The 115,343-nt window shown below is 39.9% G+C and carries 90 protein-coding genes, 1 tRNA gene and 1 pseudogene (2 of these 92 cut by a window edge); 33 read left to right on the top strand and 59 right to left on the bottom strand.

Going from position 1 to position 115,343, the window contains the following annotated elements:
• From WG989_RS16620 to fbp, 7 genes are all read right to left on the bottom strand, one after another.
• A protein-coding gene (locus tag WG989_RS16620; protein WP_340431120.1) for an NUDIX hydrolase crosses the window boundary here: on the bottom strand, positions 1–153 show its 5' portion. It extends 396 nt beyond the left edge of the window; the window shows 153 of its 549 coding nt (coding positions 1–153); it begins with the start codon at positions 151–153; its stop codon lies off the left edge, out of view.
• An 84-nt stretch (positions 154–237) separates the two neighbouring features.
• Positions 238–759 (bottom strand): YfiT family bacillithiol transferase, encoded by a 522-nt coding sequence (locus WG989_RS16615; RefSeq protein WP_340431119.1) that lies wholly within the window; start codon positions 757–759, stop codon positions 238–240.
• A gap of 79 nt (positions 760–838) precedes the next feature.
• Entirely contained in the window at positions 839–1,597 is a 759-nt protein-coding gene (gene bamJ / locus WG989_RS16610) for a BamJ family beta-barrel-assembly machinery protein (protein ID WP_340431117.1), read from the bottom strand.
• Positions 1,598–1,617: 20 nt separating this feature from the next.
• Positions 1,618–2,379, bottom strand: coding sequence for an ABC transporter ATP-binding protein (locus WG989_RS16605; RefSeq protein ID WP_340431114.1), 762 nt, complete (start codon positions 2,377–2,379; stop codon positions 1,618–1,620).
• 26 nt (positions 2,380–2,405) lie between these two features.
• Positions 2,406–2,672, bottom strand: coding sequence for a GNAT family N-acetyltransferase (locus WG989_RS16600; RefSeq protein ID WP_340431112.1), 267 nt, complete (start codon positions 2,670–2,672; stop codon positions 2,406–2,408).
• On the bottom strand, positions 2,633–2,869 hold the full coding sequence (locus WG989_RS16595; RefSeq protein ID WP_340431110.1) for a hypothetical protein: 237 nt from the start codon (positions 2,867–2,869) through the stop codon (positions 2,633–2,635). The genes WG989_RS16600 and WG989_RS16595 overlap by 40 nt, the downstream gene beginning before the upstream one ends.
• Positions 2,866–3,876, bottom strand: coding sequence for a class 1 fructose-bisphosphatase (gene fbp / locus WG989_RS16590; RefSeq protein ID WP_340431108.1), 1,011 nt, complete (start codon positions 3,874–3,876; stop codon positions 2,866–2,868). The genes WG989_RS16595 and fbp overlap by 4 nt, the downstream gene beginning before the upstream one ends.
• Positions 3,877–4,041: 165 nt before the next feature.
• Between fbp and WG989_RS16585 the strand changes: the two genes are divergently transcribed.
• The gene (locus WG989_RS16585; protein ID WP_340431106.1) at positions 4,042–4,512 is read left to right on the top strand and encodes a DUF456 domain-containing protein; all 471 of its coding nucleotides are present in this window, start codon (positions 4,042–4,044) and stop codon (positions 4,510–4,512) included.
• A 258-nt stretch (positions 4,513–4,770) separates the two neighbouring features.
• On the opposite strand, the gene WG989_RS16580 is transcribed toward WG989_RS16585, so the two are convergent.
• On the bottom strand, positions 4,771–5,253 hold the full coding sequence (locus tag WG989_RS16580) for a GtrA family protein (protein WP_340431105.1): 483 nt from the start codon (positions 5,251–5,253) through the stop codon (positions 4,771–4,773).
• A gap of 109 nt (positions 5,254–5,362) precedes the next feature.
• On the opposite strand from WG989_RS16580, the gene WG989_RS16575 reads away from it, so the two are divergent.
• Positions 5,363–6,058, top strand: a complete 696-nt coding sequence (locus tag WG989_RS16575) for a rhodanese-like domain-containing protein (RefSeq protein ID WP_340431104.1) — start codon at positions 5,363–5,365, stop codon at positions 6,056–6,058.
• A 26-nt stretch (positions 6,059–6,084) separates the two neighbouring features.
• On the top strand, positions 6,085–6,846 hold the full coding sequence (locus tag WG989_RS16570; protein ID WP_340431103.1) for a class I SAM-dependent methyltransferase: 762 nt from the start codon (positions 6,085–6,087) through the stop codon (positions 6,844–6,846).
• A gap of 2 nt (positions 6,847–6,848) precedes the next feature.
• On the opposite strand, the gene WG989_RS16565 is transcribed toward WG989_RS16570, so the two are convergent.
• Positions 6,849–8,843, bottom strand: a complete 1,995-nt coding sequence (locus WG989_RS16565; protein WP_340431102.1) for an LTA synthase family protein — start codon at positions 8,841–8,843, stop codon at positions 6,849–6,851.
• A 72-nt stretch (positions 8,844–8,915) separates the two neighbouring features.
• On the opposite strand from WG989_RS16565, the gene WG989_RS16560 reads away from it, so the two are divergent.
• Together WG989_RS16560 and WG989_RS16555 are read left to right on the top strand one after the other, a co-directional pair.
• The gene (locus tag WG989_RS16560) at positions 8,916–9,488 is read left to right on the top strand and encodes a phosphatase PAP2 family protein (RefSeq protein WP_340431100.1); all 573 of its coding nucleotides are present in this window, start codon (positions 8,916–8,918) and stop codon (positions 9,486–9,488) included.
• Between the two features lie 66 nt (positions 9,489–9,554).
• Positions 9,555–10,844, top strand: a complete 1,290-nt coding sequence (locus WG989_RS16555) for a hemolysin family protein (protein WP_340431099.1) — start codon at positions 9,555–9,557, stop codon at positions 10,842–10,844.
• Positions 10,845–10,911: 67 nt separating this feature from the next.
• Here the strand turns inward: WG989_RS16555 and WG989_RS16550 are convergent, their stop codons facing one another.
• The 4 genes from WG989_RS16550 to WG989_RS16535 all read right to left on the bottom strand — a co-directional run bounded on the left by WG989_RS16550 (position 10,912) and on the right by WG989_RS16535 (position 17,241).
• Positions 10,912–11,808, bottom strand: a complete 897-nt coding sequence (locus WG989_RS16550) for a class I SAM-dependent methyltransferase (RefSeq protein ID WP_340431097.1) — start codon at positions 11,806–11,808, stop codon at positions 10,912–10,914.
• A 30-nt stretch (positions 11,809–11,838) separates the two neighbouring features.
• The gene (locus WG989_RS16545) at positions 11,839–12,477 is read right to left on the bottom strand and encodes a hypothetical protein (RefSeq protein WP_340431095.1); all 639 of its coding nucleotides are present in this window, start codon (positions 12,475–12,477) and stop codon (positions 11,839–11,841) included.
• Between the two features lies 1 nt (position 12,478).
• The gene (locus WG989_RS16540; RefSeq protein ID WP_340431093.1) at positions 12,479–14,107 is read right to left on the bottom strand and encodes a hypothetical protein; all 1,629 of its coding nucleotides are present in this window, start codon (positions 14,105–14,107) and stop codon (positions 12,479–12,481) included.
• A gap of 74 nt (positions 14,108–14,181) precedes the next feature.
• Complete coding sequence (locus WG989_RS16535) at positions 14,182–17,241, bottom strand: tetratricopeptide repeat protein (RefSeq protein ID WP_340431091.1); 3,060 nt, start codon at positions 17,239–17,241, stop codon at positions 14,182–14,184.
• Between the two features lie 205 nt (positions 17,242–17,446).
• On the opposite strand from WG989_RS16535, the gene WG989_RS16530 reads away from it, so the two are divergent.
• From WG989_RS16530 to WG989_RS16515, 4 genes are all read left to right on the top strand, one after another.
• Positions 17,447–17,854, top strand: a complete 408-nt coding sequence (locus tag WG989_RS16530; RefSeq protein WP_340431090.1) for a DoxX family protein — start codon at positions 17,447–17,449, stop codon at positions 17,852–17,854.
• Between the two features lie 30 nt (positions 17,855–17,884).
• Positions 17,885–18,295 carry an acyl-CoA thioesterase gene (locus tag WG989_RS16525; RefSeq protein WP_340431704.1) on the top strand — a complete coding sequence of 137 codons (411 nt, stop codon included), beginning with the start codon at positions 17,885–17,887 and terminating at the stop codon, positions 18,293–18,295.
• Positions 18,296–18,315: 20 nt separating this feature from the next.
• On the top strand, positions 18,316–19,581 hold the full coding sequence (locus WG989_RS16520; protein ID WP_340431088.1) for a CinA family nicotinamide mononucleotide deamidase-related protein: 1,266 nt from the start codon (positions 18,316–18,318) through the stop codon (positions 19,579–19,581).
• 165 nt (positions 19,582–19,746) lie between these two features.
• Complete coding sequence (locus WG989_RS16515) at positions 19,747–21,111, top strand: dihydrolipoamide acetyltransferase family protein (RefSeq protein ID WP_340431086.1); 1,365 nt, start codon at positions 19,747–19,749, stop codon at positions 21,109–21,111.
• 64 nt (positions 21,112–21,175) lie between these two features.
• On the opposite strand, the gene WG989_RS16510 is transcribed toward WG989_RS16515, so the two are convergent.
• On the bottom strand, positions 21,176–21,691 hold the full coding sequence (locus WG989_RS16510) for a SixA phosphatase family protein (protein WP_340431085.1): 516 nt from the start codon (positions 21,689–21,691) through the stop codon (positions 21,176–21,178).
• 71 nt (positions 21,692–21,762) lie between these two features.
• Between WG989_RS16510 and WG989_RS16505 the strand changes: the two genes are divergently transcribed.
• A complete protein-coding gene (locus WG989_RS16505; protein WP_340431084.1) occupies positions 21,763–22,476 on the top strand; it encodes a hypothetical protein in 714 nt (237 codons plus the stop codon).
• Here WG989_RS16505 and WG989_RS16500 read toward each other — a convergent pair.
• The 3 genes from WG989_RS16500 to WG989_RS16490 form a co-directional block, all read right to left on the bottom strand.
• Positions 22,439–23,743: a hypothetical protein gene (locus tag WG989_RS16500; RefSeq protein ID WP_340431082.1), complete on the bottom strand. Its 1,305-nt coding sequence runs from the start codon at positions 23,741–23,743 to the stop codon at positions 22,439–22,441. The two genes, WG989_RS16505 and WG989_RS16500, sit on opposite strands and share 38 nt — an antisense overlap.
• A 79-nt stretch (positions 23,744–23,822) precedes the next feature.
• Positions 23,823–26,780, bottom strand: coding sequence for an alpha/beta hydrolase family protein (locus tag WG989_RS16495; RefSeq protein ID WP_340431081.1), 2,958 nt, complete (start codon positions 26,778–26,780; stop codon positions 23,823–23,825).
• 85 nt (positions 26,781–26,865) lie between these two features.
• Positions 26,866–27,477: a MarR family winged helix-turn-helix transcriptional regulator gene (locus WG989_RS16490; protein WP_340431080.1), complete on the bottom strand. Its 612-nt coding sequence runs from the start codon at positions 27,475–27,477 to the stop codon at positions 26,866–26,868.
• A gap of 87 nt (positions 27,478–27,564) precedes the next feature.
• Between WG989_RS16490 and WG989_RS16485 the strand changes: the two genes are divergently transcribed.
• Complete coding sequence (locus tag WG989_RS16485) at positions 27,565–30,009, top strand: TonB-dependent receptor (RefSeq protein ID WP_340431078.1); 2,445 nt, start codon at positions 27,565–27,567, stop codon at positions 30,007–30,009.
• Between the two features lie 93 nt (positions 30,010–30,102).
• On the opposite strand, the gene WG989_RS16480 is transcribed toward WG989_RS16485, so the two are convergent.
• The 3 genes from WG989_RS16480 to WG989_RS16470 form a co-directional block, all read right to left on the bottom strand.
• Positions 30,103–30,990 carry a DMT family transporter gene (locus WG989_RS16480; protein WP_340431076.1) on the bottom strand — a complete coding sequence of 296 codons (888 nt, stop codon included), beginning with the start codon at positions 30,988–30,990 and terminating at the stop codon, positions 30,103–30,105.
• An 8-nt stretch (positions 30,991–30,998) separates the two neighbouring features.
• Complete coding sequence (locus WG989_RS16475) at positions 30,999–31,796, bottom strand: polyprenol monophosphomannose synthase (RefSeq protein WP_340431074.1); 798 nt, start codon at positions 31,794–31,796, stop codon at positions 30,999–31,001.
• A gap of 71 nt (positions 31,797–31,867) precedes the next feature.
• On the bottom strand, positions 31,868–32,695 hold the full coding sequence (locus WG989_RS16470; RefSeq protein WP_324232120.1) for an exonuclease domain-containing protein: 828 nt from the start codon (positions 32,693–32,695) through the stop codon (positions 31,868–31,870).
• Between the two features lie 129 nt (positions 32,696–32,824).
• Between WG989_RS16470 and WG989_RS16465 the strand changes: the two genes are divergently transcribed.
• Together WG989_RS16465 and ytxJ are read left to right on the top strand one after the other, a co-directional pair.
• Positions 32,825–32,953: a hypothetical protein gene (locus WG989_RS16465; protein WP_340431072.1), complete on the top strand. Its 129-nt coding sequence runs from the start codon at positions 32,825–32,827 to the stop codon at positions 32,951–32,953.
• Between the two features lie 27 nt (positions 32,954–32,980).
• Positions 32,981–33,316: a bacillithiol system redox-active protein YtxJ gene (gene ytxJ, locus WG989_RS16460; protein WP_340431071.1), complete on the top strand. Its 336-nt coding sequence runs from the start codon at positions 32,981–32,983 to the stop codon at positions 33,314–33,316.
• 71 nt (positions 33,317–33,387) lie between these two features.
• Here ytxJ and ppdK read toward each other — a convergent pair whose 3' ends face one another.
• Complete coding sequence (gene ppdK / locus WG989_RS16455) at positions 33,388–36,141, bottom strand: pyruvate, phosphate dikinase (RefSeq protein ID WP_340431070.1); 2,754 nt, start codon at positions 36,139–36,141, stop codon at positions 33,388–33,390.
• 327 nt (positions 36,142–36,468) lie between these two features.
• Here ppdK and WG989_RS16450 point away from each other — a divergent pair, with 327 nt between their 5' ends.
• The 6 genes from WG989_RS16450 (at position 36,469) to WG989_RS16425 (ending at position 44,344) form a co-directional block, all read left to right on the top strand.
• A complete protein-coding gene (locus WG989_RS16450; protein ID WP_340431069.1) occupies positions 36,469–37,011 on the top strand; it encodes a nuclear transport factor 2 family protein in 543 nt (180 codons plus the stop codon).
• Between the two features lie 135 nt (positions 37,012–37,146).
• Entirely contained in the window at positions 37,147–38,229 is a 1,083-nt protein-coding gene (locus tag WG989_RS16445) for an amidohydrolase family protein (RefSeq protein ID WP_340431068.1), read from the top strand.
• 389 nt (positions 38,230–38,618) lie between these two features.
• A complete protein-coding gene (locus tag WG989_RS16440; protein ID WP_340431066.1) occupies positions 38,619–38,954 on the top strand; it encodes a cupin domain-containing protein in 336 nt (111 codons plus the stop codon).
• A gap of 24 nt (positions 38,955–38,978) precedes the next feature.
• Complete coding sequence (locus WG989_RS16435; RefSeq protein ID WP_340431703.1) at positions 38,979–39,185, top strand: YwbE family protein; 207 nt, start codon at positions 38,979–38,981, stop codon at positions 39,183–39,185.
• Between the two features lie 490 nt (positions 39,186–39,675).
• Positions 39,676–42,816, top strand: coding sequence for a SusC/RagA family TonB-linked outer membrane protein (locus WG989_RS16430; protein ID WP_340431064.1), 3,141 nt, complete (start codon positions 39,676–39,678; stop codon positions 42,814–42,816).
• A gap of 28 nt (positions 42,817–42,844) precedes the next feature.
• Positions 42,845–44,344, top strand: a complete 1,500-nt coding sequence (locus WG989_RS16425; protein ID WP_340431063.1) for a RagB/SusD family nutrient uptake outer membrane protein — start codon at positions 42,845–42,847, stop codon at positions 44,342–44,344.
• 89 nt (positions 44,345–44,433) lie between these two features.
• Here the strand turns inward: WG989_RS16425 and WG989_RS16420 are convergent, their stop codons facing one another.
• Positions 44,434–46,581: a glycoside hydrolase family 97 protein gene (locus tag WG989_RS16420; RefSeq protein ID WP_340431062.1), complete on the bottom strand. Its 2,148-nt coding sequence runs from the start codon at positions 46,579–46,581 to the stop codon at positions 44,434–44,436.
• Positions 46,582–46,794: 213 nt separating this feature from the next.
• On the opposite strand from WG989_RS16420, the gene WG989_RS16415 reads away from it, so the two are divergent.
• A complete protein-coding gene (locus WG989_RS16415) occupies positions 46,795–47,295 on the top strand; it encodes a hypothetical protein (RefSeq protein ID WP_340431060.1) in 501 nt (166 codons plus the stop codon).
• A 231-nt stretch (positions 47,296–47,526) separates the two neighbouring features.
• Here WG989_RS16415 and WG989_RS16410 read toward each other — a convergent pair whose 3' ends face one another.
• The 3 genes from WG989_RS16410 to WG989_RS16400 all read right to left on the bottom strand — a co-directional run bounded on the left by WG989_RS16410 (position 47,527) and on the right by WG989_RS16400 (position 53,187).
• Positions 47,527–48,564, bottom strand: coding sequence for a DUF4369 domain-containing protein (locus WG989_RS16410; protein ID WP_340431058.1), 1,038 nt, complete (start codon positions 48,562–48,564; stop codon positions 47,527–47,529).
• 160 nt (positions 48,565–48,724) lie between these two features.
• A complete protein-coding gene (locus tag WG989_RS16405; protein WP_340431057.1) occupies positions 48,725–49,951 on the bottom strand; it encodes a metallophosphoesterase family protein in 1,227 nt (408 codons plus the stop codon).
• Positions 49,952–50,778: 827 nt separating this feature from the next.
• Positions 50,779–53,187 carry an alpha/beta hydrolase family protein gene (locus WG989_RS16400; RefSeq protein WP_340431055.1) on the bottom strand — a complete coding sequence of 803 codons (2,409 nt, stop codon included), beginning with the start codon at positions 53,185–53,187 and terminating at the stop codon, positions 50,779–50,781.
• 390 nt (positions 53,188–53,577) lie between these two features.
• On the opposite strand from WG989_RS16400, the gene hisG reads away from it, so the two are divergent.
• The 5 genes from hisG to WG989_RS16375 all read left to right on the top strand — a co-directional run bounded on the left by hisG (position 53,578) and on the right by WG989_RS16375 (position 59,117).
• Positions 53,578–54,495, top strand: coding sequence for an ATP phosphoribosyltransferase (gene hisG / locus WG989_RS16395; protein ID WP_340431053.1), 918 nt, complete (start codon positions 53,578–53,580; stop codon positions 54,493–54,495).
• Positions 54,496–54,615: 120 nt separating this feature from the next.
• On the top strand, positions 54,616–55,890 hold the full coding sequence (hisD, locus tag WG989_RS16390) for a histidinol dehydrogenase (RefSeq protein ID WP_340431050.1): 1,275 nt from the start codon (positions 54,616–54,618) through the stop codon (positions 55,888–55,890).
• Between the two features lie 63 nt (positions 55,891–55,953).
• On the top strand, positions 55,954–57,006 hold the full coding sequence (gene hisC, locus WG989_RS16385; protein ID WP_340431048.1) for a histidinol-phosphate transaminase: 1,053 nt from the start codon (positions 55,954–55,956) through the stop codon (positions 57,004–57,006).
• 51 nt (positions 57,007–57,057) lie between these two features.
• On the top strand, positions 57,058–58,200 hold the full coding sequence (gene hisB, locus WG989_RS16380; RefSeq protein WP_340431046.1) for a bifunctional histidinol-phosphatase/imidazoleglycerol-phosphate dehydratase HisB: 1,143 nt from the start codon (positions 57,058–57,060) through the stop codon (positions 58,198–58,200).
• Positions 58,201–58,295: 95 nt separating this feature from the next.
• Positions 58,296–59,117: a universal stress protein gene (locus tag WG989_RS16375; RefSeq protein WP_340431043.1), complete on the top strand. Its 822-nt coding sequence runs from the start codon at positions 58,296–58,298 to the stop codon at positions 59,115–59,117.
• A 7-nt stretch (positions 59,118–59,124) separates the two neighbouring features.
• Here WG989_RS16375 and WG989_RS16370 read toward each other — a convergent pair whose 3' ends face one another.
• From WG989_RS16370 to WG989_RS16350, 5 genes are all read right to left on the bottom strand, one after another.
• Positions 59,125–60,504 carry a DUF58 domain-containing protein gene (locus tag WG989_RS16370; protein WP_340431042.1) on the bottom strand — a complete coding sequence of 460 codons (1,380 nt, stop codon included), beginning with the start codon at positions 60,502–60,504 and terminating at the stop codon, positions 59,125–59,127.
• A 1-nt stretch (position 60,505) separates the two neighbouring features.
• Positions 60,506–61,483 carry an AAA family ATPase gene (locus WG989_RS16365; RefSeq protein ID WP_340431040.1) on the bottom strand — a complete coding sequence of 326 codons (978 nt, stop codon included), beginning with the start codon at positions 61,481–61,483 and terminating at the stop codon, positions 60,506–60,508.
• A 67-nt stretch (positions 61,484–61,550) separates the two neighbouring features.
• Positions 61,551–62,687 carry a DUF4350 domain-containing protein gene (locus WG989_RS16360; protein WP_340431039.1) on the bottom strand — a complete coding sequence of 379 codons (1,137 nt, stop codon included), beginning with the start codon at positions 62,685–62,687 and terminating at the stop codon, positions 61,551–61,553.
• Positions 62,688–62,773: 86 nt separating this feature from the next.
• A complete protein-coding gene (locus WG989_RS16355; protein ID WP_340431038.1) occupies positions 62,774–63,577 on the bottom strand; it encodes a DUF4129 domain-containing protein in 804 nt (267 codons plus the stop codon).
• Positions 63,574–64,581, bottom strand: a complete 1,008-nt coding sequence (locus WG989_RS16350) for a stage II sporulation protein M (RefSeq protein WP_340431037.1) — start codon at positions 64,579–64,581, stop codon at positions 63,574–63,576. The genes WG989_RS16355 and WG989_RS16350 overlap by 4 nt, the downstream gene beginning before the upstream one ends.
• Before the next feature lie 95 nt (positions 64,582–64,676).
• Here WG989_RS16350 and WG989_RS16345 point away from each other — a divergent pair, with 95 nt between their 5' ends.
• Positions 64,677–65,459 (top strand): RDD family protein, encoded by a 783-nt coding sequence (locus WG989_RS16345; RefSeq protein ID WP_340431036.1) that lies wholly within the window; start codon positions 64,677–64,679, stop codon positions 65,457–65,459.
• A 69-nt stretch (positions 65,460–65,528) separates the two neighbouring features.
• Here the strand turns inward: WG989_RS16345 and WG989_RS16340 are convergent, their stop codons facing one another.
• From WG989_RS16340 to proS, 4 genes are all read right to left on the bottom strand, one after another.
• Positions 65,529–65,876, bottom strand: coding sequence for a CCC motif membrane protein (locus WG989_RS16340; protein WP_340431035.1), 348 nt, complete (start codon positions 65,874–65,876; stop codon positions 65,529–65,531).
• 31 nt (positions 65,877–65,907) lie between these two features.
• A complete protein-coding gene (locus WG989_RS16335; RefSeq protein ID WP_340431034.1) occupies positions 65,908–66,243 on the bottom strand; it encodes a CCC motif membrane protein in 336 nt (111 codons plus the stop codon).
• On the bottom strand, positions 66,243–66,581 hold the full coding sequence (locus WG989_RS20980) for a DUF2752 domain-containing protein (protein ID WP_445298480.1): 339 nt from the start codon (positions 66,579–66,581) through the stop codon (positions 66,243–66,245). Before WG989_RS20980 ends, WG989_RS16335 begins: the two co-directional genes overlap by 1 nt.
• A gap of 88 nt (positions 66,582–66,669) precedes the next feature.
• The gene (gene proS / locus WG989_RS16330; protein ID WP_340431032.1) at positions 66,670–68,145 is read right to left on the bottom strand and encodes a proline--tRNA ligase; all 1,476 of its coding nucleotides are present in this window, start codon (positions 68,143–68,145) and stop codon (positions 66,670–66,672) included.
• A 155-nt stretch (positions 68,146–68,300) separates the two neighbouring features.
• Between proS and WG989_RS16325 the strand changes: the two genes are divergently transcribed.
• Both WG989_RS16325 and WG989_RS16320 read left to right on the top strand, forming a co-directional pair.
• Positions 68,301–69,092 carry a hypothetical protein gene (locus WG989_RS16325; protein ID WP_340431030.1) on the top strand — a complete coding sequence of 264 codons (792 nt, stop codon included), beginning with the start codon at positions 68,301–68,303 and terminating at the stop codon, positions 69,090–69,092.
• A gap of 36 nt (positions 69,093–69,128) precedes the next feature.
• Entirely contained in the window at positions 69,129–70,724 is a 1,596-nt protein-coding gene (locus WG989_RS16320) for an OmpP1/FadL family transporter (protein WP_340431029.1), read from the top strand.
• 27 nt (positions 70,725–70,751) lie between these two features.
• On the opposite strand, the gene miaA is transcribed toward WG989_RS16320, so the two are convergent.
• The 4 genes from miaA to WG989_RS16300 all read right to left on the bottom strand — a co-directional run bounded on the left by miaA (position 70,752) and on the right by WG989_RS16300 (position 75,216).
• Positions 70,752–71,669, bottom strand: a complete 918-nt coding sequence (miaA, locus tag WG989_RS16315; RefSeq protein ID WP_340431028.1) for a tRNA (adenosine(37)-N6)-dimethylallyltransferase MiaA — start codon at positions 71,667–71,669, stop codon at positions 70,752–70,754.
• 120 nt (positions 71,670–71,789) lie between these two features.
• Positions 71,790–72,365, bottom strand: coding sequence for an IS1096 element passenger TnpR family protein (locus tag WG989_RS16310; protein ID WP_340431027.1), 576 nt, complete (start codon positions 72,363–72,365; stop codon positions 71,790–71,792).
• Positions 72,366–72,443: 78 nt separating this feature from the next.
• Entirely contained in the window at positions 72,444–73,925 is a 1,482-nt protein-coding gene (locus WG989_RS16305) for a CCA tRNA nucleotidyltransferase (RefSeq protein WP_340431026.1), read from the bottom strand.
• A gap of 139 nt (positions 73,926–74,064) precedes the next feature.
• Entirely contained in the window at positions 74,065–75,216 is a 1,152-nt protein-coding gene (locus WG989_RS16300) for a glycosyltransferase family 4 protein (protein ID WP_340431024.1), read from the bottom strand.
• 258 nt (positions 75,217–75,474) lie between these two features.
• On the opposite strand from WG989_RS16300, the gene WG989_RS16295 reads away from it, so the two are divergent.
• The 3 genes from WG989_RS16295 to WG989_RS16285 all read left to right on the top strand — a co-directional run bounded on the left by WG989_RS16295 (position 75,475) and on the right by WG989_RS16285 (position 77,410).
• The gene (locus WG989_RS16295) at positions 75,475–76,281 is read left to right on the top strand and encodes a 2,3,4,5-tetrahydropyridine-2,6-dicarboxylate N-succinyltransferase (RefSeq protein ID WP_340431022.1); all 807 of its coding nucleotides are present in this window, start codon (positions 75,475–75,477) and stop codon (positions 76,279–76,281) included.
• 70 nt (positions 76,282–76,351) lie between these two features.
• Positions 76,352–77,269 (top strand): DMT family transporter, encoded by a 918-nt coding sequence (locus WG989_RS16290; protein ID WP_340431019.1) that lies wholly within the window; start codon positions 76,352–76,354, stop codon positions 77,267–77,269.
• Between the two features lie 57 nt (positions 77,270–77,326).
• Positions 77,327–77,410, top strand: a tRNA-Leu gene (locus WG989_RS16285).
• 730 nt (positions 77,411–78,140) lie between these two features.
• Here WG989_RS16285 and WG989_RS20975 read toward each other — a convergent pair.
• Both WG989_RS20975 and WG989_RS16280 read right to left on the bottom strand, forming a co-directional pair.
• Positions 78,141–79,001 (bottom strand): annotated as a pseudogene (locus WG989_RS20975) (recombinase family protein); the annotation flags it as partial.
• 207 nt (positions 79,002–79,208) lie between these two features.
• Positions 79,209–80,141, bottom strand: coding sequence for a hypothetical protein (locus WG989_RS16280; RefSeq protein ID WP_340431017.1), 933 nt, complete (start codon positions 80,139–80,141; stop codon positions 79,209–79,211).
• Positions 80,142–80,212: 71 nt separating this feature from the next.
• Here WG989_RS16280 and WG989_RS16275 point away from each other — a divergent pair, with 71 nt between their 5' ends.
• Both WG989_RS16275 and WG989_RS16270 read left to right on the top strand, forming a co-directional pair.
• On the top strand, positions 80,213–80,575 hold the full coding sequence (locus WG989_RS16275; protein WP_340431015.1) for a hypothetical protein: 363 nt from the start codon (positions 80,213–80,215) through the stop codon (positions 80,573–80,575).
• Between the two features lie 1,048 nt (positions 80,576–81,623).
• Complete coding sequence (locus WG989_RS16270) at positions 81,624–85,604, top strand: hybrid sensor histidine kinase/response regulator transcription factor (RefSeq protein ID WP_340431013.1); 3,981 nt, start codon at positions 81,624–81,626, stop codon at positions 85,602–85,604.
• A 141-nt stretch (positions 85,605–85,745) separates the two neighbouring features.
• Here the strand turns inward: WG989_RS16270 and WG989_RS16265 are convergent, their stop codons facing one another.
• From WG989_RS16265 to WG989_RS16175, 19 genes are all read right to left on the bottom strand, one after another.
• Entirely contained in the window at positions 85,746–90,740 is a 4,995-nt protein-coding gene (locus tag WG989_RS16265; RefSeq protein ID WP_340431011.1) for a YDG domain-containing protein, read from the bottom strand.
• A 177-nt stretch (positions 90,741–90,917) separates the two neighbouring features.
• Entirely contained in the window at positions 90,918–92,618 is a 1,701-nt protein-coding gene (locus WG989_RS16260) for an alpha-1,3-galactosidase-related protein (RefSeq protein WP_340431010.1), read from the bottom strand.
• Between the two features lie 259 nt (positions 92,619–92,877).
• Positions 92,878–93,234 carry a hypothetical protein gene (locus WG989_RS16255; protein ID WP_340431009.1) on the bottom strand — a complete coding sequence of 119 codons (357 nt, stop codon included), beginning with the start codon at positions 93,232–93,234 and terminating at the stop codon, positions 92,878–92,880.
• A 75-nt stretch (positions 93,235–93,309) separates the two neighbouring features.
• Positions 93,310–95,076: a right-handed parallel beta-helix repeat-containing protein gene (locus WG989_RS16250; protein WP_340431007.1), complete on the bottom strand. Its 1,767-nt coding sequence runs from the start codon at positions 95,074–95,076 to the stop codon at positions 93,310–93,312.
• A 42-nt stretch (positions 95,077–95,118) separates the two neighbouring features.
• Positions 95,119–96,645, bottom strand: coding sequence for a sulfatase family protein (locus tag WG989_RS16245; RefSeq protein WP_340431006.1), 1,527 nt, complete (start codon positions 96,643–96,645; stop codon positions 95,119–95,121).
• A gap of 19 nt (positions 96,646–96,664) precedes the next feature.
• Positions 96,665–97,999, bottom strand: coding sequence for a sulfatase (locus WG989_RS16240; RefSeq protein WP_340431005.1), 1,335 nt, complete (start codon positions 97,997–97,999; stop codon positions 96,665–96,667).
• 16 nt (positions 98,000–98,015) lie between these two features.
• Positions 98,016–99,623 carry a sulfatase family protein gene (locus tag WG989_RS16235; protein WP_340431004.1) on the bottom strand — a complete coding sequence of 536 codons (1,608 nt, stop codon included), beginning with the start codon at positions 99,621–99,623 and terminating at the stop codon, positions 98,016–98,018.
• Between the two features lie 88 nt (positions 99,624–99,711).
• Positions 99,712–101,346, bottom strand: a complete 1,635-nt coding sequence (locus tag WG989_RS16230) for a RagB/SusD family nutrient uptake outer membrane protein (RefSeq protein ID WP_340431002.1) — start codon at positions 101,344–101,346, stop codon at positions 99,712–99,714.
• 20 nt (positions 101,347–101,366) lie between these two features.
• Positions 101,367–104,513, bottom strand: coding sequence for a SusC/RagA family TonB-linked outer membrane protein (locus tag WG989_RS16225; protein ID WP_340431000.1), 3,147 nt, complete (start codon positions 104,511–104,513; stop codon positions 101,367–101,369).
• Between the two features lie 31 nt (positions 104,514–104,544).
• Positions 104,545–106,455: an alpha-1,3-galactosidase-related protein gene (locus WG989_RS16220; RefSeq protein ID WP_340430998.1), complete on the bottom strand. Its 1,911-nt coding sequence runs from the start codon at positions 106,453–106,455 to the stop codon at positions 104,545–104,547.
• A gap of 397 nt (positions 106,456–106,852) precedes the next feature.
• Complete coding sequence (locus WG989_RS16215) at positions 106,853–107,809, bottom strand: alpha/beta hydrolase (RefSeq protein ID WP_340430996.1); 957 nt, start codon at positions 107,807–107,809, stop codon at positions 106,853–106,855.
• 132 nt (positions 107,810–107,941) lie between these two features.
• Positions 107,942–108,331 (bottom strand): RidA family protein, encoded by a 390-nt coding sequence (locus WG989_RS16210; RefSeq protein ID WP_340430994.1) that lies wholly within the window; start codon positions 108,329–108,331, stop codon positions 107,942–107,944.
• A gap of 132 nt (positions 108,332–108,463) precedes the next feature.
• Positions 108,464–108,937 (bottom strand): Dps family protein, encoded by a 474-nt coding sequence (locus WG989_RS16205; RefSeq protein WP_340430993.1) that lies wholly within the window; start codon positions 108,935–108,937, stop codon positions 108,464–108,466.
• A 4-nt stretch (positions 108,938–108,941) separates the two neighbouring features.
• Positions 108,942–110,306, bottom strand: a complete 1,365-nt coding sequence (locus WG989_RS16200; protein WP_340430992.1) for an alginate export family protein — start codon at positions 110,304–110,306, stop codon at positions 108,942–108,944.
• A 1-nt stretch (position 110,307) separates the two neighbouring features.
• Positions 110,308–110,748 carry a DMT family transporter gene (locus WG989_RS16195; protein ID WP_340430991.1) on the bottom strand — a complete coding sequence of 147 codons (441 nt, stop codon included), beginning with the start codon at positions 110,746–110,748 and terminating at the stop codon, positions 110,308–110,310.
• Between the two features lie 65 nt (positions 110,749–110,813).
• The gene (locus WG989_RS16190; RefSeq protein ID WP_340430990.1) at positions 110,814–112,589 is read right to left on the bottom strand and encodes an amidohydrolase; all 1,776 of its coding nucleotides are present in this window, start codon (positions 112,587–112,589) and stop codon (positions 110,814–110,816) included.
• A gap of 78 nt (positions 112,590–112,667) precedes the next feature.
• Positions 112,668–113,357, bottom strand: coding sequence for a hydrolase (locus WG989_RS16185; RefSeq protein ID WP_340430988.1), 690 nt, complete (start codon positions 113,355–113,357; stop codon positions 112,668–112,670).
• Between the two features lie 534 nt (positions 113,358–113,891).
• Positions 113,892–115,328: a sigma-54-dependent transcriptional regulator gene (locus WG989_RS16180; protein WP_340430987.1), complete on the bottom strand. Its 1,437-nt coding sequence runs from the start codon at positions 115,326–115,328 to the stop codon at positions 113,892–113,894.
• A protein-coding gene (locus WG989_RS16175) for a tetratricopeptide repeat-containing sensor histidine kinase (protein WP_340430986.1) crosses the window boundary here: on the bottom strand, positions 115,306–115,343 show its 3' end. 2,269 nt of this gene lie beyond the right edge of the window; only the last 38 of its 2,307 coding nucleotides appear in the window; its start codon lies off the right edge, out of view; its stop codon occupies positions 115,306–115,308. Before WG989_RS16175 ends, WG989_RS16180 begins: the two co-directional genes overlap by 23 nt.

The raw sequence follows: 115,343 nt of genomic DNA, 5'->3' as shown, positions 1-115,343 counted from the left end.
TTTTGTTAGCGCCAATGCTGCCACCCATTCCGGAAATTCGTAGACATAGTAGGGATCAATGATCTTACCATCGGGGCGTTCGCACACATCTTCCCGAAGCGTAAGCCAATCACGTTGAAATAAATATTTTGAAGAGATCGTTTTCCAGTTCATGATCGGTTCATTGTTAATGGTTCATTGTTCATCGTAAAACATGCTTCAAGCCATGAACCATCAGCTATGAACCATGAACTTTCCTCACCATCCTTTCCTTTCACGCAACGAAGTAATATGCGCCACATGATGTTTGCCATGCCATGCATACATGCCCAGCAAATACCAGAGGTCAAATTGCTTTTTTGATTGCGAGTGAATATAAGTTCTCTTCCAATCTTCATCTTTCAAACTGGAAAAAAGTGCATATAGTTTTGCATGGATCGCATGGATCATTGTTAAGGAAACATTGATGGGCAACAACGTGTACTCAGCTGTCTCTGCCCACTTACCTTCATCATAACCCATTACAGTAGGATTGTCTTCCGTTAATGTAAACTTCAACCGGCTCAATGCGTTAAGGTGACTGTCACTTACATGATGCACAACTTGTTTCACCGTCCATCCTCCATCACGATAAGGCGTGTTTAACGGTGCTTCATCTAAATTCTCAATTGACTGTTCTAGTAAGCCAGGCAAGAATTTAATGTCAGCCAAACGTTCTTCTTTCAATACGTCACTGTAAGGAGCTGGTTCGTAATTGCCAATGGGATAACGTAAGTCCATAGTAGTTGATGGTTAATAGTTCATAGTTGACGGTCAATAGCATTGCAATGAACTATCAACTATGAACCATGTTTTTTTTTTATTTCTTCACCTGCTTTACATCCAGCAGTTCCAATTCAAAAATTAATGTAGCACCACCTGGTATATCTGCACCGGCACCACGATCGCCATAAGCATAATCACTTGGTATAAACAGTTGCCATTTGCTGCCTGCGGGCATCAGTACCACTGTTTGCTTCCATCCTTCAATCAGTCCATTCAATTGAAACTCGATCGGTTCTCCACGTTTGTATGAATTGTCAAATTCAAAACCGTCTAGTCTTGTACCTTGGTAATGTACTTTAATGGTGTCTTCTAGTGTTGGCTTAACACCTGTTCCCTGTGTAATGATCTTGTACTGGATGCCACTTGGCAGTTCCACTACACCGGGTTGTTTTTTGTTTTCAGCTAAGAATTTTTTTCCTTCTTCTTTTATAGCGGAATTCTTTTTTGCCATGAATTCCTGTAGTTTTTGTTGTATGGTCATGTTTGCAGTATTTTCATCCATTAATGGCGTGGTATTTTTTTTCAACGCATCAGCGATGCCTTTGTTTAATGCCACATAATTTAAGTTCTCAATTCCCTGAGCCGCCATATTGCCGCCGATATTCATTCCAATTGCATAGCTTAAACTGTCAACGCCATTTTTAAGTAGTGGCTTTGGGGCGGCTGGCTTGGCGGCTGGTTTTGCTGCCGGCTTTGTGGTAGTGGTGGTTTTTTTAACGGGTGGTTTTGTGCTTTGTGCAACACTTGCAACAGCAAAAGATAATGATAACACTGTAAGAGAAAGAATACGCATGTGATTAATTGATTAAAAATTTATTCGTCACGCAGGGCATGACCGGTTAATGAAATAAATACATCTTCTAAATTTGCCGCCTTCATTTGCTTAGGCCGTTCAAAACCTGTTCCAAGCAACGAGTCAATAAGTTTTGATGGTGAATCCATTGCTACAATGTTACCACTGTCGATGATAGCAACACGGTCGCAAAGATATTCAGCTTCGTCCATGTAATGTGTGGTAATGATCACAGTTGTTCCTCTTGATTGAATAGTCCGGATCAGCTCCCACAAATTTCTTCTTGCCTGCGGATCAAGTCCGGTAGTAGGTTCATCTAAGAAAACAATTTTTGGTTCGTTGATAAGTGTGGTAGCTACAGAGAAACGTTGTTTCTGTCCGCCACTCATCTCTTTGTATTTTGCTTTGGCTTTTTCTTCCAGGTTCACTGTTTTCAGCAAAGCCATACCATCAACTTTTCGGTTATATAATCCGCTGAACAATTGAATCAGTTCGATCAATGTGAGCCCGGGATAATAACCCGATGATTGCAACTGTACACCAATGATCTTTTTAATTTCATTTGCTTGTGTGTCGAGGTTCAATCCATCAACCAGTATTTCACCACTGGTTTTTTCACGTAGTGTTTCGATGATCTCCAGCGTGGTTGATTTACCTGCGCCGTTTGGACCCAGCAAACCAAATATTTCACCTTCATACACATCAAAGCTGATACCTTTTACAGCTTTGAAACTGCCGTAGTTCTTCACTAAATTCTTAACCTCTATAATTTTCTGCTGCATCTTATTCTTAAGTAAGAGAAATTTTGTTAAGCGTGGTTTAAAATAAGTTCCATTTTTATATCAGCTGTTGCAAATGGCGAATCTTTCAGTTCAACATACGAAAAGCCATATTTTTCATACAACTTCAATGCACTTTTCAATTGATGGTTCGAAAATAATTCGATCTTCACTGCTCCGATTTCTTTTGCTTTTTGCAAACAGGCTTCAATTAATAGTTTACTGATGCCTTTGCCCTGCCATTGTTCGGTTACACTCATTTTGGCCAGCTCATACACGTTGTTTCCTTCATGCACAGCGCTGCAGTTCCTACAATTTCATCATCTGCTTTTGCTAAATAAATTGCGCCACCTGTATCTAAAATCATTCCCTGCGGATCATCCAGCACCACCATATCTGCCTCTTCCAGCAAATTGTATTTGTTGAGCCATTCAAGATTAAGCTTTCTGAATGGTTCATACAATGCATCATGATAGGCAATTATTTCAATCATCCTTTGTAAAAGCTTTCCAGTTCGCTCATCATATTCTTGCTTCCAATAAACATCGGTACACGTTGATGAAGCTCTGTTGGCTGCACATCAAGGATCGGAATTTTCCCATCAGTTGCCCTGCCTCCTGCCATCTCCATAATAAACGCAAACGGGTTGCACTCATACGCCAAACGCAATTTGCCATTTGGACGATCAACGGTGCCGGGATACATAAAGATTCCGCCTTTGATCAAACTGCGGTGCACATCGGCCACCATGCTTCCAATATATCGCTGGGTATATGGACCGCCTGTGGTTTTATCTTTTTTCTGACAAACATTGATGTATTCCTGCACTCCTTTTTCGTAACGAAAAAAATTACCATGATTCACCGAGTAAATATTTCCTTCCGGCGGACATTGAATATCAGGATGACTCAAACAAAATTCACCAATCGATGGATCCAATGTAAAACCATTCACTCCTCTTCGTGTTGCGTACACCATCATTGTGCTGCTGCCGTATACCATATAACCTGCGGCTACCTGGTTGCGGCCCTTCTGCAAAAAATCAGCCATCGTACATGGCTTGCCTCTTTCACTAACTCTTCTGTACACACTAAAAATTGTACCTATGGAAATGTTCACATCAATATTACCACTGCCATCCAACGGATCGAACATCACCACATACTTTGCATTGTTACTGATCTCATCATCAAACACCACAATATCGTCCATCTCTTCACTGCCAATGCCAGCACAACTGATACCGTGTTGCAGCACTTTCATAAATTGTGTGTTGGCATAAATATCCAGCTTCTTCACATCTTCGCCCTGCACATTAATACTTCCGGCATCGCCTAAAATATCCACCAGTCCTGCTTTGTTCACTTCAACATTCACACGTTTGGCAGCAAGACCAAGATCACGCAACAGACTACTCAACTCACCCGTTGCTTGTGGGAAATTGCGTAGCTGTTGGATGGTAAACTCATCCAGTGTAAGAATTCTTCTGTCTATACTCATAAGGTTGTTTTAAGCAATTACGTTGTTAGCAAAAGTAAGGGTTTAAGGCAGATGATTGGACCGGCTCTTGTGCAAATGGCGTCGCCTGTTGCCACGCTCGTTTCACAGTTCAGTTTTCATAGCATCTGTCAAAACGCATCATTCAGGTTTTGCTATCTTTAATTCATGGAATGGACATGGATCATCATTGGAGTTGTTCTTGCAATTATTGCAATTGCCGGAAGCATTCTGCCGCTTATTCCCGGCCCGCCCGTTGCTTATATTGGTTTACTACTGCAACAACTGCGGGACGACAAGCCGTTTACAACCAACTTTCTCATATTATGGGCCGCCATTGTTTTGGTTTCTCTCATTCTTGATTATGTAATTCCCATTTGGGGCACTAAGAAATTTGGCGGTACCAAGTATGGCGTTTGGGGATGTACCCTTGGTTTCCTCGCAGCATTCTGGATGGGACCATGGGGTATCATCGTTGGTCCGTTTGTGGGTGCTTTTATTGGAGAAATGATCGCTCAGCAAAATTCAAACATTGCATTCAAAGCTGCGCTGGGATCGTTTGTTGGTTTTTTGGCAGGCAGTTTTTTAAAACTAGTAATCTGCTTTTTTATGTTGTATTATATTTTAACAAGTATATAAACGCAGCCTCTCATCCCTTCCCTCTATCCGAAAGAGAGAAGTCGGTGCATTAGTAAATAGACAAACATCATATCTTCCACATCAACGTAATGGGATGCTTCAACACAGAGTAGAATGCAGGCTTTAATTTAGAATCTGTAAATAAGCAAGGGCTGTGTTTAGATGGCTTCTCCTACTGGGGGCAACTTAGGAACGAAAGTTGCGAGCGAAGCTCACGGAAGGGAACAACTTTCCTTCTTCCAATCTTCCCGGCAACCGTCAACTGACTTTAAACGTAAAATACTTCTGCGAAAAATAACTGAATGCCACTACAAACACCGTGGTACAGATCTTCGCCAGTGTGGCATACATGTGAAAGGTTTCAACAAATATTTTCAGGAAAAAATAGTTCAGCAAAATGGCGCCAGCCACAACGATCATATATTTTGGCAATTGCTCCCGCTTGCGAACAGCACTTCCTTCAAACACCACATAACGGCTCAGGAAAAAACCAACCGGAAACGTTATGATAAACGACATGAGGAATGCTGCAATATGGGGGCTTACCGTCATGAACGGTGTGTGCACCATTTCTTTGTTGAGAATAAAATTATAGCTGATGTAAAACAACAGAATATCCAGCACTGTATTTCCTCCCCCACAAGCCGCATACCGAAAGGTTTGCATCGGCATTAACTTTTTGAATGGCGGATAAAACCAATCGATCACCCCATGAATAAATGCAACAAGACTGTTAATCATAAAGGCAGCAAAGGTAAACATTTGAAATAAAGTTCAGGTTTGATTGTATTGGATTTGATTTCGTCTGCAATGGAACCCCTTTTGGATGTAGCTTTGCAAAAAAATGGATATGCGATTGGTAATAATATCTGTACTCTTCCTGCTAAGTAGTTGTAACGGTGGGGCTCAAACGAATAAAGAAGTTTCGGCCGATCAATTTGAAAAAGGAATTCAACAAGCCAATATTCAACTTCTGGATGTGCGTACGGCTGGTGAATACAGGAATGGCCATATCAAATCTGCATTGCAGGCTAACTGGAACGATCAGAATGAATTTGCTGACAGAACCTCTGCACTGGATAAACAAAAACCAGTTTACATCTATTGCCTCAGCGGTCCACGCAGCAGCGCAGCAGCTGAATGGTTGAGAGCCAATGGCTTTCAACAAGTAGTGGAACTGAATGGCGGTTTCAGCAGCTGGAAACGCAACGGTAAGCCGGTTGAAGGAATGGCTGATGTAAAACAGATGACGATAAGCGACTATCAGCAACAGATTGCAGGCAAAGAATATGTGTTGGTTGACTTTGGTGCTGAATGGTGCCCGCCTTGCCGTAAGATGGAACCAATAGTAAATGAATTTCTGGCACAGCACAAAGAAATTTCATTCTTTAAAATAGACGGAGGCATTCATACTGATCTCATGAAACAACTAAATGCTGAAGGGTTGCCAACCTTTATTCTTTTGAAAAACGGACAGGAAGTCTGGCGCCACAAAGGTGTTCTTACACCTGAAGAACTAAACAATATTTGGACAAGTAAGAAATAGTAACTTTAAGAGAGAAGCAATACACAATGGAAGCACTTTCTGCCAATCAGAAAACATGGTATCGTAACTGGTTCAATTCACCCTATTATCATCAGTTGTATTTTCAACGGGATGAGCAGGAAGCTGCTGCATTTATTGACCGGCTCTTAGTAAAACTCAATCCACCAAACAATGCAGCAATGCTTGATGTGGCGTGTGGCCGTGGAAGGCATAGCATTCATCTTGCATCAAAAGGATACATGGTAACAGGGATCGATATCAGCGATGACAGTATTGCTGAAGCCAAAAAACATGAAACAGAAAAGCTGGAGTTTTTTGTGCATGATATGCGATTGCCATTTCGCATGAATTATTATGATGTGGCGTTCAACTTCTTTACAAGCTTTGGTTTCTTCCGCACCCGTCGGGAGCACGATAATGCTATTCGCACCATTGCACAAGCCATTAAACAGGGCGGCACTTTTGTAATTGATTACTTAAATGCACATTATATCGAAAACCATTTGCAATACAAGAGTGAGTTTCAGAAAGATGATGTTACCTATTACATTACACGTTGGTTAGACGAAACACATTTTTATAAAAAGATCGTTATTGAAGATGAGGCAAATCTGGAAGAACCGCTTGAATTCACAGAGAAAGTTGCCAAGTTTTCATTGGGTGATTTTAATGATATGTTTTCGTTTTACGATCTGCAGGTGCAGGAAGTATATGGGGATTATCATTTTGAGCCTTACCATGTAACCAATTCGCCACGGCTGATCATTGTTGCGAAGAAGATGAAGTAACACTACGGCTTCACATTCCCTTTTTTATTATTCAGCAACATCCACCGGGATGATTCATACAACGCAATAGTTTCAATGGCCATTTGCTTTTTCGTGGCTTCATATTTTTCTTTCGGCAGTGTGGACGCATTAAAATGCAAAGGCACCAAGGTGTCTTTTTGCAGATTCATATTGAGAATGTAGTAAAACTCATTGTTCAACATTCCGATCTTGGCTTCATCGTGGTGAATAATAAATGCAAAATCTTTTCCGGCAGTTTTTCGTAACAGATCACGGCCAATAGTGCTATTTGTATAAGGCTGATTCAATAACCCGGCAATTGTTGGCAATACATCCACCTGGCTTACCACTTCTTTTCGTTTTTCTGGTTTAATAAAACCCGGGGCATAAAACAACAATGGCACATGTTCATCTGTCAATCGTTCATTTGTCCATGCATCAGGATATAAGGCTGTTGCATTTCCTTTTACACCGTGGTCGCCAATAAAAACAAACAATGTATTATTGAACCATGGCTGTCGCTTCGCTTGTTCCATAAACTGCTGTATGCTGTAATCGGTGTACAGCAACGCTTCCATTTCTTTCTGCGAATCAAATCCATATTTCTTAAGCAGCAATGGATTTACCTGTGGTGCAGCAACGGCAGCAGTATCTTCGGCAGGTAGTACAAACGGACGATGATTATCGGCTGTTTGTATAATGCTGAAAAACGGAGTTGTCTGTTGCGATAAAACTTCATTGGCTTCGTTGAAGAGATTTTTATCGCTGATACCCCATACATTGAATTTTGGACTTTTGTACATTCCCTCTTCATACAAATGAAGTCCGTTCACATTATCCACCAGCAAGCCTTTAAAATTATTAAACTCACTATTCCCTCCTATAAAATAAAATTTTTCATGATTGGTGAAGGAGTTAAGAATTGTATGCTGATCAAGGGCTTCTGTATTTCTTGTTGAAAATTTACTTAATTGTACATCCGGCACTCCGCTCAACATGGCAAATACACCTCTTGCTGTTCCAAAGTGTGGAGAGAAACATCGTTCAAACAACAATCCTTCATTGGCCAGTTGTTGCAGGTAAGGCGTCGTATTCAGTGGATTTCCACTCAATCCTGTTTTATACATACTGAGCGATTCGCAGATCACCAACACTACATTCATCGGTTTTGCCGGTTGCGTAAATGTTTCTCTGCGTTGAAAATTCAGCATGGTTGATTCCTGCGGCAGTTGTAACAATTGTTTCATTGTTTCAAACTGAATTTTCGCACTGCCATCATCAGCAAACGGTTTTCGGAAACGAAGCGTTGTAAAGAAATTTTCCAGCGGGTTAAGCGCCAGGTAAGCTTTGAAATTATCGCCCAACCGAAACGCATCTTTCCAGGTTAACGGTTTTGCCGGGTTACTGCCCGCCACACCGATCAGAAGTAACAACATCATCCAGAACGTGCGCATGGGCTTAAACGGATGTTGAACTGTATGAACCTTTGAATGGCTGCGTTGAAAAAAACGATACAGCAGATAAACGATCAACGATAATAAAATAAATATCCAGAACAATGGATACGATTGCCAGAGCATACTCATGGAAATCGCAAAGTCCTCAATAAAATTGAGGGCACTTGCATTCAGTCTTGTTTCAACATAATCGAAATGACCAAAATCGGCACCAAAGAAGAATAACAAAAAGCTGCTCATCACCACCAGATAAACGATCCAGAAGCGTTTTGTTTTAGCCGATTGAAAGGGTGAGAAACGGTGGAAGCTCCCTGCCAGTAAAAGCGGTGCCAATAAAATACAAACCCAACGCAGATCAAAACGGATACCCATCAGAAACGAAGGAATTGCATCGGCAATGGAAACATCATCAGGCCTGAAAGAAAAAAAAGTCAATACACGCATCATGCTGAACAGCAGCATGAAAAACACAAACAAACGTAGTACCCAACGTGAGGTTGGCGGTAACTGAAAGCGATGACCCATAGTTTCCTTAAGCAAACGGCAAAAGTAAAAAGAATTCTTTTGTTGCAGGTTTTATTCCATAAACGGTTCACTATATTTGATAATAACATGCTGAAGCCAGTCATACAATTCGACCGTTCCCTCTTCTACTACATCAATAATAAATGGAGCAATGATTTTTTTGATGCGGTAATGCCGTTTGTGCGTAACCAATATTTCTGGGTTCCTGTTTATCTGTTCCTGTTGGTATTTGTGATCACGAATTTCCGGACAAAAGCCTTGTGGTGGATCCTTTTTTTCCTGGCAACTTTTGCGTTAACAGATATGATCAGCACACAGGTGTTCAAAGCTTTTTTTGAACGTCCTCGCCCCTGTGCGGATGCCATCACATCACAAAGTGTGCGCATGTTGATTCCCTGCAGCTATAGTTATGGTTTTGTTTCTTCTCACGCCGCAAATCACTTTGGAATTGCTATGTTTTTGTTTGGAACAATGCGCCAGTTTTTCCGAAACTGGATATGGTTAGCATTTTTCTGGGCATTCCTTGTTAGTTATGCCCAATTATATGTTGGCGCTCATTTCCCTTTTGATGTAGTTGGAGGATGCTTGTTAGGCTTGCTGATTGGCCAACAAACTTCCCGCATTTTTAATCGTCAATTTGATGGTTTACAGGTTAACTGATTGTTGTGAAAACTGCTCAAAAAAGCTGATTGACAAAAGCTTTGTACATTTGCCGCATATACTACAATGGAGATTTTTATATTATTCGTTCTTATTTTTCTGAATAGTTTGTTTGTGATCGCTGAGATTACACTTGTTTCTGCCCGCCGTTCACGCCTGGAAATGTTTGCTGCAAAAGGTAGCAGCAGTGCCCGTACAGCCCTGGAGCTTTCTGAAAATCCGGAGGTGTTCCTGTCGGCCGCACAGATCGGAATTACGCTGATTGCCATTTTAACGGGTGTGTATTCCGGTGAAAAGTTCGGGAAAGACCTGACGCCGGTGATTGAAAAGATCCCTCTATTGAATCTGTATGCAGAAAGTATTGCAACCGGTATCATTGTAGTGATCGTTACCATTCTGTCGATCGTTTTGGGCGAATTGATCCCCAAGCGTATCGGTTTGATGAATGCGGAGAAAATCGCCATGGCGGTTGCAAAACCCATGAAGGTTTTCGCCAAAGCTGTGCACCCGCTTGTTTGGTTTCTCAACCGAAGCACAAATCTTATTTTCCGTTTGTTTAATGTAAAAACGGTTTCTGATAACCAGGTAACGGAAGAAGAGATCAAGGCCATCATTAACGAAGGAACCGAACAGGGAACCATTGAAGAAGCCGAGCAAGAGATCATTGAACGGGTATTTCATTTGGGCGACAGGAATATTACTTCCCTCATGACACACCGAAATGATATTGTGTGGTTTGATCTGAATGATACAGAATCGTCGATCAAAGAAAAGATCATCAAAGAAACACACTCCATCTATCCTGTTTGCGATGGCGATCTGGATGATATTAAAGGCTTTGTATCGATCAAGGATATGTATGTATCGGATGATTTTACACTTTTTAAAGATCTGATGAAACCTGCCTTGTTTGTTCCGGAAAACAATTCAGCTTATCAAATACTTGAACGATTCAAGCAAGGCAAAATCCATAGTGCTTTTATTGTTGATGAATACGGCAGCGTACAAGGAATGATCACGCTCAACGATATATTGGAAGCAATTGTTGGAGATATTCCTGAACCTCACAATGATGACTACGAAATTGTAAAAAGGGATGACGGTAGTTATCTCATAGACGCACAGATTCCTTTTTACGACTTCCTTTCACGCTTTGAAAAAACAGAATGGATGAATGAAGGGGAACGTGAGTTTGATACATTGGCCGGCTTTATTCTTCATGAACTGGAACGCATTCCCCATGCCGGTGAAAAGTTCGATTGGAAAGGATTTACATTCGAGATCATTGATATGGACGGGCACCGTATCGACAAAGTGTTGCTACATGTACCAGACGGTGTTGGAGATGACGAATAGTACTGATAATCAACCTTATTGATCAAGTAGTCTGCTATTTAGAACAAGGTAATTTTAGATTGATCTTTTAACCTTCTTTATCAATTACATAGATCAATGAGCTGCATTTTTCTTTCCGGAGAAGTGCATTGAGGTTGGAAGCAAATCCGTTCCAAAGGCCTCTCAGGAAAAAACCACCCCTGTTCTTTTCACTCAATAATGAAATATAAAAACTATCAAGCCACATGCGTCTTGTTTTGACCACACGCAATCCGTGGCGCTTCATTAATACCCGCATCGACTTTGGAGAAAAATGATACAAATGTCGGGGAACATCATACGAAGCCCAATCTGCTCCATATACAGCCGCATCTTTGCTGGTATAATTTGGAACGGCAACAATGAGTTTGCCATTCGATGCCAGTAATTCTTTGATTCGTTGAACATAATCATCCAGTTGATGCACATGTTCCAATACGTGCCACATGGTGATCACACTATATGTTTCAGGAGGCAAACGAAACAGATCTTCCGATGGATAAATATCGCAGTTGTATTTTTTTACCGCCAGGGCCCTTGCTTCAGGGTCGGGCTCCAGTCCTGTAACACTCCAGCCTGCCCTTTCCATGGTGTGAGCAAAGGTGCCTGTACCGCTTCCAATATCAAGCAGCATACCTACCTGGCGCTTGGACTCTTTCTTTACCAATCGTTCTTTCGACATCATGGTAAAAAAACGGGCTCCGTGGTACAAGAGATTGATGATGCCTCGTTTTGTATTGCTATGGGAAATATAAGCGGAGGATTGATAATATTTGTGAATGGCTGCTTCAGCAGGTGCATTTAACGTAAACCGTAAACCACACATGCCACACTCGGCAATTGTAAACGACTCTTTTGTAACTGTATTATCAGATGCTGTTAAAACAGGTTCGAAATCATTGTTTTTGCAAACCGGACAATAAGTGTACTTCACTTGTAGGCTCATAAATGGCGCAGTTCGTGTTTGGGTCATGGATTATTGCATTTTATACAGTGCGGGTGCTTCGTTCGGCGTCATTTTTTGCTCGTTTCCCTGCTTGCCCCACTGCTGTGAATGATTCGTTGCGAACAACAAAATAGCAACTAAAGCCGATACGAACAATGCAATTGCAATGAGCCACCAAAGATTGAGGGGTTTCCTGTATTTACGCAACAGTAATTCCTCCATCTCAACGTTTGTTTTCTCCTCTTCCCCTACACGTATTGAATGCGACGTGTTTTTACGAATAATTTTTTCTGCAACAACAGGCATTCCTACGATTGTTTCAAATGCTGATGTAAAATGGATCAGTTGATTTCCGTCTTTCTCGAAACGGCCAAGTCCGGTAAACTCAACTTCATTTTTGCTATTCAATATACGTTTAAACTCTTCTGTAAAGTTTTGCCGCAGTGTTTTTATTTCGTCTGTTGATTGCCGTAACTCCTGCACTAACCATTGGTCAAAGGCTGCATCCTCTTCAGCTTCAGCGGCGTAATGGAGAATTGTTTCAGGTGCATGCAGTAATCTGTTGGGAAAATCCAACCGTGCCGGCAAATGCTCAACCGAAAAACTTCCGATGCCTTTTAATGAAACCCGTTTGTGAGTGGAAAGAAACCGTACAATCAGATCAACCATCCTAATTCTGCTTTTGGTCAAAAGTAAGCCTTATTCCAGCAAGTAAGTTAAATCCAACTACCTGGTAATTATTCCAACGTTGGTAGGTATTGTTGAAGATGTTATTGAACTGTCCCCATACGCTGATAAGCGGGTGCACCTTGAATTCCATGCCTGCATTCAGGTCAAATACAGCCGGTAAACGTGCACTGTTGCCGGCAATATCTTTCCGGTAGGCAGCACCTTGCCAGCCAAACAGATCCGTTTTTACCATGATCTTTTTAGTGGGCTGCCAACGAAGTGCGGCCGTTAATTCGATCGGAGTAATATGCCAGGGTCTTGCTTCATCCTGTTGCCTCACAAAATTGAAGATATCGATCTTGGCACTTGCATTGAACTGATCCTGCAGCACAAACCCAACTTCCGATTGAAAATGCAATGCTTGCAATTTTCCTTCACGCACTACTTCAAACAAACCTGGCTGAATATGATTGCTGAATAAAGGAAGGTGTAAGTATTCAATAAAACCACCCAGCACACGGTAATTAAATGAGTTGGCAACGGTTCCTTTGAAGCCTCCATAAAATTCGGTGATACGGGTGTTGTATTGCGATAAAGGTTGATTGATCCATGGATTTTGTGAAGCAAGGAATTGATACGTATTCTTACGAACATGTCCTGTCCATCCGCCGGTGAGGATGATCTTCTTTTCCTGCAAATGCACATCCACCAACACATCGGGTAAAACATTTAATTTTCCTTGGTCCCAGGTGGGTCGGATGCCCCCTTTTATGAAAAGCCGGGAGGTTTTCAATACTGCAGCAGCATTTAAAAAGTACACATTGTTGCTGTAGGTAGTGCCGCCTGTAGGTGTATAAGTTGTAAGATCAGCATTACCACGAATCAACATTCCAAAGCTTGTACCAAACCGTACATCCACGGGAAGGTCTAATATGCCGTTTGTTTCGGTTGATCGTGTATCGCTAAACACATTAATATTAATGTCAGGATTGTAGCTGATTCCAAAACGGTTGACAAACGCATTGCGAACACCTGCACGGATATTGATGGTTTGAAATGGCTTTTTTAATGAATCATCTTTACTGCTTACAAATGCAGGATCCGGTCCATACAAAAAGAAGTTCTGGTTCTGATAACCTGCCTTGCCGTATACTTCCACTTGATTCAGTAATGTATTGATGTTGGCTGAAAAAGCAGTATTGCTGAAACGTTGTACACGCAGCTTTCCTTTTTGGGAAAGATGATTGGCAAACAAGGTGAAGTTGGTTTTCTTGCCATCTCCTAATGTAAACCCTGCATCTACTAACGGTGTATTATAGTTGCCATAGCCAACCTTTATGTAATTGCTGTTGTGTGCTTGTCCTGCTGAATCAATTTGTAAAGGCAATGGTTTTAATCCAACCGGTTGCAGGTTGAAAAATAAATTCTGCACCGGAATATTATAAGCCAGGTTGGGTGCACCTGTTTCAGGTGCGGGCGGTGTTGCATTGAAATTCAGCTTCACCGCATTTTTCAACACCGGTTTAAATGCTGAAATAATTTCAACCGATTGTTTCCTGGTTGTATCCTGCGCAATCGTTGCGCCGGTTGCTAAACACAATGCCAATGAAAATATAAATCGTTTGTTCATGTTCATGTAGTTCATTGTTGATTCTTCTGCTTTTTCCTACTTCCCATTTCTAACTTTGTACTTTGTACTTTCTTTTATCCTTCTATTTTCGAATTGCGTTTTTCTTCGTCAATCACCTGTTGCAGTTTCGATTCAGCTTCCTGTTTCAATTGCGGGTTCGTTGCATTTTCCACAATACTCTGAAATGTGGCCTTTGCATTGAAGTAATCTTTCTGTTTGAAATAAATATCGCCCAGCATGATATAGGATTTGGTTACCCAGAAATCATACGAACCGCTTTTATTGATCACTTCAAAGGCTGCTTTTTCTGCATTTGTAAAGCTGTTGAGATCGAAATAACATTTGGCAATTTCATAGCGTGCTTCTGCTGCCCACTCTCCTTTGTTAAGGGCAACTACGGCACGATAGGATTGAATGGCCAAATCAAATTGTCCATTGATCTGGTGGTTACGCCCCGTAACAAGATTCGACAATGCTTTATCATCGTTACCTGCTCCTTTAGCAATCAACAGATCTTTCGCAACATCAGCAGCTTGTTTATATTCTTTCAACTGATAATGACAACGCAACAATCCACGTAACGATTCCAATCTGCTTTCATCGGTTGTGGCAACAGTTCGTAATATTTCATAATAAGGTTGCGCTTTCGCATAATCCTGTAATTCGAAGTAATAAGATCGTGCAGCTACAAATGCACTTTTTTCTGCAAACTGGCTGTTGCCTTTTTTTGCCACATATTCATAACCCGGCAACGCATTCTTCCAGTCTTTGCGCAACATGTAACATTCACTTCTGTTGTAATGCGCATTGATCGCATTAGTTCCATTTGGGAAACGGGTGAGATAATTATTGATCTGTTCAATTGCACCGGTGCAATCATTATTATTCAATTTGATCTCAACAGCAGCGTATGCCAGTGAATCTGCTTCGCTTGCCGATACATTTTTTCCTGTTGAACGGATAAAGGCTTCGTACTCCTGCGGCCTTCCTGTTTCTACATAAATAGCACGGATGTTTTCCAACGCAAAACCTGCCTCTTCACTGTTAGGATATTGCTGTAATAATTTTTTATACTGATCAAGTGCTTCTTGATTTTTGTTAAGGTTGTAATAACAAACCGCCAATTGCAGTAATGCCGTTTGTTTAAAGCCGGTGTTCTGAGGAGTACTGATCACATTGTTGAGATATGGAATAGCTGCCTGAAATTTTTCATCGGCCATATATGTTTTGGCGATTTCCATATTGGCATCGGGCACTAAGTTGCTACGTGGATACAATCGTTGCAGCGTTGACAGCTGTTCAACTTTTGTTTTGCTGTTATTAATACCCGCCAGCATGGCTTTTTGGTACAATGCATAATCAGCATTAGGCCATGAATAATCCAATGCTTTTTGATACATGCTTGACGCCTGTGTATAATTTTTCTGCATGAAATAGCAATCCGCCAAACGGATATGTGCATCCTGATCAATGGGTGCAGAATTCAATGCAATACGACCAACAGCTTTTTGAAAAAATACCTGCGCCACTAAAAAGTTTTCTTTTCGCAGATAACAGTAACCCATGTTATAATTGGCCTCTTTTACTGTTGCCTCTCCCATTCCCCCACTACCACTTTGCAAAAACTTATCGTAGAAACGAATGGCATCATCCAGTCGATCGTTTCGATAAGCAATCTCGCCTTTCCAATAATTGGTTAATGGAAGTACAGGAGCATTGTAAGGATCTTTCAATATTTTATCCAGCAGTTCATCGGCTCTGTTCAACTGACCATCATTGATCAACTCTGCTGCCCTGCCATACAACATTCGGGGATATAATTTTTTGGTTGATTCAGATGGATCGGTCAATGATTCCATTAATGAAATGGCATCTTTATAATTACTGGTACCGGTAAGTAAACCAACCAGTAATTCTTTTGCCTCCTTATTATAGGTGCTTCGTGGATATTCATTCAAAAAACGTTTGAACTCACTTATGGCTACACCTTGATAGCCGAGTTCATAAGAAAGCTTTGCATAGTTGAAAAGCGAAACTTCCCGTTGTTGCTGATTACTGCTGTTTGCTGCACAAAATGCAAATGCATTCCGGGCATTTTCTTTTTGATTGGTTTTCAAATAAGCATCACCCAAAAGATACATGGCACTTTGGCTCAACGAATCTTCGCCACCACTAAGTTGTTTGAAACCATCGATTGCTTTATTGAGTTGATTTGCCTGATAATAAGAATAACTTAATTCATACAGATCCTGTCGTGTAACTTTTTCGGCTTTGTTTACATATGCTTCCAGTAAGGGTAAAGCACGTGCATAGTCTTTCTTTTCAAAGTAGGCATGTCCCAGCAGTTGCTTCATTTCGAGATCATACAAAATGTTGGGACGCTTCACTGCCTCTTCTGCAATCTTGATGGCTTTGTCTTTTTCACCACGGAAATAATAGATCGATGCAATATAGAACGGAACGATCTTACCATATTCAGGATGGCTTTGTACTTTTTCAAAAGAACTTAATGCCTCATTGTATTGTTTGTCGTTATAGGCAATAAATCCATAGAAATAATTTGCATCGAGATAATGCTTATCCTCCGGTAACTGACGAATGGTATTGAACAATGGTTTTGCCTGCTGGTAACGCTTTAAATGAAAATAGGCATACCCCATCCGAAATTTCGATTCGGATATCTGTTCATTATTTAAACTGGCAATTTCAGCACGCTCATAAAACTCAAGCGCTTCTACAAATTCCTGTTTCCTGAAATAGTAATTGGCCAAATGAAAACTTAATTGCTGGGTACGGGGCATGTTATGTACCACCGTAATAAATTCTCTGCTCGGCAATACAGCTCGTTCATCGTTTTGTTGTAACCCACATGCCAGTAAATAAAAATCAATTTCCTGTACCTGAATACCTTCGTTTAGTACGTTTGAGCTTTGCACCTCCTGTTTCAATTCCCGGAGTAGCGGCATGGCAAGACTAAACTGATCGTTCAAAAAATATTCCTGGGCTTGCTTGAATTTCGCATTAGGATCATTGTTTACTGCTGTTACCTGTGCGGTTGACAGTAAAGCGAAACAGGAAAAAAAAGTCAATAAAATGTAAGTTATGCGGCTGTTCATTGGCGGGTAAACGTTCATCTTTAGTAAATATTTTAACCATTCTCTTAAAGTCCGTTCAGCGGGCTAAAGGTAACTTGTCCAATACTCTTTCAAACACCATTCCAGATTTTTGTGGATAAAAGTCTGCCTTCCGTTAATTTCGCAACCAGAAATCAATATTCATTTGAAAGAAACGCTCCATTGTAGTGTCGTTTCATTCTCATAACTAAACTACAACGTTCGTATGAAGAAACTCTTATCGATCAATTATTCAGCAACTGCTTTTAACATTTCGTTCTTATTATTACGTGTGATTTTTGGTATCAGCATGTGCGTAAACTATGGTTACGATAAGCTGGTAAACTTTGCAGACAAGAAAGACAGCTTTGTAAATCTGTTCGGAATTGGCAGTACAGCAACACTTGTGTTGGTTGTATTTGCTGAATTCTTTTGTTCCATTTTTGTCGCTATTGGTTTGTTCACCCGATTTACTGTTCTTCCATTGATCATTGCAATGGGATATGCTTTTTTCGTATCGCATAACAGTGGCCTTTTTGCCAAAGGCGAAACAGCAGCATTGTATTTAACCGGCTTTTTTGTTATTCTTTTATGTGGCCCCGGACGTGCAAGTGTGGATGGTATGATCAAATAAAATAGAGCAACCTATCTGTTGCAGCCTGCAATGTTTACAAGCGAAACAACAATACGTGTACGTTATTCAGAAACAGATCAGATGAATGTGGTATACCATGGTAACTACGCTCAGTATTTTGAAGTGGCAAGAGCCGAAGCGATCCGTGAAATGGGATTTACCTACAAGGAAATGGAAGAGATGGGAGTTGTGATGCCCATTGTAGAACTCCATACCAAATTTCTCCGCCCTGCAAAGTATGATGATCTGCTGACGATCAAAACACAGTTGCGTGAATTACCAACCGATCACCGGATCGAATTTCATCATGAAGTGTTGAATGAAGAAGGCAAATTATTAACGATTGGCCGGATCGTACTGTATTTTTTAGATGCGAAAACAATGGCAAGAACAAATATGCCGGCAGAACTAACAAAGCATCTTACACCTTATTTCAACTAAATTCATTGTAAATATTCTTCATGCAGCAGCAAGCAATCCATGCCTCCATCATTACCATTGGAGATGAATTATTAATTGGCCAGACGATTGATACCAACAGTGCCTGGATGGCACAGGAGTTGAACAAGATCGGTGTGTGGGTGAAACGCCGTGTTGCGGTTGGTGATACACGGGAAGATATATGGCAGGCATTGGATGAAGAAGCAGCTGCATCTCACATCATTCTGATTACAGGTGGACTGGGGCCAACGGCCGATGATATAACCAAACCTTTACTCTGTGATTATTTTGGCGGTAAAATGGTCGTGAATGAAATGGTGTTGGACCATGTTACAGCGATTTTTCGAAAGCTCAATCGCCCCATCATTGAACGGAATATGAAACAGGCTGAAGTACCGGATGTGTGCGAAGTACTCATGAACAAACGTGGTACAGCACCGGGCATGTTGTTTCGCAGAGGAGATCGTATATATATATCAATGCCGGGAGTGCCACATGAAATGAAAGGCATTATGACCGGAAGTGTATTGCCGCTTATTCAACAGGAATTCACACTGCCTTTTATTCTGCACCGCACCTTGTTAACAGCTGGTGTTGGCGAATCGTTTATCGCAGAAAAAATTAACCAGTGGGAAATGGCATTGCCGGCTCACATAAAGCTGGCTTACTTGCCAAATTATGGGATGGTGCGGTTGCGTTTAACCGCAACCGGTACACAGAAAGAACTACTGGAAGAAAAACTTGACAGTCAGTTTGCACAATTGCAGAACGAAGTGCGTGAGTTTATGGTTGTGAATGAAGATATCCCTTTGGAAAAAGCGTTGGGCCAACTGCTGCTGAGCCGAAAGAAAACGATGGCTACTGCTGAAAGTTGTAGTGGTGGATATATTGCACATTTACTTACAGCCATTCCCGGTTCTTCAGAATATTTCAAAGGAACGGTGGTTGCCTATGCTTACGATGTAAAAGAAGATATACTGGGTGTGCAACATACAACATTGGAACAAAAAGGAGCTGTGAGTGGAGAAACAGTTACTGAAATGCTCGAGGGTTTGTTGCGAAAAACCACAGCCGATTATGGAATTGCTACGAGTGGTGTGATGGGCCCCGGTGGCGGAACCGATGATAAACCTGTTGGCACAGTGTGGGTGGCTGTTGGTTCAAGGGAAAAAATGATAGCGAAGAAATTATACTTTCGATTCGACCGGCTGCGGAACATCGAATTAACAGCTGCCAATGCCATGTTGATGCTGTTCCAGTTTATTGAGGGAGAGAAAGATAAATAAGTCCCCAATCCTTACCTTTGACGCCTATTAACGATTGTTTGTCCACGTTTATCGGGTGGCTTTTCAGAAAGCTGATGGCTTTGTTGTTGTACAAGAGTGCGACGCAACCGGTGAACAACAGAATTTCTGTTGCTGGTCAACAAAAAAATAAAACTTCAAATTATTATGGCTTTAGTTGATTTAGTAATGCCCAAACTCGGCGAAAGTATTATGGAAGCTACCATTTTACGTTGGCATAAGCAACCGGGCGACAGTATTAAAATGGATGAAACGGTACTGGATATTGCAACTGATAAGGTTGACAGTGAAGTGCCGAGTACTGCTGAAGGTGTGTTAAGTGAAGTATTGTTCAGCGAAAATGATGTGGTGCCCATTGGTGCTGTAATTGCACGTATTAAAACAGGTGCTGCTGAAGCAACATCATCTGCCCCAACTCCTGCCCCTGCTCCGGCACAGGTAGTTGAATCAGTAAATGCAGAAGTGATCGATGAAGATATTCCTTACCAACCGGCAGGTGCTAAAGTAAGTGCTCCGGCAAACGGGATTCGTTTTTATTCTCCACTTGTATTGAATATAGCTGCACAGGAAGGAATTGGTATGGCTGAACTGGAAAAAATTCCCGGTACGGGCAACGAAGGTCGTGTTACAAAAAAAGATATTCTTCAGTACGTAAGCACGAGAAAAGGTGGAGCTACAAGCTATTCGCCACAAACTGCAAGTAATGATGATGTATTGGTTGTACCAATGAACAGAGTTGAACAACCTGTGCAACAGCAACAACCAGCTCCTGCTCCATCAATGGCGCCAACTGTTTACAGTGGTAATGTAGAGATCATTGAAATGGATCGCATGCGCAAGTTGATTGCTGACCATATGGTGCGAAGCAAACAAACCAGTCCGCATGTAACAAGTTTTACCGAAGCCGATGTAACCAACCTGGTACAATGGCGTGATAAGATGAAGAAGGAATTTGAAAAACGTGAAGGAACAAAGATCACGTTTACACCATTATTCATTGAAGCAATTGTAAAGTGCATCAAGAAATATCCGTTGATCAACAGTTCTGTTGATGGCGACCGCATTATTGTGAAGAAAGATATCAATATTGGTATGGCAACAGCATTACCAAGCGGTAACTTAATTGTACCTGTTATTAAAAATGCAGATCAGTTGAATCTTGTTGGTTTAACAAAACAGGTGAACAACTTAGCTGATAGTGCACGCAACGGTAAATTAAAAGCCGACGATACAACTGGTGGCACATTTACAATGACCAATGTTGGTACGTTTGGAAGTTTGATGGGCACTCCGATCATCAATCAGCCACAAGTTGCTGTGTTAGCTGTCGGTGCTATTAAGAAACGACCGGTGGTGATAGAAACACCAATGGGCGACAGTATTGCCATCCGCCACATGATGTATTTAAGTATGAGTTATGATCATCGGATTATTGATGGCAGCCTCGGTGCTACATTCTTAACTGCAGTAGCAAATGAGTTGCAGAATTTTAATCCTGACAGAGATTTATAATAGCATTTATTAATAAAAATAAAAATCCCGATTCAATTGAATCGGGATTTTTTATGCAGCTCAATTAAAATGTTGTGCGTTCGAACGTATATTTTTTTCCTTTCCGTTTGATGAGAAACAGATTGTTGTATTCTGTTTCAGCAAGATCGGTTAAGAGCGATTGCCCCATTATTTTATTCACCAGATCATCTACTGTATTTGAATGACCAACGAGTAACACATCTCCTTTTTGAATTGTTTTTACACGGGCAATAAATTGATCAGCGGTATCTTTTGGTGAATATAATTGTACAGGAATTCCTTTTGCTTCACTTAACGGTTTTGCTGTTGATTTTGTACGGATGTAAGGTGTTGAAAAAATGGCGGCAAATGATTTATCCTGCAATAATGTTTTCAGATTTTGTGCCCGTTGTTCGCCTTCTGCACTTAATGGAACATCGCTACTCATGTTTGCATTGGCTGCTGCTTTTTCAGCATGGCGTACAATGTAATAGGTATTTCGGCTGCACGATGTAAACAGGATGAGGCATAAACTAATCGTTAAAATTGATGATACGTTTGGTTTTACGGCAATTGACATGAAACAAGGTTTTTAATTATTGAATGTGTTTTGTAAATTTAAGGAACAAAAACCCAGTAAACCCCTCAAGTATGAAGACTTTATCCGAAACCTGGTTTGCCGATGGCTTCATTGATTTTGAGCTAAAGAAATATACACTGCTCGCCTATTTGCAGGAAGTAAATAAACATTTCAATGAAACCAAACTCTATCCGCAATTGGCCGATGTGATCTTTCACTATAACAACCTGGTGGCTTTCCGGGAAAATAAAAAATACCTGCAGGAGCAGTTTCCCAAAAAACTCACCGGTATACAAATTGAAAAACTGCAGTTGCTGTATGAACAGATGATCGAAGATGATGAGCTTATGCAGGAGCTGGAAACGATCATGCATTATTCAATTGCTACAATGAAATCCACAATTTCGAAAGGAACAGAAATTTATGAAATGGTGGAGCAAAGTATTTCGATTTCACCGATTGGTCTTCTCCCGCTTGATACAAGAGAAGGTTATTTGTTCTTACGAAGTGCAACTGAAAAACAAACAAAAGTGTATCAATATCGTCTCAGTTTTTTTGAACGGCACGATGAGCAATACCGCACACTCAAAACCAGTTTTGTTGATTCATGGATCAGTAATATTGTGAACACCTACGAAAGTATTAAAGGCGAACTCATTCGTAATAAAACAGAATTGCCAAATCCTGCTGTGTACAGTATAGAAACAAATCTCTCCTACCCGGTTGAAGAAACATTTCTGCCAATTGCTAAACGGAGATTTGTGAAATTCTTGACTGCTGCCTGATGTAATACAATACAAACACGGAGCTGATCAACGGAACAATATTCAGGTACACATATGGGATGAGTACAAACCCATAAAAAACAGCCATGTAAATTTTTAAAGCTGCAGCCGCAACGAGCGGAACGTACAGCTTTTGTTTCTTTCCCAGTAACCAGTACCATGCTGCCAAGAGAAATACGGTGCTGAGCGATAGTACCAGATGAATTGTTTTAAACGTTCCCAGTTTTTCCTCAACCGTTCCCGATGAACGATCATAATAAAAACCTGCCAATCCGGTTCCACGGAATAGTTGAAACGGTTTCTCACCCTGCGCCTGCCATGCCTGCCCTTTCCATTCAGCAATCCCGGCAATAGTATAGGTTTGTACACCACGTAAAAAAATACTGAGGTCTTTTAAAAGAAAAGGAACCACATACAAAAGGCATACACCCGTCACAATAAATCCGATCCATTTAAAAACAGAAGGCACGCCATCTTTTTTTGCAAGCAACAATACGAGAAATGGCAACCACAACACAATTGAATAACGGGATAACAGACAAAGCAATAATGTGCCGCCGATCATCCACCATTTTCTTTTTTCCAATGAAAAGAGGAAGTACGCATAGTAAGAAGCGATCATTAATTCCACCGTACGCATGAACGAAAGATCAGACGCAAACAGATAACCCCAGAACAGTAATTGAAGTAACAGAAACAGAAAAAAATCTGACCGGTCTGCATTATTATCTTCTTCCAGTTGTTTCGAAAAAATAAATAATAGCAATAGCCAACTTCCAAAAACCAGGTAGCGGTAATCAACCATCATAAATTCGGTGATATGAAAAGGCCACCATGTAAAAGGCAAATAGGTTGGGAAAAAGTCATACCCCCAATCACGGATCACTGTGTAAGGGAATACACCCTGTTGCTGACGTTTTACCAGCATTTCAATTTGCGGAATCACATCTGAATCAGTAACGTTTACCGGATATAGATTAAGATACCTGGCCCAGAAAACAAAATTCAATGCTGCGAAAAACCACCAGCCGTAATTTCTAAATTGCTGCGATTGCCTGCTTAAGCCTGTTGCTGAATCAGGAGCTTCTGTAGTTGTAATAAATGGATACAAGCCGATCAATAACGAAATTACAAACAACAACACGCCATTCATCACCGGCGATAAAAGCGTTGCCCGTAAAAAAGTAGTAAAGAGAATTTCAAGTGCAACAAGACAAAAAAGTATTGTTACCGACGCCTTATAGGAAAGCTTAAGCTTTGGAAACATGTTCGTGCAATTGATGCAAAGCAAGATAAAAGAAAAGCCGGTTATTACAACCGGCTTTTTATGTACAATTCAGATTCAATTATTTGATATCAAATCCCCAATCAATTCCTTTGTTCACCGCAGGTACACCTTCTTTCATCCATACGGGCATTGGTGCTCCTTTGAGATAATGATCAAAGAACTGACTTAAACGAACAGAAAGATCTTTTCTGTTTCGGCGTTCAACCAGGTTATGATCTTCATCGTTGTATTGCAGGAACCATGCTTTTTTATCTAAACGACGCAATGCTGAAAAGAATTCAATGGTTTGGTACCAGGGTACAGCACCATCTTTATCATTATGCATCAATAATAATGGTGTTGTTACTTTATCTGTTTTAAACAACGGTGAATTTTTGGTATAAAGATCAGGACGTTGCCATGGCGTTGCACCCAAACGTGTTTGAGAACGTTCGTACTGGAATTGTCGGCTGATACCTGCACCCCAACGGATACCGCCATACGCACTGAACATATTTGCTACCGGTGCACCCGCTCCCGCTGCAGCAAACATTTTGGTACGTGTAACAAGATACGCAACCTGGTAACCACCCCAGCTTTGTCCTTGAATGGCCATTTTGGTACTGTCAACAAACTTCATTTTGCTGAGATACTTGCCCGCACTTACAACAGAGTTGTATGCACTTTCGCCCGGCTCTCCGTCCTTGTAATAAATATTCGGATCAAATACCAAATAACCGTTGCTCGTGAAATAAGCAATATTGATGGTTGATGCACTTGGTGCCGGTGTGCGGTAACTGTAACGTGTATCTGAATTTCGCTCATAGAAATAAAAGATCACCGGATATTTTTTGTTGGGATCGAAATTCTCCGGCTTGAACAACAAACCTTCTGATTCTTTACCATCAAACATTTTCCATTTATGTAATTCAACGGTGTACCAGTTGTAATCTTTCTGTTGTTCATTAGCTGAACTCAATTGCTTAGAAGCTTTATGATTCTGTGCAGTACTCAATGTGGTTGTAAAAAGACTTCCACTCATTTGTGGTGTCATGGCTGTATATACCAGCACATCACTATTTTTTCCTTTCAATACATTACCACTATTGATCACAGCAGGATTGGTTACAGGCAATGACTCATTGAGTGCGAAACTGCTACCAAGTTTATGAGTCATTAATCCGTATCCTTTTTCTTTATTGTCAAAAACGCCGAGCAGTAATGTTTGCCCGTCTTTTACAAAACGTTCTTCACGATCAAGTTCGCTGTAGCGGAATGTCAATTGTTTTTTTCGGCCAACGCCATTGGTAATACATACAGGTTTTTCTTTTCCTGTTGGATCAACTTTCCAGATATCAAATTTATCATACACATACAATGCTGCATCATTTTCATGCCAGCCCATTACACCATGTGGTGGTGGATCATCCGGATGATCATCATCTTCGTCAAACAACGGTACTTTAATATCTTTTGTAAGCACAGCTGTTTTACCTGTAGCTACATCATATGCTACATATTGATGCGCTTTCCAGTCGAACCAGGCAACAAATTTTCCTTTTGGAGAAATATTGCCGCTACGTATTTTTTTTGCGATCAATTTTCGTTCGCCGGTTTTTACATTCACCAAATACAGATCATTGTAATTATGCTGTTCCCACTGGTTTTGTTTGCGATAAGGTTTGCTATAGAATCCTACAGCTACATCTGCATCATCTTCATCAGTAGTTGATACACGATCCAATGTAGCATCACTCAACATGGTAACTGCAGTAGCATCGCCATATAAAACAGCGAGATGACTTCTGCGTAATTCCATATTCAGTTGAACCAATTGTTGTGGTTGAAGCTGATCATCATCGTAATGCCAGATATCGAGTCGTGCTGTTTCAAAGTCAACCAACGATGTATCCTTCGGCTGACGAATTGGTGCCAGGCCAAGGTACAAACGATCACTTTTCTTACTGAATTTTGGTTGGTAATCGGGACTCACCGTTACATCCTTTTGCACACCGGTAGTATTGCGATCAACACGCAAACGGGCACTATCCATTCCAGGTTTAAAATACCAGAGTTTGTAAAACTTACGTAATGCTTTGCTTACACTGTCACGTTCTGCAACAAACGCAAGTTGAGAGCCTGCAACATCCAGCGCATAATTTTTTGCATCATTAAAACCCTGCAATACCGTATCTACTTTTCCGGTAGCCGTATTCATCCAAAGAACAGCGGCCTTACTTAATGTATCGCCATTCTTTTTACTTGTTTCAATGATCAATGTATTTCCGTTTTCACTGAAATAATATTCATTCACCAGCTTAAACTTTTTCTCTTCGCCGGTTTGTGTATTGCGTACAACCAACTCGGTGCCTTCTTCTACAGGTTCACCAGCCGGTCTTGCAGGAGGTCTTGCCCCACCCTTTGCCGGTTGCAACACCATTAACCCTTTCGTCTTTGCTTCATTTGCTTTGTTCTTTAAACTGTCAGCAACACGCATCAACGAATCGGCCATAGAAACCATTTTGTTGATCTGTGTAAGTGAATCGGGTTTGGGTGCAGGCTTTGGCGGTTCAGGTAATGCTTTATCCATATGATAAGCTACCCAGCCATTTCCTTTCTCCGGTGTTTTAAACGTTTTTACACGTGCCACTTTCCACACATCTTCTTTTCCGAATTCGATAATCGCCAAACTATCTTTTGGCATATCATCCGGACGTTTCTTTTTGATCCTTGCATCACGTGTGTCTTTAAACAGCGGACGGATCTTGAAGATCACAAAACGACTGTCGTTGGTAATAATGGAACTGTAACCACGGGCAATTGTTTTTTTGTAGTTGCCATCAGTCGATTGAATAATGAGGTCGCCATCGCCTTCCTGCGGATTAACCATGTACACGACCCATTTGCCATCATCACTGATCTGGGCACCTTGTACACTTTGCCAGCGGTCGTACACCGAATGATCGAGAGGCTTTTTTTGAGCGGAAATTTGTTGCACGGCTATAAATGCCAGCAACAGAAAAAACATTTTCTTCATAACAGTATTGTTTGGAATGGGAAAGTAACGGAAAGTTCAGAAAAAACTGTCCGGTTTTTATAAGTGGTGAACCTGAAGGATGGAATTACTTGCTCGCCATTGTTTCAATTCCGTTCAGGTCTGAATGATAAAGATCCAGTTTCTGCAAAAGCATTACGATTGTTTCCCGTTCCTGCTTACTCAAATCACCGAGTACATCCTCTATCTGATCGAGCTCACGAAAAAGCTGTAATAACTGTTTTGATCCCTTCGCTGTAAGTGTGATCAATTTTACTCTTTTATCAACCGGATGACTTTGTTCTTTAATATGTCCTTTTACAACCAGGCGATCGATCATTTGCGAACCTGCAGCAATTTCAGATATAGTTTGCTTCAGCACCTCCACTTTGGGTTGTGGCTCTTTGCCAAACAAATGTCCCATGATGATAAACTCTTCGAGATTTGAAAAACCTGTTTTTTTCAATCGTGGCTTCATCTTCACTTTCACAAACCTGTACATACGGCCTATCAGCATTCCTGCCAAAGCAGAATCAGAATAAAATGCAGTTGGGGCGGCAGGCTCATTACTTACTAACGGTTTTTGTCCGGCAAGTAAATTTTCTTCGTTCTTGATCAACCATACTCCAAAAGCAGAATAACTCTGTTCATTCTTTTCCAGAACAAATCGGTTCCAGAGTTGTAACATATCTGTTTGCATAAATCAAATATACATTTTATTACAAAATTTAAATAATTTATTTAAATAATTAAATAGTTTATATATTTGCGTTTCGAACTACGAAATATGAAAAAAATACTCCTTCCAATTCTTATCGCTCTTTTTCCATTTGTGGCTATTGGACAAAATAAAGGCATTGTTGCAGGTACAGTTATTGACAAATCAACACAGCTTCCGTTAGATGCTGTTTCTGTAAAAGTTGAAAACACAGAATGGGGAGCTGTTACCGACTCCCTTGGTCGTTTCCGTATTAGCAATATCGATCCTAAATCGTATAATATTGTTTTCACAAAGGTTGGATACAAGCCTTACAGCATTTATAACATTGTTCTCACCTCTGGTAATGAAACAAGTGTTACCGTTGAACTGGAAGAAGAAATTAAATCGATTGGCGAGATAACGGTTACAGGCAGACGTACAGCAAAAGTTGCAACGCTTGAAACGCCCTTGAGTGTGCAACGATTAACTACTGAAGAGATCAAAGCAAATCCCGGCGGTAATTTCGATATCAGTCGAGTGATCAATACGCTGCCCGGTGTTGGCGGAACAGCTGGAAGCGTTGGTGGTTTCCGTAACGATATTATTATTCGTGGTGGCGGCCCCGGTGAGAATGTTTTTTATTTAGATGGAATTGAAATTCCTGTGATCAACCATTTTGCTACACAAGGCGCAGGTGGCGGACCAACAGGTATTTTGAATGTGAGTTTTATTGAAGATGTAAAACTCAGTTCTTCAGCGTTTGATGCCCGTTTTGACAATGCACTTAGCAGTGTATTTGAATTCAAGCAAAAAAGAGGAAACACAAATCGTGTACAAGGTAATGTCCGTTTAAGTGCAACGGAACTTGCTGCCACATTAGAAGGGCCCTTAAGTAAGAACAAGAAAACGACTTTTCTTGCAAGTGCACGCCGTAGTTATCTGCAGTTTTTATTTCAGGCATTGGACCTTCCTATTCGCCCCAACTACTGGGATTTTCAATACAAGGTGACGCATCAATTTGATAAGAAAACAACATTGACCGTTTTGGGTGTTGGTGCCATTGATGAATTCAGTTTTGCCGCACCATCAGAAGCAACACCGGAAAAATTATACATCCTTAACAGTAATCCGAATATCAATCAATGGAATTATACTGTAGGTGCTGCATTGAAACGGAATATCAAAAATGGTTTCTGGAATTTGGCCATCAGCCGTAACGCATTCAACAATAACATTACAAGATTTGAAGATAACCTCAATCCCACTCCTGCACAACAATCATTAGATGTTACATCAAACGAAACAGAAAATAAATTACGGTTTGATGTTAATCAATCCCTGAATGGGTGGAAGTTGAGTTATGGAGCTGTTTTACAAAATCCGCAATTCAGTAACGAAGGGTTTGCACGCATCCGTGCAGAGGTAAGAGATACCTTAGGCAATCTTGTTCAACCTGAAGTGAAAGCCAATTTCAACACATCAAAAAGTTTTCTAAAGCTGGGTGGATTTGTACAGGCAGGTAAACGTTTCTTTGATGATCGCTTAGGCGTAAACGTTGGCGTGCGCATGGATGGAAATACATTTACCGATGAAGGAATGAATTTATTTCAAACATTCAGCCCACGTGTAGGATTGAGTTATGTATTAAGCGATCAGTGGACGGTGAATGCAAGTGTGGGCCGTTACTATCGTTTGGCTCCTTATACTATTCTCGGTTTTCAGAATAACAACAGCGACTATGTAAACCGTGATGCAAATTATCTGCGCAGCGATCATTATGTGGTGGGATTTGAATATTTACCGAAGAACACAACACGTTTTACAATTGAAGGTTTCTACAAACAGTATGGTAATATGCCGGTGAGTGTGCGTGATGGAATTAACCTTGCAAACAAGGGCGGCGATTTTAATATTCTCGGCAATGAAGATATTGTGAGCACAGGTAAAGGACGAACTTATGGCGTTGAGTTTTTTGCACAACAGAAATTAACGAAGCGTTTTTATGGAGTGTTCAGTTACACCTTGTTCATCAGTCAATTCAGTGGCGTAGATGGAAAATATGTTTCGAGTGCATGGGATAACCGTCACCTGCTGAGTGTAACATGGGGTTATAAATTTCCACGAAACTGGGAACTCGGTTTGAAATTCCGTTACCAGGGCGGTGCTCCGTTTACTCCGTTTGATGAAACTGCAAGTCGCCAGAATTATCTCAGCACAGGTGAAGGTATTCTTGATTATCCACGTTTGAATCAAAACCGTTTGACAGCTTTTAACTCAAGTGATGTGCGTATTGATAAGAAGTGGAATTTTAAACGCTTAACGTTAGATGTATTTCTTGATGTAAGTAACTGGTACGTCGCAAAAAGTCCGGCGTTTCCACAGTACACATTTCAACGTACTGCCAATAACAGCGGCTTTGCAACAACAAACGGACGACCTGTTGCAGCAGATGGCAGCAATGCAATTCCTGTTATTCTGCAGAACAACGATCCAAGTGTAACTCCAACGATTGGTTTTATAATTGAGTTCTAAATTTAAATACAAAGTAAGAGGTAAGAAGTACGAGATATCAAAGCAATTGATGTAAAGATTCAACAGAATCACGCCAATCGTACCTCGTACTTCTTACCTCGCACTTCTCTTCTCCTGCCATACCCGAACAGTTTGTATCACCACACTTGCAACAATCAAAAGAATTCCCCAATAGAATCCTTTGCCTAAATCTTTGTTTTCATTATACAATAAAAATGCAAGCAGAATTCCGTAGACAGGCTCAAGATTGTAAGTAAGATTTGCAGTAAACGGTGATATCTTTTTCAATGCATTCACTGATAATTGAAAAGCCAATACCGTGCAGAACAATGCAAGCATCAGCAACCAGAACCAATCATTCAACGAAGGGATATATTTCTCTGCAGGAGAAAATTGCAGATACAACGGCAACAATAAACTCAACATCAACCATCCCCCACCCAATTCATATAGTGTTAAGTTAGCAGCAGGAATATGTTGAATCAAGCGTTTATTAAATATGGGAAACAATGCCGATAGAAATGCTGCAGCAACGCCAAGTAAAATGCCTGTTTTATATTCTGTATCAAAATGAAAAATGAGATAAATGCCGAGCAATACCAATAGGCCCAACAATACTTCAACCAAATCCAATCTTCGTTTATGCAAAAGTGGTTCAAGAAAAGCAGTGAATGAACCGGTGGCTGCAAAGCAAACCAAAGCAATTGACACGTTCGCATACTTCACACTGCCATAAAAGAATACCCAATGCAAAGCAATGAGTGCACCGATGCCTACACATTGCAGTAAATACTTTCGTTCAATACGGATCGATTGTTTGCGGATCAAAAAGATGAGCAGTAACAATAACGATGAAAGCAACATCCTGTACCATACCAGCCAGCCCTCGTTTAAATCGATCAAACGGCCAAGCACACCTGTAAACCCAGCCAGAAAAACAGCAGCATGTAATTGTAAAAAAGCTTTGGTTGTGGGATGCATTGGAGAGATCAATGATTGCTTTGCGCAACTACATCATCAGATGAATATTTAGAAGTCGATTCGCCTTTGCTTTTTATTCTTGCGTGATAATCTTTGAATAAACTTTGCCAACGCAGTTTTAACACGCCCAATATGCCTTCTTTCACAATCCCTTTGTTCATTTTGCTTGCCCCTAATTTGCGATCAACAAATGTGATAGGCACTTCTGTAATCTTAAACTTCAATTTCCATGCAGCAAATTTCATTTCGATCTGGAAAGCATAACCCACAAAATTAATTCCGTCTAAATTCAGTGCTTCCAGTGTTTCACGTTTGTAACAAACAAAACCTGCTGTGGGGTCCATCACAGGCATCCAGGTTATCATGCGTGTATATAAAGAGGCGCCTTTTGAAAGCAGGATGCGTCGTTGCGGCCAGTTGGCAACAGCACCACCTGTTACATAGCGGCTGCCAATTGCAAGATCAGCACCACCTGTTTTGCAGGCATCAACCAAACGTGAAAGATCAGCCGGGTTATGACTAAAGTCCGCATCCATTTCGCAAATGAACTGATACCCTTTTTCAATAGCCCATTTAAAACCGTGAATGTAAGCAGTACCTAATCCAAGTTTGCCTTTGCGTTCTTCAATGAATAATTGATTGGGGAAAGAAGGTTGTAATTGCTTTACAATTTGTGCAGTACCATCAGGAGAACCATCATCGATCACCAGCACATGAAAACCTTCATGTAAAGTAAAAACGGCACGGATAATATTTTCGATATTTTCCTTTTCGTTGTAAGTGGGTATGATGACGAGTTTTTCCAATCTGAATGTTTGCGTTGCAATTTAGTTGATTTCAAAAACCTTAAACAAAACTTCTTCTGCTGCAAGAACGTTTAGTTCTTTTTTAACAGGGTACGATTTAATATTTCTGTGAGCTTTTGTTTGGTGTGCAGAGGAAAATCTCCTTTCATCATCCAATCATAATACTGAGGCTCCTGCTTTAATACCAATGTTACAGGCTTGCCTTTATGTTTTCCGAAATTAAAAACCTCTACACCATTCTCCATTACAAACCTCCGGGCAAAATCAACGATCTGATCTTCGCCTGTAAACTTTACAATGGCATCAACACTTGCACCCATTTGCGGATAACGTTTTACCTGTGCTTCTAATACTTCCCAGGTTGCTAATGCATCTACCTCTGCACTATGAGCACCATCCAATACTTTATCGCAATAAAATTTATACGCTGCACTAAGTGTACGTTGCTCCATCATATGAAACACCCGTTGCACATCAAGCAATGAGCGATCGTTCAATTCTATGTCCAAACCGGCACGCAGAAATTCTTCAACCAATAACGGAATATCAAAACGGTTGGAATTATAACCAGCCAGATCGCAATTGGCCATGAACATTTTAATTTCATTGGCAGCCTGTTTGAACGTTGGCGCATCTTTCACCATTTCATTGCTGATGCCGTGTACTTCGGTTGAGCCGGGAGGAATGGGCATTTCCGGGTTGATCAGTTTGCGCTTTACCTGGCGGCTGCCATCGGGCATAATTTTCACGATGGCGATTTCAACGATCCTGTCGCTGCTGATATTTATACCTGTGGTTTCAAGATCTATTACGGCTAGCGGACGGTTCAGTTGTAAACTCATGTTATTGTTACCGGGTTGGTTATTAGCGTCGAAACCCATCGAAATCTGTTGGCTCATGAGCAAAAATAGCTAAAACAAAGCCACCATCAGATACTGAAATACACTTAGTGAGCGTTTAATTCAGGTAATTTCGATGAAATTCTCAAAAACATGGTTATTTTTGCGGAACCAAAATCCGTTTTATTTATGAAAAAAGTACTGATTACTCTCGTTGTGGTTGCCATCGCAGCCGTTTCATTTACTTCTTGCGCCAGCAGCAAAAAAGGTGGTATGGGTTGTCCTACCAGTTCCAGCAATAAACCTTTCCGTGCGTAAGCTGTTATTACAGTAAATTAATTTTACATGAATTGGATCCCGTTACGTTCCACCGAAGAGTTGGAGCAGGTTATTCTTTTATCGCAAGAGAAACCACAGGTTATTTTCAAACACAGCACAACTTGCAGCATTAGTTCAGTTGCAAAAAACCGTTTGGAAAAGGCGACAGCTCCCGAGGAAACTCCTTTTTATTATTTGGATCTGCTCTCCTATCGATCCTTGTCGAATTCCATTGCCGACCGTTTTTCTGTTCAACACGAATCGCCACAAATATTGGTAATCAAAGAAGGAAAATGTGTTTATGATGAAAGCCACATGGGCATTGATATGGACGAAATAAAAGATCAACTTCAACTGAATTAAAAAAGCAAGGCCACCGTAAAGGTGGCCTTTTTCTTTAGGGTCATAATCAAACAAATGGTTCTGCATAGCTATTATTTTCGAGGGAACTCCAATGCAGCATGTGCTGCAGCCAAACGGGCAATCGGCACACGGAACGGAGAACAACTCACATAGTTCATTCCAATTTTATGACAGAAGATCACACTCTCCGGATCACCACCATGCTCACCACAAATACCGATCTTGAGATTGGGTTTTGTTAACCGTCCCCGTTCAACACCAATTTTGATGAGTTCACCTACTCCACTCTGATCAATCGTTTGGAATGGATCTGATGGCAGTAATTTCAGATCAAGATATTTCGGCAAGAAGCCGCCAATATCATCACGACTGAAACCAAAACTCATTTGTGTAAGATCGTTGGTACCAAAGCTGAAGAAATCGGCTTCTTCTGCCAGGCTGTTTGCTTTTAATGCAGCACGTGGAATTTCAATCATGCTTCCATACAGGTAAGGTATTTTCTTAACGCCCATTTTTTCGCAGGTTTCTTTGTACACCTGGTTTACAATAGCCCGCTGATGACGCAGCTCATGTTTACCACAAACAACCGGGATCATAATTTCAGGTAATGCCTTCTTGCCTTTTTTTGTTAACTCAACGGTTGCTTCAAAGATGGCACGTATCTGCATCTCCGTAATTTCAGGATAGCTAATACCCAAACGCACACCTCGGTGACCAAGCATCGGATTGTTTTCATGCAACGCCAATACCCTTCTTTTCAATACACTCATGCGGATACCCAACTCTTTACTTAACTCCTGTAATTTTTCTGCATCATGCGGAACAAATTCGTGCAACGGAGGATCGAGTAAACGGATAGTAACAGGATTTCCCTTCATTACTTCCAGTGTATCCTTAATATCTTTCTTTACGAATTTGAACAAGCCATTCAACGCATCTCTCCGTTCCTTTTCTGTTTTACTTACAATCATTTTACGCAGGAGAAACAATGGTTGCTCACTTCCTTCGCCATAAAACATATGCTCGGTGCGGAACAAACCAATACCTTCTGCTCCAAACTTAAATGCGGTTGATGCATCTTCAGGAGTTTCAGCATTTGCACGCACACCAATCTGTTTGGTTTTATCAACCAGCTTCATGAGTTCTTTGTAAGAAGCATTTTTTTCGATATCAATATCAACCAATGCCATGCTGCCTTCATACACCAACCCTTTGGTACCGTTCAAACTGATCCAGTCACCTTCTTTAATGATCACATCATTTTTTGCATGAAAGACTTTTGTGTTTGCATGAATTTCAATATCTCCACAACCAACAATACAGCATTTACCCCAGCCACGTGCAACAAGAGCAGCATGCGACGTCATACCACCTTTTGTTGTAAGAATCGCTTGTGCTTTATGCATGCCATCTACATCTTCAGGTGATGTTTCTTCACGAACCAGAATTACTTTCTCTCCTCTTGATGCCCATTCAACTGCATCTTCCGATGTAAATACTACACGGCCTTTTGCACCACCGGGCCCAGCAGGTAATCCTTTTGCAATAACCGGTTGAATCAATTCAACTTTCGGATCAAGCATGGGTAATAACAATTCCACCAATTGATTCGGACTTACACGAAGGATCGCTGTTCTTGCATCAATCAATTTTGATTTATACATGTCCATTGCCATGCGAACAGCTGCAACACCATTGCGTTTACCAACACGACATTGCAACATATACAGTGTACCATTTTCAATGGTAAACTCAATATCCTGCATGTCTTTGTAATGTTTTTCCAGCCTTTGCTGATAACCATATAATTCTTTGTAAAGCGAAGGCATTAACTTTTCAAGTGTAGTAAAATGTTCGCTCTGCGCATTTTTTGAATATTCATTTACAGGTGCGGGTGTGCGTATACCTGCCACCACATCTTCACCTTGCGCATTCACTAAGTATTCACCATAAAAATAATTTTCACCATTGCCGGGATTGCGTGTAAAGGCAACACCTGTTGCACTTTTATCGCCCATATTTCCAAACACCATTGCTTGTACGTTTACAGCAGTTCCCCATTCGTCAGGAATTTTTTCAATGCGGCGGTATTCAATGGCACGCTTACCCATCCAACTGCTGAACACTGCACCCACACTACCCCACAATTGTTCAGATGGATCTTCCGGAAAGGGTTTACCCAATACTTTTACCACCGTTGCTTTGAAATCTTTCACCAGTTTTTTTAATTCATCAACTGTAAGATCTGTATCGAACTTATATCCCTTTGTATGTTTTACTTTTTCCAGTTTTTCATCTAATACTTTGCGTATACCTTTTCCACCTTTGGGTTCAATACCTCCGGCTTTTTCCATCACCACATCTGCATACATCATAATCAAACGACGATATGCATCATAGGCAAAACGGGCATCGCCGCTTTGTTCAATAATTCCTTTGATGGTATTTTCATTCAAACCAACATTCAATACTGTTTCCATCATGCCCGGCATACTTCTCCTTGCACCGGAGCGTACCGAAACAAGCAGTGGATTTTTTACGTCACCGAATTTTTTGCCGGTGATTTTTTCCATTTTCAACAATGCTTCCTGCACCTGTTGGTTTAACACCTTGGGATAGGTTTTCTTATGATCATAATAATAGGTACATACTTCAGTAGAAAGTGTGAAGCCTAGAGGAACCGGTAAACGTAAGTTCGGATGGCCCGCCATTTCGGCCAGGTTTGCGCCTTTTCCACCCAATAGATTTTTCATTGATTCATTCCCGTCGGCCTTGCCGCCACCAAAGGAATAAACATACTTGATTGGTTTTTTAACTGTTGCCATTGTTAGAAGTTTTTGAATGTACTGAGAGGAAATACTGCGCTTCCCAACTCATGTTGCTTTCGCAATCGTTCCTTTTTAATAACTTTTTTTCAGAAGTAAAAGTAGAAGTGGTGCACGGGGCAAAGAATGATTGTCCGCAAGAAAAAAGCTTACCACAGTCAGTATTTAAGAACTGAAAGCTGACTATGATTACTTAAAAAACTGCTCCCAAACTTTTGAGCAGATATTGACAATGCCATTTTTATTGAGTAGCTTTCTTATCCTTCCGCACATTGTGAACCATATTTTGATCTCCCCTTTCTTATTCACATTTTAAAACAATCTTACATGAAACGATTTCTTGTTGGAATGATGTCATTCCTTTTGTTTGCAGCCTGCAACAACCCCAAACCAGACGAAGCTTCCGAAACTACTCCTGCCACTACCGAAGCCAAAGCCCAACCTGCTGAATTTGCTGATCCCAAGTACACTGAGATCGGGAAAAGCGGATTAGCCAGCATGACCTCAGGTGATATTGATGCATGGTCATCCAACTGGGCTGATAACATTGTGTGGCAATGGAACAATGGCGACTCAATTGTCGGAAAAGCTGCTGTTGTTCAATATTGGAAAGACAGAAGAGCGAACAACATTGACTCGATCAGTTTTACCAATCAAATATGGTTGCCGGTGAAAGTAAACCAAACACAGGCGACAGAAGCTGCAGGTGTATGGTTACTCAGTTGGTATAGTACGAATGCAAAATATAAAACCGGCAAACGCATGATACAGTCAATACACACTGTGCAGCATTTTGATGCCAACGATAAAATTGACCGTGTAGTGCAGTACCTCGATCGTGTGCCTATTAATGCAGCAATGGCAAAATAAGTTTTCTCATGCTTGATCGATAGAGTCCGGAGGCTTGCTTCCGGGCTTTTTATTTGTACCCTGTTAAAAAATGACAAGCGGAAACGATTCTGTTCGATAACTTGCTTTCTTTGAACCACAAAAATAATCATCAACATGCACAAGGTTTTTCTTATCGGTACTTTATTGCTGGCAACAGCCGCAAGTGCACAACAGAAAATTGATTTCGAAAGTTATAATCCTCCTTCAACATTAGTGGTTCCCCAGCATCCGGTTACCAAATCAAAATTCCCGTTTATTGATGTACACAATCATCAGTTCCGTATGCCCACAATGGATCTTAACACGCTTACCACAGAAATGGATAAATTGAATATGCGGGTAATGGTGAACCTGAGCGGTGGCAGTGGTGAGCAGATCAGCGGTGCTGCGAAGAATATTAAAGAAAACAAACCCGGTCGCTTTATTGTATTTGCCAATGTAGATTTTAAAGGTGTGGGCGAACCCGGTTGGGGCGAAAAAGCGGCGAAGCAACTGGAAGATGATGTCAAGAACGGCGCCAATGGATTAAAAATTTACAAGAGTCTTGGTTTTAGCGTAAAAGATATTAATGGCAATCGTGTTCCTGTGGATGATGCAAGACTGGATGCTGTTTGGAAAAAAGCAGGTGAATTAAAAATACCTGTCATCATCCATACAGCCGATCCAAAATCGTTTTGGGATCCGTTGGATAATACCAATGAACGTTGGCTGGAGTTAATCATTAACCCAAACCGTAAACGTGGTGCTGATAATCCGGTGCCGTTTGAAACCTTGATTAACGAACAACATAATCTGTTCAAAAAACATAAGAACACAACATTCATTGCTGCGCATTTTGGCTGGTATCCGAATGATCTCCAAAAGTTAAGCGGTATTCTCGATGCAATGCCGAATGTTGTTGTTGAGTTTGGTGCGGTGATCGCAGAGATTGGCCGACAACCAAAAATGGCGAAGGCTTTCTTCACCAAATACCAGGATCGCATTTTGTTTGGAAAAGACAGTTGGGTACCTTCTGAATATGCCACCTATTTCCGTGTGCTGGAAACGGAAGATGAATATTTTCCTTATCACAAAAAATACCATGCCTTCTGGCCAATGTATGGTATGGGTTTACCGGATGCTATTTTAAAGAAAGTGTATTATAAAAATGCGCTGCGCATTATTCCAAATATTGATAAGAGTGGATGGCCGGAGTAATATACCAAACAATCCTCCGGGGGTTGCCAAAACACCAGAGGATTTAATTTCATTGTCAGAAATAAGAAGCAATCATCAATAAACAAAAGCCACCAATACAATTGGTGGCTTTGGCTCTCCTCGAGCCCAGATTATTCGAATGGAGAAAGCCCGGTTACCCGATAATAACCGATGGCGTCCATGATTGATCTGTAGATTTCATGAATACCTCCTTTTCTTTGGTGAGAAATGAATTTAGGAAATTGTATTGATGAAATAGCAATTGTTTAATCATGCTCTTGACTAAATCCACTCTGATTTAAACCTGCACGTATAATCTTGCATGCCAAAACTCTTTTTGAAAAAGGAAAAAGGCGGGCATCGTTTCAAGAGATACTTATTTTTACACTATGCAACAAGCCGGATTTATTAAAAACGAACAATTGGAATGGCAGCCTGCCGGCGATGGTATCCGTCGCAAGATCATGGCGTACGATCCATCATTGATGCTTGTGAAAGTAGATTTTGAACAAGGCGCTGTGGGGGCTGTACATAAACATGTGCATGTACAACTAACCCATATTGAGAGTGGCGTGTTTGAAGTAGAGATTGCAGGTGAAAGAAAAGTACTGACGGCGGGTGATGGTTTTCATATTCCGTCGAATGTTGAACACGGTGTTGTGTGCCTGGAGAAAGGCATACTCATCGATGTGTTTAGTCCTATGCGGGAAGATTTTATTCAATAATCACAACTCTTGATAATTACAAAAATGGAAGGAACCATTCGAGCACATATTAAACCAGGTATGCAAGTACTCATTGTATTAAAAAAAGATCAACGTACCGGCATATTAACAGAAGGCATTGTAAAAGATCTGCTCACCAGTGCGCCTACCCATCACCGTGGTATTAAAGTACGTTTGCAGGATGGGCAGATCGGGCGGGTGCAGGAAATTGTTGAGGATGAAGATGAGTGATTTGTTTGTGGTACTTGAAAAAGGGTTTCAAAAATATTGCCACAATGATTCCGGATGGAAAGTGATTTACTCAGTCCTCATGTTATACAAATCTATCAACTTAAACGAATCCATATTTTTGTGGTAACATTCGTCTGTAATCTATTATGTTATTTCGAACAGGATTAATTTTTAAACTGTCATCATTTGTAGTACGTTCCATTTGTCTATTTGGTGCTACAGGACTTGTCTGAATTATACTTGTTGAACTTTTCCTATCTAATAGATACGGATGTTCAACACGAAGAGTTTTTTTAAATTGATTTTATGTTTCATGCAGCATTTTTGTTTGTTGCGTGTCCTTTAGTTAATACCGTTCATAATTTATTTTGTTTTTTTTAACGAAAACCAAATAAATTGCCCACCAACCTTATGATACTCTTATTCGATTGCTTGTTCTCAGCTTCTCTTGAATTCACCACCATTTTTTAACAAACTAAACGAAATCTGCATGAGAAAACTGCTTACTGTGGTTCTGCTGTTATTGTGTTCATTACACATAATGGCACAGGAAAAGTCTGTTTCCGGAAAAATTACAGACGAAAAAGATGGGACACCACTCTCTGGTGTTTCGATTATTGTAAAAGGAACAAGTGTTGGTACAACAACATCTTCAGATGGTACTTTCAAGTTAAACGTACCTGCTTCAGCAAAAGCCTTAGTGATTACATTTCTCGATTTTGAAGAGGTTGAGGTTGCTATTGGTAACAGAACAACCTTTAATGTTGCTATGACCTCCACTGCAAAATCATTGGAAGAAGTAGTGGTAGTTGCTTACGGCACTCAAAAAAGAGAGTCGATCACAGGTTCTGTGTCTAAAATTGGCGCAGAACAATTGGAGAACAGGCTTACCACCAATCTATCGCAGGCACTTGCAGGTGCTGCACCAGGTATTGCTGCCACTTCGGGCAACGGTCAACCTGGTAGTTCTGCAGCGTTGCGTATCAGAGGTTTTGGTTCAGTAAATGCAAGCTCCGCTCCTTTGTATGTAGTTGACGGTTTCCCTTATGGTGGCGCTATCGGCGATCTTAACACCAACGATATCGAAAGTATTTCGTTGTTGAAAGATGCATCTTCCACAGCGCTGTATGGTGCACGTGCTGCCAATGGTGTGGTAATGATTACTACCAAAAGAGGTAAAGCAGGTACTCCTAAAGTGAATGTATTTGTGAACACTGGTTTTTCAGAAAGAGGTATTGCTGAATACGACCGTGTAGGTGCGTATGAGTACTACCCGCTGATGTGGCAGGCCATGAAACATGGTTTAATGTTTCCTACAACAGGTACAGGCCAAACAGAAGCTGTTGCCGCACAAAATGCTACCAATGGTATCGCCGCACAATTGATCTACAACCCATTTGGCGTACCAAATAATCAGATAGTAGATGTAAATGGTTTAATGAATCCCAATGCAGATCTTCAATACAACGACTTTGATTGGTATGGACCGATCGAACGGAACGGTATGCGCAATGAAGTTGGTTTCAATTTGTCGTCAAAAATCAATAAATCTGATTACTATTTTTCGTTGAACTATCTCGATGACAAAGGCTTTGTAACCAAATCGGATTACCAGCGTGTAAACGCACGTATTGCGGTTAACTCACAAGTAAAAGAGTGGTTGAAAACCGGTATTAACCTAACCGCTGCCATGGTAACTTCTAATCAGGCTGCCGGCGATGGTTCTAACACCTTCATTAATCCGTTTGTGTTTGCAAGAGGAATGGGACCTATATATCCTGTACGTGCATGGGATGCAACAGGTGACCCTATTCGTGATCCATTCGGCAATCAATATTATGATTATGGTATTCACCCGGGTTCTATCAACAGGCCTGCCGGTGCTTCACCCGGTCGTCATATTATTTATGAAACGATGTTGAATGAAAGTATTGATAAACGAAACAGCATTATTGCACGTACTTTCATCGAAACGAAGTTTTTAAAATATTTCACGCTCACTGGCAATGCAGGTATTGATTTAAACAATACCAGCACTCAAACTTTCCAGAACCGTATTGTGGGTGATGGTGTTACTGCAGGTGGTACAGCAGGCCGCACTGCGAATGAGTTCCGCACTGTTTCATTCAACCAGGTTTTGAACTATAACCAGGAGTTTGGCTTGCATGAGGTGTCGGCTTTAGTAGGTCATGAGTCGCAACAAAATAACGACCAGTTCTTTAGTGGTTCCAGAAGAGGCATGAACCTCGATGGTAATATCCAATTAGCAAATTTTGTGGTATTGAACGCTGTAAATGGTTCTTTGAACCGTTTAAGAAGAGAGGGTTATTTATCAAGTGTTAAATACAACTTCGATAAAAAATACTATTTCGATGTATCGTACCGCAGAGATGCATCTTCCCGTTTCTCAGAACAAAGCCGTTGGGGTAACTTCTACTCTGCAGGTTTCTCTTGGTCGGTAATGCGTGAAGCGTTTATGGCCAATGTAAGCTGGGTAAACGACTTGAAATTCAGAGCATCTTACGGAACAGTAGGTAACGATGAATTGGGTTCTTACTTTGAATACCAGGCATTATATGGTTTAGGCTTCAATAACTCAACCAATCCGGGCGCATTATTATCAACTGTACCAACTCCTGAATTAACATGGGAGGTTAACAAGACACTCAACATAGGTGTTGAATTTGGTATGTTGAATAACCGCATTTCGGGTTCAATCGAATATTTCGATCGTGGATCATCCGATCTGTTATTTGAAGTACCTCAAGGTTTATCTGCACCTGTTACAGTGAAGAACGAAAACATCGGAACCATGTGGAACCGTGGTATTGAAGCGCAATTGAATTTTGATGTAGTGAAAACTAAGGTTGTTAAATGGGATGTGCAATTGAATGTAACTGCTTTGAAAAACAGAATCACCAAGTTGCCCGAAACAACTCCTACCATTGTAAGTGGTACCAAACGTTTGGAGGCAGGTCAGGATATTTTCGCTTTCTATTTAAGAAGATGGGCTGGTGTTGATCCAGTAGATGGAGCAGGTCTGTTTCATGCATTGCCCGGCCTTACAACCGGCTACCGTGTAAATGCTAAAGGCGATACAGTTACAACCAATCCAAACAATGCAGCGTTTCATTATGCTGGTACTGCTATTCCAAAGTTCTTTGGATCGGTACTCAGTACTGTAACTGTGAAAGATTTCTCACTGTCGTTCTTAGTGAACTATCAAGTTGGTGGTAAGTTTTATGATGGTAACTATGCAGGATTGCTGGGTATCAGCTACGGTCGTGCTTTGCATACTGATGCTTTGCGTGCATGGAAAAAACCAGGTGATGTTACAGATATCCCACGCTTAGACATCAACAATACCGGACAATTCAACTCTCAGTCTGATCGGTTTTTGATAGATGCATCGTACTTAAATTTCAGAAACATTACCCTTACATACAAACTGCCGAAATCATTTGTAGGTAAAATCGGATTCGATCAGGCAAGAGTGTATGCTGGTGGTGAAAATCTACTGATTTTATCAAAACGTAAAGGAATGAACCCTGCTGAAAGTTTTAATGGAACAAATAGCCCGGTTTATGTACCCAACAGGTTATGGAACCTGGGTATCAATGTTACATTCTAATTTCTGTCATTCTTTAATTAAATAAATTATGAAAAAAATATTAATAGCAATTACAACTTTGATGGTCCTGATTATCTCAGGTTGTAAAAAAGATTATTTTGATGTGGGTCCTACAGGTAGTGCAGATGCAGGTGCCATCTTTACAACCACAGGAAATGCTGCGAATGTAATGAACGGTATCTACCGTTATTTATACAGTAGATACGATCAGCAAAACCAACCCGGTCAGGGCGGTATTATGTTGATGTTCGATTTTATGGGTGAAGATGTACATCAGGCTGTAGCAACCTGGTACTCACCAGGTAACGGTACCGGCGGTTGGGTAAACCATCGTAATGACAGTTATGGATATACGGCTTATCCTTTCCGTATGTATTACCGTTGTATCGGCAATGCCAATTCATTGCTGGACAATATCGATGCCGCAACCGGAACTGAAGCTGATAAAAACAAGCTAAAGGCTGAGGCATTAACCATGCGTGCATGGTCGTACTTTTACCTTGTTCAGATCTATGGAAAGCGCTATGCTGCGGGGGCTCCCAATACGCAATTAGGAGTATCAATGCCACTTACTGCTACTGATCTTAAACTTCCACGTTCAACAGTAGAAGAAAATTATACACAGATCATTAAGGACCTGAACGATGCCATCACAGCGTTTGGCAGCGCATCTACAGCTCCTTCCGGTCCGCAGCAAAAATCGATTTTGAGCCGTAAAGCAGCGTTGGCCATTCGTGCAAGAGTTGCCTTGGCGATGCAGGATTATGTAAACGCAGCTGCTTTTGCAAAGCAAGTTGTAGACTTGGGCGGTCATTCGCTGATGACGAATGCAGCTTATCAAGCAGGTTTCAATGATCTCTCAAACCCTGAGTGGTTATGGGGTGCCTATATTCAAGATGATCAGGGCGATACATTTGGATCATTTATGGGGCAAATTTCATACAATGGAAATACGACTTATGTTCGTGGTGTTCCCAAGCGAATTAATTCTGCTTTGTACACGCAACTTTCAAATACTGATGTGCGGAAAAAAATGTGGGAGCCAGCGCCAACTGCGGCCAATTTCCCGCTGCCGACTACAGCATTTACCCGAGTGCCTTATATGAGCCGTAAGTTTTCAATCAGAACACTCCCAACCATTGGAGATGTACCTTATATCCGTTTAGCGGAAATGTATCTGATAATGGCAGAAGCGTATGCAAGAACGCCCGGTAAGGAAGCGGATGCGCAACAGGCATTGTTTACGCTCATGAAAAACAGAGATCCAAACTATGTTTTAAGTACCAACACAGGACAGGCATTGATTGATGAAATCATGCTTCACCGTCGTGTTGAACTTTGGGCAGAAGGTCACAGATGGTTTGACTTAAAACGTTTGAACCTGCCACTTGACAGAACAGTTGTTCCAAACTATGTATCTGCATCTGCAGGTGGTTTAATGCAAGTGCCTGCCGGTAGTAACCTGTGGCAATTTGTAATTCCAATTACGGAGCTTCAGGCAAATCCAAATTCGGTGCAAAATGACTAAGAGGATTTGGTAAACAGAAAATAGAAAAGGCCATGCATTTCGCATGGCCTTTTTGTTTATTTATGAATTCTTCTTTTTTAACTGACCATTCATTTCTTTTTCTTCAACGCTTTGATCATCTCAGGTGTTGCCTCTTCAAAACTGATAGCATACCCACCTCCTGCTGCCACCCATTGTTTCAGTTTGGTTTTATTGGTTACCGCCATTTTCTTAATGGTATAAGCCTGTGGTTTTGTTTTGTAATGTGCATCGGCAGCGTCAGCATAAACGGTGGCAATATAGTTTTTGCCATTCTCTAAAAAATCAAATATAATCGTTGAAGTGCGTGACTCATCCCCTCCTACACTTCCCACAAACCATTGTCCGGTTTTCTTTGCTTTCCGTGCAACGGTGATATAAGCACCGGGTTCGGCTTCCAGGTATTTACTGTCGCTCCAATCAACCGCTACATCTTTAATAAACTGAAATGCATCGGGAAAGCGCATATAGTTCTCCGGTAGGTCGGCTGCCATTTGCAACGGACTATACATGGTTAGATACAAGGCCAGTTGATTCGTGAGTGTACTGTTTACATGTGAGTTGTTGCCCGGATTCAGTTTGCTGATATCCATTTCAAATACCCCCGGAGTATAATCCATCGGTCCACCGATTAAACGGGTAAACGGCAACACGGCAACATGGTTTGGCTTTGAACCGCCAAATGCCTGGAACTCTGTACCACGTGCCGATTCATTGCCGATCAGGTTCGGCCATGTGCGTGCAATACCGGTTGGCCGTATCGCCTCGTGTGCATTCACCATGATCTGATATTTCGCTGCCTGTTCAATAGCATACTGATAATGATTAATGATCCACTGACTGTAATGATGCTCGCCTCTTGGTAAAATATTTCCAACATAGCCGCTCTTCACTGCATCGTAGCCATTTGCTTTCATGAATTTGTAGGCCGTATCCATATGTCGCTCGTAGTTACGTACCGATGATGATGTTTCATGATGCATGATCATCTTCACGCCTTTTGCTTTGGCATATTCACGAATACCCACTACATCAAAATCAGGATAAGGTGTAACAAAATCAAATACATAATCTTTCGATTGACCAAACCAATCTTCCCATCCAACATTCCAACCTTCTACCAGCACTGCATCAAAACCATGTTCTGCAGCAAAATCGATATAATATTTTACATGGGAAGTAGTTGCTCCGTGCCGTCCATGGGGTTTTGCTTTGGCAAAATCAGAAATACCTAATTGTACTGCGGGGAAATCATCGGTATACGACCAAGCACTTTTACCGGTGATCATTTCCCACCAAACACCAATATATTTCACGGGTTTGATCCAGGATGTTTCTTTGATCTTGCTTGGTTCATTGAGATTGTAGACCATTTTCGAAGCAAGCACATCACGGGCATCATCACTTACAATCACTGTACGCCATGGTGAGGTAGACGGCGTTTGCATATAACCTTTATCGCCAACTGCATCAGGCGTGAGCCAACTTTCAAACACATTGGTTTTATCATCAAGATTCAGATGCATGCAGGAATAGTTAATAAGTGCTGCTTCATGCAGGTTGATGTACAAGCCATCATCACTCTTCATCATCAAGGCAGTTTGCACACCTGTTGGTGAAAAAGGCGTTTGCGATGCATTGCCGGTAATAGCACCTTTCATCAAACCACGTATCTCTGATAAACGGGAACGGGTATAATCGTATTCCTGTGTATCATAATCGCCGGCGATCCACCAGGCAGTATGATTGCCGGCCATAGCAAACTGACTATGCTCTTCTTTGATCACGAAATAATTGAAATTCTTCTGCGCCGGAAATTCGTAACGAAACCCCAATCCATCATTGAACAAACGAAAACGAATAACGAGTTGCCGATTGGTTTCTTTTTGTTGCAACGTAACAGCCAATTCGTTGTAGTTGTTACGGATATTACTTACTTCACCCCACACCGGTTGCCATGTTTCATCAACTGTATTGGACTGTGTGGTTGTGATTGTAAAATCGTGGAGCAATGATTTTTTATCGGCTTTTAATTCAAGTCCTAATGTGCTGGGAAGAATCACCGCTTTGTCTTTAAATGAAAGTTGATACTGCGGCTTGCCGGTATTGGTGAGCGAAAACTGTAACCGGAAATTTCCGTTAGGCGAACGAAGTTCCTGTGCAAAGGTAAATACACAAATCAGCAGCGCTGCTGTAATAGAACAAATGAATTGTTTCATAATCAAAATTTATTAAGAGTCGGGCGTAAAGTTAGTAGATTGAAACAGGAAACAACAGCACAAAAGGCTAATTGAAATGGAGAGATTGACTATGTTTTGCTGATTTCCATCATTGAAAACGTTTGCGGAAGGGTAAATAAACATCCCTGAATTATTTTTACAGTCGCTTCAGTTACGAATTGTTGAATACATTTGAAGACAACTTGTTTGTTTATGCTTCACAGCCTTGGAAAAGCAGAACGCAGAAAAATCAGAGTTACGATTGGATTGGTATTGATTTGTATTGCCAGTCTTTTGTTAATTTATCTTGGAATTGGGATACCGCTGTGGTATCTTCTTCTGGCAGGTATATTTGGACTCACTGTTTTTACGCTTGGCATACCAATCATAAAAGCCAAGGAAGCATACGCCGGAAATCATCTGTTGCAAATAGGTTCTAAAAACACAGTCTCTCATTCCCAATTAATACGAATCGATGAAATAGGCGCACATTGGTTTTATAAACATTTTGTTTGGAGTGTACAGGAAAATAAATTCTACCGTTCAATTGGATGGGATCTCTTTAAAATTACATTTAAAGAAAACAGCCAAATTCAAATTGCTTATGTTTTGGTTGAACCAAAAAAGAAAAAGATCTTTCAGCGATATCTCTTAACCGCTCAGAACAATAATCCTCTTCTTCAGCTTAATACAAACAAATATCTCGACGAATGAGTAAGAAATCAAGGACAATCTTTCGTTCTTAAAGGTGACAGCGTAAGCTTACAGGTGTATTCTTTAATTTCACTTTATTATACTTTTCCTCCATCTAATCAAATGAAATGGATAATTTTCATTGTTTCGGTTATTTTAAAAAGCGAGGTATCTCCAAAATCTTCTTCGATGGTTTACCTTGCCTCTTGGGAGACACTGTCTGGAAGAAAAGACTGCAAATTTCGTCTCGGTTCATTCCAGCGAAATATTGCCAGAGCTGATATATTCGAGTATTTCTTCGGGGTCAATATTTTGCGCAACAACATTAGCTCTATTATCCAGAAGTAATGAACTGGGATAACTGTCTAAAATGATATATTTTTTTAGCTGTTCGCCGTTTACATCCCAATAATTTTTCCAGCTAACGCCGTACTTCTTTAATGTTGTACGATTTTCATTAATAAATTTCAAGCTATCTACGCTAATATGTATTATTCTGATTTTCTTGCTGAATTCCGAGTTATGGTTTAATTGTACAAGCTGCTTCATTTCGTGTATGCATGGTAAACAATCATTAAACCAAATCACCAGCAATGTGTGTTTCGCTTCCGTATTGCTTAAATCTATTTTGATTTTCGTTTTTTCTGAATTTACTACTGAAAGGGTTTTTAAATTTAATTGCCTCAGATACCTGTTTTCAAAATACTTGTATTCTTTGGTTTTAACTATTTCGCTTGAAAAAAGTGTTTTTACGGCCGTAAATTCTTTTGAAAATCCACTCATTAAAGACTGATCTATTAGCTTAAATAATCCAATATAGGATGAAGGATATTTCTGTATATAACTAACAAGCAATTTCGGTTCAAGAACAGCATCAGCGTTATCTGAATTGACAAACTGCAAAAACGACTGATACTCATTTTCAATTTTTGTAGCCGGCCTGCTGGCTACAAAAAGTCCCTTTTCTCCATTCTTGATAACTATTTCCTGATTACCCGGCTCTATGAAAAAAAAGTGATTAAACCTCCCGTATTTTTTATTGTTTGAAAAATATATTCTTACTGCAGTAGGGTGCTCCAACGTACCCTTAAAAATATATCTATTGTTTTTACAAACAACGGAATCGGAGTCTACGTTCATTCCAAATTTTTGCATGAAATACGACTCCCCTATTGTCAAGGTTGAGTTTGTGCCAGCCGAATCAATAATTGTAAAGCTAAAAGGCTGTTGAGAATAGATATAACCGCAAGACAAAAGAAATAAAGAAACGGTTAGTAGTTTTTTAAACATTAGAAGTTAATTAGGTTATTTAAAGTGTTTTTTTGCACAACTTCTTGCAAAAAGCTTGTAGTGAAGTTAGCAGTTTTGTTTATTGTTTACTCCTTTTTGTCTCATAAAAAATCGGGCACAAACTCTCGTTCATGCCCGATGAATGATTTGCTGAATGTATTTATCGTTCGGCTTCTATCCTATATTCCCCAACGATACTTCCATCATCTTTCAGCATCTGCAACCGTAGCGCCTGATTGTTAGCGTTTACTTTAATTAATGTACGGTTTCCCTCAAGCGGTCCTCCTCCAATAACTATCGGATAGTCATGTTGATCCTTGACCGGAGGGTGCACGCCATAAGTATGGGTATGTCCTGCTATTACGAGATCAACTTTATATCGGTCAAATAGTGGAGAAAATACTTGTTTACAATGACGTGATCCTTTCTGGTCAAATGAATAAAAAGGCGGTATATGCATCATGACCACTCTATACTTTGCTCTTTGATACAGCTCCGATTGCATGATCTCTTCCAGCCATTTCGCTTGTTTCTCCCGGTATATATCTGATTGATCAAACCCCGTATCAATTTCCTCTTCGCCTGTGTCTAATACAATCGTCAAAACAGGCCCCAATTGATAATGATAAAATTGAGGTTCCGGGTAACTAAAATAATCTTTTAGCTGATGGGCAAACTTTCCTCTCATTTCATGATTTCCTCGTACGTACAACATCGGCTTTTGCGATGCAAAAGCTTCGCAACAAGGTTTTAGTAAATGCTCGATGATCTGTTCTTCACCTGCCTGATAATTGAACATATCGCCATTTAAGAACACCAGATCATATGGATTATTTTTATTTAATTGAAGCAGTAAAGGAAAAGAGGAAGGCCTATCATGTATATCATTCAGAACAAGCCAGTTTACTTCTTCAGCATTTTCAATTATCGTGTTGAAACTATATGTTTCACTATAAATTGTTTCTCCATATTCAATACTGTCTTCATACTCAAAACTTCGTACCTCTTTTGATACAGCACGGTAGTGGTATTGTTTTCCCGATTGCAATTCATCTAAGTGAATTTCATGAATCCGGTCATAGGCATTTACCAGTCCATCAGTAACCAATAATGCTTTTTGATCAAGTTTTCCCGGTTCATATCCATATTCAACCCAACTGTAACTGGGCTTATTGGTGATCCACCGAACAGTCATCCTGTTGTGCATCAAGCTATGCAAGTATGGCTTTGTAAGAAACACATGCTTGTTCATTGGAGGAGTTTCAACCGATGTTACTTCATTATCACGTCCGCTGAAATAAATGTACCCAACAGCTCCTACCCCAACAACTTTTGCGGTATTGGTGAGAAATTTTCGCCTGTTGAAAGAAGGTTTTTGGTTTTCCATTTTATTGGCAGATAATGGTTTTGCAATGAAGTACTAATCCATCTCTTCAATGATAGCCAATATTACAACCATCTTCAGAAATATACAAATTTCAGCGGCTATTCAATTCTGGCATTGCTATTAAAAAATTTGGCACAAACATTCGTTCATGCCAAATTTAATTCTGATTAATTATCCGTAAAATAAGGGGTTGCACCCGTTTATAAATTTTCGTGATGAAAGATGTCTGTTTTTCTGCTAATATAAACTTGTTGTACTAGCCGCATGTACAAAAGTATATCATTCACAGTTACAGACTTTTTCGACTGTTAGAAAATACGCCAAAGGTCTGTTTATACTTGGCATAATGGGAATGTAAATAACACATAGATGATTTTGCAGATTTACAGTTCCTTTTTCAATTAGTGAATTTCCGCTGTGAAATTGTCCGTCGGTTTGAAATGAGTAAACATATGTTGGTTTCATATATTTAGTAGACCTAAGTTCACTTGTTAGACTTGCTATTGTGCATTTGCCGAAATGTCGTAATAGAAAATCTCCAATTTGAAAACGGAATAACACAGCTATAAAACCAGCCACAATTAGACAAATGAAAATGATCGTGGTTCTTGGTACTCTGCTTCTACGTTTGGATTTCACTTCTTTTGCCATTATTAACTAGAATGATGCGACTTATATTTAAATATACGCACCTTCTTTTTAAATAGTCATTGATTTGAGCTCCTTTCTTAACAAAGAAAGCAATCAATCAATAAAACTCATCACCACAAAAAATCGGGCACAAACTTTCGTTCATGCCCGACTACCTATAAACTATTTACTACAAACTATTTCTTTCCTTTCACATATTTCTCCAGCCACATATGCTCTTCCCACAACAGGTGAAGGATGTTTTCTTTACCACGGTATCCATGTGCTTCGTAAGGTAAACTCACATAACGCACATTACCACCATTCCCTTTCAATGCCTGGAACATACGCTCACTTTGAATAGGATACGTTCCCGTGTTGTCATCTGTATCACCATGTACCAATAAGATCGGTGTTTTGATCTTGTGTGCGTAGCTGAACGGACTCATATCAAAATACAATTGCGGAGCCTGCCAATAAGTACGGTCTTCGTTTTGAAAACTGAACGGAGTAAGTGTGCGGTTGTAAGCACCACTGCGTGCAATACCTCCTTTGAACCAATTGGTATGCGACAATAAATGCGCCGTCATAAATGCACCATAACTATGACCACCCACACCAACACGTGTACTATCGCCAACTCCCATTGCTGCTAATTTATCAATAGCTGCTCTTGCATTCAATTTCAGTTGCTCAATAAAATCATCATTTGGTTTTTTATCAGGGTTTGTGCTTACGATCGGCATTTCTGCTGCGTCGAGAACAGCATATCCTTGTGTTACCCAAAAGATAGGACTGCCCCAGCTGATGCGTGTAAACATATTTTGTGATCCACGTACCTGTGCAGCATCACGTGCATTGGTAAACTCACGTGGGTATGCCCACATCAATACCGGTAACGGACCATCTTTCTTTACATCATATCCTTTTGGCAGATAGAGATTACCTGTAAGATCTACGCCATCTGCACGCTTGTAAGAAATTTTTTGTTTGCTGATCCCATCTAACTGTGGATATGGATTTTTGAAGTCGGTGAGTTGTTTGCCGCTGTTGGCTACAACACCCTTCATTGTTTTCATGTGATAGTTCGGCACATCGTTTTGTGTTTCACGACGTGTAATAACCGTTAAGCTGTTCCGGTCAATAATATCAGTTACCACTTCGTATTCATCTTCTTTGCAACGCCAGATGATCTCATTCTGCTTTGTTGCCAGATCAAAATAAGCAAGGTATGGAAGATCACCTTTCGGAGAAGCACCTGTTGTATTGTTCATCAGCAACTTGCCATCTTTTGGGATCACCACGTCTCTTCCAAAACTGTTTTTTTCTGTAACAGGAGAACCTGGATTACCATAAAGATCTGTCATGCTACGTTCCATCAGCAATTCCATTTCTCCGGTTGATGGATTCCAGCGGCTCATACGACCGATTACTTTGCTACGTAACATTTCCTGTACAATAGCGAAAGTGCTGTTACCCCATGTTACACCTCCGAAACGCATTTTTGTTTTAAATAATTCTTTTGGTTGTGCAGTGAAGGGAGCAGGTAATGCATACACAGCATCACGAAATTCTGCTGTGTTCTTAATCAAACCACCATCTAATGGTTTGCACCAAACAACAGTTGCCGCTTCATCATCACGCCATTCAATTCCACGTGGTACATCCGCCACATTATCGCTACCGGAAGGAGCTGTTTCAGACGAAGGAAGTTTAGCGATCTCTTTCACGAATTTTCCGTTTGCATCGTGCACAGCAATCGTTGAATTAAATCCATTGGCAGGAACCACATATGAAAACGGTTTGCGGATAGTACGAACCAACCAATACTTCTTATCAGGTGATGCAGTGATTGATGAATAGATAGCCGGCTGATTAATTTTTGTTTCAACACCATTTACATTCTTCACCAACTGTGCAGTGGTGAAAAATTCAAATAACGATTCATCATAAGGCGATTTGATCATATCCTGATAAGTTGGACGTGGTGCCGCTTTACCATAACTCTCCTGTACCGTTGGGCCGGGAGGTGTAATGGGGCGCTTTGGCATGGCAGAAGCTGGCTTTACGATAATTTTGTAGAGCAATGTGTTATCATCTAACCAGCTGAATGCTCCGCCTAACACTACGTTGAGAGATGTTTTGTTCACCTTCATAGCTTTTTGTGTAGCTACGTCGATCACATAGAGATCAACGGTAGAACCCGTGCTATGGGTAAACGCAATCTTTTTATCGTTCCGGCTCCACGAAACACTATTGCCAAGCAGGTTGGCTGGCAAACCGGATATTTTGTATTCTTTACCTGAAGCAATATTCTTCAGTGTAAAGTTGTTGATATAGTTCTGACGGCTTTGTGAAAAGTTAGCAGGGTTGATCCGAAGACCAGCAACTCTTACTTCAGGTTGACCTAACTCATCAACCAACGGGTACATATTCCGTTCGATCAACAACATCCATTGGCCTTTGCTATCCACACTTACTGTTGGTGTGGGCTTTGCTAAAGCCAGATCCATAATGTCTTTAGGCGGAAGCTGATAGTTCACTGCATCCTGTGCAAACAGGTTCAGCGAAATGAAAAATGCGAACAAAAGGGATAATTTTCTCATGCGTACATATATTTAGTGGTTTACGTGTTACAGTCATCGGCCCTAATTGAGAATCGGCACAAATGACTGTTTGTTCAGGATTCCGAATGTACAGATAGCTTGTCATTAACAACAACCGTTCAACAAATTGTTTCTGCTGTAAAGTGTTCTGTTGAACTTCATGCAGCCTTCTTACTAACACTCGTGAACAAGAAACACTTTAATAAAATATTTGTGATTTCAGATTCTGCCCTTATTTTTGCGCCATGATTTTAAACGCACATACACATCATCACCATACTTGCCCAAACAGGTAAGCCAGATGATGCGTTGTGTATAACAATAGTAGAGGGCTTACGGAAGTAGGCCTTTTTTTATTGCCTGAACTGAAACAAACGAACTAAAGTAAATATGATGCAGGAAAAAAAATACACCCCGCTTAGCGAAATAAGCGGAGGTAATGCAGAAAAACCATCGAAGCTCCGGATTGCAATTCAAAAGAGTGGACGATTGTATGATGATTCCGTAAAACTGTTGAACGAATGCGGTATTGAATTACGTAATGTAAAAGACCGTTTGAAAACAGAAAGTGATACATTCCCCATGGAAGTTTTCTTTTTGCGTGATGATGATATACCACAATACGTTGAAGATGGCGTTGCTGATATTGGCATTGTGGGTGAAAATGTATTGTTTGAAAAAAACAAGAAAGCGGAGATCGTTGAAAAGCTTGGTTTTGGTAAATGTCGTTTGAGTTTGGCTATTCCACGTAGCGAAACTTATCAAGGTGTACAAAGTCTCGATGGCAAACGTATTGCTACCAGTTATCCGTTTTTAGTAAATGAGTTTTTAAAGAAGAATAACATCAGTGGCGATGTACACGAGATCAGTGGCAGTGTTGAAATTGCACCGGGCATTGGGTTAGCTGATGTGGTGGTTGATCTGGTAAGCAGTGGTTCTACTCTTTTTATGAATGGATTGAAAGAAGTAGAAACCATTTTGCAATCACAATCGGTGTTGATCAAAAACAACAAACTCAACAAAGAACAGGAGTTGTTGTTAGATAAATTGCTATTCCGTATCAAAGCCGTCAAGAAAGCAAAGCGTAACAAATATGTGTTGATGAATGCACCAAACGAAAAGTTGAGTGACATCATTGCGCTCCTCCCCGGTATGCGTAGCCCAACAGTATTGCCATTGGCAGAAGGCGGCTGGAGCAGCGTACACAGTGTATTGAGTGAAGATGAGTTCTGGGAAAAAATTGAACAGTTGAAAGCCGCAGGTGCTGAAGGTATATTGGTAGTGCCGATTGAGAAGATGGTGATGTAACCCCACCTAAATCCACCCCTAAAAGGGAGGACTTAAAACCATCTTGTCCCGTAGAGACCTTTGGTGGGTAGAAAAAAAATGCAAACAAAACGTTTCGTCCCGTAGGGACGGCTGATAAATATGCAGATCATAAAACATCCAAAGAAAAGTGAGTGGAGCAGGTTGCTCAAACGCCCGGCAATTGATTCATCATCACTGGAAGCAAGTGTAACAAATATTCTTCACCAGGTGAAAGCAAGTGGCGATGAAGCGTTGAAACGGTTCTCAACCATTTACGATAAAGTATCGGTTGATGAATTGTTGGTTTCAAAAGAAGAGATCGATGCCGCATCTGAAACTATCAGCAGCGAATTGAAAGATGCGATTGCGCTGGCAAAAAAGAACATTGAAACGTTCCATTCAAAACAAGTAAGCACTGTTGAGAAAGTAGAAACCATGCCCGGTGTTGTTTGCTGGCGCAAATCAGTAGCCATTGAAAAAGTTGGGTTGTATATTCCCGGTGGTACTGCTCCCCTGTTCTCTACTATTTTAATGTTGAGTATTCCTGCAAAAATTGCAGGGTGCAAAGAAATTATTCTGTGTACACCTCCCGGCAAAGATGGGAAGATCAATGCCGCTATTTTATATACAGCGAAACTGGTGGGCATTACAAAAATATTCAAAACAGGCGGTGCGCAGGCCATTGCTGCAATGGCATATGGTACAGAATCTGTTCCGCAGGTTTATAAGATTTTCGGCCCCGGTAATCAATATGTAACCTGTGCCAAACAGTTAGTACAAAAAGATGGGGTTGCCATTGATATGCCCGCCGGCCCGAGTGAAGTATGTGTAATGGCTGATGATACTGCGAATGCATCGTTTGTTGCTGCTGATCTGTTGTCGCAGGCGGAACATGGCGTTGATTCGCAGGTGTTACTGGTGAGCACTTCTGAAGCAATGATCAACGAAGTATTGATCGAGACTGCAAAGCAACTGGAACAATTGCCACGTAAAGAATTTGCGGCAAAAGCATTGGAGAACAGTAAAGCCATATTGCTACACAGCACAACAGAAATGATTGAGTTGGTGAATGAATATGCCGCTGAACATCTGATCATCAGTTGTACAGATGATGAAACAATTGCTGAACAGATCACCAATGCAGGGTCGATCTTCCTTGGCAACTATTCACCCGAAAGTGTAGGCGATTATGCCAGTGGCACCAATCATACGTTACCAACCAACGGTTATGCAAAAGCATACAGTGGTGTAAGTGTAGATAGTTTCGTGAAGAAGATCACTTATCAGAAATTAACAAAAGAAGGTTTACAGAATATTGGAAAAGCTGTTGAATTGATGGCGGAGGCTGAAGGCTTAGAGGCGCATGCGAATGCGGTGAGGAAGAGAAGCCAATAGTTGATAGCCGATAGTTCATGGTAAATACAAAGTCAGGATACATTGACCATTCACAATATTATTATGTCGTTCGATTTAAGCAGTTTACTCAGAGAAAATATCAAAGCCCTTGTTCCCTACTCTTCTGCACGTGATGAATTTCACGGCGAAGCGAAGGTGTATTTGGATGCAAATGAAAACAGCATTGGCTCACCATTGCTGAAATGGTACAACCGTTACCCCGATCCTCAGCAGCAAAAGATCAAACAAAAATTATCTGCGATAAAAGGCGTTTCACCCAAACAGATTTTCATTGGTAATGGCAGCGATGAATGTATTGATCTGCTGTACCGTGCATTCTGCAATCCCGGTGTCGATAATGTAATCATTTGTCCACCAACTTATGGTATGTATGAAGTAAGTGCCAACATCAACGATATTGAATTACGCAAAGCACCGTTGCTGGATGACTTTCAATTGAACCTTGCACACATGGAAACCTTGGTGGATGAACATACCAAACTCATCTGGATTTGTTCACCCAATAACCCAACAGGAAACAGCATCAACATGGCAGATATTGAAATGGTGCTGAATAATTTTGATGGAATTGTGGTGGTGGATGAAGCATATATTAATTTCTCCCGTCAACGTTCATTGGTCACATTGCTCGCCGATTACCCGAACCTCGTGGTAATTCAAACACTCAGCAAAGCATGGGGATTGGCTGGTTTACGTTTAGGTATGGCATTTGCAAGTGAAGAGATCATCAATGTATATAACAAAATTAAACCGCCGTATAACATCAGCGAAGCAGTGCAGGAATTAGTAGTAAAAGCGTTGGACAATGTAGAAGATGTAAACGAGATGATAAAAGAACTGGTGAAAGAACGCAAACGTTTGGAAACAGAATTACCAAAGCTTGCCGTGGTTGAAAAAGTTTATCCAAGTGATGCGAACTTTCTTTTAGTGAAAGTAGTTGATGCAAGAGGCATTTATGAATACTTACTCGCCAATCAGATCGTTGTGCGTGATCGCAGTAAAGTTTTGTTGTGCGAAGGATCACTGCGTATCACTGTTGGAACTGCAAAAGAGAATGATGAGTTATTGAGCGCTCTACAGAAGTTTATTGTTTAGAATTAACTTTAACGCTACAAGCAAAATCAACAACAGCAAAAACAAAGGAACATGAAACGAGTATTATTTATCGACAGAGACGGGACATTAATTAATGAAGCCCCTCCTACTTATCAACTGGATTCGTTTGATAAACTCAGTTTCTATCCTGATGTATTCTTTTACCTACGTAAGATCGCAGCTGAGCTTGATTATGAATTGGTGATGCCCACCAACCAGGATGGTATGGGTACCGATGCTTTTCCTGAAGATACTTTCTGGCCCGTACATAATTTCGTTGTAAAGAGTTTAGCGAATGAAGGCATTGTCTTTAGCGATGTACTCATCGATCGAACGTTTCCTCATGAAAATGCTTCAACCCGAAAGCCTGGTGTTGGCATGTTCACGAAATACCTCAATAATCCGGAATACGATCTGGCAAATTCAGTTGTGATCGGTGATCGTATTACTGATGTACAACTTGCAAAGAACCTTGGCTGCAAAGCCATCTGGATGAATATTGATGCAAATCTTGGTGCTGCTGAAATTCAGGATAAAGTAACAGAGCTGCGTGAATCAACAATTGTGTTAGAAACACCAAACTGGAAAGAGATCTATGAATTTCTCAAACTCGGTTTGCGTACGGTTACGCATGAACGTAATACAAACGAAACAAAGATCAGCGTTGAACTGAATGTTGATGGCAGCGGCAAAGCCAGCATCCATACGGGGATTGGTTTCTTTGATCATATGCTCGACCAGATCGCACGTCACGGCAAAATGGACCTCAACATCAGCACCAACGGTGATCTCCATATTGATGAACACCATACCATTGAAGATACCGGACTAGCATTAGGTGAAGCGTTTGGCAAAGCATTGGCTGATAAACGTGGCATGGAGCGTTATGGTTTTGCATTACCAATGGATGAAGCCGATGCAAAAGTGTTGATCGATTTTGGCGGGCGCAACTGGATCGTTTGGAATGCAACATTCAAACGTGAGAAGATCGGCGAAATGCCAACAGAAATGTTCTTTCACTTCTTCAAATCGTTCAGTGATGCTGCGAAATGCAATCTCAATATCGAATGTCATGGCGATAATGAACATCACAAGATCGAAGCCATCTTCAAAGCATTTGCGAAAGCCATCCGCATGGCGGTGAAGCGTGATCCGTTGAGCAACTACCTGCCGTCAACCAAAGGCGTGTTATAGATCACCTCACTCAATGATTGATGATTGCCAACATTCTGACAATTATCATGGTTCAGGGAAGATCATACAATTAGTTTTATAGAAACTTAGTTAGTATGAAAACGATTCTTGTGCCGGTTGATTTTTCTTCAACATCTCTCAATGCTGCATCATATGCATTACAATATGCCAAACAAGTGGGTGGCAAACTTATGCTCATTCATGCCTTTCAGGCGCCATTGGTTTATCCCTTGTATCAGGGTATTGAAATTACGCCTGAGGGTATGCGTGAGATCAATAAACGTGAATTGAAATTATTGGCGGATCAGTTGTCGGAACTGGAGCCATTGATCAAAGTTGAGCATTTACTCTTTGATGGAAAACTATTGGAAGTGATACATGATCTCACCGACGCCATGCAGGTTGCTTTTATTGTAATGGGCATTACGGGTGCAGGCAAACTCAAAGAAACATTGGTGGGCAGTAATACACTTGCTGTTGCCAAAAATTGTAAAGTACCGGTGTTGATTGTGCCGGAAAATGCAGCATTTAAAAAGATCACTGATATCGGACTCACCACTGATTTCCGGGATGTGGTAAAAACGATTCCGGATGAACTGGTGAAAGAACTGGTTAAGTCAACTGCAGCCAGACTGCATGTGTTGAATGTTGATTTCAAAAACAGGCAATGGACTGCCGACACGCCTTTTCAAAGTGGTTTGATTGAAACCATGTTCAGTCATTATCACCCCCAATATCATTTTATTGATAAAGAAGATATGGTGGAAGGGTTGAATGAATACGCAGAAAAATTCAGTATTGAATTATTATTGGTGGTACCGCAAAAACACAACCTGGTTGAACGGATCTTTTCAGGAAGTCATACGAAGGAACTGGTGTTTCACAGCAATGTACCGGTGATGGTGATGCATGAATAATGAATTGTCAGATCGCCTGTCTTGTTTTGATCTCAATATATTTATTGATGGTATTTACCGTTACGTTTTCCGGAGCGGTTAAAATACTCAGGATACCTGCATTCTGCAGTTCCTTTACGATCAGCTGTTTTTCATGCATGTATTTGCCTGCAATTGTTTTTACATAGAGGTCTTCAATATCACTTACATTTTGCACGGACACCTGTTTCAACTCCGTATTCTCAAAAAATACAAGTAATAATAAATGATACTTGGCGATCCGTTTCAGATACAGCATTTGCCGTTGCATACCGGCCAGTGATTCAAAGTTGGTGAAAAGAATAAGCAGACTGCGTTGTTTTATTGTAGCTCTTATTTGTGTGTACAATAATTCAAAATCGGATTCCAAAAACGCTGTTTGCTGATTATAGAGCAGCTGCAATACTTTTTCCAACTGTACCGGTTTACGATCAGCAGCCAACACCGATCCCATTTTATTACTGAAAGTGAGCAATCCAAACTTATCCTGCCGGTACAATGCCACATTACACATAACCAGGCTTGCATTTATGGCATGATCAAGTAATGTGAGATCATTGAATGGCATTTTCATCAAACGTCCCTTATCGATTACGCAATACACCTGCTGACTTTTTTCATCGGTGTACGAGTTTACCATCAACGATGTTTTGCGTGCCGTTGCTTTCCAGTTGATATTGCGTACATCATCGCCCTGCACATATTCTTTCACCTGTTCAAATTCCATGCTATGGCCGATCTTCCGCAAACGGCGGTTACCTGCTTCTTTTGTTTGGGCGGCTTCTGCCTGTAGTTGATACTGACGCATACGTATAAACGAAGGATACACCGGTATCATCCGTTCTTCTGCACCTGTGAATTTCCGCTCGACCAATCCCAGCAGCGATTGCACAAATACCTGCACAAATCCAAACTGATATTCACCCCGCTCAGTTGGACGAAGATGATAATGCAACACACGATTTTCACCGGGTTTTAATTGCAGCTTCATCGAGAAATCACGTTTTTGGAATTGCATCGGCAATTCATCAATCAGTTCAACTTTGATTTGAAACGGATACCTGTTTTTTAGCTGAAGCTGAATCGGGTTCTCATCACCATTACTTAACCGTTCTGGAACGATGCGTTCAATTGCCGGTTTCCGGTTGATCACAAAAAGAAAAAACAAGTCGGCCAGTAACGCAATACTCAGTAGCAGGAAAAATACCTGTGCCGGCATTTCCATTGCGGGAAAAAAGAAGGCGATCAGAAACAGGCAAATGTTTACTGCCAACAGTTGAAAAAAACGGTTGCTGATGTACAAGGTCTTCAGTACAAACTGCGACAGTACATACGTTACTCCACCTGCTAATAGTAGTAGCCAGAACATATTATCTTGGAACCTCCAGTGATTTGATGATACGATCGATCAATTCATCGGCTGTAACACCTTCCATTTCTTTTTCAGGTGTAAGAATGATGCGGTGACGTAATACATGCGGTGCCACTTCAATGATATCCTCAGGTGTAATAAAGTCACGGCCACGCATAGCTGCAAATGCTTTGGATGCTTTTACAATGGCCAATGATGCACGTGGTGAGGCACCCAGGAACAGCGATGGATTGTTTCTTGTTTCATTCACAATCCGTGCAATAAATTCCAGCAGTTTATGCTCTACCACTATCTGGCGAATCGTTTCCCTGTAATGTGCAATATCTGAAGCGGATAATACTTTTACAATTTCATTTAACAGATGACGGTTATCGGCCTGGTGCTGATTCGTAAGAATGATCACCTCTTCTTCTAAAGTTGGATACCCAACTTCAATTTTAAACAGGAAACGATCGAGCTGTGCTTCCGGTAAACGATACGTACCTTCCTGATCAACCGGGTTCTGCGTAGCAAGTACCATGAAAGGAACGGTCATTTGATAGGTCGTACCATCAACTGTTACCTGTCGTTCTTCCATCACTTCAAATAAAGCTGATTGTGTTTTTGCTGGTGCACGGTTGATCTCATCGATCAATACAATATTGCTGAACAAAGGCCCGGCTTTGAACTGGAAGCTGGCTTCTTTTGGATTGAACACCGATGTGCCGAGCACATCACTTGGCATCAAATCAGGAGTAAACTGAATGCGTGAAAAATCTGCGTCAATTAATTTTGCCATCAACTTCGCTGATAATGTTTTGGCAACGCCGGGTACACCTTCAATAAGGATATGTCCGTCAGCCAAAATGCCGGCGATCATCAACTCTACCATCTGCTCCTGCCCTACAATTACTTTACCCACTGCTTCACGTATAGTAGCAATAGCGTTGTTGAGTTGTGTAAGATCAGTCCGTTGTTCAAAAAATTGATTTTCCATGAATGCTATTTTAAAAATTAAGTCTGTTCAATTTGTTTTAAGTACGAGGTACGAAGTTTGAAGTACGCTATCCGTACTTCTTATTAATGAATTGTTGTATCCGGTTATTGTATTCCAGCAATTCTTCATCACTTACCTTATGCGATTCCTGTAATTGCTGTATGAATTGAAAAAACTGTTTTACTTCCATTTCATGTACACCACTTTTCCGTGAAAGTGATGAAAAGAATTCCTGGTTAAGATGCGCTGTGTTTAAATAGTAATGAGTACGAATGTATTCCAGAAAATAGGTGGTCATTTTATGAACAATGTTCGGATTGTCTTTTTTCTGCAGATACAAACGGCCAATGGTTTCAACAAATGATTTACTGGCGTTGCTGTTTACCGGTTTAATAGGTACAGAACGTTGCCTGCGTTTACTGGCGAATGAAATGTACAGGATCATTAATGCCATTCCTAACAAGAGCGCCCATTTCAACATCGGATATTTGAGGAATACAGCAAACGATGAAAAATTTTCGTTTGGTAATTTACCAATGCGGTAATAGTCATCCCAATAAACTGCCCGTCGTTGTGCACTCATAAAACTGAATACATCTTCCATGTACCCCTTATTCTCATTTTGCAATAAAAAATAATTACTGAAGGCTTCGGGGTTGAGATGAAAAAAGAAACGTCCTTTTCCATGAATAAGCGAAATATAATTGGGCGCATCTTCTTCGTTAACACCAAGTGTTACTGCACCAATACTATCGGGCCGTAAAAAATGTGCATCCAATGGATAATAAAAAAAGCCATATTTTTTAGGGGCTTTTGTGTCCTCACGAAGTGCCGATACTGTTGTAAAATGCATCGGTCCGGCGGTATCCATTTTTGTTTGAAACATACTGCTCACTGTGAAGTATTGTGCATTGATCCCTAATGTATCGAGCAATTGATCATCGATATACTCGGCTGAAATAAACACATGGTTTCCATTATCTACATATTGCAACAAGGCTTCCCGGTCTCTGTCGCTCATCAACATTCGGCGGCTTATTACCACATACAAACTATTCCTGTTTCCAAGATTGTACATCCAGTTCTCGTAAAAAGGTTTTGTAAGTGTTTCCACACCAGTTTCGCTGTATTTATTTTGCAACATCGTAAACGCAGTGTACGTGCCAAACGGTTTTTTACTTCGCTTGGAATAACTGCGTGACATGTCTGGCAGCTTTACTTCATCCTTGTCGTTGCAGGCATGGAGTACGCTGATGAAACATACGAACAAACAATATCGTAAAAGACGGCTCAATGTTGTTTGATGCTTTGGTGAAACTGATCAAATTCCTGTTTAACGGGTTCAAACACATCTGCTGCAATGTTGAAATCACCATACCATGCATATTCATAGTGCAGTGTTATGCGTGCAAAACTTTGTTTCAATTGCGGCTTTGCTAATTCACGAACGTATTGGTAGTTGGTTTTGTCGGGCGAAAGTTGCAACCATCCTTTTTCTGCAAGCCGGGACAAGGATTGCAGATAGAGAAAACGAATTGCCAATCGATAATTCTTGTTACGGATAGCTTCATTCAACTGCTGATCAAGATATATTTCATCTGTTACCGGTTCATCTTCCACTTCCAGTTGTTTATTGCGTGTGGGCGATGCAAACAAACCCCGGTCGGACAAAAACACACGATACAGCACAAACAGTAAAGCGCCGATCAATAATATCCACAGAATGGTTCGCACAATTGGAAAAATATCGACTGGTTCTTTGTCAGGCGACTGCTCTTTCTGTTTTTTCAACATCATCTCCTGACGCTTTCGCAACAAACTATCCAGCTTTGCAGCATAGGCAAAATCTTTATCCTTTTTAATACGTTGAATACTATCCATTGGATAAGTCCAATACGATTGCACTAACGAAGTATCTGCAGCAATTTCTTCTTCATCATCATCTTCATAATATTCTTCATCTGTAACAGCAGTTGTATCTACAGCTACAGGAGCTTCCACAACAACAGTATCCATTTCCTGAGCATACGTCGATACAACTGCTCCGGTGAGAAGCAGCAATATCAACCATACATGTTTCAGGGATTTGCTCATGCGGAAATTTTAGCTGCAAGTGCCGGGTTGTTATTCAATCGTTTTTCCAAGCGGATGGGATAGATCACAAAGTACCAAACGATAAAAAGAAAGGAAACAGTTAATATACTTACACTGAGGGCAACTGGCAACGATGTATTTGTTGATTTGTCAAACGCATTTGAACTCAGGTAGGTAATATAACTCTCAAGGAATGCAGCAAGAATGGTAATGGGAACAAGGCTTACACAAATTTTCATAGCATCTTTTACACCCCGTTTAAACGAGTGCCACCTTGCGTAGGTGCCCGGAAATAATATGCTTCTGGCAAGTACAAAACCTGCACATGCTTCAATGATCATTCCTGAAATTTCCAATGTTCCGTGTATCCAGATCACCAACACACTTTGCCAGCCAAGACCTTTTGCAAAGAACATGTATTGAAAACTGCCCAGCATAATGCAGTTCTGAAAAAATACCAGCATTGTACCAATGCCAAAAAAGATACCGCCTGCTACCATTAAAAAACCAACCTTGATATTGTTGAACGCAATACGCACCAACATTGAAAAACGACTGTCGTCACGATATACGCCAAACGGATCGCCTTTTTCGATATTCTCTTCCGTCATTGATACATAATTCTCGCCTAATACACCACGAACAAATTCATCATCTTTCATTGATGAGAAAACAGCCATTGAAACAAACAAAATAAAAATGAGAAAGGTGTACAGTAACATCCGGTGATACTTACGGAACATCAACGGCAATTCATATTGCCAGAATGTAATGAGACGTGAAAAGCGTTGCTTTTTATTTTGGTAGATGGTTTGGTAAATACTTACTGCCAAACTGTTGATCCATCGGGTTACTTTACTGTGCGGATAAAAGGTTTTGGCATAACTCAAGTCATCGAGCAATGTAATAAACCGGTCAGCCATTTGATCCGGATCTTCGGTTTGCAGGTATTGGTATTCATTCCATTTCTGCGCATTCTTTTTAATAAACAGTGCTTCTCTCATAGTGAGTCAGGAAAAATTGAAAATACCAAGTAATTTTTAAATACCGCCAACTGTGGAAGAAATTATTCCTTTATTTTACAAACAGAAACAATCGTATGTCGAACGTACAGATCAGCACACCGTTTAATATTTCACTCGATTTTGAAATAGCACCTTTCTTTAAGCGTTTGGTTGCTTACTTTCTTGATCTGATGATCATGGTGGCGTATGCTGTATTCATGCGTTACTTTCTTTATTCCGGTTTGCAGTTGGAAGGTGAGTCGGCCATGGGAATAGATATCCTGCTTGTTTCGGTTCCACTCCTGCTCTATCATTTGGTGTTTGAGATCATTTTTCACGGACAGAGTTTGGGTAAAATGGCCATGGGGATTCGTGTAATGAGTATGGATGGCGGCGACCCTGCCATCAGCCAGTATTTGCTGCGATGGTTTTTTCGGGTGTGGGAATGGCCGCTTGTATTTTCATTTGTATATCCCGGCTTTTGGATCATTTATCAATTGATCATTGTCGGAATGTTTGGAATTATTGTCATCATCATTATTGCTGTTACCGCAAAGAATCAGCGGCTGGGCGATCTTGCGGCAAATACAGCTATTGTGAACACACGTATTCAGAGTTCCATACACGATACTGTTTTTATGGAGATCACACAAAAAGATTACCAGGTTAAATTTCCACAAGTGTTGAAGTTGAGCGACCGTGATATTAATACCATCAAAACGGTATTGAATCAATCGTACAAACGAAATAATTTTGAAACAGCTCATCGTATTGCCGGACGTATCAAGACAGTGTTAGGCATTGAATCGGATATGGAAGTGGATCTGTTTCTGGAACAGTTGATCGCTGATTATAATTATTTAGCTACACGAGAATAAGTCAGCAAAACTATTGGATACAAAAAAGCCGTTTCAGTTGAAACGGCTTTTGTATGACTGGTCATTAATTTATTTTTGCATTTCCTGCATTCTGCGCATCATTTCATCCGGATTGCCAATTGCATCCATTCCGATCATTGCAATAAAGATCACAATAAACAAAAGATACAAGGCTGATAGAATAATTCCGATGATAGCACAAATTCGGCCTGCATTCATATTCTTAAAACTGGCCTGTGTAAACAAGTCAGGCGATTCGGCAAAGAGTTTCTTGTCTTTTGAAGCCAGTACAATGGCAATAATTCCGAGAATTAATCCAAGGATACCGTAACAAAAACAGGTAACGATTGATAAAATGCCAAGTACCAATACGGCAGTTGCGTTTGGTAAGGGACGTTGCGCTTGAAGTTGATCCATGTTGTTGGTTTGATATGGTTAAAAGTTGATGTTATTCGAAACCGCCACTTGCAGCAGCACCTACTGATGCAACAAGAAATACAATAAAGATGATGTAAACGAGGATGCCGACCAGTTGCAATACAATTCCAATGATGGCACAAATGCGGCCGGTTTTGATATTACTCAATGATGCAGGGCTGTACATACCCGGATTTGCATTATACAAAGCCATGTCCTTCTTTGCCATTACCAGTGCAATAATGCCTGTAATAAAGCAAATAACAATTGACAAAATACCTAATACCAATACAGCTGTTGCGTTAGGTAATGGTGGTTGTACCTGTTGTGGGTTGTTTGATAAATAATCCTGCTGATTTTGTTCCATTAAGTTAAGTTTTGGTGAGTTACAATTTTGTAAATATAATGTACGAGAATAATTATTGCACAAAAAATATAAAGGCCCGAAAGTACCTTCGCTCCGTTCGAAAAACGAAAGTATAAATGCAGTAAAAGATAACAGAAAAGGAATAAGATGGGAATGGCAGCAGGGTATAACTGAAAACTGTTGAGCAAATCTCCTTTCATCAACGCAATATAGCTCCGCTGCAATCCACAGCCCGGACATTCAAGATGGAAAAGTTGTTTACTGGGGCAGGTAAGCAAATTGCTTTCCAGCCAGCGAATAGCATTCGAATAAAAACTATTCAGCAGGATTGTTTGCATTTTTCAAACTTACAATTCTCAACCAAATTTTTAAAATAAAAAAGCACGGCTGCAAAGCCGTGCTGTGTTGTTCTATAGTTGTGTGAACTTAATACGCTAATGCAAATAACACCCGCTCTTTCGATGGTTTACCTGTAAGAATACAAACCCCTTCCTCCTGCTCATTATTCAATGGAATGCAACGGATGGTTGCTTTTGTTTTTGTTTTGATCTCTTCTTCTGTTTCTGCAGTACCATCCCAATGCGCAGCCACAAATCCGCCTTTGGTATTCAAGGTTTCAACAAATGCATCCCAGGTTTCCACTTTGGTGATATGACTGTCACGATACGCCTTTGCTTTATTAAACATATTCTGCTGAATTTCATCCAGCAGTTGATGAAGATGCTGCGCCAGTCCATCCATACTCACCGTTGCTTTTGTTTTTTCATCTCTCCGTGCAACTTCGGCTGTATTATTTTCAAGGTCACGACCACCAATAGCGATCCGCACAGGTACACCTTTCAACTCATGTTCAGCAAATTTCCATCCCGGTCTTGCATTATCGGTATCGTCATATTTCACACGCACACCCAATGCTTTGAGTTCGGCTATCAATATTTGTACTTTGTCAGAAATAGCTTTTAACTGTTCTTCGCCTTTATAGATGGGAACAATCACAATTTGTAATGGTGCAATTTTCGGAGGCAGGATCAATCCCTGATCATCACTATGCGCCATCACCAATCCACCGATGAGGCGTGTACTTACACCCCAACTGGTAGCCCATACATATTCCAGTTTGTTTTCTTTATCGCTGAACTTTACGTCAAACGCTTTGGCAAAATTTTGTCCGAGGAAATGGGAAGTGCCTGCCTGCAATGCCTTGCCATCCTGCATCAATGCTTCAATGCAATACGTATCTTCTGCACCTGCAAAACGCTCATTGACCGTTTTTACACCTTTGATCACGGGAACTGCCATCCATTCTTCGGCAAATTGTGCATACACATCCAACATCTTTCTTGTTTCTTCAACTGCTTCCTGCGCTGTGGCATGGGCTGTATGTCCTTCCTGCCATAAAAATTCGGCCGTACGTAAAAACAAACGTGTTCGCATTTCCCAACGCACCACGTTGGCCCATTGGTTGATCAGCAACGGAAGATCACGGTACGATTGGATCCAGTCTTTGTATGTATTCCAGATAATGGTTTCAGAAGTTGGACGAACGATCAACTCTTCTTCCAGTTTTGCATCGGGATCAACGATGATGCCACCGCCATTCGGATCGTTCTTTAAACGGTAATGTGTTACCACCGCACACTCCTTTGCAAAGCCTTCAACGTGTGCAGCTTCTTTGCTTAAAAAACTTTTAGGGATGAAAAGCGGGAAATAAGCATTTACATGCCCGGTTTCTTTGAACATTTTGTCTAACTGATCACGCATGTTTTCCCATAAAGCAAAGCCATATGGTTTGATGACCATGCATCCCCGAACGGCTGAGTAATCAGCTAATCCACCTTTTAAAATGAGATCGTTGTACCATTGCGAATAATCCTTTTCACGAGTTGTAATTGCCGCTGCCATTGTTCAATTCCTTTATAAGACGTTTAGAGTTATATTAACAACCCAAAAGCAACGAAAAATGCCCTTTGGTTTGTCATTTGTTAAAATATAGAAAGCACTATTTATGGAGTTGCAAAAGTAGTAACTTCACAGTACAAACCTCAAATTCAAAACATATGGCAACCAGATTTTTACTCGTTGGTTTGATCATGGCAGGAATGAGTTCCTGCGCAACCTATCGTACCGGACAAACGCCCGATGATGTTTATTATTCTCCTGAACGCACATATGATGCATATGTGGAAGTAGATCGTGACCGGGATGATCGTGTTTCGTATAACAACGACCGCAATCTGGAAGATCGTCGTTTGCGTCAGCAAATACGTGACCCACGCTTCCGTTTTGAAGATGATGTATATTGGAATACTCCACGCTATAACAGCTGGGGTTGGAATACATGGAACAACCCTTACAACACTTGGGGTTGGAATACTTGGAATAATCCTTATAATTCATGGGCATGGAACAGTGGATGGAACAACCTGCATGGCTTCGGCTACAACGGTTGGAACTCACCGTTCATCTGCATTCCTGGAAGCAATAATCTGATCGTTATATCAGGCCCCGGCGCTCCCAAATACAGCACTGGTATCCGTTACTCGGCTCCTATTCAGCGATTCAGTAACGCAGGTACAAATTACAACTACGGCAAAACTGCAACCGGAACGGGCAGCCGTTACTTCAACAACAATACCAATACAACCCGTCGTACAGGTTTCTTTGGTGGAAGTAACAACAATACCTTCAGCTCCGGCGACAGAGGATCAAGCAGCCGCATGTTTGGTAACAACAACAGCAACTCATCTGGCAGCAGCCGTACAATGAGTAGTGGTTCGTCGTCAAGCAGCAGCTCTTCATCAAGTGGCAACACTAAATCAGGAGGATCTTCTGGTGGCCGTCGTAACTAAATAATGCCCTTATTTCTCAGGTAATAACATTGTAATATGAAACGTATTTTCATAACTGGAATTAGTATGTGCCTCCTGCAAGCAACTTATGCGCAGGATATATTTGATGCCTTACGCTATTCCTACCCCTCTATTTCAGGTTCGGCCCGTATTCAGGCAATCGGAGGAACCAATATTTCGCTTGGAGGCGATATCAGTTCAACCTTTATCAATCCGGCAGGTTTGGGACAATACAAAACGAATGAAATAGTTTTTACACCCGGCTTCAATTTTAATACGCTCAAAACAGATTATAATGATATCACTACAAAAGGAACCAAGGGCAAATTGAATGGCGGTACAAGTGGTGTGATCTTCAGTTTTGGAAACCGTTTCAGAAGCAGCAATATCCGCAATACAACATTTTCACTGGCTGTAAATCAATCAGCAAACTTCAATTCTCAATTTGCATATGGCGGCCGAAATTTGAATAGTTCTTATACCGAAAAATGGTTGGAAGAAATTGTTCGGAGCGGCTATACCGATTTTGATAATATCCGCAGCAGATTTCCATTGGGTGCAAGTCAGGCATATGAATCGTACCTGATCGATATCGATCAAAACAACAATACCATTTTTACCAATGCAGACATCAGCAAAAATCTGGATCAGTCATTTGCTTATGAAACAAAAGGCGGGTTGACTGAAGCCGCTGCTGCCCTTGCGTGGAATTTGAATGAAAAAATATTGTATGGAATTACCATTGGTATTCCTATTGTGCAGTTTGATCGTAAGACAACGATCTCAGAAAAAGACGGCACCGGCAATACAGATAACGATTTTGAAAGTTTCACCTTTACCGAAAATCTTTCAACAAGAGGTGGCGGTTTCAACGCAAAGTTGGGCGTGATCTTTAAGCCGGTGGAATATTTCCGTATTGGCTTAACGTTTCACTCGCCTTCGCTTATGACACTTACTGATTATACAAGTGCATCCATCACCAGCAATATCGAAAACTATTCACGGAAAGTGAATAATGATCCTAACAGACCAACATCATACACTTACAATACAGGTGATGTAAACGAAGTAGCGGGAATTGATGGTGATGAAAACAGGTACAGCTACCGGCTAACAACGCCATGGCGTGCTGGACTTGGTCTTTCGTACGTATTTCGTGAAATAAGTGATGTTACCAAACAAAAAGCGTTTATTTCAGGAGATGTTGAATTGATCAACTACAAAGGAATGAAATATGCTACCAGTGCCGGCGGTGATGATGGAACTTATTTCAGTTCACTGAATCAATCCATAGATGAAGTTTATAAAATGGCGGTGAATGCAAGAGTTGGCGGCGAATTGAAATTCGAAACATTTATGGTGCGTGCTGGTTTGAATTTTATGAGCAGCCCTTACAATAAAGATTATGTTACCGATGAAGCAGGTGAAGTATTGAAAGCATGGAGATTGACTCCAAGTCTTGGTATCGGCTATCGTGATAAAGGATTTTTTGCTGACCTGTCTTATCTGCATGGTATTAGCAACGGTTTTCATATCCCATACACGTTGGAAAATCCGAACATACCTACTCCGTACGCAAAAAACAAGATCACGAACGGACAGGTTATTGCAACTGTTGGATTTAAATTCTAATTACGAAATTATAAATAGAAGCCGGCATCAGATTGATGCCGGCTTTTTTATTTTCGTTTCAACATAGTCAATGATCTCTTGCAGTATTGATGGATGAAACCATCGCATTGCTTCATCACGTTTGAACCAGGTGAGCTGGCGCTTGGCATAATGCCGTGAATTTTGCTTAATCTTGTCGATCGCTTTTTCAAGACTCATATTGCCATCAAAAAAATCAAACAACTCACGGTAGCCTACTGTTTGTAATGCGTTGAGATGGCGAAGCGCATAAACATCTTTCGCTTCCTGTAACAAGCCTTCATCCATCATCACATCAACACGGTGATTAATGCGTTGATACAATTCTTCTCTAGGAAGATCAAGACCGATCTTTATGATATTGAAATCCCTTTGCTGCTTCTCTCCTTTCCGAAAGCTGAGTATCGAAGTACTTGTTGATCGTACCACTTCCAATGCACGGAGCATGCGTTGCGGATTTTGCATCTCGCCTTTTTCTGCAAATAACGGATCGTATTGCTGCAGTTGTTGTTGCAGCCATTCGATTCCGTGCTGCTGATAGTTTTGTTGCAGCTCTTGTCGTAACGTTTCATCAACAGCCGGTATTTCATCCATGCCTTCGCAAAATGCTTTGATGTACAAACCCGTTCCGCCAACCATTACAACCACATCTTGCTTTTGGAATAGTTCAGCAACTACTTCCAAGGCGTATTTCTCATAAGAAGCTGCGGTAATCGTATCGAGAATGGAATGGGAGTTGATGAAATGATGTTTTACCTCCTTTAATTCTGTTGTGGAAGGCTTGGCAACACCTATGGTGATTTCTCTGAAACATTGCCTTGAATCGGCTGAGATGATCTCTGTGTTGAAATGCTTAGCCAGTTGGATGGCAACGGCTGTTTTACCAACAGCTGTTGGCCCTGCGATAAGAATAACTGTTTTGTTCATGTGTCTGATGAGTTTGTAAAGAACTCAACCGGTGTCTGACGTACCGAAGAGCGTCTGACACATTTCTAAAAAATAAACTAATTGAAAGTCGTAAATAATTGTTCCGTTCGACGAAGTGTATTAAAATGCAGTTTCCTCTTCGTCGGTTTGTGTTGCTTCTTCTTCCTCATCGTTCACACTGTCAGCATCAGCTTCACCTTCCTCACCAAATCCTTCTGCACCGGCGGTGAGATCATATTTCTCCTCCATTTCAGCCAGCTTATCACCTACCAATCCTTTTGTTCCGTATTGGCTCGGTGCAATGCCTTCTGTACGGATAACCGACGGATAGGTTGTTTTTGGATTTTCTTCTTTGCTTACGTTGATGAGCTCCACCATGAACGTCCAGTTCTTATTGAAATCATACACGTACACAAATTTCTGGTTTGGTTCACGTATTTCAGTGCCTACTGCCGTTTCTTCCATTAACAATGGCTCAGCCTTGTAAGCCTTGTCATATTTCTCCAATGAAATTTCACGGCCCTGTTGCCAGAGGTCGTTGCTGCGAAAGAAAGTAGCCTTGTGCTTATTATCAAATTCATAAGCCTTTAGGATCGTTTCGTGCAGATCCTTAAAATTTTGTGTATGCCTAATGACAACATCACGATAAACCGCATCATCATCTTCCCAATAAATCCTGAAACGTAGAATAGCCATAAAGCAATTTGAACATGAAGAAATTTGAAAATGGAATACAGTTGCTTCTGTAGCAAAGATTCTCTCACAAATGTAAAATTATTCGTTCACAGGAACAAGATTAACTTCCTTTGCTTTTTGCAGCATAAAAGCGTAAGCGGCATCATAATTGTTTTCAATATCGCCATCCAGAATCGCATCTTTAATAGCGGTTTTTAAATCGCCTACTATGCGTGAAGGTGGCACATTGAAGGTTTTCATGATCAGTTCGCCGGTAATGGGTGGTTGCCAGTTACGGATATGATCTTTTTCTTCTACTTCTTTACAACGCTGACGCACCATTTCGAAATTCTGCAGATACCGTTGTACTTTTTGTTGATTCTTTGACGTGATATCGGCATTACACAGGGTCATCAATGCATCAAAATCCTCTCCGGCATCAAATAATAAACGGCGGATAGCACTGTCCGTTATGTTTTCTTTTGTTAAGCTGATGGGACGCAGATGCAATTCCACCATCTTGCGGACAAACTTCATCTTTTCATTTGCCGGAAGTTTTAATTGCGCAAAGATCTTGGGCACCATGCGGCCACCAACTACTTCATGTCCGTGAAATGTCCAACCATGCCCTTGTTCAAAACGTTTGGTGGCTGGTTTTGCAATATCATGAAGAATGGCTGCCCAACGCAACCACAGATCAGTTGTATTTTCTGAAATATTATCAAGCACCTGAAGTGTATGGTAGAAATTATCTTTATGGCCTTTGCCATCGATATATTCTGCTCCTGCCAGATCAACCATTTGCGGAAAGAACAATTTCAATAAACCACTTTTGTATAACAGATCAAAACCAACCGATGGCTTTTTGCTCAACACAATTTTATTGAGTTCATCTGCAATTCGCTCTTTGGAAATGATATGAATACGATGCGCATTTTCAATAATGCCCAGCCATGTTTCAGGTAAGATTGTAAAATCAAGTTGCGATGCAAAACGAATCGCCCGCATCATCCGCAACGGATCATCACTGAATGTGGTGCCGGGTTCTAATGGTGTACGGATGATCTTTAATTTCAGGTCTTCAACTCCGTTAAACGGATCGACCAACGCACCAAAGTCATCTTTATTTAAACTGATGGCAAGTGCATTAATGGTAAAGTCTCTGCGTTTCTGATCATCTTCCAATGTGCCCGGTTCTACTTCGGGCTTACGTGAATGTGATGCGTAGCTTTCTTTTCGTGCACCAACGAATTCTATTTCAAAGTCGCCGTGTTTTATGTTAGCTGTACCAAATGTTTTGAAAATGGAAACCTGCGGTAATGGATTGAACTGCTTCGCAACTTCATTCGCCAATTCAATCCCATCGCCTACACAAACAAAATCCAGATCTTTACAGTTCCGCTGCAAGAGTTTATCACGCACAAAGCCACCAACGAGGTAGCAAGGCACATTCAAACGTTGTGCACAATCACCTATGATCTTCAGTAGTTCTAATTCCTTTGTGGTACAGTCAATCATCATACGGCGGCAAAAATACGGAAACGATTTCTGATGGAAGAAGTAAGAGGTAGGAAGACTCACCCCTGTTTGTTTGAACTATATATAGCATTCAAACACCCCTCCCAGTAGGGGGTAACATTTTGAAAGTTTAAGAGCTTGGCGAGCAATAGTACTTGTTGAATAAATCTTTTGAATCAATTAAATCCCCCCAAATCATGGTTCAGACAACTTGCCCATACACTTCCATAACCTTAGCAGCAGTGTTTGCGTTGCTGAAACGTTGTGCATGCAGCCAGCCTTTTTCGATTTGTTGCTGCACAAATATTTCATCGTTGAGAATACGTTTCATTTGTTGTGCAATTTCTTCGGGTTTGGTTGGATCAACATAAAAAGCACCTTCCCCACCTGCTTCGGGTAAACAGGACACATTGGACGTAATAACAGGAATGCGGCTCCACAATGCTTCCAACACCGGAATGCCGAAACCTTCAAACACGGATGGATAGATCATTGCAATTGCCTGCTGGTATATGGCCGGAAAATCTTCTGCTGATTGAAACGTGGGTGAAAATTTTGCAGTTGGCTGATCCGATAGAAAAATAATGCGATCGTCTAATTGATTTTTATAAACGTAGTCTTTTACTTTTTGCTTGTACTCACCGCCATTACCAATAACTACCAACGGAATATCGATTTCACCCCGAAGCAGATTCATTGCTGTGCAAAGATTCAACAAATTCTTTCGCTCAATGATGGAACCAACGTAGAGAAAATATCGATGGGGTAATTTGTAATGTTCTTTTACACGTTGCTTTACATCGTCTGCAATGCGTTCACCAAACGCCGGATTGCAGCTCTGGTAACATACTTCTATTTTTTCTGCGGGTGTATTGTAAAACTGAATGATGTCTTGTTTGGTTTGATTACTGATGGCAATGATCTTATCCGCATGTTCACAAGCGTAACGGAATTTTTTACTGTAGATCTTCCGGTCGATCAATTTGAATTGTTCGGGATAACGTTCGTAGATAAGATCGTGAATCGTAACAATTGATTTGATGCTTGTGTTTTGAATGTTCACCGGAATTTCATGACTCAATCCATGATAAAGATCAATGTTGAATCGCTTCAAATCTTTTTTTACCCAATTGCTTCGCCAGGCTGCTGATAATTTCTTCGACAAAAACGATTGGGGCAACACTTCCTGCACATTCGGTTCCTGAAACTGAAACATCGATGATGGCTTGGGATTGAACAATACATAATGATGTTGCGGAAAATTCGCTGCCAGCGAATGGATCAGGGTGCGGCTGTAGTGTCCGAGTCCGGTTTGATTGTGAAAAGCTCTTTTTGCATCGAAGCCAACGTTCATGGGGGCAAATATAAGTGGTAAGTCGGAAGTAGTGAGTAGTGAGTGGGTTCACGCAATTTTGATGCGTACGCTAAATAGCAAACGGACTGTCCACTCCTCGGAGGGGTTTCTTGATGTTGCACATAGACATGCTTGCAGGGTTGGGTTGATCAACAGGATTACAGAACGTACAAGAGCTTGCGTGGCAACAGGCGATGCTATGAAAAACTGCAGCTGGTATTCTATTAAGAATTATTTTCGCAGCAAAATTGAACAACTATGAAAGATTTGATCCTCGAAGCATGGGGCAACCGTGAACTTTTAAAAGACGATAAATACAGTGATGCAGTGCGTGCTATAATTGAAGAAGTAGATAAAGGCCGTTTGCGTACGGCTGAGCCGATTGCCGATGGTTGGCAGGTTAATGAGTGGGTGAAACAGGCCATCCTGATGTATTTTGGTATTCAGCAAATGCAGACTTGGGATGTGGAGCCGTTTGAGTTTTATGATAAAATGTTGTTGAAGAAAAATTATAAAGAGCTTGGTGTACGTGCCGTGCCGCATGCAGTTGCACGGTATGGTGCATACCTCGCAAAGAATGTAGTGTTGATGCCAAGTTATGTAAACATTGGTGCGTATGTGGATGAAGGCACCATGGTTGACACATGGGCGACTGTTGGAAGCTGTGCACAGATCGGCAAGGGTGTTCACCTGAGTGGTGGCGTTGGCATTGGCGGTGTGCTGGAACCATTGCAAGCTAGCCCGGTAATTATTGAAGATGGTGTTTTTGTTGGCAGCCGTTGTATTGTGGTGGAAGGTGTGCGTGTGGAAAAAGAAGCCGTGCTGGGTGCAAATGTGGTACTTACACAATCAACAAAAATTATTGATGTGAGCGGTGCTGAACCAATTGAAATGAAAGGCCGTGTTCCTGCACGTAGTGTGGTGATACCGGGATCTTATACAAAGAAATTCCCGGCTGGTGAATTTGGTGTTGGTTGTGCATTGATCATTGGTCAGCGTAAACCAAGTACTGATCTCAAGACAAGTTTGAATGATGCGCTGCGTGATTTTAATGTAAGCGTTTAATACAGGTCTGGTTTTTCGAAAAGTGTTTTGAAGTCCTGTTGTTAGCAGCAGGACTTTTTTATTCAAGCTTATGCCCAAGAAATACTCTCTCGCTTTTATTGGTTTTGCATTGACGCTCGTTGGTTCGGTTTTGTTTTCAACCAAAGCAATTATTGTAAAGAAGGCCTTTGCTGATATTAGCATTGATGCACTTTCGTTGTTGACACTACGGATGTTGTTTGCATTGCCGTTTTATATAGCGGTGTTGTTTGTTACAAAACAAAACAGCAAAACAAGTTTGAGTTTGAAGAAATGGATACAGCTTGTAGTAATTGGATTGCTGGGTTATTATGTGAGCAGTTATTTTGATTTTGAAGGATTACGTTATATCTCAGCAGGACTTGAACGATTGATCTTATTTCTTTACCCAAGCTTTGTAGTGCTGATCAATGCATTTGTTTTTCGTCAACATATACAGAAGATTCAAAAACTGGCATTGCTCCTCACCTACAGCGGTATTGGCTTGGCTTATGCAGGCGAGTTTAATTTGTATCATTTAGAGCCGGGCTTCTTCTGGGGTGGATTGCTGGTGTTTCTCTGTTCCATTACCTATGCCATTTATATTGTTGGCAGCGGACGGTTAATTCCGCTTACAGGTGCAACAGCATTTACATCCTACGCCATGCTGGCTGCAACTGCAGGCATTTTTGTTCATTTTCTTTTTTTGCATGATGTTGCTTCAATTGTAACTGTTGCGAAAGAACATTGGATCTACGGATTGCTGTTGGGAATTGTTGCTACGGTGCTGCCCTCCTATCTCATCGCCGGTGGTACCAAACGGATCGGCAGTAATAATGTGGCGATCATTTCAAGCATTGGACCTGTTTCAACGATTATTCAGGCGCATTTTATTTTGGGTGAGAAGATCACCGTAACACAGGTCGCAGGCACTTTGCTGGTGATAGCCGGCATTTTGTTGATCGGTTTGAAGCGGGAAAAGACCAAATAAAATCAAGGCTTAGCATTGTTGGCAATAATCAAAATTCAGCTATATTTGCACCCCGCTGCCCAAGTGGCGAAATTGGTAGACGCACTGTGTTCAGGTCGCAGCGTTCGCAAGGATGTGCTGGTTCGAATCCAGTCTTGGGCACATGAGTAGATTTTTGGCGATTCTTTGATGAATCGCCATTTTTATTTTCGCCCGAAACCCTTGCCTGCTCTGCGATTGCGCTGAATATCGTATTCACTCTTTTGGTTCGAACTTCATGTTTTTGCTTGCTATACACAGCTCCATCAGGAAAAATCAAATGTTGAAGTATTTGCTTGTCTTCGAAAGACGCTGAAACCCACAACTGACTTAGGTTTTCAGCAATTTCTAAAGCTTTTTCTACTCCCGTTTTTAAGTTCGAACTGTCAATTGCAGAATTTGACAATTGAGCTGAAATTTGGTCGATTTCGGTCTTAAACTTTTTTGCGTATTTCTCATAGAGTTCACTCGTTAAACTTCCGGTTACATATCTTTCTTCTATGTTTTCCAGCTGCTGTTCTTTTTCTGTCAGCTGTTTCCGAAGCAGCTTATTTTCTTCAACTGTTGAGCTTGACAATTCTTTAAACCTTTGCAGCAACTGTTCCTTAATTATTGATTTGAATTTGCTGTTATACTCGAACTGAGAAAGATTTGTGACAAACAACTCATTTAATTTATCCGCCCTGATGTTCATCGGAATTTCAGCTTCTTTTACTTTGTAATACCAATGTCCTTTCGTTTTATAACCCGTCAGCGGCTGATTACTTAATTCATCCTTAATGAATGTTTTTAAAGGGAGCTCATCATGACGGTTTTTCTTAGGTATATTTTTACCAGGTGCTTTATCAAGCATTTCATTTGCTTTTGCAAACGTATGCAGGTCAATCAATGCGGGATGTTTGCCCTTAATCAACTGGCCCTCCACAAGATTTCCTGTAACGTAACCCGCATAAAAAGGATTGGCAATAACCAATTGAAAATTCGATTTGGTCATTTTAACTCCTTTTGCTTTTAACCGTTCAATAATTTCTTTGTTTGTTAAACGTCCATCAGCTTTTAACTGAAAAGCTTTTTTGATTTCTTTGCCAACATCGGTAATTACATATTCATGAAAGCATGCTCGTTGTTTCTTTTTTAAGTTTTCATATCCAAGCGGTGTGCTATATGGCCAATAACCTTTTAACATTACTTCCCTTGTATTGATTTTTGTACGATCGCTCTTTAATCGGTTATCAAAGTTATTCAGCAAATGAAAAAAGTTTTCCGATAATCGGCCTATAGCTGTTGAGGTATCAATATCCTGTGTTACAGAACGGATAACGACACCCTTTGTACGCAGTTCTTCGCTTAAATGTGCAGCTGCTGAGCCTGTTCGGGAAAAGCGATCGAGGTTAAACACGACGATGAAGGATACCGCTTTATTTTTATTCACGAATTCGAGCATGCGCTGAAACTCTTTTCGTCCATCCGACTTTGCACTTTCGAATGTTCCTCCGAAATATTCAATAACAGTTAATTGATTTTTCAAACAAAAATCTTCGCATAGTTTCTTTTGAACTTCCAGACTCCCATTGTTTTGAGCCTGTTCCGAAGAACTTACACGAGTATAGATGACAGCGCCACCTCCCCGTTTACTGGATGTAGAACCATATCGTTTGGCTGTTTTTTGAGCTAACAGTTTCTCAAGGTCTTTGCCCGATGTTATCTTTTTCATGTTCAAGTTTGAAATAAACGTTCACAAGAATTTTCACGAACAGATCAATCTGTTCATTCTCTTTCAGATTTCTTTTTGAATTTACCCTCTTTTTTGCTTCTTTTTGTTTTTCTACATTGGGTTTAATTTTTGATTTCATTATTCACCTGCATGCAGACCTAGTCGTTTTGAACGAAGTAGCTCTTATGGTGAAACCATTAAGCCGAGTTAATCGGAGTTGATATTTTTATTTGTTCTAACAAAGTTCAGTGTCTTTTTATCCCTTGTACTCAATCGTATTTCATCATAGTTACCGAGACCAAGAATTTGGCGTATTGCTTTCGCCTGTTCCCCCGTTATCTGACCTTTTTTTGTAGTATCGATTCTTAATTCTCCACCTTGCTGTTTCTTAATCACTAATTCAGAAATAGTCTTGTTATTTAATGCTTTTAATACTGTTTGTTCATTTTCATTTAACAAACGAGGCATAATGAAATTGTTAAGTTCTTCGTTTTTAATAAATTCCCGCAGAAAATGTGTGATAGAAAGATGGATATGTGGTTCGTTTACGTCAACATATTCTTTATTATGGTTTCCATATCCAACTGCATCAAATTCCATTATCCTTCCGTTTGTAAAAACCAACAAGCCTGTATCTGCCCGATCATCAATGCACTGTAACACCAGATTTGAAAGATAATTTATTTCAAGCTTGAGTGCATACAGTAACTTTTCATCTTCTATTCCACTCTGCAGAAAGTCCAGCATCTTTATTTCCTTCATTGAAATTGTTCCGGCCAGCTCCTTTTTTTTAAGATGTTCGATGTTGTACAGAAAGTTACTCTTGGGCAACTCATGATCATGGGAATCCTTAAAAAAGTAGTCGCAAATTTTTTGCATGTCAGCTACTGTATAATTAAACTGACGAAGCGTATCAATAAGCCGAAGCCATATCAATTGTACAAAATTGATCTTCAACTGCCATTTTCCCTTTGGGAAAAAAGGAAGTAATGCATGCTTACGCAAATAAGGCAAAGTAATCAGCATTGGACGGCCGGTATAATCCATGATATCAGCCAGATCAATAACAGGCTCAAATAGAATATCCTTGAATTCTGTCAACAGAAGTTTGCTATCCAAAGAAGTATTGTTTTCACTCATTTTATAAAATTAGATAAATTATCTAACTTTAAAAAATTAATCTTACTTTTACTTTTCTTAAATCCAACATCATGAATGCCAACTGTGTCTATGGCGGAAAAGAGTTTGAAAAAAGAAATGGTAGTTCCCGTTACTGCCCAGGCAAAATTTGTTATACTGCTGCCAAAAGAAGCAGGCAGAAAGATGTAGACGACCTCCTTAAATCGTTTCGGAGAGGCATTTATCAGAACTATAAGATTTTCACTTCCCTACTTCCATCACCAGGTATGGTAAAAAAACCTTTGACTGACATGCGAAAGCTGGGGTTTGATGACCATGCTTTTTACAGGGCTGTCACAGATGACAAGAAAATCATTTGGCATTACGTTGGCAATTACCTGTTTAGCATTTTACATGAACATGGTATCTATCAAATCATCATTTATAAAAAATAATACATGGAACTAAACGACTATGGACCAATTTCACAAGCACACAACAAACATGAAGGGACAGGCACGACAGGAAAGTATGTTATTGTCATTGCACTCGCCTTATTAGTCGGCGCATCCTTATCATACGTGTACATGAAATCAATGCAAAACAAACAACGAAACAAAGATTTGTTGACAGATTGATACCTTATCAACAAGTATCAAAATCATTGAACTCTTTCTCCAAATATTTCATCGCATGGCATTGTTGCCGGAGAAAAGAGAACTGAATTTGAACCAACCAAAGGAAGATTTGGCTTTATTAGTTATCAAACTTTGATATCCCATAGCGGGCAAAACTTCTCTTTCTAATATTTCAGCAATCTATATGCTGCGCCTTACTACATTAATTCCGGAACCATGGTTGCCGTAATCTTAATTGACAATATTCGTATACCTGTGCAGAAGCGAAGCTGTTTCCATTCATACCCCGCTTTTCGTATTCATCAAAAAAACAACGAGTACAAAGTCTGAAAGCTTCGTTGTGAAAAAGATTGAAAATGCCATAAAACAAATAAAATCTAACCCTTCTGTTGTTAACACTTCAAGCTCCCCGCTTCCACCTTTAGACTAAACCCGGTGATTTATGTTACTCCACATTCGCCGTTACTGTTTCTGAACAAGCGATCAACTTTTCATGGAATTGGGGCCGATTCCTTCGAAACAGAATAAATTGTAAACGCCAAATGTAAGTTTAGTAATATGAACTAACAATAGAGTTTAGATAACAATAATTGCAATTTCTAAGCCCATGTACCTTGACTACATTCACAATCTGCGTCAAATTAAAACTCAACATTTTTTAATTGCAAGCTGCTACTAGAGTTAACAAGGCTATTTCCCCCTAAGTTGTTGAACATTGAGAAGGCTTATACACCCAGAAGCATGAATGTTAGCATATTTAAAATGAAAAATATTCTACTTTTAGCCGAATAAGAACAGATTGCTTTTATAAGTAACTTAATTGCTCAAAGTTGAGATTAGGAATTCGCCATAATTTTTTTACGAAATGTTCAAAAAAATATTTTTTTCCGCTTGCATAACCCTTTTTGGAATTATATCTAATGGCCAAGAATTATATTTTAAAACATTAACTGTAAACGATGGATTAACACAGCACGATGTAAGTTGTGTCCTCAAAGACAGCTATGGGTTTACCTGGATTGGAACATATGATGGACTAAATAGATATGATGGATTTAATGTATTAAACTTCGCCCGTAAAACGAATGACAACGAAAGTCTTTCCAGTAACCGCATTTTATGTCTTTTTGAAGATTCTAAAAAAAGAATCTGGATTGGCACCGATGGTGGAGGCTTGGATTATTATTCACTTGTTACGGAGAAATTCGTTCGGGTAGAAACGCCGAAAAACTTTGATAAGATAACAGATATTGCAGAAAACAGTAAAGGTGAAATATTTATTGCCACAACAGGTGGTATCCTTAAAACGTCAAATGCCGATGGCGCATCTGTAGATATTCTGCAACTCCCCGTTACCGGATTAAGAATAACTGATATTACAATTCTAAATGGGGACGATGTTTTCTTCTCAACAAATCAAGGAATTTGGACCTTAAAAAATAATACCTGTGAGCAAATTCCTGGAACCGAGAATGTTTACAGTTCCAAAATTATTACTGATCAAAAAGGCCAGATATGGAGTATACTGAATGGTAAACTTACGATCCTGAAAAAAAATCAGCAATCATATACAATTGAGGAGGTCAAATCATTTCCTAAAACAATTGTTTTGTCCTTGTGCGAAGCAAAAGATGGCACAATATGGATCGGAACGGACAACTTTGGCCTGTTCAGCCTTCATCCAACGGACCATTCCGTAATTCAAAATATTAAACACAATGCATCGGACAATCGGGGATTGCTTAGCAACTCGATTTTAAGTCTCTATTGCGACAAAGACAATATTTTGTGGATTGGTAACCGTCAGGGACTTTGCTATACGAATCTCTCACAGAAAGGCTTTCAACATATCTCGTTTGAAGGGTTGCCGAATGTAAGTCGGAGACCGCATATCCGTACCTTATTCATTGACGATGAGAATCTCTATTATGGAATTCAAAACAGAGGCCTGTTCCGCTATTCATTCTCAACCAAAAAAACAGAGGAATTAATTAAAGAAGAGTACACTTTTCCTCTGTGTATAAATAAAATTGATGGGATCATTTATGTGGGAACAAATAAAGGCGTCTACACCAATTCGAATAGCAGCATAAATTTTACACCCATTAACATCGTACCCAAGCCGGACAATCTTCTTCCAACACAAGTATTATCCATATGTGGGGATAATACCAATGGAAGGTATTTTGGCACATTTTCCGGGCTCATTGTAACAAAAGGAAATACAACCGATTGGATACACAACCTGTTTCCGCAAGCTGAAATACTGAGAGGGAAACGAATTTTCAGTCTGCTTTACGATAAGGACGAGAACTGTATATGGATTGGCACTTTAAGTAATGGACTATACAAATTAAACCTTACAAGAGACGGAAATTTTCTTTCGCTTGAACAGTACAGCCAATCCATGAAAACGAACTACCACATCGCAGATAACAATATCTGGTGTTTTTATAAAGATAAAGATGGCACCCTATGGATTGGTACTGACGCAGGGCTACTTCGAAAACCAAAAAATTCAAACCAAATATCTCAGTTAAATATTGAAGAAATCGTTGATAAAAAAATTATGGGTATCGTGGGCGATGACGATGGAAATTTATGGTTAACCAATTCAAAAGGGCTTATTCGTTTCAATATTGCCAAGAATATTGTGCGACGATATTCATATAACGATGGATTGCAATCAAGCACATTTACCGAAGCTGTTGGAAAAGGAAAAGATGGCACACTCTATTTTGGAAGTATACACGGAATCGACTTTTTTAATCCACAGCAAATAGCTGTTAATTCATTTAAACCGGCTATAGCGATTTCTGATTTTAAAATCCACAACATTAGTATTTCGCCAACGAAAAGTTACTTTGGGAAACAGGTGTTGGAAAAATCAATCAACCTAACCAACGAGCTCTCGTTGAATTATAAACAGAATAACTTTCTATTTGAATTTACAGGAACAAACTACGATAATACCAATGAAAACCATTTCCGCTATAAATTGGATGGATACGATTCCGGCTGGATATATAAAACCGGGGCTCATCGTTTTGCAAATTATTCCAATCTTAACCCCGGAACATATACGTTCTGGGCTGATGCTGCTAACAGTGATGGAGTTTGGAGCGATTCGCCAAAGAAAATTCTCATTACTATTTTACCGGCACCCTGGTTTTCATGGTGGGCCTATTTAGCTTATTTTGTAATTGGAGCAGGTATAATTTTTGGCTTTATCGTACTACGCAGCAACCGACAAAAACTGAAACATGAAATAGATCTGAAAAATATGCAGTACGATAAAGAGAAGGAAATAAATGAACTCAAACTGATGTTTTTCACTGATGTTGCACATGAATTTAAAACCCCGCTTTCGTTAATTGTTGGCCCGTTAAATGATTTAACTAATAATAACATAACAGATGAACATCGAAACTTTTGTTTTACAATCATCTCAAGAAATACAAAAAGAATGATGTTTCTGGTCAGCCAGTTGTTGGATTTCAGCAAACTGAATGCAAATAAAAATATTCTTAAAATATCCAATAGTGATCTTTCAGAGTTTACAACTCAAATAACAAAAGCATTTCAGTGGCAGGCAAAAGACGAAGAAATAAATTTTAATGTTATTGCACCAGAGACATTTGAATGTTTCTTCGACAGAGATCTGATTGAAAAAGTAGTTTATAACCTGCTGTCAAACGCATTTAAATATACTCCGGCGAACGGCATTGTTGAAATTGAAGTGAAGCCGATTTGGAATAATGAAAAACAAATCGCCAATATAATCGTCCGTGACAGCGGCAAAGGAATACCCGATGAACAGAAGGGAAAAATTTTCGAACGTTATTTCCATGGAAATCAAAGATCTTCATCCGGCATTGGACTTCATTTAAGTTACAGCTTGATAAATGCACATAAGGGAAAACTGACTGTTGCCGACAGTTCATATGGTGGCACTGAATTTATTGTTACTATTTCTGTTTCAAAAAATGATTATCAGGATTTTGAATTTTCGAAAGTATATGAGGATAAACCGGGGGCAGAGGATTTTCTGTTGGAATCGGAAGCATCAAAAAAAGAATTTAGTGAAGAACATGAAAGAATTCTGATTGTTGAAGATGATCATGATTTGAGAGCCTATTTAAAAAATTGCCTGAAATCCAATTATTTAGTAATCGAAGCGCAGAATGGAAGTGATGGCTTGAAAAAAGCTACGGAAAAATCCCCAGACATAATCATAACCGATGTGATGATGCCGGAAATGAACGGGATTGAAATGTGTAAAATACTTAAAGCAAATCCTGAAACATCGCATATCCCGATCTTAGTGCTCACTGCTAAAACAGCACAGGAGCAGGAAAAAGAAGGATTGGATGCAGGTGCGTTTGATTATATAGCCAAACCATTTAATACACAATCGCTATTGAAGAAAATAGATAATATTATTGAGTCCCGGAAAAGTTTTAGAAACGCTATCTCAAATTTAAATCTGAATTTTGATCTCAAAAAACACTATACCCCTTTCGATCAAAAACTACTGTCAAATGCAATTAAAATAATTGAAGAAAATATCAGTGATGAGTATTTTTCAGTGGAAGATTTTGCAAAGCAGGTTGGATTCAGTCGAATGCAGTTACACCGTAAATTAAAAGCACTGACGGGTTGTTCAGCAACTGAATTCATCAATACTATTAAAATTAATTATGCCACAAAAATGTTTGACGAAGGGTGCGACCGGGTCAACGAAGCGATGGATGCTGTGGGCATTACCAGTTATTCCCATTTTAATAAACTCTTTAAAAAAGTAAACGGCACAACTGCCTCGGAATATCTTAAAATAAAAACGTAATGCGTTCTCATTAATTAATTGCTAATTATTTATAATCAAGTAATTAACTATGTTTGAAATCAGTTTTCTGATCTTATTAAAAAAAACTGAGTTCCCTGTGTAAAGAGAACTCAGTTTTTTTCTTAGAACAAGAGGCATTTTTTATTGCTTCACCAGCTTCATTAATTTTTTCTTTTCACCCTGCAATACTTCTACAATGTACATGCCGGGAGAATATCCTTGGCCCAGTTCAATTATTTGCCCTGCACTTATATTACTTCTTAATTCTATTTCCTTACCCGTAATATGCAGTACTCTTACTTGAATTAATTCTGTTACATCTGAGCTCTCAATTTTAATTCTGAAATAAGAATTACTTGGATTAGGATATACTTTAGCAACTAAATTAACTGAAGCTGACTGTGCAAGTTCGGCGGCAAAACTGTTCGTTCTGTTTACAGCAGGGGAGCAACTTCCGCCACCAGTTACAGCTACTTCACCACCGTTTAAGTTTTGTTTTATGGTAGCAGTGCCATTCCAATTGCTCGAATACCAGATACCGCCGGCTTTTCTGTAAAGAGAGATGGCTACTTTTTGATCGCATGCATTTTGATATACAATCATCTCAAACGTAGAACCACCTTCAATTTGTACCAGACCCAGGTCAGGCATCTGCTCGTATAGATTGGCTTTTGCACTAAATGTTGCAGTAGCTGTTGGCATGCCCACATGTAAAGACGAAATGGCACTTGTTGCAATGATGTACGTATGTAATTCAGTATCCAGTGTTCCATCAGGTTTATAATAGCTGCGTATTAAAACATTTGCTTTTCCTTTTGGATTGGTGCCTGATTTGGTATAAGCAATATCTGCCTGGAAATCTGTATTTAATCCCGACTGGCCTTTAATGTAACCCGAAGAACTTCTATTTTCTATTCTTCCGCCACCTACCATGTAACCGCCCGGAACAGGTTTAGAAACTGTAACAATTGTTTGGGCTGAAGACAAGTTCGGATTATTCGTGTATGCTCCTGAAATGCCTACAGCAATCAGGAAGTTTTGTGCATTATTCGAGCCGGTATTAAACTGTACAATGGCGCTGGCTGTCCCAATAGAACCATCTTCAACATCAATTAAACCCACGGGCAGATTTTGTGCACCGTTAATAGGCGTTAATGTAGTACCATTTACCAGATAGAAAGTAACTCTTGCACCTCTCATATCACCTCTCGGCGCACTGTTATCTCTAATCGTTGTTGATAATGTAACAGATGCACTGTTTGAAGTTGCGTTTGATGTCCATGCAAACAAAGTACCGGTATAGAAACCAACATTATCATTATAAGGAATTGCAGTTCGCTGCAACACCGTTAATGATTTTGATTGATTGCTTCCGCTGTAATTGTTATTACTGCTTGAAAATACTGCTGTAACTGAATAAGGATTTGCAGCAGGCAGATTTGATACCTGTGGCATCATCGTTGCCTGAACTGTACCTTCTGCATCGCCTGGAACAGGTACTACTGAAACAGGTGAGCCATAAGGAACTCCTCCAATGGAGAATTGAACAGTTCCTGTTAAAGCCTGTGCAGTGTTTGCAGGTTTTATTTTTGCCGTCATGGTTAATGGATCCATATAGCGAACTGTTCCAGCACTTGTGATCAATGTAGTTGTAGTTCCGGCCTTTTGAATAGCTGCATTTGCAGATGCTGTTGAATTCAACAGTGTATAGTTGCCCGCATCATTTCCTGTTAAACTGATGCCTGTTACAGAAACCGGCCATGTTCCGGCGTTAAAGTCGTCAAAGTTGGCCGAAGCGAAAGTTGCTGTTACCTCATCACCTGCAACTTTATCAGTAGAAAGTACAACATCAGCTGTTGTATTTCCATCAAACACTTTGTCAACACCTGTTGCAGACACCGTTAAATCTTTTGGAGTAATAACGGCATTATTACTGGTGCTTGCTGATGTTTCTGAAAGTACATAATTATCTGCAGCAGCTCCTGTTATTTCCAGACCTGCAACATTAATAACATGAGTGGTGCTTACAACTTTTGAATCAAATGTGGAACTTGTATAGCTCACGGTGATGGCATCGTTATTCACTCTGTTATCAGATAGCTTCACATTGGCTGTTGTATTTGCAGGGTCAACAGTTACACTCGCCCCTGCATTGCCATCATACACTTTGGAGGCACCACTTACAGCAGTTACAGTAAGAGGTCGTTTATCTATCTGCAAACTGCCATTAGCAACTGTAACATCGTAGTTAGGATTAGAACCTAAGGATACAGTAATGTCATAAATGCCGGCAGTAGAAAATTTTTCAGCAGTGGTTGAGAATGTGTAATTCAACACATCTCCATTAATTGTGCCAATGACTGTTGCATTTAATGTTGGATTATCCTCACCGTAGGTTTTCGTTTTGTTGTTAGCAGCAATGGTTGCTGTTGCTGGATTCACTGTAAGACTTACCACATTCGTGATCAGGTTTCCACAACTATTTGTGATCAAACATTGGTATTGATAACCGCTCATCGCTACTGTAAGAGAAGCGATGTCCAATTGTGCAGCATTAAATCCTGTATAAATATTTCCGGCATTGTTTTCAGTTGCAGTGATGTTTGCAAAACCGCTACCGGTGTTAATTTGCCATTGATAGGTAATAGCCGTACCTGTTGCAGCAAACGAAAACCGTGCGGTATCACCATAGATTTTTACACGGTCAACAGGTTGTGTAATAACAGAAGGCACAGCGCAGGTTAATTCATATGCACCTGTAATAGTACTTGGCTGTGTTGCTGCAAATTGATAAGTGTATCCCTGTTGGGCAGATGCTGTAACAGTTCCACCGCTTGCACTTACTCCCGATAAAGAATAAACATTTCCTGCTGTATCAATTATTGTGGCAGGATAAGAGAAAAAGATTTCTTTAGTGTTAGCTACGGGTGCAGTAAAATCTGTTGGCAGATTTAATTGTGCACTAAGCGTAGTAGAATTAGTATAATATTGATGCGTAACATTTACAGTAGTTGCACCAGCAGGTAAACCACTTGTTGTAAACGTTACATCACTGGTGGGCTGTTCAATTTTGTCTCCCAACCTGTGAACTAAGAAGTCAATATTCACATAACTACCAAGTGCACTTGCGTTTTGCAATCCGGTATTAACAATCCGTAGAGTATGCGTAGTGTTCACTAAATTACTGTTAGAGTACACAAGGAACTTCGTTTGGGGCGGGCTGGAATACAAATCAAAATCATCCAATACCAGGCTTCCGTCCAGGTAAACATCAACTTTACCCATGAACTGTCCTTTTCTTGCATAGTATGCAATGTAGTTTCCAACAAAATTAAATTCTGCATAAGACCCGGCTTTATTGTTCCAAGTTACAGTGCCTAAACTATCTGACGTGTTATTTGAAACAGGCCATGTTTCACTGTAATGAATTGCACCCTTCGATAAATCATTTGTAACATAATCATCATAAACGACATTTTGGGTAAAGTTCGATGTTGTCGGAAGGTTTCTCAGAATTGGAGTCGTTACATTATTGTAAATGTTACTCCATAAGTGTATATTCATTGCGTCCCGTATATTATAAGCATGGGTCTCATCTATAAATCGGTTTTTAAAGAGATACATATTACCATTTACGTTTGCGTTGTCTATAAATAATTGATCGATCAAAATACCACCGGGGCCCAAAGTGCCCATTCTCCGAACATTGTTTTCGAAAAGGCTGTTTTTAACAACAATATTCCATGCCGGCTGCGCTTCTTTAAAAAACGAATTGTAAGACGACCCCAACGCTATACCTGCATTTGCATTGAACCTGAAAGTGCTCGAGTCAATTACAACATTGGTGGTTTTTGCAGTAATACCAAATCTGCCTGTGTTTTCAAAAATTGAGTTTTTTACAATAAATGATTTGGGTAACCAATCTAATGGACTGGCGAATGTACCTGGCACAATCCAGCTTGGTGGTGTTTCTTTTAATACAACAGTAACTTGTGAGCTGCTGTTTACAGTTTGCGGAGTAGCACTCTCAACTGTTCCCGTCCACACAGGTTGAAAATTTGCATTAAGGAACTGGATACGGCTGTTTACTTTCATGTCGGAAACAACAGATTCAGCAAACATGACTGTTCTTGATGAAATTGAACCAACACTTAAATATTCGCCATGTACATTTAATCCATCATCACCGGGCGTATTTTTAACCACAACACTATCAAGTGAAATTAATCCTGTACAATGTGCAAAATGTATCCCATCCCGTGGCGATACTGCAATTCGGTTTCCAACAGGTTCAATTTTAACTCTATTCAAAGTGATATCTTTATTATCTACAAAATGATAGACAAACCCGGTAGAGTTATTGGTAACAATGTTGTTGAATGTTATATTTTCTGATTTACCCGTAACACATTGAGTGCCCCCATGATTGCCTTGAAACCAAAACACGCCATCACCAACATTCACTTCACTTGCAAGAGCACCATAATCTAAACTCAGTAATCTTCCGGAACCACCGGTAACAGGCGCCCAAGTAGGTAAGTTTGTATCCCAGGTAGTTCTCAATGTTTTATTTTTATTGTTTGCCATATCGTAAACACCCATGATATAAGGTTTCAGAATATTCATGGGATGGCCCGGTAAAATATCCACCATTACAGTTGTCCCGGTTTTTTCTGTTACAACACCGGCTGTATAATAGTATGGATCATTGTCGAAAACTAAATTCTCAACTGTAATGTTTTTTGAGAACCTTATCTGAAATAAAAAGGGTAACACCGCATTCTCAACTCCATTATTAAATCTGACCAACTTAGTGGCAGGCTCATTATTAATAGCAACACCTCTAAGTGTGATATTATTACCATTAAGAATTCTGATATAAAAATTAGCAGTACCGGCGGATATTAAATCATATCTACCTGCTTCAAATAGTACAACTTGAGGTGAATTTGTTGCTATTGCAGCATTTATTGCGTTTCGTATAGCTTGAGTATCGTCAATCCCATCGTCAGGAATAGCTCCGTATGTGCTTACCATAATGGTTCCATAAGCAGATGGATTATCCGCATCAAAATGGGCCTTTACCTTTGACCAGGTTACTAAAAGTAATAAAATCGAAACGATAACATGTTTCATTTGCTTGATTTTTATTGATGAATAATTTGGTAAACCTTCCGTTATAAAATGAAAAAAAGAATTCAGGCGCTGTTGCATTTACAACTTCGCAAAATTGCTTTTATGGGTACGCTGAAATAAACTCCTTTTAATCCCCGTTTCTATTATATATGCTTATACAATAGAAACAGGCAAGTATCAGAATCCTTTGTTTTGTTTGTTAATAAGCGTTTTGGAGCTTTTCTCATCGGCTTTAATCGAAGTAATCTTATTTCCTATGTAGCTGTTTTTCTCTAATACTATGTTGCTGCAGTTCTTAAATTCAAAAAGCGGAGCATTGGGATAAAGCTGTTGGGCCTCGTTTGTTTTAACAATCGTATTGCCTTTAATGATCAACCCATCCACACGATCAGCCATAACGATTCTGTTGTCAAAAGTGCGAATGATATTATCCTCAAACCGAATGTTGCGATCGAAGATGGCTTCTTGGTCAAACGTTTTTCCCAATCGTGGGGTTATGTTGAGTACAGCATGTTCTGCTCCACTGTAGGCACAGTATTCAAATTTATTATTACGAATAAGCACATCGTTTACAGCTCCTGATTCATACCAGAAAAAAGATTCACCTCGCAAGAAAACCGACGACATCATTGATGAAAAGAAGTTGTTCTCAATTACTGTTCTTAATGGAGTTTTAAGAACAATATTCCGTGCCCTGTGATTTTTGATAGTGCAACCCCGCATAGTGAATTCAGGATTCCATGTTTTGTTTTCAAGGATATCGCCCTTCCTTAATCCGTCAGGCAATGCTGATTTAAAAACGATTTCAGCATATTCTTCATTTATCTTTTTCACTTTTTCAACAACCGCAGCAACTCCTCTTTGTGGTGAAGGCTGCATAATGAACCAAACTTCGTCAGAGGCATCTGCAAATAAAAACCCCATTTGTTCGAAATGTTTTAATTTATATCGCAGTGTATTTTTATTAATCACCTCATCTACCTCAACATAAGTTCCATGAACATTGGTTCCATCATCCAGCATATTTTCAAATCTGCAGTTTTCAATAAGAATAGATCCTTTACAGTTACAGAAATGAGTAGCATCGGCCGTTGTTGATACAACCCGGTTTGAGCCTTGCCGGAGATAGATTCCACTATTGATTATTTTTATCTGTTGCGATCGTTCAAATAAAAAGCCCATTCCCAATGCATGATGGATCACAATACCATTCAGTTCAATATTGGATGAATTTCGAAAATCAAATGCAGGTGCATAACGATCATGTTCCCTGTCCCCTTTTGAGTCCAATAATGAACCTACAGGAGGATACCTTTTCAACTTCTCATGAAAGCGCAAAATACCATCCGGCAATTGCTCAACAAGTGTTGGATCACTTTCGATATCCCATGCCCCGTGAACCGGCCTTTTCCCGTTGGCATCAAAAGCCAATGTGCTTCCTGGCACAGTGTAATGAAAGCCATCAACATTCGGGAATTCAAGTCTTCCATTTCTTACTCTCCATGAAAATCCTTCTTTCATGGGTTTTATATCACGCCATCCTTCCTTTTCATTCACTGCTACAACTTCACCCAAAAAATTAAATGGTATATCCCAGTCGATAATAAGATTTTTTACAACTGCATTTTCGCATCCATCAAATAAAAAAGGCATGGCCTGTCCATGAAAAATAAATTCTGCATTGTTGCCTTCAATAATTACCGAACGAAACTTGTCGAAATTGAAGATGATCTTTTTGTAACCATTTCCGTGATTGGTTATTTCAAGATATTTTCCGGTAGCATAATCAGGTAAAAACTTGTATACGCCTTTCTCAAAAATCAAATGGATAGCACTGCCGCTGCTTTTATCAATGATACTACGGATTATTGGAGTCATATCAGCAGCTGTTGACTTTATCATAATCGGTTCACCAGCAAACAGGTTTGCTGATATGAGCAGAAGCAAAGCAACAATGAGCTTCAACTTGATAGTGAATGATCGAATCATGATTTGAAAACAATTATTATTATGACAATAAAATCCCGTTCTCCGTTTTGGAGTTCTTAGTATTCAGCACTAACTTGATACTGGTTTTAACGAAGCTGCGAGAGAAACAATTTCTTTAATCCTGACAGAGTCGAAACGTTGAATTTGCCTATTCTTTTATCTGGTTCATTTTTGGATGAACAATTTCATTGAACTCATTTAGTACCTTAAAATTTACGCCAACGATGTCCAGAATTTTTTGTGTATTTGGATATACATTCTTTTTTCGATAGGCATCTGTATCGGCTTCTGACAATTCACCCGCCTTCTTTTTTCGTTCCATTTCTTTTTGAGCAATCATCAGATTAAGCTTAGACTCGGCAATATCCTTTTTCTTTGACTCATTCAGCTTAAAATAAGTGATAGCCTCGGCAGCATAGAATTCAGCTTTCTTTTTTTGAAGTTCTGTTTGAGCATTAACAACTCCTGCAAAAAACAATCCGGTAACAATGAATAAAAGTTTCATACTCCAGTTTGGTTTATAGTGTGATAAAACGTTGATTATTTTTTGAATGGTTTCTTTTGAATGTATACACGCTAACTATTTATTGGAATTGGTGAGTCCGAAATTCTCCTTTACTTTTTCCACGTTCTCCAGATAAACATGTCTGCGGGGATCTTCCTTTCGTCCAAACTGTATACGGGATGGATCTAAAGCTTTAATAGTAGGTGATTCAACTTTGTTATTCATAAAAATCAAGCCATCAGTTGAAGTAACCACAAAAGCAGGACTAAGTGAGCCGGAAACTTTATTATCAGATATCGTAATATTGGAATGAGCCCCGGTAGATGCTGTTTTCCCATTGCCACCAATGGCATAAACAGCAATAGCGGCATCACCACAGTTTTCAATAATGTTATTGATGATCGTTAGATTTTTACCGCTACCGGCCTCCAGCCATTGGTGTTCGGGAGAACATTTAATACCCATTCCCCAATTACTGATGCATCGGTTATTTGCTATTGTTCCATTACTTCCTTTTACAATAATGCCTCTGCTACGGTTAGGACCCGCAATACAATTGATTACTTCAAACCCATTCCCCAATCGATTGGCCGAAGCAATAACACTGCCCATTGGAAGTTCTACACGTTGATCGATTTCAATGATATAAACATTGGCTGCATCTTTGGTATTGGCTGATTCACGAAGCAACTTCTGCGTACCTAAAAAGTTTTTTTCTGTTACATTTAAAGGCCTGTCTGCTTTAATTGAAAGAACAGTGGCATCCGGAAGCCGTGTGCCATCATACGACACCAACTCCACCACATCGCCAACAAAAATATCAGGTGTAAACCCAGCCTTTCCAACAACGGTTAGCAGGTTGCCATTGGCTTCGGTAATTACATGGTAATTGCCACTAATAGCAAAACCATCATCGCCGTTATATCTTGTGATACAATTTCTGTAAGACGGACCAACTTGAGCCGACTTGGAATGAAATCCATCTGCATTATTACTCCTCATTCTCATCACACCTCTTTTAACGATCTCGTTTTCCAGTGGCCTTCGATCTACTTTGCAACCAATATATCTGGAAGCATTACATCTTTTTTCAAAGAAAGCAAATGTAGGGCCGGCAAAAACCTGAACATTTTCGAGCGTTAATTTTTCACAATCTTCCATTACAATAGCATGAGGAGCCTGGCGTGTGTTGTAAGAATCAAAAACAATAATATCGCCAATCTCTTCAAACGAATACGTTTCATTTGCCTGTGGCTTTTTGGAAAAAACGACCCGTCTGTTTGCTTCATCCACTTTATAAGTAACAGCATAATATGTACGTGTAACTAATTCACCTGTTTCAGGATCGTAAATTTCAAGCTTCTCGTTGCGCAACTTCGTAGAATAGCCATCAATAATATCAACGGTAAGTTTTGTTTTATCATTCGACATAGCAACAATTCTTCCCTGTGTAAACGGCAAAGGATCATAATCAACCGATAATCCTTTAATTGTAAGATTCTTACAATTAATGATATTGATGGCCTGCACAGTTTCAGTACATATTAACTCTACACCATTCGCCAGTATGGTTACATCTTTCAAATTTTTAAGCAGCAGATGCTTGTTTCCGTTAGGTTTTACTCTGTATCTGCCTGCTGGAATATGAATTTCTTTTTTACCCTTTACCAATTCCTGATCAATAAATCCCTGCAGATCGAAGTCTTTTCCGGGATCAATTTGCGCCAAAGAGTGTATACTTACAATTAGCAGTAAGCATAGTATCCCAATTATTTTATTTGTAACCAGTTTATTCATTTCAAACTCTTTCTTATTTTTCTGCTTTTGTACAATCAGAATCATACAATGAAATCTGCAATCATTCCTGCGCTATCATGCTATCTGCTATTTCTTATTAGGTGGTTGCCGGATAATTCTCAGTTGCTGTTGAAATTCTTTTACAAGAGCAGGATATTGTTCTGCAACATTTTTTTGTTCGGATGGATCCTGTTCCAGATTGTATAACTGAACAACATTTGATAAACCCGATTCAACTTTTTTATTAGCAAACCATGCAGGCACTGTTCCTTCAACCGGTGTAATAAACTTCCAGCTATTTTTACGAAGTGAGAATGTGTAAGATTCTTCAAACAACCATGTTCTTCCTTTTTGGTTTTTTCCCAGCCATGTGTTCAATTGATCTTCACTATCAGCAGCTTCATTGCTTTGCACTTTTGCATTAACCAACTTAGCCATTGTTTTATAAAAATCAACCTGCGATACCAGTGCTTTACTTACGCCAGGTTGTATTTTTCCTTTCCAATACATAATCGTAGGAACTCTTGTGCCTGCTTCATATGCACTGTATTTCCCTCCCCGATAGATACCCGATGGTTGATGACTACCGACCAACTGCTCTGCAAAATCTGTATACCCATCATCTAATACCGGACCATTATCACTGGTAAAAATCACCAACGTGTTTTCTGTAAGCCGTAACGAATCGAGCAGTTTCATTACTTCACCAACCATCCAATCCATTTCCACAATCACATCACCACGTGGCCCCATCTTTGTACTGCCAACAAATTTTTGATTGGGCACTCTTGGTACATGAATATTGGGGAATGGATAAAACAAAAAGAAAGGCTCCTTCGTATGTTGAATGATGAATTGCTTTGCTTTTTCATTTAATACCATCGGAATTTCTTCATCTACCCATCTTGCCGATTTTCCGCCGGTCATATAACCAATGCGACTGATGCCATTCACAATGGTATTGCTGTGTTGTGTATCGGCCTTTTGTTTCAACAGTTGCGGATGCGATAAACCAGTGGGTTCATCACCGATCATATTGCTGTAACTTACCCGAATGGGATCGTTTACATCAAGGTTGGGCACTTTACCATTCTCCACATATACTGTGGGTACACGATCTGTTGTTGCAGGAATTAAAAACGAATAAGCAAAACCAATTGCCTCAGGTCCCGGTGCTATTGTTCCGTTCCAATTGATGGTACCATTACCCAAACCCAAATGCCATTTCCCAACAACTCCTGTTGCATAACCATTTTGTTGAAGCATTGTAGCAACGGTTGATGTGCCAGGTTTAAAAAGCAAAGGGGCATCACCCGGAAGAATAGCAGCTTTGTTTCTGAATGCATATTCACCCGTTAGTAAACTGTAACGTGAGGGTGTACAGGTGGCTGCCGTACAGTGTGCATCAGTAAAACGTACACCGCCTGACGCAAGCCTATCAACATTGGGTGTTTGCACTGCTGTTGCACCATAACAACTTACATCGCCATAACCGAGATCATCGGTATAAATGAGAATAATATTGGGCTTCTTTGCAGTTGTTTGTGATTCAGCAGTCAGAAAACACGCTACGAAGAAGAAAAAGAGCAGTGATGAAATTTGTTTATTATACATATCTAATAATATGAAATTTTCAATACGCCGGTACAGCTTGTTTTTCCCACGCATTTAAATCATCCATTAATCGTTTAGCGATGCTGGGATGATTATAAATGAGATTACTCACTTCACCACTGTCTTTTTTGATATTATACAATTCTGTTTCTCCTTTGTGATACTTTATCAATTTCCAGTCACCATCAATTATGGCTGCATACTGGTCTTCGTAAGAACGAAAGAAATACAATTTCCTTTCAGGAAACTTTTCACCTTTCACCAATGGCAGTAAGCTCTTTCCCTGAATTTGTGTATCGGTGCAGGGTTTTCCTGAAACAATTTCTACCAAGGTTGGGTAAACATCTAATGTTTGAATGGGCACATTACATTCTGAACCCGCTTTGGTTTTACCGGGCCAGTACAATACAAAAGGAACTCTTGCTCCGCCTTCACCCAATGTATGTCCACCTAATTTTTTTCCCCGAAGAGGGTAATTGGAAAAATAGCCTCCCTGATCCGAAGTAAAAAGAATAATTGTGTTATCGGCGATACCTTTTTCTTTTAATGCTTTACGTAATCTGCCCAACGACTCATCAACTGCTGTAACCATTGCTCCGTACTCAGCATACTTATCTTCCCAGCCCTTTGCTTTGTATTGAGCAATGAATTCTTTTTTCCCAATGATGGGACCATGTACACCGTAGTGGTAAAACGAAAGTTCAAACGGCTTATTCTTGTTATAGGTTTTGATGAAATGAACAGCACTATCAGTTAATACATCTGTTAAGTATTCGTTTGTAGCATCAGGAAAAGGATTATCGTTTTTCCAATAAGGTGGATAATAACTACCTGGTTGTCCAAACCCTGTAACACCAATTTCAGCATCAAATCCTTGCTTAGCAGGATAATAAGCTTCTTCGCCCAAATGCCATTTACCAATAAACTGATTGTAATAATCGTATTCTTTTAATTTCTCAGCATAAGTAATTTCATTCAAAGGCAACCAATTGCGTGATGGCATATTCACAGGATCTGTTGGCCAATAGTTGTATTCATTAGCAGCATTCTTTGCACCTCTGTCAGAAACATGCCGGGGCATTGTAAATCGTACCGGCTCCCTTCCCGTTAACAAAGAAGCCCTGCTTGGACTACAGGTTGGCGTGGCTACATAGGCTCTTGTAAATTCCATACCATCTTTTTTAAGCTGATTCAAATTGGGGGTATTGAAACCCGGATTACGTACACCCCAATCAGCCCAACCCATATCATCTACAAAAATGATGATGATATTTGGTTTTATCGTTGTTTGACTTTTACTGTGCAATGAAAAAGTCAGCAAGACAAAAAATATCGTTATTGTTTTATGTATCATGTTTAAAACCCTCATTCTATTTTTGCTGATTAGGTTCGGTCTTTTTGTCTTGTAAGTCAGCATCAAAGTCTGTTTTGTTCACCCATCCGGCATTCACCTTTTCACCACTCATAAACCTGTTATAAAAATTCTTTACATCGCCTGCATACTCATATTTATCAAATACATCTCCATTGCCCAACATGCGGGGATCTTTCTGTTCCAGCAGCTTCTGAACCATAAAGCTGTTTAGTTTTTCTTTTAAAGGAGCATGTTTTTTATCGGCAGCAAGATTACTCATGCAATAAGGATCGTTTTGAATATCATACAACTCTTCTGCATATCGTTTACCGAAATTTAATTGCCAGAAGTACCAATTACCGTGTTGGCGCCTTGTATTTAAAATAAAAGTTTTGGTTGGACTTCCATCGGTATTTAAATAACCCGTTTCAGGATTGCCCATCGGCCAACGATCGGTCTTGTAGTTACGGAGGTACATGTACCCATCTTTTACAATTCCTCTGATAGGATAACCTTCATCATTAGGTCGGCCTACATCATGACGTTCCTGACCAATAAGTGTATAATTACGATTTGGATTTACTGTTCCTGATTTATCAGAGAATAATATATCTGTCAAACTTTTTCCTGTAATTGGCTGCATGCCTGCTTTTGCAGCGCTGATGCCTGCCAATTCTAAAAAAGTAGGTGCAAGATCAATAAAACTTACATAATCATTTACTACACGACCCGGACGTTTAATGCCTTTAGGCCACATAATCGCTAATGGCATATGACTTGCATATTCATATTGATTTCCTTTGATACGTGGGAACGGCATGCCATTATCCGATGTAACTACTATGATAGTGTTATCCAGCTCTCCTTTTTCTTCCAGGAGGTTCAGCATCTTTTGTAAATGCTGATCGAAATGCTCGACTTCATAACCATAGTCAAGCATATCTGTTCTTACAGTATCAACATCGGGCCAAAAGGAAGGAACCGATTTTATATTCCCCGGTTGTAAACCACCTTTATTTCTTCCGGAACCAAATTCATAACTGCGGTGTGGTTCATGACTTCCAAACCAGAAACAAAAAGGTTGATCTTTTGGTTTCTCATTCAGAAACACTTCGAAATTTGCTGCATAATCAACATCAGAAATACCAGTTGTTGGCGCAGTTGTTCTTATTTCATTATATTTTTTGCCTGTTAATTCACGTGGCTTACCATTAATTTTTCCTGCATTACCGGGCAACCAACCTTTTGCCACACTTCCTGTAAAATAACCTTGCTCACCAAGTGCCTCTGCATACGTTTTAAACTTAGCAGGAAAATATGCAGAATGATTCCCTGCTTCTTCTAACTGCCAACTGTTTCTTCCGGTTAATACGCATGCTCTTGATGGAGCACATTTTGCATTAGGTGTATATGCATTCGAAAACAATATGCCCTCCTTGGCCACCCTGTCGAAAGCAGGTGTCTTGATCCATTCGCAACCATAGGCTCCAAAACTTGCCCATGATGCATCGTCGGCTATAACAAACAATATGTTGGGGCGGATGGGGTTTGCATTTTCTGGTTGGCGGAATGCCAGCATAACCATGAATACAAACACACAGGATAATATTATTTTGCCTTGCATATTTTTAGTTTACATTAATTGTTTCCCGAATGATCATTTACATAAGGAAATACTGATTCATTCTTTCATTTCAAATAAACAAGGCAAATCAGAATCCCGGGTTTTGGACAAGGTTCGGATTCAGATCTCTTTGCGCCAGTGGAATGGGGAACCAGATTCGTTCAGGTTTCCAGTTTTGTTTGATTGTTGTTACAATCGTATTATAGAAACCGAAATTTGAAACCATACCGGCTATCGCATCATCATACTTATTGAAACGGGCTAAATCAAATCTTCTCCAATGTTCAAAACAGAGTTCACGAGATCTTTCATCAAGTAGCTCCTGAACAAAATCGGCTTTGAAATAAGCTGTATTGAGAGTGTTGATATTAGAGCCTGTTTTTAATGCTCTCTGTCTTATTTGTGTGAATATAGTTCTGGCTCCTGTTTCATTACCGGTAAAAAACAGTGCTTCTGCATGTAACAATAAAATATCAGCATATCGTAAGAGTGGTATATTAATACTACTTGCCCATAATGCTGTATTCTTTAGAGCCGGATCCATTGCACGGTATTTACCCATACTAAATCCTCCTACATTTGGATTACCTGCGGGCAATGCATTCGGTATATAATACCGAACCCCACCAATTACTTCAACCTGAGGGCTAGCTGGAAAATTACTGGTAAGGTTGTGATTAAATCTTCCGTCTGCCGCAGCATTATATTTTCTGTAGATTTCTCCTGTAGGTCTGAAAAATCCATAGCTCCCGCCAACGGTATTTACATTTCCCTGCGGGCACCAACCGTGCGTTACAATAGAAATAGACTCCATGCCGGCAGTGTTAGCAGCCTCAATACTTAATAAGCTCTCTGAATACTGATCGCTCTTTGTAGTTTCTCTGAATAAATAATCGTAACGTGGTATTAATGTATACCCACTGTTTTGCACAACCTGAGTAGTATAGGTTAATGCTTTTTGATAAGAATCATTTGCATCTACCCACGCAAAACTATTAAGCGCTAATCCAAAATCAGAAGTACCTGAATTTTTCGCACTCGCTAAATAAGTGTACACTTTGGCAAGCAATCCGGCTGCTGTCCATTTATTGGCTCTGCCAGTGATTGTTGCTCTGTTCGGCAAATTATTAAATGCAAATTCATAGTCTTCTAAAACCTGTGCATACACTTCTTGTATGGGTTGACGGGCTTTTTGAGGATCTTGAACAGATGTTGTGTAAACAGGTATACCTCCATGCATCATTGCCAGGTACATATGATAAAATCCTCTCAGCAATTTTGCTTCTGCTTCAATTTGAATTTTTCTGTTTCCCGTAAAATTGTTGATGCCCTCTAATTTTTCTATAAGAAAATTAGCACGGTTTATTCCTGCATATAAAAAGAACCATGCATTATTAAGAGCTGTATTGTCACTGGAAAAACCAGCATTTCCAAAAGGAGCCAAGCCAACATCATTGTAATTACTTCGTATTACAACCTCATCCGTTGCACCGTTTACAATACAAGTAAGATCACGACCAAAACTGGAAACGTTTCCTTGTTCCTGTACATTTCTGGCATTGAGTGCATTATAAACTCCGTTTAATGCCATCTCAGCATCAGCCGGTGTTTTATAAAAATTTTCAGGAGATGTAAAAGAATATGGAGTGGCATCCAAAAATTTCTTACAACCGGTACCGGCAATAAGAGTGGCAAGCAGACAAACAAAAAATATCTTTTTCATGTTTAATCGTTTTTGTTGTTTTAGAATCTAACGTTTACACCAAGTGCAATGGTTCGGGGACGGGGGTAAGCAAATCGGTCTAACCCTCTGAATAACGGATTGCTGGAATTCACTTCCGGATCAAGCCCTGTATATTTTGTCCATGTAAGCAGATTGGTTGCAGTAACACTGAATCTTACTGATGACATCCCTGATTTCCTCAGTATTTTATTAGAAACATTATAACCAAAACCAAGTGTTTTTAACCTGAGAAATGAACCATCTTCAACAAAGTAAGAAGAAGGTAAAATGTTGATCATACCAAGTCCGGGATATACGTTGGATGGATTAGTTTCGGACCAATAATTACTATAATATTCTTTTGTTACATTAAATGCAGGCTGGTATCCATGTTCTCTTAATTTTGATTCATTGAAAATATCATTTCCGTAGCTCCATTGGAAAAATAGATTTAAATCAAAATTTTTGTATTTGAACGTGTTGTTTAAACCACCAAAATGTTTTGGATTGGAATTTCCAATTACAGTTCTGTCATATTTATCATCAATTTGTCCGTCTGGTTTACCGTCGGGGCCACTAATATCTGCATACTTCAGTGCACCTGGCACAGCAGTGCCACTAACGAAAGTTGGATTACCTGCTTTAAGTGTATAGATCCTGCTTCCGGATGGGATGTTTGGATCACTTCCATTTTGCCAATCAAAATCTGCCAGTTGATAAATTCCGGCAAAAGAATATCCATACATTGTTCCGATTGGTTGCCCTAAGATTACACGGGCGGCATTTTGGATCCAGCTACCTCCTATTGTAACAGGTATAAAATCAGCACCACCAAGTTCCTGAACGATATTATTATTGAAACTGATATTGAAACTGGACTCCCATTTGAAATTCTTTTTATCTACATTGATTGATGATATCATTAACTCAACTCCCGAATTATCAATGGCACCGATATTAAGCCACTGCCTGAAGAATCCGCTTTGAGCAGAAACAGGTGCATCCAGCAACATATCTCTTGTTTGTTTCAGATAATAATCAACCGTTAGATTTAATCGATTGCCAAAAAGGCCAAGATCTATACCTGCATTATATTGTGAGGTTGTTTCCCATTTTAAATTCGGATTTGCTAAAGATCCCGGCGACATTCCGAAGAGTATGCTATTGTTACTCGCATAATACGTATTCTGTAAACTGCCGAAGTAGGTATAGGCCGGAATACCTTCATTTCCTGTTTTTCCATAACTCGTACGTAATTTCATGTCGCTTACAAATGGTAAACGTTCCATGAAACGTTCTTTCGAAACTCTCCATGCGAATGCCAGTGAAGGAAAATAACCCCAACGGTTACCAGGGCCAAATTTATCTGAACCATCTGCTCTAAAACTTGCAGTAAAAAGATATCTGTCTTTAAAACTATAATTCAACCTGCTGAGATAAGAAAGACGGTTGTTCCTCCATCTGTTTGAACTATACTCCAGTAAACTGGATCCTTTACTCAAATCATTAACACCGGTAGATTGATCAGCAAAATTTGCAATTCTGTTTCGGAAGCTTTCCCAATTATTACTATAAATCTCAAATCCACCCAACGCATTAAATCGATGCCCCTTTATTGTCTTAACATAATTTAATTGTGAAGAATGATTATAAGAAAACGTTTCTACCTCTGCAATTCCGGCCAGGCCATTGTAAAAAGTCCCCCAACTGGTTTCATTACTGTAAAACTCCTGCAATTTTGAACTGGAATAATTTCCAGCTAACAGGCCAACATACGTTAAGCCGTTAAGAATTGTGTAGTCCACCTTGGCACTTCCTGTCAACCGCATCATGCGGGTGTTCTTAAAAGAATTCTTTATCAGATCAAGTGGTGTAATAAAATTATCTGACGTCGGATCAATCAATGAAATATCTGTATTGTCAGAACTTAGAATAAATGGCCTTGCACTGATCAATGTTTGTGTAAGTCCATTATAACTGTTGGGGCCTCCATTGTTGGCAGCACCATTTGCATTGGATAAAGCTGAGTTCATATTGAACCCGAATTTCAGTTTATTAGAACTTTTATGATCTAAGCGCAGGCGAAAATTATAGCGATCGTAATTGTTATATTTTATCAATCCCTCTTGATTGAGATAACTCATACCGGCTGAAAAATTTGTTTTGTCATTACCACCACTAACTGTAAGATTGTGGTTATTTGTAAGAGCAGTTCTCAATGCTTCATCCTGCCAGTTGAAAGATGGTATCTTTGAAAAATCTCTCGGTGTATCGGGTGTTCCATTACCATCTGAATCAACCATGAGAAATTCATTATTACCTCCTCTTAAGCCAGCATAAGTCAGATAATCCTGCGAAGTCAGAACATTTACTTTGTTCAGTATCTGCGAAAACCCAACAGACCCATTGTATTCAACAACTGATTTTCCCGACTTTCCTCCTTTTGTAGTTATGATTACAACTCCATTTGCTCCCCTTGAACCATAAATGGCCGTGGCTGAAGCGTCTTTTAATACTTCAATCGACTCAATATCTGAAGGATTGATCATTGACAATGGATTCATTGTTGCCTGTGATGAATTTGTTTTAGCCACCTCATCATTATTTAAATCCATTTGCACACCATCAATTACAAACAATGGAGAAGAATTACCAATAATTGAATTTGCACCTCTTATCTGAATATTAATACCGCTGCCGGGCTCTCCGGATTCTGATATGATATTTACCCCGGGTGTACGCCCTTGTAAGGCCTGCAACCACTCAACTGATTGCGATTGCTCAAGTTCGCCTGCCTTGATAACCGACACAGAACCGGTAAGATCTTTTTTCCGTACAGTTCCGTATCCAATTACAACCACATCTTCAAGCTCTGAAGAAGATGAGGCAAGTTGAACATTAATTACCGATTTGTCTTTGATTGCAATCTCCTGTGCTGCCATTCCTATAAAAGAAAAGACAATTATTTTAGCGGTTGCAGGAACGTCAAGTTTATACTTTCCATCTTTTCCTGTCATTGTTGCAATTGCGGTATTCTTAACAATAACACTTACTCCCTCCATCGGATTTCTGCTTTCATCGGTAACAGTACCGGTAACAGATTGTTGCGCAAAACCAGTAACGGTAATACATATCAGCAGCAGCAGAAATGATATACTTTTTCTCATAAATGGCAATTGTTTGGTTATAGAAATTATGCTAGTTTAATTTGGCAAATGATTTGTTTTTCTTCAGATCTACGTTCGTTGTTTTTTCATCAATTGATAATGTTCCTTCTTTACCCGATAGAGACTTGTAGGTATTGTTGCCTATAACAACCCTGTTACAATTAACAATTTTCAGGTTAGGTGTGTTTGGAAAAAGCGGTTCATAAGCATTCGTTTGTTCAATCGTGTTTCCTTCAAATACAATTCCGTCAACAGAAGTAGCCAGGAGAATCGGGGAATCAAATGTTTTTATCTGATTATTCCGGATAAAAATATTCCGGCTGTAGGATTCATTGATATTGTTCTTGTCAACATAATCAGGTTCGATGGAAAAAATCGCATGCACACGATTTCCTCCATATGCACAATTTTCGAAGGTATTATTTTCAATAATTAAACTATCCGTAGGTCCGGATTCATTCCACAAAGCCAAATCACCCGACACTAGTATTGCTGCCATTTGAGAGGAAATATGATTATTTCTTACAATAACTTTTCTTGGTACAGAAACAAGAAACCCTCTGGCCCGGTTATTACGTACAATATTATTTTCGATGATAGCGGTAGGATACCAGGATATATTTTCAATCCCGTAGTATTGATCTACTTTACCCTTTATAGATTTATTGAATGTAAGAATGCTTATTTTTTCATTAACCCGTTCCACATTTGTAAGAACTAAACCTGTGGCTGTTGGTTGCAATGTATTGCTTTCAATAATTCGTACGCTGTCGCCGGCTTCACCAAACAAATACCCATTTTGATGCGGATGATACGTTTCAACCGCAACCCGGCGATCATCCAGCACCCGGTTTACCCGAACATAGGTGCCGTGTATATTGGTTGCATCATCCAGCATATTCTCAAAAACACAGTTCCGGATAATAATCTCACCACGAACATTACAAAAATGAGTGGCGTCTGCAGTGGTAGTCACCATTCTACCGGAGCCTTTTTTGAGTACCACATTAAATCCATCAAGGGTGATGTTTTCGCTACGCTCTGCAATTAAACCCATAGCGCCGGCATGATGCACATTGATGTTGTTGAATAATAGATTTTTGCTTTTGAATGACCAAAATGCGGGGCTGGTTCGATTATACAGATAGGCTCCTTTTGTAACAAACACCGATCCTACAGGCGGCACTTGCTTTACAGGTCCCGATAAGCGAATTAAGCCTTTTTTCAATTCTTCCGCAGCAATGCTGTGCTGGTCGATATCGTATTTAACCGTGTTGTAATAAGGAGCCATTGTTTCAGGATCCCACAAAATATTCTGGCCAGCCTGTAAATCGTACCCTTCAGGCACAGCAAACCGAAACCCATATTTATTCTCATAAGGCGATTTTTCACGTTCCAGGGTTAGGTACAAATGCCCGTATTGTACTTTATGTGGTGTTGATACTTCTATATCAAATGATTTCTTTTCCGGATTATTTGCCACCACTTTCCCTTCCAATGTAAAGGCTACCTGCCAGTCGATACTGAAGTTTTTAAGCGTTAGATTCGAGCTGTTCTGAATAATGAATGGCAGCATTTTCCCGTGAAAAATAAATTCTGAGCCATTACCATCAATTTCAAGTCCATCAAAATCAATCAGCGGAAATGGAGTTCTTTTCAGACCATTGTCGTTGTTGGTAATAGCACAATAAAAGTCGGGGGCAAAAGTTGGGTAAAAATGATAGATCCCTTTGGGGAATTCGAGCTTGCTGATTCCTTCCTTTTTGCAGGTTTTTAATGCCGCAACCACGATCGGTGTAGCATCATTTGCTGCAATGGTTCCAAGTTCCTTGAGTACCAGGATCTTTTCTTTTGAGGAATTTTGATGTGTTTTTTGCTGGGCATTACTGTCAGTCAACAAAACGAAAAAAAGCAAGAACAAAAGGAAAACTTGTTTCGACATAATATGGCATTTGCAATTGTTACACAAACTAAACAAGAGCAAAGCAAAGCGACTTCCGCTATCGTAACATGGTTTTGTGCAGATGTAACATTCTCTGATTAATGCATTAAAAATAGGCCAAGTAGTTGAATTTCAAATGATTAAATTACAAAACCCAATTGTAACATTTCTTCGCTCTATTGTAACATTACTTTTTTTAACGGGCAATCGAAGCCTGAGTATGCAGAGCTACTATTTGCAAAAAGGAGTTTTTCAAAATTAATATGCTAATGGCTTGTGGATGTTTAAAGGAAAAATGGATGCACCTGCGGTTGCTTATTTCTGTGCTATTGGATGAAAGTCTTTGATAATTGAGCGAGTGAATCGATATAAGATTAAACTTCATGACGTCAATATTTTATTTGACTGTGTAAGTACGATCCAACCAGTCCACAACATGCATCCAGCTTTCACGTGGAATCTTCGCATGAGTAGCGCTTTTCATAACTAGAAACTCCTTTTTATCACCGGGAATCACGTTATACAACTCTCTGACTTTTTCCACGGAGAACAATTCATCCTCATCGCCGATACCGACCAAAACAGGAATTGTTATGTTTATTGGCAACCTTAGCTTTTTAGTGTCGAGCATCAGCAGGAATCTGGGCGTATAACGAAAATTAAACAGACTATCCTTGCTTACAGTCATCCCTTCCCGGTAATACTGATAGGACTGATAGGAAGGACGCAGCAATCCACTTGCAAAAAACCGTACTGTTTCCACAAATGAAGGTGGCTTGGATAAGCCTTCCCTGCCCTCATAGGCGCCAGACAGCAATACTAACCCCGCTATTTCGTCAGGAATTGTATTTGCCACAGAAAAGGCAGCCGCAACACCAAGACTGTGCCCAAGGACAACCACTTCTGAAAACCCCAGCTTTTTGATATATGACACCGTCTCAGCCATATCCTTAATCCACCGCTCCTTGCCCGGGGTATCTCCCCTGTTACCCGATGACAAGCCATGTCCTCTGTAATCCAGACCAAATGTTGTGTAGCCATTCTCAGCAAACGGAATACCCGCCATTTCATACGGACCGCTATATGCTGTAATTCCATGCAGAATAAGGATGGCGATTTTTTTATGATGAACACTATCAGGGTTCCATCTCCGGAGAAAAAGTATTGCATTATCAGACGTAGTGATCAAATGATGTGAACCAGTAAATTCGTTTCTCAGTTCCTTGGCCTTTTTTTCGGAAATCCCGACATGGTTTGTCTTTTCCACAACCGGGTAGTAGGCTAAAATAAATCCCACAGCAACAATAGCAACTACAATACAAAATAAACCTTTAAAAATTTTTTTTATGTTCATATATCAGAATATTAAGGAGTCAGTAACTTCTGATCAACTGTGGCTGGAATAATTTTTTAACCAAAAATGGATTTTTGATCAATTCCAATCAATCATAGTCCGGTTGATTCAATCGGTGAAAATTGTGCATAGTTATTTCACAACGGTTGCTTCGAGTTCCACTGTTAATGTTTCAAAAAGACTTACCACCTCCAATAAGGTCAAAGCTTGTTGCATACCATGTTTTTCCACCCAATTTTGCAGTATGTTGAAATATGGCCAAAGATCTTTGGTAGATGTTGTGTAAATATTAAGGCGTACAATATTCTTGCAATCGTAACCTGCTTCGTTAATTACTTGTTCCAAATTCTTGATCGCCAACTCCAACTGGGTTTTCATGTCAGCGGTACTTGATTCACCTTCATCATTGATGGCCGTTTGACCGGAAACATAAAGTGTTCCCGTACTATTCGTTACCTCTACTGCCTGGTTATAACTACGTTCATTTTGCCAGTTCCAGGGGTTAATTACACGTTTTTTCATTCTTCAAATTTTTATTTTTGAATAAATCGATTAATTTTTTAAGCTGATTGTCCGTATTATGATAATATCCTGTGCAGCGGATAAAAAGTGAACTGATGTTTGGTTTAAAGAATAATAAATTCCATAGTTCAGTTATTTTAAATGAGCCCTTAACATCCAGGCCATTTTTTCATGCACTTCCATCAAGCCGGTAATAAAATCACTGCTGCCTGCATCATGGTATTCGTTCGCAAACAAATTGATTTTGCCCCTGATATTTGTAATAATAATTTCATGGTCTGCCAATAACTCTTTGATGAATCCGTGGCGATCATTTTTTTCTCTTGATAGTTCAGAAAGATGGGTTAGTTGCAAATAGTTTTTTAATGTAGCCGGTGCATGGTGATCAATGGAACGTATACGTTCTGCAACATCATCTATCACTTCATCAAGTTGTTCATATTGATTTTCAAAAAATTTGTGCATGGTATAAAAATCTGGCCCTTCTACGTTCCAATGGGCATTACGGGTTTTTGTATACAATACAAATTCATCAGCCAGCATTTTCGATAAATCGGCTGCCACTGCAGCTGCATTTCCTTCCTTAATACCAATTCCTGTTGTCATATTTCTAAAATTTAGATTGAATAGTGATGGCTGCAAATACAATTTCTTTTCCGGCACTTACTTCTTTAAGATAGCTGCCTGCTTTAAAAAAAGTAAGCTCTGGTGTAATTACAAGATATTGTATTGGAGTGTACTCAAAACTTATTCCTAACTGGTTGCCGATGTGCTTACTAAAAGCCGCCGGGTAAAGCATTGCCACATTTGCGCCATATATCCCATCAGCAACACTGTATCGCCAAAACATATCGTAGTCTGCAACAAACGATATTTTGGTATGTAATTTTATTTCAACCGAAGGATGAAAGTCTATTAAATTCACCGGGCCTATTAATGCAGCCAGCCCGAAGTAATCACCTCTTGGAAAAAGTGGATTAAAAGTATTTACTTTTTTATCCGTAGCTGATTTATCACCACTGATTACCTCTGTTTTAAGCCCAATGCTTGGAGTATACTTTCGCTGATTAAAATGGTAAGTGATATTTGCCGAAGCGGTATAAGCATCAATAATTCTCCCACCAATTTTACCAAACTGGTACAACGCTTCTACGTCATATTGAAATGAATTTTCGCTTTTCCAAAGCCTTGCTCCAATTGAATGCCTGTTCTCAGTTGCTGAAATATTATAGAACGAGTTAATTTTATTTTGATAACCGATGTAATAAAAATCCCCATTATGAAAAATCGGCAGCTTATTAACAACCACATAGACACTCCATAGTTTTTCATTACGATTGATTGGGTCATCAAACACACCGGTACGGTTACGAACAGGCCGACTGTAAAACAAATCAAGCTGTAAATGCTCTTTCTCATAGAAAGCTTTTACGGCATCAAAACTAAGACGGTTATTAGGGCCTTCTCTTACCGCTATTAAACGTTGAGAGCCATATAACAATTCCTGGCGTCCTGCACGAAGTATTAATTTACTTTCTGAGTTCTTGAGCAAACTGAAGTCAGCAAAAATCTGTTGTATATCCAGCCTGTTTTCATCAATTGAACGAAAGGGTGGTTCTTTGCCTGCGACGGTAGTGCTTACTAATTGCCCAAAGAATCGGAAACGTTTCCCCATGTGAAAGTCGCTATGCAGCAATAAGCGGTTATAAATAGCTGTGTATTCTTTATTTGCGGCATCGCCCCAATCTTCATTTTTTAAGTATTGTAATTGATACCTGTACTCACCGCCAACAGAAACGTAAGAAGATGTTGATTTTTTAAGCGGAATATATTTAATTGCCTTGTACCATTTTTTTGATGTATCCTTTTTCCATACTGAATATTCTTCATTAAAACGAAGATTTAATAAAGGCACTTGCTGACAGTAAACCGGCTTAATCGTTGCACAAGCTAATATGAGCAATAAATACTTCATCTTAAAACTTGCGGATGATGATTACTCCCGATACAATAAGAAAAATACCTACAATACGACAGATGTTGAGACTGTGTTGCTGATGCACCAAAATATTAAAATGATCAAGCAATATGGAGATAAGCATTTGCCCAAGTACTACGAGTCCAAACGTAAGAGCAGGGCCGATACGTGGAAATGCAAGTATAACAGCCGTTACATAAAATGCACCTAAAGCCCCGGCTATCCATACATAACCGGGTGCAGATTTTATACCTGCCCAGGAAACAGATTGTTTTTTTAGTAGTATGAATAATGCTACAGCCAATGTACCGGTAATAAAGGATACCATGGAAGCATGTACAGGGCTTGCAATAGATTTACCCAACTTTGCATTTAAGCCTGCTTGAATTGGAAGTAATGCTCCGCCTAATAGTGCGATAAAAAGCCACGCAACTTTCATGATTAAATCTTTATGCGTAAATAATTAATAAACGGTTTTCATCATTACTGATATTCCAATTCACTTCATTTATACTGATAACCGCCATAATATTTCACCGGACTCCATGCAGGAATTACAGGAAGTGCAGCAGGTGCAACTCGTTTATATTCATTTGCGCCATACACAATTTTTCCATCCACAATGGTCAGCAATGAATTAATAGTCGGTATCTCTTCATCAGCAACAGTGAAAAAATCTTTATCCAGCATTACCAAATCAGCAAAAAAACCCTTTTGAATTTTGCCTTTATTATTTTCTCTGATGAGCGAGTACCCACCTACTGTCATTAATTTCAATGCAGTTACTCTGTCCAATACATTTTCGCTCGACATTGTTTGCGTACGGCCAATTGTTTTTCCGGTAGTAATCCAATACAGGGCAATCCAGGGATTATAACTTGCCACTCTGGTTCCATCTGTGCCTAATCCAACAGGTAATCCTATTTCCAGCATTCGTTTTACCGGTGGTGCAGCCAATGCCGCTTTTTTTCCATAGCGATGGATAAAACTTTCTCCCTGATAAGCCATCCGGTGCTGAATGGCAATACCGCCGCCCAATGCTTTTATGCGTTGCATATTTTCTTCACTGATTGTCTCTGCATGGTCAATAAACCAAACCAATCCATTCAAAGGGGTCTCTTTATTTACTTCTTCAATTACATTCAGGTCTCTTGTAATACTTTCATTATAGGTGGCATGAATACGAAAGGGCCAGCGGTTTCTTACAAGTATTTGTATAACCGGTTTCAAATTACTTTCCATAGTAGACGGTAATTCAGGCCGTACAAATAAAAAGTTTTCAAAGTCTGCTGCATCTGCCACTAAGTTTTCTCCACCGCCTTTAACATGATAATCCACTTCATTTATCCCATTGCTGCTTTGCTGATCAATATCAACCATAACGATCCATTTTTTATAGTCGGTAAGTTCCGCTCCTTTCTTTTGTGCAAACAAATAGTAAGGAAGACGAATGGTTATTTTGCCCGCTTTGTGCAGAGAATCTGTAATGACATAATCATCCGGAAAATTCTGAAAGCCACCCCCGGCATCCATTACGGCTGTAATACCAAGCCGGTTTAGCTCGGTCATGTATTGCAGCGTGGAATTTATTTTTTCTTCGTTACTTAGCTCAGGCAGCTTTGCCAATGTGGAATAAAGGATAAAAGCATTCGGCTCTGCTACTAATAACCCTGTTGGATTTCCATCATTATCCTTTTCGATTAACCCACCGGCTGGATTAGATGTTTCTGAATTGATGTTGAGCTTTTGCAATCCAGCCTTATTCACCCATGCCTTACCATACAGATACAAAATAAAAACGGGCACATCACCTGTTGCTTCATTAATTTCTTCCAATGTTGGTAAACGTTTTTCGTCAAACTGATATTCATTCCACCCGCCTACTACTCTTACCCATTGCCCTTCCGGTGTTCGTTGTGCCTGTTCTTTCAGCATTTCCAATGCCCGTTTTAATGTACTCACTCCATCCCATCTTAGTTCTGCATTATAAAATCTGCCGCCACGTATTACATGCAAATGGCTATCAAATAAGCCGGGAATAATTCTTCTGCCTTTGGCATCAATAATTTTTGTTGATGTGGTTGCGAGTTTCATCACCGTTTTATTATTGCCCGTCAATATAATTTTGTTTGCCGCAATAGCTACAGCTTCCGTTTCCGAATTACTATCATCCATGGTGGTTATTCTTCCGTTGATGATAATAATATCTGCCTTTTTCTTTTGTGAAAAACATGGCGTTGTACAAAGAGTAAAAAACAGAATACTAAACAGGTATTTCATAAAAGGCGATTTTAAAAGGCAAGCATTGCTACCTGCCTTTTTATTACAGTAATTGAATTAATAAAGTCTTGGAGGCAATTAATGCTTCAGCATATCATGTGCATACAAAATCCCTAAACCATAAGATCCGCCATATTTTTTTACTAAATCAGTTACAGGTTTGTAAGTTTCCTGACGAGCCCAATCTCTTTGTAACTCTAATAGATACTGAATAGAAGTGATGGGTGTTGCACCAGCCTGCACCATACGGGTTACGGCCTGGTCGTGTGCTTCTTTAGATACATCGCCGCAGGCATCAGTAATTACATATACATCATAGCCTTCATTAATAGCAGATAAAGTTGGGCCAACGATACAAACACTGGTCCATAAACCGGCAATAACCAGACGTTTTTTGTTTTTACCCGTAATTGCTTTGTAGGCATTCAGGTCTTCCCAGGTGTTCATAGTTGTTCTGTCAATATAACCACTAGTTGCTTCAGGATAAAACTCTTGAATTTCAGGAAATACGGGACCACTGAAAGATTTTTCAGCAACAGTTGTAACTACAGTTGGCACTTTGAATATTTTAGATGCGCCGGCCACAATACCCACATTGTTTCTCAGCTCATCGGTGGTAATATTTTTAGTAGCAAATGCCATTTGGCCTTCATGGTCTATCAAAACCAGTGCATGGTTGGTTGAATTTAATAATTCAGGTGAAGGTTTTTGAGCAAACCCGTAGAATGATACTGCTGCAACAAATGCTGTAAAGATTACCTTTTTCATTTTTTATTTTTTTGTTTTATAAAATATTTATGTTGATTACCCTCTATTTTACAGAAGTAATTTGCTGATTTAATTTATTTAACGAAAGTAGAATAGTAAGAGATGGATAGTGTTGCTTGCATCAAAGCATTTACTGCTTCCATCAAAGATTCGTTATCAAATAAGACCACAGAACATAACCATAAAATGACACATGATTGTTACATGCGAATGAATTTTATGATGCAGCTGAGGTGAATGTTCAGCGGATTGCTTACTGCTATAACTTATGCATGTAAAAAATAAATTCATTTAGTTATGCCCTAGAAGCTGTTTGAATTTCATTAGTACAATTGTGCTATAAGCATAAAGCTGATATGAAAAAATAATTTGAACGGAGCGTCGCCTCTATCGCACCACAAAAAACAAATACTGGCAAACAAAAAAAGATTGTAGACAGCTTTTAGAAATAGAGGAAATGATCAATTTGAAAAAGGCAATTTAATGAGTGCAGAAAAATCGGGCAGCTTTTAGTAATTATATAGCTTTTCACGGCTATAAACTACTTTTATCAATGCCTAACTTTTTCATTTTTGAGGTTAAAGTAGTAGGGGGTAATTTCAACAAGGCCGCAGCACCATCAGCGCCATATATTTTATTGTTACTTTTTTTTAGTGCATTGATGATATGGGTTCTCTCTGCATCTTCAAGTGATTGTGAAGGTGATGATAAACTGTTTGTATTGTTAAGATGTTGAGGCAGTAAAAACTGCTCAATCGTTCTTCCGGATGCCATCAATGCACTTCTTTCCACCACATGCTGTAACTCACGGATATTGCCCGGCCAGTCATATTGCATTAATTGAAGTAGTGCGTCATTGGTTATTTTCATATCCTGGCCGGATTTTCTACAAAACTCTTCAATAAAGTAATTTACCAGTAAAGGAATATCATCCATCCTTTCCCGTAGTGGCGGAACAATTAAAGGGAATACATTCAACCGGTAATATAAATCTATCCTGAAGCGACCTTCAGCCACTTCTTTTTCCAAATTTCTGTTCGTTGCAGCCACAATACGAACATTCACACTAATACTTTTGTTACCTCCTACTCGTTCAATTTGTTTTTCCTGCAACACCCTTAATAATTTTGCCTGCATATCGATTGGCAGTTCACCAATTTCATCTAAAAAAATAGTTCCTTCATGCGCCATTTCAAATTTACCTTTTCGTTGTGCCACTGCTCCGGTAAACGCACCTTTCTCATGACCGAATAACTCTGACTCAACAAGATTTGGCGGTAAAACAGCACAGTTTACAATTACGAAGGGATTATATCTGCGGGGTGATAACTCATGTACTGCATATGCCAATTTTTCTTTACCGGTACCGGACTCACCCAAAATTAAAACTGAAGTATCCATGTGTGCCACCCTCGTTAACTGGTCAAATACCTGCAACAGAGCAGGGCTTTTACCAATAATATTTTCAAATGCCGGATGGTCTGTGGTCGCCTTTTGCTGATTGTTACTTCGGGCAGGCTCTGCATTCAGCAACTCCATTTTTTGCCGTTGCCTGTACTGCGCAATTTCAATGGCAATCAGTAAATCTTTCTTCCGATAAGGTTTTACCAAAAAGCCATAAGGCTCTGTAATTTTTGCTGCTTCAAGAATAACCTGGTTTGAATTGGCAGATAAGTAAATAAACCCAATTGCTGATGCGTTCAATTCTTTTGCAAGATCTATCCCTGACAGTTTCCCGTCAAGATGGATGTCCAATATTACTAAAGTTGGTTTCTCTAATAAGATAATTTCCCTTGCTTTTGGAACTGAACCGGCAATTTCACAAACATCAAACCCTGCCTCTTTCAGCATTAAGCGCAAACCATTAGCAAGTATAAATTCGTCTTCTACTATTAATATTTTTTCTTTCAAGTCTTGATTTTTTTGGAATATATAAATTAGTAGTTTTTTACAAGTCACTTGCTTCTTCAAACTCCATTATAATCA

It is taken from the genome of Lacibacter sp. H407, assembly GCF_037892605.1.
In the GTDB taxonomy this organism is placed as follows: Bacteria; Bacteroidota; Bacteroidia; order Chitinophagales; family Chitinophagaceae; genus Lacibacter.
This window is presented reverse-complemented; position numbering and strand designations above follow the sequence as displayed.

What these genes read in the sequence shown, in the direction of transcription:
- WG989_RS16615 (WP_340431119.1), bottom strand. Translation starts at nt 759, where the DNA reads ATGGACTTACGTTATCCCATTGGCAATTACGAACCAGCTCCTTACAGT.
- bamJ (WP_340431117.1), bottom strand. Translation starts at nt 1,597, where the DNA reads ATGCGTATTCTTTCTCTTACAGTGTTATCATTATCTTTTGCTGTTGCA.
- WG989_RS16605 (WP_340431114.1), bottom strand. Translation starts at nt 2,379, where the DNA reads ATGCAGCAGAAAATTATAGAGGTTAAGAATTTAGTGAAGAACTACGGC.
- WG989_RS16595 (WP_340431110.1), bottom strand. Translation starts at nt 2,869, where the DNA reads ATGATTGAAATAATTGCCTATCATGATGCATTGTATGAACCATTCAGA.
- fbp (WP_340431108.1), bottom strand. Translation starts at nt 3,876, where the DNA reads ATGAGTATAGACAGAAGAATTCTTACACTGGATGAGTTTACCATCCAA.
- WG989_RS16585 (WP_340431106.1), top strand. Translation starts at nt 4,042, where the DNA reads ATGGAATGGACATGGATCATCATTGGAGTTGTTCTTGCAATTATTGCA.
- WG989_RS16580 (WP_340431105.1), bottom strand. Translation starts at nt 5,253, where the DNA reads ATGATTAACAGTCTTGTTGCATTTATTCATGGGGTGATCGATTGGTTT.
- WG989_RS16575 (WP_340431104.1), top strand. Translation starts at nt 5,363, where the DNA reads ATGCGATTGGTAATAATATCTGTACTCTTCCTGCTAAGTAGTTGTAAC.
- WG989_RS16570 (WP_340431103.1), top strand. Translation starts at nt 6,085, where the DNA reads ATGGAAGCACTTTCTGCCAATCAGAAAACATGGTATCGTAACTGGTTC.
- WG989_RS16560 (WP_340431100.1), top strand. Translation starts at nt 8,916, where the DNA reads ATGCTGAAGCCAGTCATACAATTCGACCGTTCCCTCTTCTACTACATC.
- WG989_RS16555 (WP_340431099.1), top strand. Translation starts at nt 9,555, where the DNA reads ATGGAGATTTTTATATTATTCGTTCTTATTTTTCTGAATAGTTTGTTT.
- WG989_RS16550 (WP_340431097.1), bottom strand. Translation starts at nt 11,808, where the DNA reads ATGAGCCTACAAGTGAAGTACACTTATTGTCCGGTTTGCAAAAACAAT.
- WG989_RS16545 (WP_340431095.1), bottom strand. Translation starts at nt 12,477, where the DNA reads ATGGTTGATCTGATTGTACGGTTTCTTTCCACTCACAAACGGGTTTCA.
- WG989_RS16540 (WP_340431093.1), bottom strand. Translation starts at nt 14,107, where the DNA reads ATGAACAAACGATTTATATTTTCATTGGCATTGTGTTTAGCAACCGGC.
- WG989_RS16535 (WP_340431091.1), bottom strand. Translation starts at nt 17,241, where the DNA reads ATGAACGTTTACCCGCCAATGAACAGCCGCATAACTTACATTTTATTG.
- WG989_RS16530 (WP_340431090.1), top strand. Translation starts at nt 17,447, where the DNA reads ATGAAGAAACTCTTATCGATCAATTATTCAGCAACTGCTTTTAACATT.
- WG989_RS16525 (WP_340431704.1), top strand. Translation starts at nt 17,885, where the DNA reads ATGTTTACAAGCGAAACAACAATACGTGTACGTTATTCAGAAACAGAT.
- WG989_RS16520 (WP_340431088.1), top strand. Translation starts at nt 18,316, where the DNA reads ATGCAGCAGCAAGCAATCCATGCCTCCATCATTACCATTGGAGATGAA.
- WG989_RS16515 (WP_340431086.1), top strand. Translation starts at nt 19,747, where the DNA reads ATGGCTTTAGTTGATTTAGTAATGCCCAAACTCGGCGAAAGTATTATG.
- WG989_RS16510 (WP_340431085.1), bottom strand. Translation starts at nt 21,691, where the DNA reads ATGTCAATTGCCGTAAAACCAAACGTATCATCAATTTTAACGATTAGT.
- WG989_RS16505 (WP_340431084.1), top strand. Translation starts at nt 21,763, where the DNA reads ATGAAGACTTTATCCGAAACCTGGTTTGCCGATGGCTTCATTGATTTT.
- WG989_RS16500 (WP_340431082.1), bottom strand. Translation starts at nt 23,743, where the DNA reads ATGTTTCCAAAGCTTAAGCTTTCCTATAAGGCGTCGGTAACAATACTT.
- WG989_RS16495 (WP_340431081.1), bottom strand. Translation starts at nt 26,780, where the DNA reads ATGAAGAAAATGTTTTTTCTGTTGCTGGCATTTATAGCCGTGCAACAA.
- WG989_RS16490 (WP_340431080.1), bottom strand. Translation starts at nt 27,477, where the DNA reads ATGCAAACAGATATGTTACAACTCTGGAACCGATTTGTTCTGGAAAAG.
- WG989_RS16485 (WP_340431078.1), top strand. Translation starts at nt 27,565, where the DNA reads ATGAAAAAAATACTCCTTCCAATTCTTATCGCTCTTTTTCCATTTGTG.
- WG989_RS16480 (WP_340431076.1), bottom strand. Translation starts at nt 30,990, where the DNA reads ATGCATCCCACAACCAAAGCTTTTTTACAATTACATGCTGCTGTTTTT.
- WG989_RS16470 (WP_324232120.1), bottom strand. Translation starts at nt 32,695, where the DNA reads ATGAGCCAACAGATTTCGATGGGTTTCGACGCTAATAACCAACCCGGT.
- WG989_RS16465 (WP_340431072.1), top strand. Translation starts at nt 32,825, where the DNA reads ATGAAAAAAGTACTGATTACTCTCGTTGTGGTTGCCATCGCAGCCGTT.
- ytxJ (WP_340431071.1), top strand. Translation starts at nt 32,981, where the DNA reads ATGAATTGGATCCCGTTACGTTCCACCGAAGAGTTGGAGCAGGTTATT.
- ppdK (WP_340431070.1), bottom strand. Translation starts at nt 36,141, where the DNA reads ATGGCAACAGTTAAAAAACCAATCAAGTATGTTTATTCCTTTGGTGGC.
- WG989_RS16450 (WP_340431069.1), top strand. Translation starts at nt 36,469, where the DNA reads ATGAAACGATTTCTTGTTGGAATGATGTCATTCCTTTTGTTTGCAGCC.
- WG989_RS16445 (WP_340431068.1), top strand. Translation starts at nt 37,147, where the DNA reads ATGCACAAGGTTTTTCTTATCGGTACTTTATTGCTGGCAACAGCCGCA.
- WG989_RS16440 (WP_340431066.1), top strand. Translation starts at nt 38,619, where the DNA reads ATGCAACAAGCCGGATTTATTAAAAACGAACAATTGGAATGGCAGCCT.
- WG989_RS16435 (WP_340431703.1), top strand. Translation starts at nt 38,979, where the DNA reads ATGGAAGGAACCATTCGAGCACATATTAAACCAGGTATGCAAGTACTC.
- WG989_RS16430 (WP_340431064.1), top strand. Translation starts at nt 39,676, where the DNA reads ATGAGAAAACTGCTTACTGTGGTTCTGCTGTTATTGTGTTCATTACAC.
- WG989_RS16425 (WP_340431063.1), top strand. Translation starts at nt 42,845, where the DNA reads ATGAAAAAAATATTAATAGCAATTACAACTTTGATGGTCCTGATTATC.
- WG989_RS16420 (WP_340431062.1), bottom strand. Translation starts at nt 46,581, where the DNA reads ATGAAACAATTCATTTGTTCTATTACAGCAGCGCTGCTGATTTGTGTA.
- WG989_RS16415 (WP_340431060.1), top strand. Translation starts at nt 46,795, where the DNA reads ATGCTTCACAGCCTTGGAAAAGCAGAACGCAGAAAAATCAGAGTTACG.
- WG989_RS16410 (WP_340431058.1), bottom strand. Translation starts at nt 48,564, where the DNA reads ATGTTTAAAAAACTACTAACCGTTTCTTTATTTCTTTTGTCTTGCGGT.
- WG989_RS16405 (WP_340431057.1), bottom strand. Translation starts at nt 49,951, where the DNA reads ATGGAAAACCAAAAACCTTCTTTCAACAGGCGAAAATTTCTCACCAAT.
- WG989_RS16400 (WP_340431055.1), bottom strand. Translation starts at nt 53,187, where the DNA reads ATGAGAAAATTATCCCTTTTGTTCGCATTTTTCATTTCGCTGAACCTG.
- hisG (WP_340431053.1), top strand. Translation starts at nt 53,578, where the DNA reads ATGATGCAGGAAAAAAAATACACCCCGCTTAGCGAAATAAGCGGAGGT.
- hisD (WP_340431050.1), top strand. Translation starts at nt 54,616, where the DNA reads ATGCAGATCATAAAACATCCAAAGAAAAGTGAGTGGAGCAGGTTGCTC.
- hisC (WP_340431048.1), top strand. Translation starts at nt 55,954, where the DNA reads ATGTCGTTCGATTTAAGCAGTTTACTCAGAGAAAATATCAAAGCCCTT.
- hisB (WP_340431046.1), top strand. Translation starts at nt 57,058, where the DNA reads ATGAAACGAGTATTATTTATCGACAGAGACGGGACATTAATTAATGAA.
- WG989_RS16375 (WP_340431043.1), top strand. Translation starts at nt 58,296, where the DNA reads ATGAAAACGATTCTTGTGCCGGTTGATTTTTCTTCAACATCTCTCAAT.
- WG989_RS16370 (WP_340431042.1), bottom strand. Translation starts at nt 60,504, where the DNA reads ATGTTCTGGCTACTACTATTAGCAGGTGGAGTAACGTATGTACTGTCG.
- WG989_RS16365 (WP_340431040.1), bottom strand. Translation starts at nt 61,483, where the DNA reads ATGGAAAATCAATTTTTTGAACAACGGACTGATCTTACACAACTCAAC.
- WG989_RS16360 (WP_340431039.1), bottom strand. Translation starts at nt 62,687, where the DNA reads ATGTCACGCAGTTATTCCAAGCGAAGTAAAAAACCGTTTGGCACGTAC.
- WG989_RS16355 (WP_340431038.1), bottom strand. Translation starts at nt 63,577, where the DNA reads ATGAGCAAATCCCTGAAACATGTATGGTTGATATTGCTGCTTCTCACC.
- WG989_RS16350 (WP_340431037.1), bottom strand. Translation starts at nt 64,581, where the DNA reads ATGAGAGAAGCACTGTTTATTAAAAAGAATGCGCAGAAATGGAATGAA.
- WG989_RS16345 (WP_340431036.1), top strand. Translation starts at nt 64,677, where the DNA reads ATGTCGAACGTACAGATCAGCACACCGTTTAATATTTCACTCGATTTT.
- WG989_RS16340 (WP_340431035.1), bottom strand. Translation starts at nt 65,876, where the DNA reads ATGGATCAACTTCAAGCGCAACGTCCCTTACCAAACGCAACTGCCGTA.
- WG989_RS16335 (WP_340431034.1), bottom strand. Translation starts at nt 66,243, where the DNA reads ATGGAACAAAATCAGCAGGATTATTTATCAAACAACCCACAACAGGTA.
- WG989_RS20980 (WP_445298480.1), bottom strand. Translation starts at nt 66,581, where the DNA reads ATGCAAACAATCCTGCTGAATAGTTTTTATTCGAATGCTATTCGCTGG.
- proS (WP_340431032.1), bottom strand. Translation starts at nt 68,145, where the DNA reads ATGGCAGCGGCAATTACAACTCGTGAAAAGGATTATTCGCAATGGTAC.
- WG989_RS16325 (WP_340431030.1), top strand. Translation starts at nt 68,301, where the DNA reads ATGGCAACCAGATTTTTACTCGTTGGTTTGATCATGGCAGGAATGAGT.
- WG989_RS16320 (WP_340431029.1), top strand. Translation starts at nt 69,129, where the DNA reads ATGAAACGTATTTTCATAACTGGAATTAGTATGTGCCTCCTGCAAGCA.
- miaA (WP_340431028.1), bottom strand. Translation starts at nt 71,669, where the DNA reads ATGAACAAAACAGTTATTCTTATCGCAGGGCCAACAGCTGTTGGTAAA.
- WG989_RS16310 (WP_340431027.1), bottom strand. Translation starts at nt 72,365, where the DNA reads ATGGCTATTCTACGTTTCAGGATTTATTGGGAAGATGATGATGCGGTT.
- WG989_RS16300 (WP_340431024.1), bottom strand. Translation starts at nt 75,216, where the DNA reads ATGAACGTTGGCTTCGATGCAAAAAGAGCTTTTCACAATCAAACCGGA.
- WG989_RS16295 (WP_340431022.1), top strand. Translation starts at nt 75,475, where the DNA reads ATGAAAGATTTGATCCTCGAAGCATGGGGCAACCGTGAACTTTTAAAA.
- WG989_RS16290 (WP_340431019.1), top strand. Translation starts at nt 76,352, where the DNA reads ATGCCCAAGAAATACTCTCTCGCTTTTATTGGTTTTGCATTGACGCTC.
- WG989_RS16280 (WP_340431017.1), bottom strand. Translation starts at nt 80,141, where the DNA reads ATGAGTGAAAACAATACTTCTTTGGATAGCAAACTTCTGTTGACAGAA.
- WG989_RS16275 (WP_340431015.1), top strand. Translation starts at nt 80,213, where the DNA reads ATGAATGCCAACTGTGTCTATGGCGGAAAAGAGTTTGAAAAAAGAAAT.
- WG989_RS16270 (WP_340431013.1), top strand. Translation starts at nt 81,624, where the DNA reads ATGTTCAAAAAAATATTTTTTTCCGCTTGCATAACCCTTTTTGGAATT.
- WG989_RS16265 (WP_340431011.1), bottom strand. Translation starts at nt 90,740, where the DNA reads ATGAAACATGTTATCGTTTCGATTTTATTACTTTTAGTAACCTGGTCA.
- WG989_RS16260 (WP_340431010.1), bottom strand. Translation starts at nt 92,618, where the DNA reads ATGACTCCAATAATCCGTAGTATCATTGATAAAAGCAGCGGCAGTGCT.
- WG989_RS16255 (WP_340431009.1), bottom strand. Translation starts at nt 93,234, where the DNA reads ATGAAACTTTTATTCATTGTTACCGGATTGTTTTTTGCAGGAGTTGTT.
- WG989_RS16250 (WP_340431007.1), bottom strand. Translation starts at nt 95,076, where the DNA reads ATGATTCTGATTGTACAAAAGCAGAAAAATAAGAAAGAGTTTGAAATG.
- WG989_RS16245 (WP_340431006.1), bottom strand. Translation starts at nt 96,645, where the DNA reads ATGTATAATAAACAAATTTCATCACTGCTCTTTTTCTTCTTCGTAGCG.
- WG989_RS16240 (WP_340431005.1), bottom strand. Translation starts at nt 97,999, where the DNA reads ATGATACATAAAACAATAACGATATTTTTTGTCTTGCTGACTTTTTCA.
- WG989_RS16235 (WP_340431004.1), bottom strand. Translation starts at nt 99,623, where the DNA reads ATGCAAGGCAAAATAATATTATCCTGTGTGTTTGTATTCATGGTTATG.
- WG989_RS16230 (WP_340431002.1), bottom strand. Translation starts at nt 101,346, where the DNA reads ATGAAAAAGATATTTTTTGTTTGTCTGCTTGCCACTCTTATTGCCGGT.
- WG989_RS16225 (WP_340431000.1), bottom strand. Translation starts at nt 104,513, where the DNA reads ATGAGAAAAAGTATATCATTTCTGCTGCTGCTGATATGTATTACCGTT.
- WG989_RS16220 (WP_340430998.1), bottom strand. Translation starts at nt 106,455, where the DNA reads ATGTCGAAACAAGTTTTCCTTTTGTTCTTGCTTTTTTTCGTTTTGTTG.
- WG989_RS16215 (WP_340430996.1), bottom strand. Translation starts at nt 107,809, where the DNA reads ATGAACATAAAAAAAATTTTTAAAGGTTTATTTTGTATTGTAGTTGCT.
- WG989_RS16210 (WP_340430994.1), bottom strand. Translation starts at nt 108,331, where the DNA reads ATGAAAAAACGTGTAATTAACCCCTGGAACTGGCAAAATGAACGTAGT.
- WG989_RS16205 (WP_340430993.1), bottom strand. Translation starts at nt 108,937, where the DNA reads ATGACAACAGGAATTGGTATTAAGGAAGGAAATGCAGCTGCAGTGGCA.
- WG989_RS16200 (WP_340430992.1), bottom strand. Translation starts at nt 110,306, where the DNA reads ATGAAGTATTTATTGCTCATATTAGCTTGTGCAACGATTAAGCCGGTT.
- WG989_RS16195 (WP_340430991.1), bottom strand. Translation starts at nt 110,748, where the DNA reads ATGAAAGTTGCGTGGCTTTTTATCGCACTATTAGGCGGAGCATTACTT.
- WG989_RS16190 (WP_340430990.1), bottom strand. Translation starts at nt 112,589, where the DNA reads ATGAAATACCTGTTTAGTATTCTGTTTTTTACTCTTTGTACAACGCCA.
- WG989_RS16185 (WP_340430988.1), bottom strand. Translation starts at nt 113,357, where the DNA reads ATGAAAAAGGTAATCTTTACAGCATTTGTTGCAGCAGTATCATTCTAC.